Genomic DNA, 85711 nt, shown 5'->3' with positions numbered 1-85711 from the left:
AGCCTTTTTATTTTAATACACTATATAGAATCGCGGAGACGCTTACTAAAAAACAACTTTGCAATAGGACCAAAAGAAGTTTATATAGGGAGAAGAAGAACTTATCTATTAATAGATAATGGAAAGAAACAAGTGAAAGGAAGGAAGTCACTTAGTGAATCGAGAACCTTCACCCTCTATCCCCGATGAACAGGGAGAAGTGAAGGGTGAAGGGAATATGGGTACAAAATAGATTTCAGAGATAATAAGTCGAAAAGTTACTCTTCTTTGGCTGTTCCGCCTATACTACGGATGTATTCATTCGGAGTAACTCCCGTACTCTTTTTAAATGAACGGAAGAAAGAAGCACGCGAACTAAAACCACAAAGTTCTGCCAGTGCAGTCAAAGTATAGCGGGAATATTGGCTATCCGCTACCATCTTTTTGAATTGAGTGACACGGTATTCATTGATGAAGTCATAGTAAGACTGATTAAGATACTGGTTCAAAAGATACGATAATGAATGTGAAGAAGTATCCAATGCAGAAGCCAAGTCACCCATTTTTAAGTCGGGATTGATATATGGCTTTTCTTTCTCTACATAAGCCACCAGTTTCTTATGAAGTTCTTTACACTCCTCTTCGGTCAGTCTATTGGTCTTATATTTCTCTTCAACAGTGGAAGATTGTTGCTCTGAAATTACTTCCGGATGTTCTACAGTTTGTTCTCTCTGTTGTATTTCCTCCTCCGTTGATGTCGAAATCGACGAAGCAGAAGAAGCAAGCAAACGACGCATACGTTTCCAAACATAATACCGTATAAAGGCTATAATTCCTACGATTAATAAAATGGAAAGTGCCCATCCCCACCAAGGTATCATAGGGCGTACTGTCACTTGACAGATAGCTTCCGATTGCTCATTTCCCGGAAGACGTACCCGGAAAGTATAAGTTCCGGAAGAAAGTCCGTAATAAGAAACTTCATTCTGTGCAGCCAATAATTTCCAGTCTTTGTCCACTCCCTCCAATCGATATTCATATAGTAAAGCAGATGGCAGACCATAGGCGAAATCTGTGAAACAGAAAGTTAAATTATTCTGGTTGTATTTCAAAGAGGAACTGGTAAAAGGTACGCCATTAGCCAGTATATCGGTAAATACAATCGGACGAACCTTGCCACGCACTTCGTCCACACGTTTCGGATCAACATAAATTAGTCCTTTGGTGTTACCAAACCACAATAGTCCTTTTTCATCTTTATAAGCGGCTCCATTCGTAAAAGTTGGTCCCGGCACTCCATCATTGAAAGTGAAAGCATCATACTCCTCCCCTTCTTCTTTGATACGCAACAACCCGTCATTGCACGCCACCCACAGCCAACCTTGGTTATCTTCTATAACAGACATCAGCGAATTGTCCGGAAGAGTAGAAAAGATTGAGCGATTCCGGAAACGATCCATCGTTAAAGTAGATGTAAACAGACTCCCTTTCTCACGGATAAAATAGAGATTGTGTTCAGCATCTTCGTAGATAGTACGCACTTTATCCCGATGAACGAATCCCTCCGGAAACACATTAGAGCGTAAACTTTGAGAAGCCGGATCATAAATACACATACCGGTTTCAGTAGCAATCCATCCTTTGCCCGTAGAATCAAAACTTACTTCATACACATTGCCCTCCGGCAGTTGGGAGTTAGCACTGGTAAAGTGTTTGATCTGTTTGGTCTGTCCGTTATAACAGAAGAGTCCTTGTGAGGTCCCTATCCAAAGATTTCCTTTTGCATCCGGTTTCACACAGAATATATGTCCTTTTTGAAAAAGCTCCGTATCGCCCTGTGCAAAATATTTCAGAGATAATGTTCCCGGATTCAGTACCATCATACCGCCACCATACGTACCGATATAATATTCTCCTTGATAGAAGCTGATTGTCAGTATCAGATCTGAAGTTAAAACGGGCTTTACAAAACTTTTCACTACTCCGGTAGCTTCGTTTATATAAAACAAACCGTCACGTGAACCGATGACTTTCTCTTGCCCTCTGTTTACGAAAGAACGAATGGAAAGATTTGCCGAATTGAACAAAGGTGGATAGTCATACGTGCGGAAAAGGCCGTTCTGATAGAGTGAATAATCCAGCCCTGCCTGAAAATGCCCCACCCAGACAGCACCTCTATCATCTACAAGTAAGGAGTAAATAGAATTACTGCGAATTCCTTCCTTATCATTGACATCATGGTAGAAACGATGTGTCACTTGTTGGTCTTTGTGTGAAAGGAAGTGGACGCCATTACCGTCAGTAGCTATATACACAGTCTCTTTCCCATCGCTGGATATGTCAGAAATGACATCGCAACCTAAAGATACCGTATGAGAGAATGTTTCCTTTTTTATATCGAAACGTACTACACCTTGACTCATTGTGCCCAGATAAAGAGTTTCTCCGATACGGGTCAGGCAACGGAAATAATCGGCTTCGGGCACATTCTCCTGAAAATGCCAGGAATCAATCTTTCCATCTTTCAGTGAATAAGAGTACAGCCCCTGTACCGTAGCCAGCCATAATACGGTTTTATCTTCATTCAGACAAATATCCATGATTCTGTTACAGGCGGCAAGCATATTCCGGTCTGTCAAGACCTGTAGTAATTGACCGTCTTTATGAATGAATAAGCCTTTCTCTGTTCCAATATAAAGAATATCCTCATTAGCCAACAAAGTATTTACGGCAAAATCTATCTTTTCGGGGACAATTCTTTCCAATTGGCTGCTTGTACGGTTCAATCGCCAAAGTCCGATTCCATTTCCTACCCACAGTTGTTTGTTGGCTGTTTCTGTAACGCTGTTTACCCGTTTTTTTCTTCCTGATTCAATGCCCCGGAATTCAAAATGGCGTACTTTTACTCCATCGAAACGGTCGAGACAGTTATCCGTTCCTAGCCAGACAAAGCCCTCCGAATCTTTATAAATAGCGTTCACCAACAACCCGGAAAGGCCGTCGGACATCACGACATTACGGAACGTGTAATCTTGGGCTTGTAGTTTTACACCGCAAGCCAAACACATTATTAAAAGAATCAGATATTTAATCGTGTTTTTCACCTACAATGGGCTTTTTTCATATTAAACATGTGACAAACTTACATAAAATTCTCCAAAAGAGAATATATCTTTTATTAAAATGAGAAAAATCCCATTTTAAATCGGCTATTGTTCGATACGAACCTTCAATGACGGATCTGCATAAATGTCTGACACTTTATAGATAGTAGGTGATGAGAACCGTACAAGTGACAAATATAACTAATAAAAATTGTCTCTTCCATATTTGCTATATATTTTATAGACAAATACGAAGAGACAATCGCATTTACTCAATACTATTTAAATTATTTATTGGTCTATCAACTCGATCATATAGCTATAACTATACTTCTTATCGAGTAAACGATATTCGTTGTGCGGATACATCCCCCAGCTATTATCCCCTCCAAGTCCTCTTTGTTTCAGATCTATATGCAAAAAAATATTCTTTTGAGGAATAATATCAATAGTATGCTGCATCTTTCGTGTCAACCCCGGATCAAGGTCTTCCGGTGAAAAGTGCAAAGCAGAGAATGCGATAGGTTGCAAACCTGTAATCTTCACCCCCTGCCCCTTATTGTCCAATAGAGATAGCCAGCGGACATCTGTTTTATTGCCGGTTTCCTGCGGACGGATATACCAGTAAAACTGATTTTCTACTTTATCATTATAACGTCCGATGAATGAACTTGAATAACGGTCGATGTAGTTTTCAAAAGGCCCTCTTCCATAATAAGTCAGGTTTTCATAAGGTTGTTGTAATTCCATCCGCATACCGAAACGGGGAAGTTCGGGAAGTCTCGTTCCAGTCAGGTCGATACTTCCTGACACTATAACAGATCCATTATCACGTATCAAATATTCCATTGTATAAGGAACCTGAATATCACTTAATATCCAATCAATCTTTATGGACAATCCCTTTTCATTCTTTTCATCTATGACCACGTTCTTCACATAACGGTTAATATGGGCTGTCCGCCAGACACCTGCCAAGCTTGGCATTTTATTCCCAAAATCGTTGTCAACCGGAGCACGCCAAAAAGCCGGTTCCGGATATTGTTTAATGGGCTGCTCACCATTTATATTATAATTAAACAGAATTCCTTTTTTCAAATCAATCTTACCGGAAACAGTACCTGATTTAAAGGATAAAATATGGTCTTTCGTTTCATAAGACAACTTACCCGAACAAGCCGAAAGAGATGTAAAGAAACTGCTCTTATTCAATTTTATCTGCTCTTTAGCTACTTCATGATGTACGGGAACTAAATCGGTAGCAACCTTTGTATAGGCATAGAGGTTGAGAAAATATTCATTTCCATCTTCCGGAATGACTGGAAGATTCAATCGCACCTCTTTTTCCGCATGAGGTTTTAATTCAACATTGAAATTTCCTGTAGAGAATTTCTCTCCGTTTTTATATACTTCCCAAGTGAAAGCATATTCATTCAGATTGGTAAAGTCATAACGGTTTCTAATTGAAATAATTCCTTTATCCAAATCTTTCGCATTAAACTGAATGTACTGATAGACTTTCTTTACTTCATACGCTTGCGGCTTGGGAATACCATTAGCGGAGATTAAGCCATCGGTTCCTGTATTCAGTTCCCCTTTCTTATCTTCCAACCATTTATAACTTCCCATTTTACCATTGTACATCCAGTAGGTACGTCCGTCTCTCGGTTCTGTCTTCATTTTAAATCCTTGATCCATAAAATCCCAGATAAAGCCACCTTGTAAATTAGGACTGTCATAAATAACATCCCAAAGGTCTTTAAAATTTCCATTGCTATTCCCCTGGGCATGAGCATACTCACACATGATAAACGGACGCTGTTTACCGGACTTGGCATATTCCGTTATTTTCCACATATTAGGATACATCGGACATACAATATCTGTATTCCAATCTTCCCAAGCTTGTTCGAACTGTACAAAACGGCTTGGATCGTATTCTTTCAGGCGTTTATATTCATCATGGAATACGAGTCCATTACCACATTCATTTCCTAATGACCAGCCAATGATACATGGATGGTTTTTATCTCTTTCTACCATTCGAGTGATACGGTCTACATGGGCTGCATACCATTCGGGACGATAAGCAGGATGTGGAATGGTATCTTTGAAATAAGGAACTGATCCCATTCCGTGGGTTTCAATATTAGCTTCATCTACAATGTAAATGCCATATTGGTCGCATAATTTATAAAACAACGGATGATTGGGATAATGACTGGTACGAACGGCGTTCATATTCAGTTGCTTTATCAGCTTCAGGTCATTCATCATAATTTCGCGAGTTTGAGTATGCCCCAAGCTGTCGTTATGTTCATGTCGGTTGACACCCTTTATATAAGTCGGAACGCCATTCACTAATAGTTGGGCATTCTTTATTTCTATCTTTCTGAAACCTGTCTTATAGGCAGTAACTGCAAGCTGCTTGTTTTTATCATCCAAAAGTGTGATGACACAATCATAAAGAGATGGTTTTTCGGCATTCCATTTAGATACATTCTTTATGACACCCGAAAAAGCTAACCGGGTAAACTCTTCTTCTACGTTAAATTTCTTTTGTTGTGACAAAACTGTTTTGCCGGTTTTATCCAATAATTCCAGTTTGAGTGTTCCTTTTTTTATATGGTTGCCTGTAAATTCACGCAAATCTACGGTGGCATTGAATATACCATTTTTATATGCGCCATCCAGACTTGAATTTAAGAAGAAATCCCAAATAGTCAGTTTTGGGTAAGCTTGTAAGAATACATCACGCTCAATCCCGGTCAGTCGCCAAAAATCCTGGTCTTCCATATAGCTACCATCATGCCAACGATAAACCTGCACTGCCAGTAAATTCTCTCCTTCTTTCAGATAGTTAGTCACATTAAATTCGGCCGGAGTTTTGGAGGCTTTGGTCATACCGACTTGCTGTCCGTTCATATAAATACGGGCGTATCCGCTGATGGAACCGAAGTGCAGCAACACTTCACGCCCATGCCAATTTTGAGGAATTGTAAATGTGCGTCGATAGGTGCCTACCGGATTGTTTACATCAATATAAGGTGGATTAGGTGAAAACACATACTGAATGTTACGGATAATCGGTTCACCAAATCCTTGGATTTCCCAGTTGGAGGGTACGGTAATTGTATTCCAATTATTGTCGGGCAAATCCGTGCGATAAAAATCTTTTATGCTCTCTGTTATAGTAGGAGCGTAAATAAATTTCCACGTACCATTCAATGAGTGTTGCCAAGGTGATTTTGGGGGATTATCATTCACAGCATCCTCTGCCTGTTCGTAGAGGCGAAAGTCAGCATGTGGCTTCTCTTTGTTCCACTCATATTTGGTGGGTTTTTCCCACTCGTTGTTTTGCGCTTTTGTTGTTTGAGGCAAACCACCAAAGAGGCAGGAAAGCAATAATAAGGTAGGAAATAATCTATTTATCATAAGGAAAAAGTTGTGAGGGTTTCATTGAATAGTATCAGGGAGTTAAGAAGTCTAGCCTCTTAACTCCTTGTCATCAGTTGGAAAAGCTCAAAAAATTATTCTTCTGTATACAATAATGTTCCAAATCCCAAATCGCCGGCTTCAGCAGTGCCACGCTCACCATATCCTTCAGGACGTTCTTTTTCGGCAAAGGCTTGCGAATAGGGTGCATTCATACCTTTCACCTTGGCATAGTGGTTATAAAGGAGTTCCCATCCCGGACGGGCACGCCCCTTACCATCGGCTGAAACCTTCTCGTGCCAGCCATATTTAGGATGATAATAAGGTTCGAAAGGCATCTCTACATCTTCAGTCGAAGTCAGGTTATACTTAGCCGTGTATTCGCAGAGATCGAGAATGATATTGTCATTGTAGGCGAAGAGATCAATTCCCATGTTATAGGCCGTGCGGCAGAAGTAAGCGTGCAAGCCTACATTGAGAGTAGCGTGCCCTTGGTCGCGACCCATCTCTTGGCTCTGTGCCAAATGCCTACCTTTCACTTTTCCCTCTGGGTCTTCATGCATACCTCTCACCGACCACTCGATACACCCCATACCTTTTCCGTGGTAGAAAAATTCCAAGGCTTGTTTAATCTTGGCATCGTCATCGTTCAGTACGCCGATAGAAAGAATGGTGAGCATGGCGGGCAGATCCCAACTCATCCAACCTGCAATGGCTGAAGAATTAAAGTGGTTATCTAAGAAATCATCGCAGATAGGATAGAAAGTTTTATCTATCCATTTCTTGAAGATTTCGAAATCTTCGGTTTTCCAACCTTCATAGTCGCGCATCAGTTCAGCAGGAGCAGCAAACTGGTAACCGATAAATCCGGCAGCAAGCAGGCGATGGCTGTCATCAGGCCATGTTTTATAATTCACCCCCTTACAAGTTTTAGCCCATCCGTTCAGAATTTTAATAGCCGCTTTGGCATAATCTTCATCTCCCGAAATTTTCCAGCGTAAAGCCAACTGATAAGCAGCACCAGCGTCAAAAGCAGCCGTATTGAAGTTTCCACCTTTTGAGTGACGCACAATTTCCTCTTGTGGGCTGGGGTTGTAGCTTAATTGGGCAAATCGGCTGTCACATAATTTTTGCCAACCACTAATCCAAGGTTCGGCACGTTCATTCACTTTACGGCGTGCGCGCTCAAAGTCGGCTTCGGTATTCACCAAACAAGGGTGCTTAATGGTATACTCATAATTTTCATTAGGATTGATTTCGCGTTGCCACGGTTCGGGAGTTCCATTCTCGAACTCGGCACTGCAGCTGGTCAACAACACAAGCGCTATGTTGCCCACGAAGGTATAAATCAGATTTTTCATACATTCAAATTTCATTTTGTTATTCAATCAGTTTTCAGAGAAGTCGGTTAATGGCGGAGGAAAACAAACCTGCCTTCCTCCGGTTACTGTTCCACAATTATTCGGTACTTTCGACCTTAATCAGATTTTTTAGTTCTTGTTCCGATTCGAAAGTCTTCACCCAATCCACATAGATACTGCCAGTTTCATTGGCTTCATACCAAATTTTCCAGAATTGAAGTTCGACCGTGTCATACTTCGTCAATGCAGTAGGCATATACTGTTGGTTTTTACCTAAGAATTTCTTTGTGAAATCGGCATAGAACACTTTGTATTCGCCACAATCTACCACAGTCATGGCATTTTTACCTTTATCGGCATCTTCACCATATTTACCGGCTACTGTAATGCCACTTCCACCCCAAATGTCGAGATACCATTCCATACTTGTTGATGTTTCGAATACATTTTCAGGGAATTTCACTTTAAAGGCCAGGATAGGATAATTAGTTACGTTGAATCCAAATCCACCGATACGACAAATTCGCACAGCCTTGTAAGTCTTATCATCACCGGGGAAGATGCGAAGTATTCCGTCATTCTTCATCCATTCAAATTCCCGGTGGTTAAAATTACCGAATGGCTGCCACATATTCTCAATAGTAAATTGGTCGTTCATTAAACCTTCACTCACGTTAATACTCATCGTAGCTTTAATAGGTTTACCGTCACCATAATCAGCCAAAGCAGTAATCACAGCGTTGCCATAAGCTTTCGCCACGAACCGGCCTTTTTCGTCAACTTCCACAACATCGGGCTTACTGCTTTCCCATGCGATATAAGACAATGTGGCGTCTGCGGGTGTTACATTCATCTGCGGAGTATAGGTTTCGCCTAAAGCCAGTTTATCGGCTTCCTTCACGAATTCCATACTTTCAATATAGATAATAGGTTTCACATTAATTTCAAACTCTTTTGTAAAATGCTTGTCATCGGTAGCGGTAACTTGGATACGTGCCGTTCCTTCAGCCACGCCCTTCACCTCACCTTTTTCATTGATGGTAGCCTTATCAGGAGTGAGACTTTTCCAAATCAACCCAGGATAAGTGGGGTCAGCCGGAGTAGTTTGCCAAGTGAGTGGCAAAGTCGAGGTAACAAATACTTCGAGCTCTTCGTTAGTGAGATTGATATCAGTGATGTGAATAATTTCGTTTACCACCTTCACATTGATAGTCGAAGTGGTAGAATAACCAACAGCCGGTCTAGCCGAAATGACTGTGTTACCTGCACTTATTGCCGTGATGCGTCCTTCGGCATCTACTGTAGCTACATCGGGCACTGTTGATTTCCATACCAATTCTTTGTTAAAAGCCTCATCGGGACCCACAGTATATTTTATCAAAGTATCAGTGCCTATCAACAGAGGCAGTTCGGGAGTCACTTCAAGGTTGATCTCCTTGACAAGCACTCTCTCTTCTAAAACGGGGGATACATCGTCATCATTACACGAAACGGTCATTACCAAGGTACCCGTCATTAGTGCAACAAATGCACCCTTTTGAAGTATGTTTTTGTATGTCATAATTCGATTACTTTATTAATGAATGATGAATAGATTATTGATTCCAACCCGGATTTTGTTTCAAGTTGGGATTCAGCTTAAGTTGGTCAGTGGGCAGTGGCAACAAGTAATGCTTTTCGTGCCAGTTGCGTCCTTTTTCGTGAATAATGCAACCTTCACCATCTTTGTCTTTAAAAGAAGCATCGGGCCATCTGCTTTCAAAATCGGTACCTTCCCACTTCACACCGGTGAGATTCATCGGCATTTCGTCTTCAGCAGTTTTCCAACGTTTCAGGTCATCAATGCGGAAATTCTCATCGAAAAATTCAATGGTGCGTTCACGGCGAATTTCGGTGCGCATATCCAAATTGTTCGTCGTAACAAAGTCGTTGGTCAGGTCGGGCATTTCGGGATTGATACGTTTGCGTGTCAGGTTCAGGCTGATAGCTAAGTCTTCATCTGATATCTGCTCATCACGTTCAAACACGGCTTCGGCATAGTTCAACAACACCTCGGCATAGCGAATGATAGGGAAGTCATAGGCTTCCATACCGGTGGGTACTCCGTCGCGCTCGCTACACCACTTATGAGGGAAGTAGCCCGTTCCTGTTTGAGGTATGAAATTTCGATGCGAGGCATTGGCTATTTCGGCAGCATCACCGGTCCAGTTGATACGTCCGCCGTTTGTCCCCCAGTAGGTTTGTCCGGGCACCATAAGCTGATTGTTCATACGGTTGTCGCGATTTTTATATTCATCATCTATCTTCGTATAATTCCACGTTTGGGGGTTGATAGGCAACCCATTACTTTGTAGATACATATTAGCCATTTTGCGAGTAACGTACAGAGCATTACCTAAACGGCCCTGTGTGATATTGAAGCCAATAGAGTTAAGTACGGGGTCATGACGCCGGGTAAAGATATACTCTTTATTGCCTGTTTTATTGATACTGGCAGGGTTCGACTTTTCATTCTCCAGGATGAAAAGATACTTATAGGCTTCCGTACCCAATTCTTGAGGAGCGAAAAGCTCAAATGTTCCACCTTCCATCACGTCATAGGCTGCCTGCGCTGCAATATTGAGCAAAGATTTCGTACGTTCGGTATTTTGACTGCCATTATGGAATTTCTCCCATGTGCCTTCGTAAAGAGCCACACGTGAAAGAAACGCTAAAGCAGCTTCACTGGAGAGACGACCTTCGTCGCTGCTACTAATGGCTTTATTGGCAGGCAACAGTTTGGCGGCCTCTTTTAAATCGTCAATGATGAAATCGGCTACCTCGGTACGTGGATTACGTGCTTTCTGCATCTCGGGTGAGTCAACATCAAGCGGTGTACGGGTAATGATGAGGTCACCGTAAGCCTGCAACAGTTCGAAATAGCAATAAGCACGAAAGAAATGAGCTTCACCCACCGAAGTGGTGATATCGGCTTGCCGGTCATACTCATCGGCTTGCTGTAACAGCGTGTTGGTTTGACGAATGCGATTATAATTGTCGGTATAATGCTTATCGGACGACGGAATACTATTCGTTCCATTGCTATAGACATTCACCGTGCTATAGGCAAACAAGTCCGAGCGAATATCGGCATGCTGACTGTCATCAAGCCATCGGAAGTCGGCAGACCAGCCGTAGAACTGCGTGGCAAAGAGTTTGAAGTGTTCGGGCGACTTCCAGTAGTTAGTGTCGGCCAATTGCGTCTTGGGTTCAAGATCTAAGCACGACTGCATGGTCATGGCGCAAATGATACTTAGAATATATGCTATTTTTTTCATTGTTATCTTCAATATTAAGAATAAAAATTAGAACGTGGCATTCACACCGAAAGTTACAGTGCGATTAAACGGATAGCGTTGTTTGTTTTCCACCTTGCGAGTAGCTTCGGGATCCCAACCATCGCTGATATACGATTTCTCCCACAAGTCAGCACCCGAGACATAGACACGTAGGTTGCTGATAAAACCGCTCTTGTTCATCCATGCCTTTGGCAATGTGTATCCAAGTACAATCTCTTTAAGACGCAGGTAGGCACCATTGTCGGCCGACCAGGTAGAAGGAATGTAGTTGTAGTTATTGATGTCATTGCTGTTTGAATAGGTAGGAAAATGGTTGTTAGGGGTTTCAGGGCTCCATACATTACCTACTGACTGATTAGTAGTATTCAGCCAAATGGCTTTGAAAGGCACTTTCCAAGAGTCGATTTCACGATAGATGGTACGTTTGCCCACACCTTGGAACACGGTATTGAAATCGAATCCCTTCCACTCACATCCGAAATTAAACGAGAACGAATATTTGGGGTCGTCGGAACCGAGAAATACAAGGTCATCCTGTGTCAATTTGCCATCTTTGTTCACATCCTCATACATGTGGTCGCCTAAACGCAAGTTGGCAGGCAGAGCGATAGAGTTACTACCCACATATTTGTCCACATAATAGTCCAGTTGGTCTTGGTTTTGTACCTTGCCCACATAGCGATAGCCAAACACAGAGTTGAGCGGGTATCCATTCACAGCTTCATTATAGCCTGCATTCACCACAATATTGCCTCCGTCAATCAGTTCATTGTTCATATAGGTCAACGTACCGCCAACATGGTAGTTGAAACTGCCTATCTTATCACGCCAAGTCAAACTGGCATCGTAACCATTGGCTTCGAACTTACCGCTATTGGTACTGGGAGCCGTTCCCCCCAAAACACCGGAATGCAGACGAGAAACCAACATGTTGTTGTTTTTCTTTTTAAACACCTCGAACGTACCTGTAAGACGATTGTTGAGGAAACCGAAATCGATACCTAAGTTATAGTTGTAGATGCGTTCCCAAGTGCGCACGGTACTCACCAGTCCGGCAGATTCTACATATGTTCCTTTCGAATTACCTAACAAGGCACCGCTGCCTGATTTGTAGTTGTAAAGTTGGATACCGTCGTAACGTCCGATACCATTTTGGTTACCTACCTCACCATATGAGGCACGCAATTTCAGTTCACTCACATAGTCGTGCAAGTTTTCCATGAATTTCTCTTCAGTGATACGCCATCCGGCCGATGCACTCCAAAAGAAATTCCAGCGGTTTTCGGGTAAGAACTTCGAAGAGCCGTCGTAGCGAGCATTCACTTCTACCATATATCTCGATTTATAGTTATAATTCAAACGACCGAAATAAGAAAGAATGGCTTCCTCCCAACGGTCTACTTTATCGATGTAAACCTGTCCCTTACCGTTGAGTGATTCGATAGCCGCTTCCACATCCATGGCTTTAGTACCACTGTAATCGTAAGCAGCATAGTCGTACTGAACGCCTCCCATAAGCGATACGTCGTGAACTTCATCAAATAATTTCTTATAAGTGAGGAAGGCCGATGCCGTGTAATTGTCAGTACGTGCAGAACTTTTTGTATATGACGATTTTTCTTTAGCGGGATAAGGAGAGTTCTCGTTCAGAATCGGCGTACCGTCATATTGATACCAATCAATCGAAAGATATTGTTCGTCACGGGCCGCATTATTCGTTGAGTAACCCAAAGTACCTTGAAAATCCAGACCATCCACAATGTTTACTTTCAAAATCTCATTCACACTCATAGTGGTCACCACAAGTTTGTTGTCACCGCCCAATTCGGCTGACCAATTGGGAGTATGAATACCTCCCCACGCATAAGGTTTACCATCAATGGTCGAAACTGGCAAACCCGGTTGCGGTATGCTACTGCCCAATATGCTACCAATTTGTGTAGGAGCGACCTGATGCTGACGACTGGCTGACATGTTTGTTTCCAAACTGATACGGTCGTTTATCTTGACGCTACTAAACAAACGTGCGTTATAACGTTCATTCGAGTTGTTCCCCCATTTCAACGTACCTTGATCGTTCAAATAACCCAGTGAAAGTCGGTAGCTCGATTTTTCCGTACCTCCGCTTACACTAAGATTATGCTGGGTAGAAGTGGCATTTCCCCACAGCACATCTGTCCAGTTCATATCGTGAAACACAAAATCGGCTACACCACGGAATCCCCCCGGAATGGGATCTTCATCGGGGTTGTTGCCACCGTGCAGGTTAATCCAACTGCCTTTCATCGCCTTAGCCAAACGGGCATAGCGCACCCAGTTATCATCTTCACCATAACCATCATTCAAGCGAGCTTGGAGCACACCGTCCGTCCACTCGTCCATACTCATCATACGAGGCTGCAACCCCACAATTTTGCGCGTAACCGAGCCGCTATATTCTACTTTAGTTCTGCCGACATCGGGACGTTTTGTAGTCACCAAAATTACACCACCTGCCGCTTTTGCACCATAAATAGCAGCCGAAGCATCTTTCAGAAAGTTAATGGTTTCGATATCGTCTGCATTGAGTTGGGCCATCTCACTGACACCGCTGGCAGGCACACCGTCAATAATCAGCAGAGGCTCTACGTTATTCTTCGAAACCGAACCACGAATAGAGATGCCCCATCCCTCTTCGCCCGGAGCAGCCGACGAACGAGTGATGCGTAAGCCCGGCACCTGACCTTGCATGGCTGATAGCGGATTGGCTACCGTACCTTTGTCTTTAAAAAGTTTTTGGTCAACTACTGTCACCGAACCTGTCAACGACTCTTTCTTCATACTACCGTATCCCACCACTACAACTTCTTGCAGTAGTTCAGAATCCTCTTTCAATACAATCTTTAAATTGGTTTCATGGCCTTTCACCTGTACCTCTTCCGTTTTGTAACCGATATAAGAGATAACCAAAGTTCCTTTGGCGTCTTTCAATGAGAAGTTTCCGTCAATGTCGGTTATACAGCCATTGGTGGTACCTTTAACCATAACATTGGCACCAATGACAGGATCGCCATTGGAATCCACAATTTTTCCTTTGATTGCACCAGCCTGTAATACGGCTTGTACTTCCCCAGCATCTGCAAAGACAGTCTGTGAACCACCTGCTAGAAGAGCAGAGGCTATCACCGTGGAGAATAGAATCCTTCTCGATGAAAATCTGAAGAGATTTTTTTTCATATACATAAAATTTAAAACTAACATTTATACTATTTATTCTAATATTAGATACACTGTTGGATATATTCGCGGATTTCTTTCCGGCTGACAAACAAATGGTTTTCTACTGTACGGACAGATAACCCGAGACAAGCGGAAATATATGCTGATGATTTATGTCTAAAGCGACTCATTACATAAATTTTCCTTCGTTGCATAGGAAGCCGGAGAACTCTCTCCTGCTCACATGTAGATATATCATTGGCTATTATCTGGCTCTCTACATCATTGATAGAGGTAGGAATCTGATCTAAAAAATAGGACGTGATTTCCTGCATTTTATAATGACGACGCAAATAATCAATAACCAAATTCCGGCAAATAGAGAAAATAAAATGCTTTATTGTTTCCGGTCGCAACATTTGCTTATAATCCATCAAACGTAAAAATACATCTTGAGACAGATCTTTCGCGTCTTCATCTTTTCTTATTTTATATAATATATACAAGTAAACAGAACGATGATAATTCTTATAAGAATCACTAATCAACTGTACGGATGACATATCTATATTTTCCATTGCTTAGATTTTTGTTTATCATTACGTTGGCAAATATAGAAGGTAAATATGAAAACGGATATTCAAAAAGGAAGAGATAAATTCCGTCCTATTGGCGGAGAGCAAGCGATCAACACATACTCTAATTATCAAGAAGTTACCTCTCAATTTCATAGAGTCTCAATTTATTATTTGAGACTCTAAAGAGATATTTATCAATCTAAAGTTTAAAATAAAAGGTACATAGGTATATTATTCTTCATTGGTCTTTCCGATACTTCGAATATATTCATTCGGAGTAATTCCAATAACCTTTTTAAAATAGCGAAAGAAGGAGGTGCGCGAACTAAAACCACATAATTCGGCCAAAGCTGTCAACGTATATTTAGAATATTCATCTTTATCAACCAAACGCTTAAACTCCTCTATGCGATAGTCATTCAAATAGTCATAATAGTTTTTATCCAAATATTGATTGAATAAATAGGATAATGTATAAGTGGAAACATTCAATATTGCAGCCAAATCTGCTATTTTCAGATTTGGATTAACATATAGTCGATCCCTTTGCATCAGAAGTTCCAGTTCGCCAGCCAGGCGTCTACATTCTTCTTCAGTCACATTACTCTTTCTATATTTTTCTTCAATTATCGGTTGTTGCTTTTCCTTCGGTTCAATAAGATTGTTTCGTTTCATTCTCCGGCGATAATATATATAAGCCAAGGTTATTATCAATATCACTAAAACAGTCACACTCCACATAGCAGCATTGAAACGAGGAGCAACAGTCACCATCAGACAAATTTCTGACTCCGGATCATCCACCCGATGAATTCTAAACTGATAATTGCCGGATGATAAGTCATAATACGTTATTTCAGATTGTCCACTCAATAATTGCCAGTCGCTATCTATCTCTTCCATCTTACATTTATAAGACATATATGCAGGCTCCGAATAAGTGAACCCAGAGAAACGGATTGTCAGATTACGCTGATCTGCTTCCAATTTTATTTTATACACGTTATTTTCTCTACTCATCTTAGCATAAACCGATTGCTTTCCATTCACTAATACATCGGTAATAGCAACCGGATAATGCCATTTTGCTTTTCTACCATTTTGTTCCGAGGTCAGATAAATCATACCTTTCGAATTGCCGAACCACATCGTACCCTCTTCATCTATCACAGGGAAACAAGTAATAAATATAGAACTGGGCAAGCCATCTACGAAATTATAGGGAATAAAATTATCTTTCTTATCATAACGATATAAGCCCAAATTAGTACCAATCCACAACCAACCTTCATGATCTTCTATAATAAACATTGCATCCTTTCCATCCAAAGGAGTACCCGACTGCATTCTCCGAAAATGATTCATCGACAAATCAGATATAAAAATAGCACCTTTATCCGGAAGGAAATAAAGCTCATGATTAGAATCTTCGTATACTGTCCGGATTTTATCTTTATGAATAAACCCTTCAGGAAACACATCCGACTTCAGACTATTGGTTGACGGATCCCAAATGCATAAACCGTTCTCTGTACAAATCCATCCTTTACGAGTGGAATCAAAACATATATCATATACATTTTCTCCCGGTAATTTCGAATTTTCGGTAGTATAATGCCGGATTTGCTTTCCATCTCTATAACAGTAAAGTCCATTAGACGTCGCCATCCACAAATTTCCTTCATCATCCGATTTTATGCAAAACACATGTCCTTTCAGGAATGGAGTTGATTTTAAGCCTGCTGTTTCAAAATCGGAAAAAGTCAACGTGGAAGGATTGAGGATATATATACCGCCACCATAAGTACCTATGTAATACTTTCCTTCAAAAACATAAATACACAAGATCATATTGGAACGTAATTCGGGAACCTTAAAACTCTTAAACCGCTGTTTCCTTTCGTCTATATAGAAAAGTCCATTGCGCGAACCTATCAGTTTCTCGTCTTTCGAAACAGCTATTGCACGAACAGGCATCTCTTTGGAGTCGAAATAAGGAAGATAGGCATAGGTAGAAAATAATCCGCTCTGATATAGTGTATAATCCAAACCTAGCTGATAAAAACCAATCCAAATCACTCCTTCCCTATCAACCAATAATGCATAGACAGAATTGGAACGGATCGCCTGTTTATTTCCCGATTCGTAACAAAAGGTACGAACAATCTTCATGTTATTCGCAGAAACAAAATGTACCCCGTTTCCATCAGTGCCTATATACAACAAATTCTTTTCATCACTGGAGAGAGACATGATAACATTACAACCCAAGTCAATAATATTTTCTTTAAACTCACCCGTCGAGCTATCAAAACATAGCAACCCATGATCCATTGTTCCTAAATAGAGCTTTTTGCCGATACGTGTCATATTTCTATAGGAGAATCCCTGCTTGTATGGATAAGAGGTTATTTTCCGGTTTGAAATATTCATGGAATGTAATCCACCTTTGGTAAGAATCCATAAAGCTCCATTTTCATCCAAATTCAATGCAACGATGAAATTTTCTGCCGATAAGATGTCGGAACTTACTGCCAGTCGCTCCAATTGATTATTTCGATAGATAAATAATCCTTTTTCACTACCTATATACAATCCTCCATCCCGAGTTGGTAAAAGGGCACGAACACCACAATTAATAGTCTCCGGACTAAAGGGTTCCAGTTTTTCTGTTTCCTTATGAACCGTCCACAATCCCATATCATTTCCTATCCATATCCTATTACCAGCCGTCTCTGTTATTACATTCACCCATTTTTGTTTTTCATTATTCCCTAATATAGGATAATGTTTCAAATGGACTCCGTCAAAACGTTCAACAGAACTTGCCGTGCCAATCCAGATATAGCCTAATGAATCTTTATAAAAAGAGCTGACCATCAGGTCGGAAAGTCCGTCTGTTTCGGAAATGCTGCGGAAAGAGTAAGAAATCGGATAAATAGGCATACTTATGAGTAGCAGACAAAGAGTAACTAAAGCCTTTACTATATGTCGTATTAGATTATGCATAGAGGATTCATATTTAACGAAACAATGCAAACCTACATAAAATATCTCGGATTTTATATAGGTTTGCACAAAAAACAAGGAACTTACTCTCTTTAAAAAGATAGAATCTATCCCGGATATACATAATTTATAGTTTCACCTTTACCTGCGATTTCTGATAGACTACCGGGATTTTCTTATCATTCACTTCTACAGACACAGGCTTCTTTGTGCTTCTAAAGATGGCATTTATCTTCGGCTGTCCGTCTATCCAAAGATTAAGTTTCTTATCTTCTGCTTTCTGAATAACGAATAGCTTAGCCAATGACGAGAAGTAGGTTTCATTATCTCGTCTTAATGCACTTCCGTAGGCAATGAAGAAGTCCTTAGCGTCCTTTGCTTCAGTACCTTCCGGGTAAGAGACTGCAAACATATAAGCATCTGTCATCCAGCCGTCGGGCATAATCCATGAATTACTGTGCATTAATCTTCCGTCTGCCAGTTGGTTGATATACAAATCAGTAATTTTGCCTTTATGACGAATACGAAGCCCTATCCAGTCCTGCCCTTCACGTCTTTCCATTTGAGGCAGGTCTTTTTCATCGGGAGTGTCTTTCAGAATAATAGCTGTCAGTCCTTTCACACGGTTCACCTCGGCCGGTAAATGGAATGAATAATATTTTTCGGTTCCTTTCAGATCTTCCGTAGGAGCTTCTATTTCTTCCCAATATAAATCTTCGGGATAGTCGTGCACAAAATCGGACTTAGCCAGCAGACGGGGATATAAAGGACGAATGACTACTGAAGAATTTCCATTTGTCACATTTACGTCAATGCCCGATTTCTTATAGGTTCCATTGGTATGCCATAACCATTCAAACTGTCCTACCTTATGTGTCTTCAAATCATCGATCATATAAATCACATTATCCATCCACAGGAAATGACGGAAGTTACGGCTAAAATTATTAGAGACAGGTCCTGTTCCATTGGCCAAAACATATTTCACATTGCCTGCATCCAAGAGATGATAAAGATTTCCTCGCAAAGTAGAGCCGCTATACTGTTGTTCACGAGGTTGTCCCTCCCCGTTGAACAGGACTACATTATGTGCCTGGCTTTGGAAGAAATAGTTGCGATAATTCGGATTGGGATACCAGCAGTTTCCTCCATCCTTGATAATATCAACGCCTTTATGAAAAATAATAAAGGAGTTGGCATCCGCATGGGAATGATTCCACGTATGACTGCTTTTCACAGCAAGCATCGTAGCATCCTTTTCCCAAGAAGTACGCATGGTGGCCCAACCGAAATCCGAGAATAATTGTGAGGTTTTCAAATCGGGAGTTACGGGGGCTTTATTCAAATCAGGGGTATAGAGAAAACCCATCGGACGATTCAGAAAAAATCCATCGCGATGCTGTCCTTGCTCTACTTGGGCTATATACCACAGAATAGTCGGGTCTTTCAGTCCCAATGCATACAATAACATCATACTGGATTCTGCTGATACATTCTTATGACTATCACCAAAATTCAAACTATGCAGCATACCTGTACGGGGATAGCATACTTGAGAAAAGTAGTTCGGAAGTTTTGCCAATTGGGGTATATCGCCGGGATTTTGTCCCGGATGAGTGTTTATCCAGGCGATCCGAAACAATAGAGCTTCCTGAATACCAAAGTTTGCATAATTCAGACTTTCATACATTCCTCCGGCCTCATCAAAGCTCTTTGCTTTCTGTTGCAAGGCATCGCCTGCAAAGTCAAACCATTCGGGAAGTGATTCATGAAGTTGCTCCACCCAATCTTTTACTTCGGGAAGTTCATTCTGTAGGCTTAATGCTAATATTCCACCCTGGCATACACAAGAAGTCCACCAGTTATGTCCCATAGAATTCAAAGAATGAATACGGGTAGGTTCTAGCAGCCAGTCGCCCAATGCAGGTTCTACAGCCAATCGTTTCAAGCCTTCGGCAATCTTTTTTCTTTCGGAAGAAGACATGATATTGTAGGCTGCATCATATCCTATGGCAGAAAGGAAACTCTTATGTGCCATGCCTAGTTGCGAACGCCAAGCAGGAATACGTGCCATCATTTCCATATCTCCCCAGGATTCAGCTTCCACAGCTTTCGAAAGGATCTCTTTGATTACATCTGCATACTCTTTATTATCCGTCATCAGATAGGCCAACGATAAATAATCCAAGCGGTTGAAATCTTTCTTCTGTAAGGCTTCATCCGCAGTTTTCTGAATATCTTCCCAGGCTTCCTGCAATTTCGGTTCATTCTGCATACGTTGTTTTACCTGCTGAATACGTTGAGGGGTGTACAAAAGCGAAGGATGATTTATCTTTTGTGCAGATACAAACGATGCAAATAATATTCCGATCAGACATAGAACTATTTGTTTCATGATATTTATTGCTTTTATTTTACTGTTTAATATTGATTAAAAATTCTGCTAAAGCTGCATTGAATTCCTCCGGTCGCTCCATATTCACCATGTGCCCGCAATCCTCTATGACCTTCAGCTTTCCATTAGGTAGATATTCCAATATGGGAGGATTTTTTAAGAATTTGTTATCAGAAGAATGACCTTCTACAATTAAGGCAGGTACGGCAGGGTGACTCTTCTTTAATTTTTCAATAGCATCCAGTCCTGCTACTACCCGTACTTCTTTGTGTAGCGGTTGCCATGCATCCCATTCGTCAATCATCTGCCACAAAGGCGCATGCATCCGCTCACGTTGACTTCCACCGGATTTCATTAATCCTTCAAACCACTCTTTCTTCATCACCTCCACTCCTTTCTTTTTCAGGGCAGCTATTTCTTCATCACGTACCTTTGCTTCTTCTTTAGTCATCGGCTCACTGGGCCCTTTCGATTTCCGGATGTTTCCACTGGCTAAAAAAGCCGATAACATCCGGTCTGGGAAATACGCCAACATATCGGCAGTGATAAATCCACCCAAAGAAAGCCCGACAATATGCGCTTTTTGGAGATGTAAAGAGTCCATTAAAGTAACTAAATCTTCAACATGCATAAATTGATAATCTTCTGTTTGGGCAGAAGAAATGCCGTATCCTCTTAAATCATAGCGAATGACATGATACTTTTTCGCAAACACAGAAAATTGTTCATCCCACATACGATGGTCGAGCGAATGACCGTGAACAAAAATTATCGGTTCACCCTGACCGGCTTCTTCATAATATAGAGAGCCGTTTCCTACATTGATACGCCCTTGTTTGACAACCAATGGCTTGCCTTTCAGTATTTCTGAAACAGTCCGTGAAATGACAGGGCTGCCGAAGAAAGAAGAGAAACCGTCTTCTTTAGCAGAAGAACCTGTTACATGAGAAATGAAGAATCCATAAACCTCATCGTGTTTATTTATCCACGGATAAGCACCAGCCCATCCCGGTGAACTAATCTGATAGGCTTCACCTGTCTTTTTATCTATCAGTTCACGCCATTCTCCCAATCCATAGATTCCATTGTGGGATTGTCCTAGTCCTTTCGCTACATAATTATCCGAGTCATGCGAAGGGATGATGGCATCTTTCACTTGGTCGGCCTGCATCTCCTTTATTGTTTCTGCTGATATAATCTGCTTGCCATTATACATTCCATCGTGATAAATCATAGACAGGAAATGAAGATAATCATTCAAGGTAGTACACAGTCCGCCCCCTAACATGGGTGCATGTCCGCCGTCCGTATTAATTGGGGTAAAATGAGAGTTCTTCATTTCCAAAGGTTGTGCCAGCAGTTCCTGAAAAAGAGCTTCAAACTCCTTTCCCATCACCACTTCTGCCATTCTTCCGGCAATTTGCATGGCAAGTCCACCATATTCAAAACGAGTGCCGGGAGTAAAGACTGTATCCAAAGGAAGAATTTCAATGACTGCCGAATCCAAATGATTATAGTTATCTACACGGGGCTCGGGAAGATATGGACGTACTCCTGATGTATGGGATAATAATTGCCGGAGAGGAATCTTACCTTTAGCATCGTCTTTAAATTCCGGCAACCATTTTTCTACCGGATCATCCCATCCCAAATCAGTACGGTCTACCACTGCGCCAATGACAGCAGCCGCTACCCATTTCCCGGCAGAAGCGACATATACTTTTGTATCGGGCGTATAGTCCCGATAGTTCTTCTGGAAAATGACGGTATCATTCTTCACTACACAAATGGATGCTCCGGGGTAATATCCCTTGTCTACCCATCCTTGGATAACAGAATCCAAAGAAGAGAAGTCATACTGACTTCCCTGACCGGATGATATTTTGCAAGAACCGGACAAAAAGCAGATACTTACAAAAACGGCAATTAATAAACGATTCTTCATATCGTTGTTTACTATCTATTTTTCTGATTGTAAATCCCAATATACGACATAGCGCTGGTGATGCAAATCGTATAGCGGGCGAATCACATCTCCTTGTTCTGTCGTAAACTTCAAATCACTTCCTACACGTTGCAAAGCACGTTCAGGGTGTTTCTTATCTAGTTTCAAAGAGGTACGCAAATGTGCTGGGACATGAAAATTATAGATATAATAATCATTATAAAGAGCCGGATTTGAGAAAGGAGCAGGTGCTTGCATACCTTCAGTTCCCCGTTCTCCCGCCAATACCAATGGACCATATAACAGAGCTGCCTTGTTCGGATTATCCGGGGTAGCCTCCAATTTGATCTGCATCGGATAAGTAGCCAAGATTTGGTCGTCCTCTTTCCATTCACGGGTAATGGCAATATAAGAACCAGGCTTCTGTTTTACAGATATTTTCTTACCATTCACCAACACTTTTACATCCTTGCTCCACGAAGGATAGCGCAGATAAATGGTGGTACGAACAGGATTTTCTGTCCGGAGAGTGAAACGCGTTGTTTCTTCCTGTGGGAATTCCGTTTCCTGACGGATTGTCAGTCCTTTTTCTTTCCAGGTTACCTGTGAAGGGATAAATAGATTTACATATATTCCCTGATTGTTATGGTAGTAGATGGCTTCTCCAAACTTTGCATGATTCTCAAATCCGCTACCTACGCAACACCAGAAAGAGTTCTCTTTTGTGCTATACAGTTTGTGAGACCCGGAAAGCAAAGGCAGGAAATAAGCTACCATACCTGTTTCAGGGTCTTGTTGTCCCAAGATGTGATTATACAATGCCCTTTCGTAATAATCTGCAATAGATGAATCGCCCGTCCAGCAGAAAAGATGGCGGCTAAGTTTGAGCATATTATAGGTACAACAAGTTTCTCCGGTATAGCCGGTCAGATGTTGGGATAACTTCTTCGGATCAAAGTAGTGTTCTTTGTCACTGCTGCATCCCGGAGCAAAAGTATGATGGTCAATCATGGTGTGCCAGAAGAATTCCGAAAGTTTCCTGCTTGTCGCGTTGTGGGTTAATTCGTAGTTGCGGGCTTCAGCTATCACTTTCGGGATGAAAGTATTGGTATGCTTCGTTCCCAAGTCATCGCGAAGTTCTTTCAAAGGGTCGATTACGTCATTGTGGTAGAAATATTCCGCCAACCAGCGATAACGTTCATCTCCCGTTATTGAGTATAAATTATAGAATGACTCATTGATACCGCCAAATTCATTGCGGATCATAAGTTTACGTGTTTCTTCACTAAGGGGTCTCAATTTATTGTATGCCCAATCGCCCATTCGGGTGACGATAGTCAATGCTTTCTTATTATCCGCATACAGATATTGATCTATCAGTCCGGAGAAAAGTTTGTGCAGAGTATACCAGGGAGCCCATACACCTTTTCCCTGAATATTCCGGTTTATCAGTTCCTCGGGCCAGGCACTCAAATATCCGTTTTTCAGTGCATTCTGCACTTCTTCCAATCCGTTAACCAAGCTATCGCCTTTCAGTTTGAATATCTCACTGCCGGTAGCTGCGTACATCAAACCAAGTGCCGAGAGCATGTGTCCGGTAGTATGTCCGCGAAGTTCGCAATCCAAAGATTCCCAACCACCCAGTTTCTTCACTGTCATATATCCGCCCTCACGTCCGGCAAATACACCGGCATTGGTACGGAAGCTATGTAGCAGACGATTCACATCTATTGACGTCATCCAAGCAGAATCCCGAAGCATATTATCACGGAAACGACTTGGCAACAGGCGAACATCTTTCAAATCAAAACTTTCCGCCTGAAGGGGAGCGACTGTTTCCTTTTTCAACTTTCCCTGATGTTGTCCGGGATATACAGATTGAGCTGACACTATACCCGATATTGTCAATGAACCAAACAAGATTACCGTAACTAAAACTTTCTTATTCATATTATTTCTATCTTTTATCTATAAGATACGAACAAGGTGCCTTAAACACTCAAAGCCACAAAATTATTTAATTAAGCTACAATTCTTTAATTTAAAGCCCACTTTCTTATAAAATTCATCTGAAACGTCCTATCTTTATTCCCCAAATCAAAGAAAGGAGCTACATGGATTTACGTACGGCAAATGTTACAAGATATATTCTTCCTCTGCGTGAGGGGGGCTCATTGCCTGCTTTAGCCGAAGCTGACGATGAATTTAAGTATGTAGTCAAATTCAGGGGGGCAGGACACGGAACAAAAGCACTGATTGCCGAACTGATTGGTGGAGAGATAGCCCGTGCACTGGGTTTCAGAGTCCCCGAAATAGTTTTTCTGAATCTGGACGAGGCCTTCGGACGAACGGAAGCAGACGAAGAGATACAGGATTTACTTCAATGGAGTCGCGGACTGAATATGGGATTGCATTTCCTTTCCGGTTCACTGACTTTTGATCCGATAGTACATCAAGTAGATGGAAAAACCGCTTCGCAAGTAGTATGGCTGGATGCCTTGCTGACTAACGTAGACCGTACCATTAAAAACACCAATATGTTGATATGGCACAAAGAACTATGGTTGATAGATCATGGGGCATCCCTTTATTTCCACCATTCCTGGACTAACTGGCAAAAACAGGCACTGGTTCCTTTTGTACAGATAAAAGACCATGTATTATTGCCGTTTGCCGATAAACTGGAAGAGGTAGATATTGAATTCAGGCAGATATTGACTTCTGATAAAATCCGTGAGATAGTCAATGCTATTCCCGATGACTGGTTAAACTGGACAGAAGGCACAGAAACTCCACAGGATTTGAGAGACATTTATATTCGATTCTTAGAAGAAAGGATTAAGCATTCCGAAACATTTGTAAATGAAGCGCAAAATGCAAGAAAGGCACTTATATGAATACGCAGTCATCCGTTTCGTTCCTAAAGTAGAACGGGAGGAGTTTATCAATATGGGGATTGTGTTGTTTTCCAAACAAGCCAAATACCTGAAATCCCTCTATACGATAGATGAGAACAAACTAAAACTGTTTTCTTCCGAACTGGATATTAACTGCCTGAAAGAAGGGTTACAGGTCTTTGACAAGATATGCATGGGAAATAAAGAAGGAGGAGCCATAGCCAATATGGATATTCCTGACAGATTTCGTTGGCTGACTGCAGTAAAAAGTTCTTGCATACAAGTATCTCGCCCACATCCGGGATTTTCTACTGATTTAGATAAGACTTTGGAAAGATTGTTCAAGGAATTAGTACTCTGATTCCTTGAACAATCTCTTTGTCAAACTAACGGGCGGTAATATAAAAGCTCTGCTCTACTGCTTCAGCAGTCTGCACTTTTGGTTCTCCGCTACGCCCATATTGCCAAGCTACCACTGTCACCTTTACCGGAAATTTTGCACGCGGGGGAATTTTAGTCAATACCAGTTTATCCCTCTTTATCTCTGCCGGCCCTTCTTTTACATAATAGTAAACCGGAAGGCCGGAGTCAGCAGTTCCTTTTAAACTTTTTTCTTTCACTGAAGCCTTTACATCGGATAGTTTCGGGAAAATTATACGTTGGGGTATCCCTTCCTTATTCCGGTAAGGAATACGAATCTCTACCTGCTGAACGGCACTCCGGTATTTATGATCCTGTTTTACGGAAGCCATCAGACAGATGCCTCCTGTACGTTTTGGATTATCCAATCCCATCCGATAGAAACGAACAGTAAAAGTTGTATCATTCACCACTTCCACCGGACCGCAAATTCTCGACATTCGAATGGGACGTGTACTGTGTTTTTTTGAATATTCGTTCCTTAACGTATCTGTGTACACTGCTTTCAAGTGGAAAGTGACTCCGTCCGCTTCGGGTTGAAAAGAAGGAGACATACGTACATGGGATTTCGGATTGAAAGTTATCAGTTTTCCTTTTTGCTCAAAGCCTATATACTGTTCTGTCTTTCCACGCTCATTAGCGTAATATTTTTCTGTGGCATCTGCCATTTCCTTATCAAAATACCAAAATGCATGGTGCTTGTCTCCTTCATACTTATCATAGGAAGCGGCTTCGGCTGTAGGCTTTTCATTCTTTCGCCAACGGTCTGCCAGCCAGCCATTCTTTGCTTCTACCGGAATTAACTGAACCGGAATATCCGATGACGAATGTTTCGGCAACCGGTATTCCACTGCCTTTTTTAGAAAAAGAGAAAGATAATCAATCAATTCATCGGATATGTCGAAATGTCCATGTCCTGCATCAGCAAGAAATGAAAGGGGAGCATTCGGATATTCACAACGATAATCGAAAGAGGTTATCAACCGGTCTTCCCACCATTCGTCCTCTCCCATTACCATTAATGAAGGGATACCTTCAATCGTACGGGTTCCCCAATCCAAATTCGCACGCCCGTAACCTGTCAAATGAGTTCTGGGAGAATCACCGTGAATAGAGAGTACAGCCAATGTACGTTCGGGATTCCAGGCGGCAAAGTTCCACGGATAAGTAGCCATTGCCGAGTGTCCGATAGGGATGACCGGAGCAAACTCCAATTCTGTATATCCGCTTATTTCAGACAAGTTCTTCATCATTGTTTCAAAGATTTGCCGGGTACCTTTTGTCACATCCCAGCGTTGGTCTATTCTGGGAGTGATCCATATCTCTGCAATTCCCAATTTACCCATATCCTTCCGAAATTCAGGATGCTCGAAAATTGTCTCTTCGGTCATATTATGTTGCCCAATGATGACGGCACGGACTTGTTTGCAGTTTTCCGGTATCCATAGATAGGCAGAAGGATGGGCGTTTGTCTCTTCTGAAATCAGCTCTTTTATTTCTACGGACCACTGCCAGGGAGCTGCTGCAACTCGGGTAGTCTGCATGAACAGAGATAACAAAACAACAAGAAAATATTTCTTCATAATGCTTCTTTTAATTGCATTTATTATAGTTGCATTTATCTATAAACAGCTAATTTATTTTCCCAGTGGAGTGAAATGCAATGCAGCTCCGCCACTTGCTTTTAGCTTCAAAACAAGCCTATCTCCGGCTTTTATCTTCTTATGAGTACTGCGTACTTTCGTCCGTGTCTTCAGCTTGTCATCATCTTCGTACAGGTGAAGCATATACTTCTTACCCGATTCCAGAAAATCCGTAGTCAATGTAATTGTGCGGGCTTCCGTATTCGTCATTGCTCCTACAAACCAGTCATTCCCCGAACGACGTGCTTGAACGATATATTCACCAATTTCTCCATCTAACGCGCGGCTGTCATCCCATACACTCGGAATTGCTTTCCAAAATTCCAGTTCTTCTTCTCCCTGGTAGAATTCCGGTCTGTCATACCAAAACATAAATTGCAAAGGACTGTAATACACAGCTGCCATCGCCAACTGATGTGCTTTCGTATTCTTCACCCGATTATTGAAATAGCAAAGCGTATAGTCTCCTGCACCTGCCAGATAGCGGGTGAAAGGAAGAGTCGTATTATGTGTGGCATCCGGCATTTCTTCATTTCCACGAATACCCTCCTGTGTCATCAGGTTAGGATAAGTACGACTGAAACCTGTCGGACGATATTCGTCATGAATATCTACCATCAGACCGTATTCTCCACATTTACGGACAGCTTCATGCAGCCAGGTACTCCAACGCTGATTACCTATCTGTACAAAACCGAACTTGATACCTTTCAATCCCCATTTTTTATACAAAGGCAACAGAGTATCCAACTGCTGCACTAATGCACGCTGATTGACATACACCATGAGTCCGATTCCTTTCGATTCGGCATATTTACACAAAGCGGGTATATCAAGGTCTTTATCAGGAGAAACAGTAGTAGCGTCCGAACTCATTTTCATTTCCGGTCCGTACCAGCCTGCATCCATGTGCACATACTGAATACCGCGTTCTGCCGCAAAGTCAATGGCTGCTTTTACTCTATCTTGTTTCAAGTCGCCCGAACGGAATACTTTCCCGGGTTTGATCCAAGAAGTATCAGCCAGTTTGCAAGCCGGATTCAGATTCAAGACAATATCATTATTATTAATTAAATCGACCGGACGTTCGCCAACCATGATTACACGCCACGGAGTACTGTAAGGAGAAATAATATCAACGCTACTATACAGGCTTGTCTCCAAAGTGGAAGGTTTCTCTGCCGATAAACGGAATTTACCACGAACATAATCCACCATTTCCGCTTCCAACAAAGCTACAGATAATCCATCAGGCAGTTTCAAGGTCAAAGGACGCTCACTCTCCTCTTTGCCCCATCCTTCCAACGGACGAAGTACGCAAGGTCCTTGTGCCCAACGTTCGTAATATGCCATCGTTCCTTCAGGCATTGTAAAGCTGGTCTGCTCACCGACGATATGTAAGAAAAGTCCGTTTGTCATTTCCGGAAAATGATAGCGGAAAGCAACCCCTTCATTATAGGCGCGAACTATAATATCCATAAAGTAATTCTTACGCTTATCATAGCCACCGTCTTTATTACCTTTCCCTTCTCCCTTCTTAAACTTCAAAATCATTTCATTGTAGCAGTCACGAATCTCCGCACGTTCACCATATACAGGCTTCCATGTTTCATCCGCCTTTCGTTGTTCAGTCGCTGTCAACTTCAGATTTTCACACCAAAAATGACAGGTATCATTTGGTATACCCAATGCCGACTCAAACAACTGATTCTCAATCAGAACTCCCAATTTACTTTCTTCAATCACCGGACGGTTCTTATAAGTCAAGGTATAATACATTTGTGCATTATCCTCTCCCACCGTGCGCTGATAAAAGGTAAAACGATAAGCTCCATCAGGAGACGTCAGTTCCTGACGGGTTTCTGTCATCACATCTTGCGCTTTCACCAATGCCGGTATCACCAGCAACAAAAGCAAAATTCTTTTCTTCATTCTATTTACGTTCATGTTTATTCATCTTTCCTATTATATACGAACGAGGAAGAAATTATACTCAAATGTTTATTGCCTGAAAAGCTTATTCCATCTGCTCTCTATATAAAGTCGGCGTCATTCCTGTCACCCTTTTAAAAATGCGGTTAAAATGTACAGGTGATTCAAATCCGCAAGTAGCACTGATTTGAGATATATTCATCATACTACTATTTAATAGTTTACAAGCATATCCGATACGCATATCAAGCACATACTCTTTGAATGTCTTTCCTGTGTTTTCTTTAAAGTATCGGCAGAAAGCAGTAGGGTTCATCGCTGTATAAGAAGCAATTTCATCCAGACCGATAGACTCGGTATAATGTTTATTCAAATAGGCAATCACCTTTTCCATTCTTTCATTACGCATAATCGAAGGGGACGGAGTATAATGAGAAGTAGTCAGATATTTCTTATGATTGCTGATAGCCATCATCTGTAAAAGTGAAAGCAACAGGATAATTTGATCTGCTCCTTTAGCAGAAGGAATCTGTTTCAATAACTTAATGATTTTCCCCGAACGGGTAATTGTGAATTTTATTCCTCTGCAAGCATCCTCCAATAAATTCCTGATAGGAATAAACTGGGAGTATTGAGAAATAGAATAATGCATAAAGTCTTTCTCAAACTGAATATTGACTCCTCTTACTTTCAGTTCGGATTTTTCTTCGTTATCAGATTCTTCCCCGTCGTCCGGTGGACTTTGCATACTATGAGGCAGTTCGGAACCGAAAAGAATCAAATCACCTTTTGAATAGGAGATAATGCTGTCACCCACCAGACAATCCCCCTCTCCCTTCTCTACATAGATAATTTCATACTCACTATGAAAATGCCACGGATATGTGAAACGCGGATATTCATAAAAGCGGGCACGGACGGGATTGGAAGTCGTTATAGTCAACTTCTCATTCATTATCTTCTTCATAAATCTCCTTTTTAAACTGCTTTTGCAAAGATAGGTAAATATCTTGCAAAAATACGCATCATAGCATGTATAAAAACCCGCTATTTTTGCATCATTCATAAAAACATTTGATAGAAACCATGAACGAATTATTTAGTATTGCCGGTAAAGTTGCTGTTATTACCGGAGCAGGTGGTGTACTGGGCGGAAATATTGCCCAACACTTTGTACAGCAGGGAGCAAAAGTAGTAGCTATTGACATTCGTCAGGAGCAACTGGACAACCGTGTGGCTGAACTTAAACAATACGGTGACGATGTAATCGGTATCATCGGTAATGTACTTGACATCGCCAGCCTGGAGAAAGTAGCCGAAGAAATCGTAGCTAAATGGGGACAGATCGATATTCTATTGAACATTGCCGGTGGCAATATGCCGGGAGCTACCCTTGAGCCGGATCAACACTTCTATGATATGGATATTTCCTGCTGGGAAAAAGTGACTAATCTGAATATGAATGGGACAGTCTATCCGTCTATGATATTCGGTAAAGTAATGGCAAAACAAGGCAAAGGATGTATCATTAATGTATCCTCAATGGCAGCATACAGCGCTATCACCCGTGTACCGGGATATTCGGCTGCAAAAACTGCCGTAGCCAATTTCACTCAATGGCTGGCAAGTGAAATGGCGCTTAAATACGGTGATGGTATCCGTGTAAACGCTATTGCACCGGGCTTCTTCATCGGCGACCAAAACCGTCGTGTACTCATCAATCCAGATGGTTCACTGACAGATAGAAGCAAGAAAGTATTGGCTAAAACTCCAATGAAACGTTTTGGTGATATTAAAGAGTTGAATGGTGCAGTGCATTTCCTGTGTAGTGAAGCCGCTAGCTTCGTAACCGGAGCAATGTTACCTATTGATGGTGGTTTCAGTGCATTCAGCGGAGTTTAAGCAATAAATAATAGCCTGTTATAAAGAGAAAGACTATGATGGAAAAGACTTGGAGATGGTTCGGAAAAAAGGATAAGATAACTTTGCCGATGCTCCGACAAATAGGGGTAGAAGGGATTGTCACTGCCCTGCATGATGTACCGAATGGTGAAATATGGACAGTAGAAGCTATTAACAATTTGAAATCATATATCGAATCTTATGGTTTACGTTGGTCGGTAGTGGAAAGTCTTCCTGTATGCGAAGCAATCAAATATGCAGGAGCAGAACGTGAACAGTTGATTGAGAACTATAAAGTAAGCCTTGCCAATTTGGGTAAATGCGGTATAAAGACAGTATGTTACAACTTCATGCCCGTTATCGACTGGATACGTACAGACTTGCAACACCCTTGGCCGGATGGTACCAGTTCCCTGTATTACGACCGTGTCCGTTTTGCTTATTTCGATATTCGAATTCTGGAACGTGAAGGAGCAGAAAAAGATTATACCGAAGAAGAACTTCGGAAAGTTGCCGAATTGGATAAGGTTATCACAGAAGAAGAGAAAGATGCCCTGATTGATACAATCATTGTCAAGACACAAGGTTTTGTCAACGGTAATATCAAGGAAGGAGATAAAAATCCGGTTGCCATCTTCAAGCGGTTACTCGCCCTGTACAAAGATATAGACCGGGATACTTTGCGTGAGAATATGCGCTACTTCTTATCTGCCATCATGCCCGTATGCGAAGAATATGGAGTTAATATGTGCGTACATCCCGATGACCCTCCATTTCAGGTATTAGGTTTACCACGTATTGTTACCAATGAAAGTGATATTGAATGGTTCTTGAATGCCGTAAATAATCCTCATAACGGGTTGACTTTCTGTGCAGGCTCTTTGAGTGCAGGCGAACATAATGATACACGTGAGTTGGCCAAGAAATTTGTCAAAAGGACTCATTTCGTACATCTGCGCAGCACGGCTGCCATGCAAGGTGGAAACTTTATTGAAAGCTCCCATCTCACGGGAAGAGGACATCTGATTGACCTTATCCGTATCTTCGAAAATGAGAATCCGGGATTACCGATGCGTGTAGACCACGGACGAATGATGCTGGGAGATGAAGATAAAGGCTACAACCCGGGATATTCTTTTCACGGACGTATGCTGGCTCTTGCACAAGTAGAGGGAATGATGGCTGTAGTAGATGATGAGAAAAAACGACAGATAATATTATAATCATCACAGTGCTGATATAGTCAGAGCTTCGTCAGAGCAATAACCTCATTATTTGTTTCAAGGCGGGAAACATTTTGTTTCGAGGCACGAAACTGATGGTTTCCCGCCTTGAAACTTTAGTTCCAAAGGCTCGAAACTCCAGTTCCAATAGCGGGAAACTATAGTTTCTAAAGCAGGTAAATTCTATCTCAAAGGCAAGAAACGACTATTCCTCCGGACTTTTAGTTATGATCCTATAATTCCGATACAATAAAATACAGCGGACTGTCCTCTCAATAGCTAAACCTTTCAATGCCAATGCATACTCATATCATTTGGTAAGCGTCGGCAGTGTGAGGGTAAATTTTACCCTCACACTACCCTCACCTTTACCCTCACCCACGAAAGTACGATGGATAAAGAGATTGAGAGTCGGGTGAGAGTGTGAGGGTAAAATCAGCACAATCTTTTATTTGTTAGCTACTTTATCTGTATCTTCCCTACAAAATCTTTTTTATCTATATTCAGTTCTTCCAAAGAAGTGATCCGTTTGCCGTTCAACATTATGTTCTCAAACAAAATATTCTCAACCTTCCTATTCTTATCATAACCTTCCATCAAAGAAGGATTGATATATTTCCCGGTACATGAAATATTACGGAACGTTATGTTTCTGACACCTCTGCCGGGACCTGTGTTATACTTTTGGTTATACATCACCCGAAGATGAAACAACTGTCCTTCCTGGATATGTTCCACACGAATATCCTCAAAAGTGATGTTTTGTGCCAGATTGTGATCTCCTACATTAATAGTCATGCAGCCTTGATAATCACGATCGTCCTCATCATGTTCCAAGATATCGATATTCTTGAACAATATATCTTCTAAAACCTCATCTCCTGTTTTCGTATTTCCATGCGTACCAATATTGATAGGGTGAGCAATATCCGCCCATAGTGTAGAATTAAGTACACGGATATTACGAGAATCTCCATAATAATTCCAACGATGTGTATAGATGGCTATACAGTCGTCTGAATTACGAAGAAAAACATCATCAATCACTACATCCGAACAAGACATAAAATCCAACCCGTCACTCCAACCCTGATAACTGAATGATTTCAGATTCTTGATAGTAATTCCCTGTGATTGTCCACCGGAAACTGTATAGTGACGGGAGTTAACGACTGTAATTCCATCAATCAGTATATTCTTGGAGTATGCCACCGATATTCCCTGCTGCGGTTCAAGCAACATTCCGTGTCCGAGAATCTTTACATTCTCTACACTGTCGCAAGTCAGGCAACCTTTCAGCACTGCTCCGCCTTCCAGATAGACAGTCGTGTTGGAAGGAATACGGAAGCATTTGCCTGCCACATCAGTGGGTTCGTGTATGCCGGACTCAAAATACATCACATTCGGATCACTTTTATCAGGCACATTCTCAATGATCGGATTGGCAAACACATGCAGATTATTCAAACGGTCACCGTTGAACTCTACAGAGAGCTTTTGTGGTTTATCCAATGTGAACAGCAGAAAATTTCCGTCTATCTCCGGCTGAATGCCTTTAGATAGTGGACGCACTACTGCTGAACGGAGTTCCCCGTTATTCTTTTGCACCAGCACTTCCACTTTACCGGAAAAATCAAACTGTACCATGGTTGCATCCGACTTGGTATCCATATCCACCTTTACATTATATTCATAAAGGTCTACCCAATCTTTTTCACCCACTTGCCGTACTTTTACTGTATAATCGTCATTGTGGCGGGCATAGTAGATGCCTTGTGGCACCGGATAGATGACAATTTCTGCCTGTATAACTCCTGAAGTCATTACAAGTAAAAATGTAAGCGCTATTCGTATCAATCTATTCATCTTGAATTATTCATTTATTGTGCATACATCAATGTACCAAGTCCAAGTACATCATACCCGCCGGAGTTAGCATCATAATAACCGCCTCCTCCTTCTATTCCTACATATTCGGTAGCAATCTTAGTATATTTGAGATTATCATCCGAGATGTTTTTTATCCCTTTGTAATGATAATAAGGCAACGCCCATATCGCACGTTTGATCCATTTACCACCACCAAGTGTTGTTTGTTCTTCCGGAATCGGATATCCCCATTGACTCTGTTTTTGCCATATATAAGTAGTATATGGTACAGTCTCATTAGTGTAATTACAACAAGCAGCATATTCGCAAGCCCGCATGAACAGATTGTCATCATAGGCAAAGAAATCGTCTCCCTGACTCCATGCCAACTGACAAATAACTCCCATCAATCCGACACACATCAACGTGTGCCCTTGGTCACGTCCACTTTCCTGCCATTGGGCAAAGTTATAGTCCGGTGCATAATCGTGATAGATAGCACGACGTAAACGTCCGTTTGTATCACCTGTCTGCAAATGGTCGATACCTTCATTATAAATATCACGACGATCGGTTACAATGCCGATAGCCATTTTAGCCGCTATATTACAAAGACACCAGTTAGCCCAATAATGTAACGCATTCGTATCGTGATGACGTTTCAGAAAATCATCATTAGCGGGATAGAACACTTTAAGCAACCAATTCTGGAACGCTGCGAAATCCGCACGATCCCATCCTCCATAATCCCTCAATAATTCACCGGCAATAGCAAATTCATAACCATAAAGTCCTGCGGCAAGCGATAAATTCGTATTACCTGTTACACCTACACAAGTCTGTACCCACTTATTCAGATTCTCCACTGCTTTTGCCGCATATTCATCATCTTGCTCAATCTTCCAACGAAGCGCCTGCTGATATGCAATAGTGGCCCCCTTGGCTGCATTCATATAATTTTCATCACCGGAAACTCCACGTTTAATCCATTCCGTAGGATAAGTATCTGCCGTCTTCTGCGAAAACTGACTTTCTACTAATAATTGATAAGCACTTACCCAAGGTTCTTCTCCGGCAGCTTTTTTATCCCGAATACGCTGGAAGTCTTCCTCTGTATGCAACCCTTCATGCAGCATGGGTTCCGTTGACGGTTTAAGTTCAACCTGTTCCAAATTCACGTTATTATCAGGAAGAGGAATTTTATTCAAATCAGTTTCCACATTGACACCCGGAAGGTCAATGCCGTCCCCACATCCTACCAGAAACAGGGTAGCAAATACTGCGGTTATATAATATATCTTTTTCATCATATTTTTGGTTTAATGGTACACCGCATCTACCATTGATTACGGTGCACCCAATTATAGTTTATTGCTCTACTAACTCTAATTTGAAATTATCTATCTTAGCCCGTCCTTGTTTTACTGTAATCGTACATACAAAACCAATGACAACATCGGTAGGCTCTTCAACAAGAATATCAACTACTACATCACCCGTACCCGAAATAGAAGCGTTTGCCAGACTCTTACTTGGTATATCACTCGTATTTGCCATCTCACGACCTTTACAAACCGCAACATAACCGGTAAAACCTCTGCCATCATATTCATAAACGTGTGCCGTCAACTTATATTTTCCTTTTTGAAGATGAGAAGTCTGATATACCTTACCATCATTTTTAGGATTGTCAAATCCCCAATCTGTTTGTAAAGCCAAACCTGCATCACTTCCATCACCATATTTCGTTTTAAATGCCAAATCAACAGCAGCACCTCCTTCACCAGCAGTCAAGTTAGAGTTCTGAACTATCCAATAAGCAGCTTTTGCCCACTCTCCTTTTTTATGGAATCCTTTATCCCCACCTTCTTTTACATATTCAAAAGGCTGTTTATAGTTCATGAGTACATATTGAGAAATATCTCCATCCACCGGCAGAGGTTGTAACATATCACTCTCTACGGGTTGTGCAATGCCTTCAAACACCATTGTTACTTTTCCACCATTGAAACCTTGTGGAACCGTTACAGTAATAGAAGTCGTAGTAATCTTTTTAACCGTAACAGGTACGGATATTCCCTCAAAAGTAACTGTAACAGAATTCTTATCCGTTCCAAAACCTTTTCCTGTAAATGTTATTTCCTGTCCGGCTTTTACTAATGTACCATAAGGATAAATATACGGTGTTTCAACAGAAGTGATTTCCGGAGTTGCCCAAACCTCAAATGTACCTGATTCGCCCATCTCTATTTCCTTACCCTGAATTATCAGTTTAATCTTCACCGGAGCTTCAGATGAAACTCCTTTTGGAACATTCACTACGATATTACCCTTATCATTCAGTGTCACTTTATCACAAACTGTTTCTCCGAAAAAGACCTGAATATTTTCAGCTTTCGTACCAAAGTTCTGACCAATGATCGTTACTTCCGCATTAATATATCCGGCTTTCGTTGAAATGCCTGTTACTGTCGGCATCGGTAATACCGTATATTTCAACTGTGTCCCGATAGTTTCAAACGGAGTAATGACCGTAATTGTATAATCTCCGGCTTCCAACGAAGCAGGTACGGTGAGTGGAATACTCTTATCTGTCAAATTATCTGTATCTATTGCAGCTTCTACAGGTTCTCCGCCGGCTTTAGAGAAAGTTACTTTCAAAGGCTCCAACCCTTCAACAGACTTATCCAGCAATTCTTGCACAAGATTGGTTCCTGTTATTGCAAATGCACTTCCTGCAAAACCTGATGGAATCGATTCACCCTCTTTAGGGGCATCAAGCGTTGCATGCTTCAACACTGTGAAAGGATAAGAAGCCAAATCAATCGTTTGTTCTGCCATAATAAGTGTCATAACTCCACTGACAGCTGTCTCGGGAACTTTGGCCGTAAATTCGGTATCAGTAGGTGTACCCACAATCTCTGCCTTGTCTGTGGAAGTCCCGAAAGTCAAAGTATACAGTGTTTTAGAAGAAACAAATTCTTGTCCTTCGAAAACGATACTGGCACCCGGAAACCCATAAGAAGGTTTCACTACGCTGACACCCGGCTTACCAAGTACACGATAAACTAGATCAGTCTCCACACGTTGCCCGAAAACCTCAACGGTTATCTTTCCGTTTGTTGCCGATTCCGGCACTTTCGCAAGGATAGCATCATCGGCGCAAGAGACTACTACTGCCTCCTGGGAACCGATAAATACTTTCACATCTTCTGTTATGATACCAAAATCACTGCCACTAACGGTAAACTCATTCCCAACATATCCTTCTACGGGATCTATCTTTGTTACAGTCGCCACAGGATCAGTGTAACTCATTGGAACAATTTCTTCATTTTCCTCGTCACAAGCAGCTAATGCGAAAAGCGAGAGAAAAACGGGAAACAGATAGTTATATATTTTCTTCATAATCTTAATTATATTATCACGATGAATTACTCTTTTTTCTTTTTCCACATCATTCAAGAATCAATTTTAATTCTGTCACCTTAAAGTATGAATTACCTTTAGCCAGAGAAGTCAGGAATCCAATGACAACATCCGTTGTCTCCGTCACTTCAAATGAAGGTGTTACCAAAATACCCGAGTCATCATTTGTTCCAGCTTTGTCATAGATCGCACAAACTCCATTTAATTGCTCAATATCAGCTACATTCGGTATATCACTCTCACTATTTCCTTTGGCCATCAATGCAGAAATAAAATTCCCCGCATCACTTACTACCATCGTATAGGCATAAGTAACTTCCAGTCTGTATTTACCAGGACGAAGTGTAGCAACTTGCCATATTTTTCCGTTCGTATAAGCTTCCTTCTCCCATCCATTCTGGAACGCTAATGTGAAGCCCTCTGCTGCTTTATACTGCATTCCGGTAACAGTAGTATTATTTTTTGCATTGAAAGATGCCTTATTCTGATTCCATACTGCCGGAGTCCACCATTCACCGTTCTTCCAATTTTCATCATTTGCCTTGGCAAACGGCTGCTTGTAGTTTTGAAGGTAAAGCACTGTCACATCACCTTTTGAGTTAGGATTAAACATTGCACTACCTGTCATTGTATATCCATGAATAGTTACAGTCACATTACCTGTTTTATAATCTGCAGGAGTTGTCGCAACAATAGTAGACTCATCCACCAGTTCAAATTCAGCCGGTGTTCCATTGAAGCTGACAGAAATATCAGATGGATTCGTACCAAAGTTCTCACCTGTTATAGTAACCTTGTCTCCTGTATCGGCTACCCCTTCACCGTCTTCACTATCAGAAGTCACTGTAATGACACGTGGTGTAGGCAGTACTGTATAATAACCGATATTCTCTACCTTTTTATTATAAATCTGTAAAGACAGATTGCCTGTTACTGCAGTTTCCGGCACTTCCACTACCAAACGGTTATTTTTGCAATCGAGTACTTTATTGGATTGAGCTTCACCGAAGAAAACTTTCACTGCTTCAGCACGGTCACCAAAATTGGTTCCTGTAATAACTACCTGTGTAGTGACATATCCATCCGTAGGATAAATGCTCTCCACTACTGGTACAGGATAATCATAAACTCTATACTTGGGGTCTTGCTCACAACCGGAGAAAAGTGCGGAAACACAAGCAAGTATTGCCAAGTGAAATGTATATTTGAATAAAAACTTCATATAATCTATGGTATTATACGTTAAACGATTGAATGATTAATATCCCGGATTTTGTACCAGATTTGAATTCAGGTTGATTTGATTTCTTGGAATTGCCCACAAATAATCTCCCTTAGTAAATGCGCAGTCGGATGATTTGAGAAGCACTACACAAGGTAGTTTACCTTTACCTGTCTCTACTTCTTCCGTCCCTTTCGTAAAAATAGCCGGATTGAAAGCACTGGTAGCATTCCCATTTTCGTCTATAAATGCCGTCGGATAGCTGGCATTACCTACTACCGCACCGCAACGAGACTCATTCAGATTCTTCTCCGCAATACCCCAACGTTTCAGGTCGTCACAACGGAAACCTTCCATATAGAGTTCCAAAGCACGTTCACGGCGGATCTCATCCAGCATTACCTGATTGACTGTCTTACTCGCATTTGCCGGCACTCCTTCCTGAATTCGCTTTGCCAATGCATTTGTTAGGTTGGCAATTCCCGCACGGGCACGAATTTTATTTATCGACTTATTCAACTGGTCATCTGATATTTCACCATAACGTTCCATCACAGCTTCAGCATAATTCAAGTATACTTCTGCCAACCGAAGTACCGGATAATTGGCCGATTCATCTTTACTTTGGCGTTGAATATCAGTAATAGCAAATTTGGAAACACCATACCCACAGTTCTCAACTGTCAGGCTCGTAGAATATGAACCCACATAAGAGGTCAAACGGAAATCCCGGTTCTGAAATTCGTCCCCCGGATTCTTATATCCCTGAAACTTATCAGACATACTGACCGGAAGCCCGTCAGTGCATAAAAACATATCAATTAATTTCCGACTGGGACGCATATCCGTATAAATCACCTGATTCAAAGCAACCTGTCCTTTACGCGTTTCCTGACTATATACAGAAGCTATGATAAATTCCTTGTTCGTGACTCTTCCTGCACCGGCAGGATTGCTAGCTTCTTCTTCAATATTAAACAGGTAACGGCTACTCAAATTTTTCATTGCTGTCACATTATTATAATTCCAAAGAGAATAAGCAGCATCCCCCATCACTGTTTCGGATAGTTGAACAGATTCTTCCAGGAAAGCATTTACCTGATCGGAAGCCGGACCGGCAGAACCTTCAAAATCTGTAGAAGTACCATTGTACTTACGCCAGGTAGCTTCATAAAGTAACACGCGAGCCTTAAATGCCTGTGCAGCCTGTTTGCTGATTTTACCTTTGTCGGCAGAGGTTATATTCTGTTCCAACGGCAACCCTGCGATAGCCTCATCCAAATCGGAAAGAATCAAGTTGACAACCTCATAACGGCTGTTACGTTTTCCATATAACTCCGGTGAAGTCACGTCGAGAACTTTCGTAACGACAGGCACTCCACCAAAAAACTTCAATAAGTAAAAATAGTTATAGGCACGGAAAAAATGACCTTCGGCTAATTCTTTTTTAATATCCGCTAAATTACCTGTATAGGAAGAAACTGCTCTTTCAAACATGTGATTAGTGGCACGAATATTACCATAGCAATTACCCCAACGGCTATCGTCATTAGGAACTCCCATCACACCGGTCCCCACACCATACGAATATCTGAAACAAGTAGAAAGATCGGATGCCGCATCCATGTGATCGAATATACTTCCATAGGAAGACTGCCATCCCAATAATTGCCCGTAAAGCCCGTTAGCATATTCACGGAAATGCTCCGGAGTTTTGAAATAAATCACATCTGTCTTGGCATCCAGTGGTTCCAAGTCAAGGAACGTATTCACGCATGAAGAAAATCCCAATGCGCAGGTGCAAATTAATATATAGTTCGTTATCTTTTTCATATCTTCTATTCTGTATTTAATTTTCCATAGCTACTATAAAGTGATGTTCAGACCGAACGACCAAGTACGTGCAAACGGGTATCCACTGTTGTTGGAGGCTGCTCCCATTTCCGGGTCGAAACCGTCTCGAATACTGGTAGCTTCCCATAAATCATTACCAGAGAAGTAAACACGTACTTTTTCCAGTTTCACCTTGCGAGTCCATATCTGCGGCAATGTGTAGCCGACTATTAATGTTTTCAAACGGATATAGCGGTTATTCTGCATCATAAAGTCGTTATTCTGATAATTCCAGCGTGCGAGATTCGCATTGGTAGTCAAGCGAGGGAATTCAGCATTCGGATTGCTCTCTGTCCATGTCTTTCCCAAATATGTCGGGTTCTGATTGGCAGTACGTGTTTGAAAAGGATAAGCCATCCAGTCATTACGGATAACATACTGCTTGCCGACACCTTGGAACATTGCGTTCACATCAATACCTTTCCATGATCCTCCCAGTGTGAAACCGAAAACAAAATGTGGATTGGAGTCACCGAGATATTGCAAATCGCTATTCTCATTCCCTGCACCGGAAATCTTATAATCACCATTCAAATCCAAACGTTTGGTATCACCTGGACGCAACCGGCTTGCACTTCCTGCTCCTACACCAGTCAAATCTTCTTTACCCTCTCCATAGAGTGCATAATAGCGGTCTACTTCTGCCTGATCTTTAAAGTAACCATCTGTGCGATAAAGAAAGTACGAATTCAACGGATACCCATTCACGGCTGCATTCCAACCAGCCCCATAAGAATCTGCTCCTTCCATCTCTTTCAACAGACTCTTTGTATCACCAATATTAAAGTTGGCATAGTAAGAAAAGTCTTTAATCTGATCGCGCCATCCAATAGTGAATTCCCAACCTTTTACATTCAAATGACCACTATTCGTTTTAGGAGCTTTACCTCCTAATACACCCGGATATGTGACATTTACCAACATACCGGTATTATCTTTTATAAAATAATCGAATGTAGCTTTCAAACGATTATCGAAAAAGTTAAGATCGATACCAAAGTTTTTCTGTGAAACTTTCTCCCAAGTACGGTCATAAGAAATTAAACCGCCAAAACCTGAAGATACCTGATTGGCAGGTATAGTTCCAAAACCGGCTGTTCCAAGAGAGACAGTAGACACATAATCGTAATCACCCAGCCCGACATCATTACCCGAACTACCGTAACTTAAACGCAACTTACCAAAAGAAAGAACAGGTTTTAAAAATTCTACAAATTGTTCTTCCGAGAATGCCCATCCCAAAGAGACAGAACCAAAGCTTTTGAAACGATAACCGGGAGCAAACTTGGAATTTCCGTCACGACGCCCCATCAATTCAACCATATATTTTTCCGCATAGTTATAATTCAAACGGGCAATATATGAATAGGTACCATTATGAGTCTTTCCTCCACCGTTACCCTGTGTACCCGTAGCCAAATTCAAATCGTAAATTCCGGCATCCTCAAACTTCTCACGGGCGGTAACAACTTTCTTAGTCACCCATTTCTCGGCATTGATGCCGAACATAGCATCTATATTATGTACTTCGGCAAATGTACGCTTATATTTCAATAACCCTGAATAGTACTGATACCGGGCATTATTTGCCTGTACCAAATATCCCGGCTGATGGGAATCTTTAAAATTCAGCACATCTTGCGGAGTACTAAGGGTTTGTGTTGTTTCATATACTAACTTCGCCGTCTGCTCGCCGAACCAATTGTAACACTGTACCGGAAGCGAATAGCGTTCTCTGCGATATTCCTCATTTTGAAATGAAGCAGTACCCTCGAAAGTGATTCCTTTCCAAATATCCACCAATGCTTTAAAATCGACACGAGTAGTCAACTTCTCTCTCTCGTCACGTCCACCATCCGTTGTAGCTGCTGCCGCATTGCGATCACCTACATTACCGAAGTTAGCGTACCATTGTCCATAGGGATTTTTTGCCGGGAAAAACGGAGCATCGTTTCCGTAAAGTGTACGGTCGATACCATGTGTGGGTGTTTCGGTATTTGTTTTAATCATACTGGCTAAAGTCTCCAGTTTGAACCAATCAGTCAATTTGATGCCGTAGTTTAAGCGCAAGTTCAACTGTTTCTGTCCGTCATAGGCTGTAGCCAGATTAGCCTGGTTATCAGCATAAGCTAATGAAATGCGGTAATCGGATTTATCCGTAGAACCTGCTACACTCAAGTTATGCTGGTAAGAATAACGGCGGGCAAACAATTCATCCAGGCGATTGGCATTACCAACGAACATCGTACCCCAATCGGCTACAGTCGACTCATAAATACCTTCAATGCCTTGAGCCATCTTCTTCAGGTTTTCTTCTCCCCAGCCCCACCAGTCATGTTCCGGCATTTCTTTATTGGCTTCCAGCCACATGGAAGCATATTCCTGCATACTGGGAGAGAAAGCCATAATACCATTGGTAGTGAAACGCATATTGAAGCCATAATCAACCGTTGTCTTGCCTTTACCTTTTTTGGTAGTAACCAAGATAACGCCATTAGCTGCTTTCGCCCCATAAATGGAAGCTGAACCGTCTTTCAATACACTAATATTCTCAATATCATCCGAGTTTAGATTTTGGAATGACTCTGAATTCAATACGGGTACTCCATCCACAATAATCAACGGACTACCGCCATTGACAGATGTCAGACCACGAATCTGGAAATTTAAACCTTCATTACCCGGACGTGAGGAAGAACGAGTGACTACCAAACCCGGAGTGGCTCCTTGCAGAGCAGCACCGACATTGGTAATGGCACGACTTTCCAATACCTGGCTACCAATTTGTTCTACCGCCCCTGTCAACGTCGCTTTTTTCTGCGTGCCATAACCCACTACAACAACCTCGTCCAGTGCATTATTATCTTCCTTTAATACCACTTTAAAATCAGAGCGGTCATGAAGGTTAATAATCTGATCTACATATCCGATATAGCTAACTTTTATCTGTTTGGCATCAGCAGGAATATTCAGCGTAAACCGACCGTCAATATCGGTAATTACTCCTGCATTGCTTCCTATGACCACTACATTACAACCAATCAGTGGTTCACCATTCGCATCTGTCACAAGTCCTTTGATGGTGCGGCCCGTCTGGACTACCATCAAACTCTCTTCTACAGAATCATTTGCATAGAGCAATACACCGGGCGAACCACCCAGCAGCATGGCGAAAGCCAATGCGACTCCTTTTGAACATAAGAATTTGGATTTAATTTCCATAATACTATTAAATTGTTAAAGTTAATATGTGTTTTTCCGAATCTGGTATTTAACCGACTTTGGAGAATTCATTTTTCAAATAAGTACGAACCGTTTTACGAGCCAGTAATAATTGACATTCTACTGTACGGGGAGATAAGGACAGCTTTCCTGCAATGGCAGGACAAGAGAGTTCATGATTGAAACTAAGTTCATAAATCTGACGGCGTTTAACAGGAAGAGCTTCCATAACCTGGTCATGCATCTTCTTTAGTTCACGAAAATGAATGGTATCTTCTGTGGTATTCCGACTGGTGTCTTCCATCCTATTATATATGTAGGCGACGAAATCTTCCTGTTTATAATAACGACGGATTTTATCGGTTACTATATTGCGAGCGATGGTAAAAAGCAAAGACCAGACTGTATCTTTGTTCACGAATGCCCTGTGTTCCCATAAGCGGACAAAGACATCCTGTGCCAAATCTTCCGCTTCATGCGGATGGCAAATGCGGATAGCGATATAGTTCTTGATATACTCCTTATATTTAAGATAGCATTCAGAGAAGAAGTCGTCAAATGTAGCTTGCTGTTTATTCATGGCATTAAATTTATCCGTTTAACGATGATACAAAAGTAGGAACAAGTTTCAAATTCAAATACCACAAAAGTAACAGATAACAAAACTATCGTAACAAGCGTGTATTTTTGCAAAAACTTCCCATTTCATCGGGATAAATCTAACCGTCACACCAATAAAAAAGGGGATGTCGTTACATTTGACGACTCCCCTGTTCTTATATTTGCATGGATGAAAGCTTTCATCCGGAAGGATTCATTATTTATTTTCCTGTGATGCCTGGAAATCCGGTATACGTTTTACGTTCGCACCTTTCATCACACCTCTTTTGATCGCTTCATTCGTATCGGTGATTTCTTTCTTCACACGTTTATAGTATTCTTTTGTCAGTCCTTTCTCTACTGCTTCCGATTCTGTTACTGCCCAAAGATACTGATAATCCATCAACATCAAATCCGGTGCCACTATTTTAAAGAAAACACTATCATTTGCAAATTTTTCACGTAAGTCTCCCAAATAGATGGTATCTGCAGGATTTACCTCCTTAACATTTGCATTATTTTTTGAACTGCTACCTCCGCAAGAGGATAACATCAAACCTCCTACCAATGAAATTAAAACTAATACTTTCATATCAACATATATTATAAAATAAAACTTCTTCTGCCCCAATGTGAACAAGAACTTAAAATTATCTCACTTATTCAGCGCAAATGTAATAATTAAACTACAAACACAAGCACAATGTCATTCTTTTCTTCCCGATTCCTCGGCATATTGTTTGGGAAGCATACCGAACATTTCTCTAAAACACTTCGAGAAATAACTGGGTGAACTGAATCCTACCCGGTTCGCTATTTCAACAATCGGCAACTGACTTCCTTGTAATAATTGTGCTGCCCGTTTCAAACGGATGCTGCGAATAAAGTCTGTCGGTGTGTGTCCGGTGATGGATTGCAGCTTGCGGTAAAGGCTCATACGCACCATCCCCAGATCACCGCTCAATTCTTCTACGCCATATTCCGGATTGTCCATGTTCTTTTCTATGTATTCCAGACACTTCTGTATGAGCTGTTCGTCTACTGAAGTAATGGTGATAGCACTCGGATTTATTTCTATGTTCTTACGGAATTCTTGTTTTCTCTTTTCCTGTTGCTCTATCAGCTTTTCAATGCGTACCATCAGCATATCAAAGTTGAAAGGTTTCGACATATAAGAGTCTGCTCCTACTTCATAGCTGTTAATCTTGATATCATCGGCAGTGCGGGCCGTCAACAATATCACAGGTATATGGGAAGTCTGCACGTTCGTCTTGATCCGACGGCAAAGTTCGATACCGTTAACTTTCGGCATCATAATGTCGCTGATAATCAGGTTTGGATTTTCCTCTATTGCTTTTCGCTCTCCTTCCTCACCGTCTGCCGCTTCAATGATCTGATAGAAATCTTCCAACTGTTCTTTCAGGAAAGTACGGAACTCCTGATTGTCCTCCACTAACAACAGTTTCTTCAGGTTATCATCAACTGTAGATGTAGTGGTTTCTTTCTCTTTAACATCTGATGCTTCCGTTCCGATGATTTCTTCCGGCAGTTCGTCCGGTTCCGGTTTCAGGTCCATCGGCAACCAAACAGTGAATACTGATCCACGATCTATCTGACTGTCCACTTTAATACGGCCACCATGTATATTTACATATTCCCTTACCAAATGAAGTCCGATGCCACTGCCTATTTTTTCGTCCCCTTCATTTCCTACCTGATAGAAACGGTCAAAGATATAAGGAAGGTCTGATTCGGATATTCCGATTCCAGTATCAGATACGGATATTCTCACGTAGTTTCTTTCTTCTATCTCTTCTGTCGCGAGCTGTAAGTTCACTGTGCCTCCCTGCGGTGTATATTTGAAGGCGTTGGACAAGAGATTATTCACAATCTTATGTACCTTATCCCGGTCGAAGAACATATAAAGCGCTCTATGTTCCGATTGGTTCACAAAGTTAAGGTGCTTCTCTACTGCCATTGGCATGAAGTTGTTATAGGCCGAAACAATAAACTCCTCCATATCGCCGTTCATCAGATGCAACCTCTCTCCTTTCATTTCCAGTTTGCGGAAATCGAGTAGCTGATTCACCAATGACAATAGGTTTTGAGCATTCTTATAGATGGTATTCAGTTGTTTTTTCATCGCATCGTCTGTCAATCGACGTATCATCATGTCCAATGGTGTGATAATCAGCGTCAGCGGAGTACGGAGTTCATGGCTTATATTTGTGAAGAAACGGAATTTCATCTGATCCAGTTCTTCTTTCTGCTTCAACGCTTCCTCTTCTTGCATACGAATCATCTTCTGCCGGTTGCGGCGGTTTATTACGTAAATCAGCCCGAAGATTAAGAGAATACCTAAAATTGCATAGAAAACACGAGCGGCCAGTGTATCCCAAAACGGGGGATGAATTACAATTTTGAATGCAGACTCCGGTCCCCATATCCGGTCGTTTCCGGCAGCGGACACACGGAAGATGTATTCGCCCGAAGGGAGATTATTATAGACAACACGTCCTTGTCCATTCTCAAAAAGGGTTTCCGTCCATTCCTTGTCAAATCCTTCCAGTTGGTAACGAAAAGAGGTTTGAGAAGGATTAGGGAAGTTCAGACCGGAGAACTCAAGTGTGATATAGTTCTCATCATATTTTAATTGTACTTCGTCCGAATAACTTAATGCTTTATCAAATAAGACACGTCCGTTATATGTTTCGCCCGACACAACCGGAACATTAAACAAGCGGAATGAGGTAAACAGAGGACGATTGAGGCACTGATTATCTATCATGTTTTCTGGTGAGAAAGCGATAAAGCCGTTCATCAGCCCCAGAAAAAGCTGATTATCCCTGGTCATTAACGAAGGGAAACTATATAAATCATCCTGACGGATTTCATCTTCCGACAGACAGCTGATTACATGAAAACTGTATTTATCTGCTCTTCTGTCTACCTTTATCTTATAAATAGAAGTGACTGTCGAAATCCATATATCATGGTTCTTATCTTCCACTACGTTCAGGATAGCTTTAGACAGACCTTCTTCTTTCCCTAATGTGTAGCTTTGCCCATTGTGGGTCAAGACGCTCAAGCCATATTGAGTAGCAAACCATAAAGTTCCCTCATGGTCTTTGAGTATCTGATTATACTTGATACTTCCCTGATTGAAGATTGAATTAGCCTGTCCGTCTTGCTCCGGTATCCATATTTTATTCGTTGCAGGATCGTAAATGTAGAGTCCGTTATCACTGCCTACTACCAACCGGGATTGATTATCTATGGCCAATGCATTCGCTACTTTGTATTTTTTGAGTTCGGGAAACTGTTCGGACAATAAGTTTATCTGCCCGTTTTCCGGATTGAATAATCCTACACCGCCATATATACTTACCCACAACCGACCGGAAGGGTCTTCGACCATGACACGGATATTACTGAAATCCAGTTCATTCTGATAATCCGTATCGGGATAATCGTAAGACCGTACCTTTCCATGATCTATACAGTAGAGTCCGTCGTGGTATGTTCCGACCCAAACACGCTTCTTACTGTCTTCATAGAGTACACGGCAATTCTTCTGACTGAATTCATGATAGAATCTGTTCATTCTCTTAGTCTCCGGTTCATAACGATAGACACCTTGTGTAGTACCCATCAGAATTTCTCCTTTAGACGTTTCGAGCATACAGCGTATTTCCTCTCCTTTCCAGTCGCCATTTATCATCTTCTTATTGTACAGTACTATTTTATTCATGCTGGGATGATAATAACACATTCCCTGATTATAAAGTCCTATCCAAACGGAATTATTTTCCCGGTCACAATAGATGCTCTGAATACCGTTTCGTACTGTATTACCTGATAATAAAGGAATATCCAGTGTCCGGGTTACAGAGAAATTGTGCATATCAATGACATAGAATCCATCAATAACGGTTCCTACCCATGCATTTCCACCTTTATCTACGTCCATAGAAGTAAACCATGAATAGTGCCCGAGTTGGATACCCGAAATTTGATTCCATTTTTTATTATAGACATCATAATAGCCTACTCCACGATCCCACATCAGCCAAAAGTCACCATTATCGAGTATCTTCAAAACCACACGGTCATCCGGTTTCAGTTGGTCTTTCAGAAAATCAAGTTGCTGCACAAAACGTTTCTTTTCCAAATCGTAGCAACGGATAGCCCCTTTCTGATGAACCATCCAACTGTATTTTCCATGACTTTCTACTCCGAGCAATCCTCCATAGTATTCCATAAACTCGTCATTCCTGCAAACCTGTTCGATTGACTTTGTCTCTGCATCATACATATAGACAGAGGAACCCGGCGTCAGAAACCAACAATGTTTCTCTGAATCAATAATCAGGTCCGCCACTTTATCCTTCAAGCCGAATTGCTGAAATAAGGAATCTACGTTATAGATATACTGTTCGGTAGTCAAATCGAAGACACGCAGGCTCTTGCGTTCTTTCATCCACAAACGTTTGTCGGCATCAATATATTGTTCGGGAATAATATGGTTATATGCTATCGAATATTCGCCATGAATATTGAAAGGGAAATTTGAATAGTTCGCACCATCATACAGGCTTAATAACACAGTACTTCGCACACCGATACGTCCGTCGGGAATGGGGAAAACGCTTTTTACATAGTTATCCGGTAATCCTTCAACAACTCCAATCTGGCGGAATACATAAGGGGATTCTTGCGAGCTAATATAACCCGGATACAATACTCCCATTAGTATGATTAACAAACATATTCGAATTTTCATGGCCATCTTTTTTTGTAGTACTATTATTAAGTACGAACGAAAAATCAAATCCCCTTATCCTGCTTTACTATTATTTTCTGAATTTCGAGTTTATCTCCGGCTTGCCCTATCTGTAAACGAAGTACACAAGCTCCTGCGGGAAGAGTAAATTTTCCTATTTCTCTTTCCGTCCATTGTACGGAGCCGGGTAATTGCATGGATTCTGTCTTTACTTCCGAATCAGAAGCTACGGACAATAAAGAATTTCCTTTTGATTGATAAACAAGATAAACGGTATAATCTCCATCGGTAGGAATACTTACAGTATAGTTCATCCATTCTCCATCTTCTATTTGGGTAATGACGTAGTTATCTTCTTCTTTTCGTAGCTCTACTGCTCCGTCAGGTCTGTATTCGTTGCCGCGTTTCTTTCCTACATTGTGATAGGTATGTCCTTCGGGATCTTCTGCAAGACAATAATAATCGTAATCGGCAGCCAATATCTCACAAGGTAACGAATGAATTCCTGATACACGCTTTCCTGTAGAAAAAGAAACGGGATCGCCTGCCATCCAAGGAGTCAATCGTTTGGTTAATGTTCCCCAGCCGGTCCATTCATAAAACCAGTTGGGCGCTATTCCCCAATTCTCGCAACCATAATGCTCTATCATATAATCACGGTAACGTTTCAGCCAGGTATAGTCGTTTGCAGGCAATCCGGTACGTACTGCATAATGCGCCAATGCCATTTCACGAGTTCCGCCGCTACCTGCTACGTCTCCACGTCCGTGAGGAGATACAGCTATGGATTCCCAACGTCCACTACGGCTTTTTATCTGGAGAAATTTACCGTTCTCAAAGGTAACTTCAGTTGGATTCTTACTAGAACCTGTCGGTTCCCAAGGCTCTTTTTGCTCTTCATAGGCCCGGACTTTAGAGAGGTTATAACGATAGTTCCATTCCAAACCAAGAAGCAAACGGTTATTGAGACAATTATATAAAGAATCTCCCTGATTCCATGCCATTTCTGCGATAGCTACATAATTGTGGATACCTGCCAATACATGTCCCTGGTCGCGACTGGACTCCTGACATTGACCGTTCGGATAGATATAATACTGTAGCTGTTCATCGTATCCATAATCTGAAATCTTGTTTTCTCTTCCTTCCAATTTATAATCAAGCATGGTTGGTGATTTCTTAATCGGTTCTTTGCTAATAACCGGTGGTCCTGAAGGATAAGATAAATCATCCGGTCGATGCTTCATTCCCAATAAGTAACGGTAAGCACGGTCATACATTACTTCGTTATCCAAGTAAATACCCATTGCCATCATTCCACGAGCAGCGAAAAGTCCTTGATTACCAAACCTTGCGGCATCGAAATTAAAGATATTCCAATAGAATGTAACTCCGTTCTTTGAATCATCCCAATAATTTGCATATTTAGAAGAGAAATCTTCCGTATTGCTATATCCGGGATAGACCAACATATTTTTAAAACGTTGCTGGTCTTCTGCCTTCCAACCGGGATAATCACGCATTAATTCGGCGGCATCAATCAAAAGATAAATTTTTCCGTTATCTAATGGTCCTGTTCCCCGACTACTTGTGTTGGTATAATAAGAATTAGCATTCAAATATTCGACCGCTTTACAGGCATAAGCCTCATCGCCCGTCAGATGCCAAAGCAAAGCTAAATCATGTGCCCGCCTGCCATCTACTCCGATAGTAGCATTAAAACGTCCTTCTCTGATTTGTTTTCCCCGATTGATGACTTGCGTATTGAGTGAAGAATAGGGAGATTCCTTTAATTTCAGGAAAGTAGAATAATAAGGCTCGTGTTTCGCCTTGACCATAGCTTTCATCCGGTCTAAATCACCTTGGGTATAGGTGATTCCGGGATGGATAAAGTTACGTCGTTGCGCTTGCACTTCATTTTGAATATTCCCGATCCATACAATCCCAATAATCCATATAATTTTGTTAATCATAGTGCGATTCATTTTTTATACAAGTGATAAGCAAAGATAGTATTTAGTAATAGAAAGGAGTTCAAAGTGAATGAAAACATTTACTTTGATTAGCATAAACCCGGGAATAAAACTCTTGCTTTGATACTCATGGCTCTCTTCCAGACTCCTTAATTCTGATAGCTTTGCTCTCATCTATTAATAGATAAGTTATTATCTTCCTATTGCAAAGTTCTTTCCTTCTAATACTAAAGTTATTCTTATCTAATAGAAATCTATAATTGCAAGCTTTAATTATAAAAACGCAAGTTTCATTTATATAATTGCAAGTTCTAATTATACAAATGAAACTTGCATTTATAGTTTATGTTTAACCTAAAGAAAGTTTGGTCTTAGAAGAAAAGAAGTTTGTACCTAATACAAAGAGATTTTCCCATTCATACTTCATGTACCGGATTATACTATTTGACTGTGATATTCTTTATGTATTCATTCGTGATAAAATCATCTATGTTTTTCATCTTCATACCATTGATAATCACATTATCAAAGATGATATTCCTAACGGAGCGTTCTCTATCAAACCCTTTCAATAGAGACGGATTCTCCCCTACTCCATTATAAATGATATTGCGGAAAGTAATATCTTCAATTCCCCGACCGGGTTGCTTATCATACTTTGAATTGAAACGGACATTAATATGAAACAATCTTCCCTCCTGGATATTCTCTACACGGATGTTTTCAAATAATATCTTGCGTACCAAGTTTTTATCACCGCAATCCACTGCCATACAGCCCTGATAAAGAAGATCATCTTCATCATGTTCCAGAACATCGACATTACGGACAGTTATATTCTCAATAATCTCTCCAACCTTGTCGTCCGGATTACCGTGTCCTCCAATGTTGATCGGATGAGCAATATCCGCCCAAAGGATTGAATTTTGTAAAGTCACGTTACGACTTCCTCCGTAATAGTTCCAGCGATGGGCATAGATGGCAATACAATCATCACTGTTCCGCATAAAAACATTGTCTATTAGTACGTCACTGCAACACATCAGATCTATGCCATCACTCCATCCTTTACAACTAAAAGATTTTAAGTTGTTGATAGTCAAACCAGTAGATTCACCTCCGAATACTGTATAGTGATCAGGATTTATGACTGTAATACCGTCAATCCATACATTTTTAGAATGAGTAACTTCTATTCCACGGATCGGATGGTCGAGAATACCACGCCCGACAATACGTACATTTTCAGCTTTGTCAATCAATAATTTAGCTTTTACAACAGCTCCGGGAGCTAAATAAACAGTAGTATTGGAAGGAATCTGTATCTGTGTATTCGGCAAATCTTTCGGACGATGGACACCCGGTCCGAAATACATTACTTTGTCACTACTTTCAGTATAAGTTTCTGTTTCCAAAGGATTAGCAAACAAATGAAGATTATGCAAACGATCACCGTTAAACTCAATCGACAGGTATTGAGGTCTAGTGAGTGTAAAAAAGATAGCATTGTGGTTTACTGTATGTTGTATGCCCATCGCTAACGGACGGATTTTCACATCCTGAATTGTGCCATTGTTCTTTTTCACCATCACTTCTACGGGACTGCCCATATCAAACTGTACCATTGAAGCAGATTGTACCCGATCCATATCGACCTGGACTTCATATTCGAATACATCCTTCCATTCACCGCCTGCTTCACGTACTTTGACTGTATAATCATCATTATGTGGCATACCAGTATTCAATCCTTCCGGATAGGTTACTAATTGGGCATTCCCGAATGTCGAAAATGCAATAGCTATTGCTAACAAACATTTTCTTTTACCTGATAAAACTCCTACTATATTCATATCACTAAACTATGTTATATTTTTAATTATTCTGTTTATTGAAGTTCTTTCTAAAACTAGACTTTCTATTCCACCCTAGTTGGCAAACTGATAACAAAAACTATAAAAATAACCAATGCAAAAAATCTCCTTTATTGTCTATTACGAACAATAAAGGAGATTTACCTAGAACATTCCAGTTTTTTCTGTCTTCTTATTTTTTACTTGTTATATACGGTTCTGCATATTGAGTCGGTAGTGCTCCCGACATATCCTTGAAACATTTAGTAAAACTAGTATAAAATACACCTTCCTATTCTTTATTATAGCTTTATTCAAACGGAACTGCCAAGTATTAGAATATGAATTGAAAGCGTCCCTGTACTACGCTAAAGTTTGCACTTTCAATCTCTTTGATATGCGAACCGGGGATGAAGTAGCTATAATTCAATTTAACAGCGATGTGTTTATTGATATAGTAATTCAATCCGAGGGAGAGGTCTTTCTGTGTTCCACCTTTTATTCCGGTATCATTCAGAGAGAGATAATTGAAACGGGCACATAGTTCGAGTGCCTTTCCTTCCGGTCTTCCGGGACAGGCTACTTCTTCGTCATACAGATAATTCTGTCCCAACAATAGCCAGGAACATTGCAGATAAGCTCCTTGTGCCGTATAGTTCTCAAACCCCTTTTCCCGTTTTACATGGGCGCGGATGTATTCACTCTGAAGAAAGAATTTATGATAGTAAATCAGCAGTTCGGTTCCTATTTTAAATTGGGATACTGCATGATCTACATCTGCTTGCATTAATGTACGATTATCAATCGTGCTCACGCCCGGAGATTTATAAGTAAACGTATCCCTGTTCTTATCTTCAGGAAGCGTGCCGTCCGGTGTACGATGGATAGCTGCCAATCCTATATGTATCAGTTTCGCTTTCTCATAAAGTGGACGGTATACCAAACGTCCGTCAATGGCATATCCTTGCGATGCGTTTTTCAGGTTGCTCAAATCATTATCGGTAAAGAATCCGCCACACAGATAGTAATGTTTGGTACGATAGGAATAGGCTACTCCCATACGTCGACTATTTGTCAATGCCAGCACTGCTCCCGGAGATTGGTTGAAGCGAAGATCAAATGTACTGCAAAGCATATCGAGACTGAATGGCTCGTAGAATTGTCCTATCTGAATGGAACTATTCTTATAAGAATAGGTGGCAAAAGCATCTTTGATGGCTGTTTTGTTTCCGGCATATCCCATTTCCAGTTTCATTCCCCAGTTCTGATAGGTAGCTTTTACACCGATGCGAAGGTCATTAAATTCCGTGCCGTTGCCAAAGTTATTCGGATTCTTCAGATACACTCCTCCATCCATTAATAGACGCCCGGTGATTTTATATTGTATGCCATCGGGAAGATTCTGTGCCGTTATCCGGGAAGTCGTTAGTATTAGAGATAGAAGGAAGGAGAATTTCAAATATAGTCCTATTATTTTCATCGTCCACCTTTTATCAAATTTGTGAAAAAGTAGTTGGCTCCATACCTTCTCCCGTAAATTTTATCCCGTTGCTCATTTCTGCTTCTTTCGCTTTCTTCAGTTGTTTCTCTTTTTTATAGCGCTGTATCAGGTAAATCATGGAACAGGTAAAAGCAACCGTACAGATCAGTCCTACGTAGCCGGATAATATATTATAAAATTCCAACCAATTTATGTCTGCATGGGCAAATTCCTTGAACATCAAGACAAGTACAGTTCCTGTATATCCGATAAAATCAATGGTCACAATAAAGAAACCGACATTTCCCTTTATCTTGAAACAGGCGATGAAGCGGTCGAAAAAAATACTTTGAAAACAGAGGTAGGCAATATACAGACAGAGACTTTGGACAAACAGCCAGGTGATTGCATCCAATTGCAGAGAATCATAATTGAAAGATATAAAACTCATGGTGGTTGTCCCAAGTACGACCAATCCCAGCAGGGTAACCAAAACTTTTATGTTACTTTTCACAAAGACCATCGCTCCGAATAACGCCAGGATTATTAATGTAACGACTGTGTCTACCTGCGCAAACATCCATGAGGATTGTCCGTTCATATCAATAATCTTCACCAGGAAATCTTCCTTAATATCTCTAAGCACTACCAACATTAGGTTAGCTACAAACAATAATACAAGAAATGGCATGAAGTCGATGAACAGTTCTTTCCGTTGCTTGCCATTCAGAGTCACACGACTACTTTTCTGTTCTATATCCTGTGCCGTAGGTTGTGGCAAACGGGTTAAGCTATATCCCAAAAGAGCCAATAAAGGAAGTGCAAAAGCACCGATAAGTGCCGGCATCCAAAATTCGCTGACGTTCAATGTATTCATAACGAACAATCCGATGGATTTTGCCGTTCCCGAACTGATAACAATACTGATTCCTAAAAGACTGGCCAAAATATCCGTAGTGCGGCGACCTTCGATAAAACTGAAAATAACTCCCCACATACAGCCCAATGACAATCCATTGAAGAACATGGCAAACATATTATAAGGAGTGGGAAGTGCTCCGAACGCAACCAATGACAATTCCGCTACGGCAATGGAAACGAGTATAAACTTCAGGCGATTCTCTCTCTTCAATTCGGAAATCAACTTGATACCTATAAACTTGGCTATCAGATAACCTGCTATCTGAATGATAGTAACCAATACTTTATAATCAAAACCGAATGCTTCTATTCCGTCAAAAGCAGCAGCTGTGAAAGGTTTGCGCAATGCATAAACCAGTGAGTAAGAAAGAAGGGCTGCTCCACCTGCCCATAGAATAAAGAGGAAATCGGCTAGTCTTCTGTTTGAACTTAGTTTCGATATTGCTTCAGTAATCGTTTTCATACGTTTTCGTTTTATTTCTGGAGCAAAAGTAGAGGAGAATGGCAAGGGAGAAAATGAATTCTAAAGATTCATTTTATTCATTATCAGGTAGAAATGGAAGTAATATTAATGTAACGTTTATGTAACCGTAATTTCTTGGAAATGGAATACAAAAAGGGTTGCACAATCACTGATCCGGTATTGCGCAACCCTTTTTATTCGATTTCTTATTTTTCTTCTTACTGGAAAGTAGGCATCTTGAATCTGTACAATAATCCACCTACCATGGAAGCTACGCGGTCAGGTCTTCCCTGTTCGGAGCCATCGTATGTATCAGTACGGATACCGACTTTAGGTTCGGCATACAGATACAAAGAAGAAGCCACTTTCAGCTTTACCTGCACACCGGCATCCAGTCCCGGCACTGCCTGGAACTTACCGTAACGGCGTACCAGTCCGGCCGTAACTCCCACAAAAGGAACAACATCTATCACATGATCGGGGCTGTATCCTTTTGCCAATGTGGCCAGACTCATCATATAATCCATACCCAAACCGGCATAATGGAGATTCATCTTCGACGATGTTTTGGCCTTGTACATAATTGTTCCATTTACCCGCCATGCAGATAACGGAGTGTACCATTTACCAATACTTCCTTTTGCTTCTACACCTGCATTCTTCACCAAATCTTTGTTGGCTACGAGCAAGCTACCCAATCCAAGTGCACCGGAGATGAAGTAACGCTTGTCATCCTGACCAAACACGCTGCGATTGACTGCTTTTGAATAAGGAACAAAGCGATAGTGGAAACCTGCATTGACTCCTACCATTACGTCTTTCTGCATAAAGCCCAGATTACCTTCAATGAATTTATCTCCATACAAGCGAATCTGCGGTTCAATGTATAAACCGAGAAAATCATTCACATGCCATAATCCCTGTATGCCTGCATTAACACCCGGTTGGAATTTATGGTCTGATTTGGAAGTATAAGCAAGGTTGACACCTACCGAACCTATTAAATCAAAGATACGATCGGGATTGTATCCACTCATGGTAGACGTTATGTTCCACAAGTAATCAAGACCGCCACTAACGCTGGCATGTCTAAGTTTGCCCGCTTTAACACTTCCTGGAACTACATAATTCGTAAAAAATCCACCTGTACCCACCAGGCGCAAACCGGAATAAGGGCTCAACCACTTACCGATAGAAACAGAAGCCTGCGGACCTAAAGAACCAAGGTTTTCAAGATTCGTCTTATTCAGGAACATTTGCACACCGATTCCCGAAGTCATAAACAGATTGTCTGCGATGTGATTGCTTGAGAATCTGTTCTTCAGACGTGCCGCACGGTCAATCGTATGATAAGTCAAACCAAAATTCAACTCTCCGAGCTGATCTGTATTGCCACCTACTCCGCGACCTCCTGCATATCTCTTATTATACACATTGAGGCGAGGTTCTATAAATAAATCCACAGAACGGTTGATACGGAAGCTTCCTTGCACACCAACTCCTATTCCCGGAGCATACTTGGCGGTTTTATCCACTCCTTTCGTACCTGCCAGGTTAACTCCGGCAATACCGATCAGACTAAATATTCTGTCTTCATCATATCCCCAAAGAACATTATTGATATTCAACAGATAGTCCGCATGCAGATCGACATGTTTAAAGTAACCGCTTGCACTGCCCGAAGGGGTGTCCGAAAGTCCAACTGTCCCGGACAAACGCAGACCGGAAGAAGGACTGAACCATTTACCGATTCCGGCAGAGAACTGGGGGCCTAATCCTTTAATCGTATTCTTGATTCCCGGAACTTTCAGTGTACTGATACCACCGGATAAAGAGATAAACATATGATTCAGGAAGGAACTTTTATCGAAATCATCGAAATGAATCTTAGTTCCCATCGGAGCAGCAGGCATATAGGTCAGACCTACCAGAACCGAGCCAGCCATTTTATAGTTTCTCCAACTTTCCGTATACGCAAAACCGTCATTATACCATCCGATCCGTGGCTCTACAAACAAATCCAATGTAGAAGAAAGACGTACATTTCCCTGTAAACCGAGATGAGCGCCGTAATAAAGCTGACCGCCGCCTTTCAAATCCGGATACTTTTCGGAACGATCGCTATTGTCGCCCACCTTAGAATAACCGGCTTCTATACCTGCAATCCCTACTAACTCAAAACAACGGTTTGCATTGTGTCCGTATGCCAGGGAGGACATATTCAACAGATAGTCCAGGCTGCCACCACCCATTTTTATTTTAGAATCGTAGATACTCGACGGCAGATAACCTAAATTCACCCCTATCCGAAGTCCATGAACCGGAGTAATCCACTTTCCCATAAAGAGATGGGCGGTCATTCCCATTCCATCCTGACTATCTCCACTTGTTAACAAGCTGTATGGCCCTATTCCGGCAGAGAAAAAGAGATGTTCATTGAATTTATTGCTCTCGAACTTTTCATTTGCAGGCCGTTTCTGTAACATATATTGCAATGCACCATAATCCTGTGCCTGTAAGGTAACAGCAAGCATCAGGAAGATTGCCACTGCTACATATTTATTGTTGATTCTGAAGATATTCATCGTTTACTCTTGTTGTATATATCATTATTTAATTTTCTGCTCTTCCGGCAGCAAGTCAATAATATCACCGTCCACCTTCGCTACTTCCAATAAGGAAGGATCAAGTTCAAGGGCCTTCTCAATGCTCATAATCGCATCACCTATTTTCTCCAGGCGGTTGGCGGCAATCGCTTTTATATAATATTCGCGGGCGGTCTCTACATCTATGGTAGAAATCTTATCCCATGCTTCCTGATTCTTCTTCATTGCGAGCAGCATCACCACCTCATTGAAAGGGCTGGTAGCCGCCACCTTTTCGAAAGCATCATTATAATAACCGGCCAATGCCTGAACGATGGCCTGCAAATCTTCAGAAACCGCTTCTTCGGGAACCAAGGTCAAGACTGAATCTGCTTTTGTATATTTCCCTTCGTGCAGCAAGGCAATAGCCTGATTGGACAATAACTCCGCCGGTGCCGATTTACTGACAAACGGTTCGAGAATACGTGAATCCGGAGTATCTTTCTGTATCGTTGCCACTGCCAGTTCATTGGCTGCATACGTAAAGTTATCATAAAGTTCAAGAGCTTCCCTGCAATACTTTTCCCTTTCGTCGGGAGTTTTTGCTGTCGTAATCATACGGTAATATTCGAAACGGGTCAGTTCCTTCGGATTCTTTCTGTAAAGTTCTCTAATCTCGTCGTCTGTCAAGGAACGGAAAATTGAATAACCATAGGTATATTGCACCTTTCTCAATTTAGGCAGATAAGTAGCCGCAAGTTCCTTGTAGAAAGGTTTCGATTTCAAGACCCCATTCAACCGGTAAGGAGTAGCTGCATATTGTTTGATTAAGTCCTCTACTTCTTTAGCCAGTTCCGGCTTGGAGTTTTTTTTCAGCAATTCAGCTACCTCCTTCCAGGAGGCAACCGATGCATCCGATTTCACTTCCAACAGTTTACGTGTTTCCGGGTCCAGTTGCGCCAGAATACGTTCCAGGGCTTTATCCGTACGCAATTTTGCCAGACGAAGATTCGTCTCGTAAGAACCGTCCGGCGAAGCCACCCCCGTAATATGGAAACTCTTCAAAGAGGCATCCGGGTTCGTCTCAATATCACGTAATTCCTGATTCAACCGGTTCAGTTCCACCTGATTCTGTGGATTCTTATCATCCAGGTCGGCTTTACCTACCAGGAAGGTTAAGTTTACCTCACCTTTCGTATCCCGCAACTGCATCACGGGTTTCGGAAGATATTTCTCATCTGTCAGGCTGAAAGCGGAGAATTTATACTCCAAGAAACGAAGCGGGTTGACTGTTCCGCGTGCAATGGAGAAAGAGTCGCGATAAATAATATTCCGGTAATTCTCCATCGCCAGATGCACATCTGCACGATAGTCATGTTGTAGATATTCTATATAGATAGAATCATGATAAGCAATAATATCCCCTTTGCGTGAAGAAGTCGTTTTCACACGGATGTAATCGTGCAAAGGGTCTTTATCCATATCATAATCGTACATTCGATTTTGCGTTGTATTATAAGTATCTCCGTCGAATACAACAGGACGCATCAACAGACGCTTTTTCAGTGTCACATCATAAATGGAAGGCTGCAATACCAAGCGGCGATGTGAGTTAAACATCTCCTTAGGCACCGGGACACGGGTTTTCAGATGGAAATAATTGCCTTTGATTTCGATGTCCGTAGGTTCCGGAATCACTTTATCCTTCACTTTGGAGGTAATCGTTACCTCGTCCAGTTCGATGACGGCATCTTTCAATACCACATTCAGAATCTGCTTTCCTGCCACCTTCACTGTTTTGTCTTCATAACCGACACATGTAAACTTCAACGAGCCGTTTTTCTCAACCAAGACACTGTAACGACCATCCTCGTCGGACATTTCTATACGTTCGTCATTGACCGGATTCAACACATTTACATTCGGAACACTTTTTCCCTGCGGGTTTGTGATATGCCCCTGCACGCGGATCCGTTGGGCGGATACATTCATACCGACGAACATCATCGCCACGAGAAGTATACCTGTTAATCTATCACGTTTCAAATTGATTTTCATTCTCTTTTCTGACTAGCTAATGTTCGTTATCGAATAATATAAACAAAGGATACCCCCAGTTTGACAGGTGCAATGGTAGTCTTACTATCGTTGACCGCACCCGGTTTCGGAGTACCCTTATCATACTTAAACTGACGGTAGCGCAACACCCCCACTCCGGCAGTTGCTTCGATGTTCCAATGATCGCCCAGCACCCATGCGTATCCATAGGTCAAACCGGCGGCGTATGCATCGCCTTTGTGATGCACATCTTTTACCATCATATCAAAATTATTCACGAAAGCGGTGATTCCAAGAAAATGACTCACCATCGGACGATTTAGCCAGTAACGAACTTCAGGCTGAAAATGCGTGAAAGTCGTTTTAAAGTTGTCTGTACTGATTGGGTTCGCAGCAATCCCCATGTTTAAGGAGACATGACTACCCAATACAAATTCTGCTTCTACATTCGGACTGGCGGTCAGCCAACCCAATGCATTTGTCTTTACAGCCACCCGTTGTGCGTGCACATGTACACCACAACATAATAACAGAAATGATAACGCAGCTATTACCCTGCGACCATTTCTCATCACATATACCATAATTTATTTCCCACTAAATATTTCCCACTAAATATTTACCCACAAAAAAAGGGCTTACTGTCCATTTTATATACTACTTGGACAGAAAGCCACAAAATTAGAAAAAATATAGTATTAAAAACGTTTAAACACGCTTTTTTTGTTTTTTATTGCAACAATTTCCATCTTAGGCCATCATATACCATACTACGGATAAGATATACTATTTTTCTTTATTACAAATGAAACATCAGATACGCAACAACATAGGTTCCGACGCAGCATCGGGTTTTATCTTCTTATCGCCGATAACAACCGTACAGGGAGCAGAAGAAATAATATACCATTTCCCTTCTTTCTTTTCAAGCAATACATTAGCGGCATTGTCGGTCTGAATCATTATCCTGGGTGCAACCAATTGGGTTCCATTCCCTAAAAACAACGTCCGGTTTCCTGCATATTCATTGCTGATAACAGCATAATCCGCTTTCACTTTCATTCCTTGATAAGTAGCGGTTTGTGCGGCATCGGATAGAGAGAAGATATGATCTATACGTCCGTTTTTACTTTTCACACAGATTCCGGCAAAGTCTTCTAAACCTGCTCCTTCTGCATCAAAGTAAGAGACGGACTGAATAGCAGACGGTTCCTTTTTTGTACTCGGTTCATATATCGAAACAAAAGGACGATTCCATGCTTCTCCATGCTGACGGGCAACAAATGTCAGCGTCGGCTGCTCCTTTATATTATAGGGCATATTCGGTGTACGGCTTAGCCCTTCGGTCATTGGCGCCAAGGCCGTAAAGACTTCACGATCCGGTTCGCCTTTCATCCAAAGATTCATGTATATATCATCGCCATCCTTATCTTTCATATCTATGGTGAAAGTTGCCTTGACATCCTTATTGGTCGCAGCCACTTTCTTATCATATAAATAGGAATAAGCGTAAAGATGTGCGCCTGCAAAGGCGAGTTCTTCCGTAGGCTGGAGATTCAGGTCGCTACCATCTGTTGCCGTCAATGTCAAAGTCTGCCCAAGGTTGTGGTAGAAGTAATCGTGCATCTTATCGCCTCCTTTCTCTTTTCGGCTGCGAAATACATCGACATAATACCCCGTCTCCGCCCCGGTAGTGACAATACTCATCATACGGGTCTGATCCGCCCTGCTTTCCGGTTCACGGAAATAAAGGTTACTGTAAGTAATGGATGTAAATGCTTTGCCCGGTTCTACTGATGCCGGGAAACAGGAAAGCAAATCAAAAGAATGATTACTCTTCATCACCGGATAGCTCGATATTCCATCCACACAAACTGTATTATGACTGGGGAATTGAGAATAATATTCCGCATAATCCAGTCCGCTGTACAGGAAAAGACCGATACCTGCATCCGGGCCCAGTACATATCCTTTCCCATAAAGTTCCATCGAAATGCCGTTAGCATGCATGTGGTTCCCTTCACTGCCATTCAACGAAATCATCAAACTGTTGCGCGGATGCATACCGTTGCGCTGTACCAGCCATGACACATTGGGAGCATAAAACAAAGGAGAAACATAATCTTCTATCTTTCCCGGCTGCACTTTGGGATTTAGCGTCAGCGGTTTATCTTCAAAGAAAGAATTGACAGATACACGCACATTCTTCTTTTCTGTTTTATCATTTCCCAAATCCGGGTTCAGGCATTTCAGTAAAGCCGTGAAATAGTTTTCCTGTTCTTTCTTCCCGTTCGCCTGTGCATTCTGTATCATACGGATAAAGAAATTCGTACTCAAATATCCCGGATGCGTATCTCCAAAGCCACAAATCATACGGTTGGGAAACAGATATTGGGGAGTGGTTGCTACCGCTTTCGACAATACAGGCATTGCTTTCACCAAATCATATTGTAGATTCGTATCAAACTGATTCACGAAATTAGCATAATCATTGATTACCACACTGCTATATCCGGGACACTCTGCCCAAATTCCCGTATTTATATCGAAACCATAATCTGCCAATCGCGTCAAACTCCACTGGCGGATGCTGGAACGGTTCATCACATAGTCGATATAATATTCACGTCCTTTTCCGTCGGCATATTCCTTATTGTCTTCCAATACCAATCCGACATTCATAATAAACCGTGCCTGTAGCAAATTCCAATTATTATGAGGTACACCGTTCGCAATGATATTATCCGCCCATTTCTTAAAAGCTCCGGCGTAGATTTCCATTTTATCCGGGTAATTGGCCTTTAGGTAATTATATAGAAAATCATATAAAGGGACAGCGATATGGAGTGCATCTTCATGGATTACTTCGAAAGAAGTCAATCCTACCAATGTTTGCTGATGGCCGTGATTCAGGTCGATGGGCACGTTTCTATAATAAATGCCTGTCATATATGTATCAAAGACCCCTGCGGCAAGTTTGGCGAATTTCTCTTCATCCGTCATCCAATAAAGGAAAGCGGCATCACGCGCAATTCGCAGGATTTCGCAGTTCAGGCTTTCAATATTCCGGCCGGTTTTGGATGGGTGTACACTCTCCATAGGACGGTCGGGAAGTGCATTATTGCAGAAAGTGACATTCCCGTTCTCATCATCATAAGGAACGACATCCGCCAATTTGGGACGGCCGTGGGTAGCAGCCGTTCCACGGGTTCCTGTGTAGCGCACAGTAGGATAAGGAGCTTTTTCGCCACCTGCATGGTCGAACGTTTCACCTTTCACATATACTTCCGTGGCATGAGACTTCCAGTACATTGCCAAACGAGACAGCAACCACGACGGTTGAGCATCCGTCAGGTTCGTATATACTTCCGTCCGTTCCTTCAATTTATTGAAAACATCTTTCGCCCATTCTTCTTTTTTAATCAGCTTCCATGTTTCCTGCTTTCCCGCCGGAGTAGTCAGTACCCGCGGATGCGCCTGCGGCATCTTTTCCGGCAAAGGAATCTCTTGTCCGGATGCGCTGTTCAGAAAGGATAGAAAACACAGTCCCAGTAAAATTCGTCTCATACTTCAATTTTCTTTTTTAGGTTTGATACCTATTAAATACGAAGATAGAGATTTATTTACCTAAATCCTCCGTCGAAGATCAATTTTATTTGTATGAGACTGTGCTGTTATTCCAAACAAAGAATTATATTTGCAAAAAACCTACTAACAATTCTGATACTTATGAAAATCTTATCTATCCATGATTTGGCTACAATCAGGAAGAGAGCAGAACACAAACTTTCATTACGTGAAGAGAGTAATGAAAAAGTAACCGAAAAGTGCTGCGGACTAGCGTCCGGCGCACAGCATCTTCAGATTCTTATCTGCGGCGGTACAGGGTGCAAAGCCTCTTCCAGTCAAGGCATTACGGAACATCTCCGGACAGTCATCGAAAAGAACGGCATTGCCGACAAGGTAGAAGTCATCACAGTGGGCTGCTTCGGCTTCTGCGAAAAAGGTCCTATTGTGAAAATCATTCCCGACAATACATTTTATACACAGGTCACTCCCGAAGATGCGGAAGACATCATCAACGAACATATCATCGGCGGCCGGAAAATAGAAAGGCTGCTATACATAGATCCCAAAACGGAACAGACTGTCAGTGACTCCAAACACATGGATTTCTATCGGAAACAACTCCGTATCGCCCTGCGTAACTGTGGCTTTATTGATCCCGAAAACATCGAAGAATACATCGCCCGAGAAGGGTACTTTGCATTAGCCGATTGCCTGCTCAACAAACAACCGATGGATGTGATTGATATTATCAAACAATCCGGTTTGCGCGGACGCGGTGGTGGCGGTTTTCCTACCGGATTGAAATGGGAGTTTGCCCATAAACAGAAATCAGACGTCAAATATGTGGTTTGTAATGCCGATGAGGGAGACCCGGGTGCGTTTATGGACCGTTCCATCATGGAAGGAGACCCTCATTCGATTGTAGAAGCGATGTGCGTCTGCGGTTATTCTATCGGTTCTTCCAAAGGATTGGTGTATATCCGTGCCGAATATCCGTTGGCTATCAACCGTCTGAAAATCGCTATCGATCAGGCACGCCAATATGGGTTGCTGGGAGATCATATCTTGGGGACTGATTTTTGTTTCGATATAGAAATACGATATGGGGCAGGTGCATTCGTCTGCGGAGAAGAAACCGCCCTGATTCACTCTATGGAAGGAAAACGAGGCGAACCAACCCTCAAACCGCCTTTCCCCGCCGAATCCGGTTATTTGGGCAAGCCTACCAATGTTAACAATGTAGAGACACTTGCCAATATCCCCATCATTCTGACGCAAGGTGCCGACTGGTTTGCAGCCATCGGAACGGAGCGCTCCAAAGGAACGAAAGTATTCGCCCTTGCAGGAAAAATAAATAATGTCGGTCTGATTGAAGTGCCGATGGGAACCACTCTCCGTGAAGTAATTTATGAAATCGGCGGTGGTATCAAAGGCGGAAAGAGGTTCAAGGCTGTGCAGACAGGCGGACCTTCGGGCGGCTGTCTGACAGAGAAGCACCTGGATACTCCTATTGACTTCGACAATCTCTTGGCTGCCGGCTCCATGATGGGATCGGGAGGTATGATTGTCATGGATGAGGATGATTGCATGGTATCTGTTGCCCGTTTCTACCTCGATTTCACTGTTGAAGAATCTTGTGGAAAATGTACGCCTTGCCGTATCGGCAACAAACGTCTATTGGAGCTACTGAACAAGATAACAGAAGGAAGAGGCACGGAAAAAGACTTGGATACCCTTGCCACTTTGGGGCAAGTAATTAAGGATACCGCCCTCTGCGGATTAGGGCAGACTTCTCCGAATCCTGTTCTATCAACACTGGACAATTTCTATGATGAATACGTGGAGCATGTGCGGGATAAAACCTGTCGCGCCAAGCAATGTAAATCACTGCTGACTTATACGATTAATCCGGAGCATTGCATCGGTTGTCATTTATGCGCCAAAAACTGTCCGGCTGATGCAATCGGCGGCTTAGTGCGAAAACCGCATGTAATCAATCCTGATAAATGTATCAAGTGCGGCATGTGCATGGCACGCTGCAAATTCAATGCTATTCTTGTCTGCTAAAATCTATTTACTATGGAAGAAAAACAAATTACTCTCCAGATAGACGGTCATTTCATCACTGTGCCCGAGGGAAGCACTATTCTTGAGGCCGCTATCAAAATCGGTATCAATATACCTACGCTGTGTCATATCGACCTGAAAGGAACCTGTATAAAAAATAATCCGGCTTCCTGCCGTATTTGTGTGGTTGAAGTGATGGGACGACGCAACCTGGCTCCTGCCTGCGCTACCCGTTGCACGGAGGGCATGGTAGTAAAAACCAGTACCCTGCGCGTAATGAACGCTCGTAAAGTGGTGGCTGAACTAATCCTTTCGGATCATCCCAATGACTGCCTCACTTGCCCTAAATGCGGCAACTGCGAACTCCAAACGTTAGCACTGCGTTTCAACATTCGCGAAATGCCTTTCAATGGTGGTGAGCTGTCTCCCCGCAAACGGGAAATTACCGCTTCTATCGTCCGTAATATGGATAAATGTATTTTCTGTCGCCGTTGTGAAAGTGTTTGCAATGATGTACAGACGGTCGGAGCATTGGGCGCCATCCGTCGCGGCTTCAATACAACCATCGCTCCTGCCTTTGACCGAATGATGACGGAAAGTGAATGTACTTACTGCGGTCAGTGTGTGGCTGTCTGTCCCGTAGGCGCATTAACAGAACGTGACTACACCAACCGTCTGCTCGACGATCTGGCTAATCCGGACAAAGTAGTGATTGTGCAGACCGCACCTGCCGTACGGGCTGCCCTAGGTGAAGAATTCGGATTTCCTCCCGGCACTCTGGTAACCGGAAAAATGGTGTACGCGCTTCGCGAACTGGGATTCGACTATGTATTCGATACTGATTTTGCAGCAGACCTTACCATTATGGAAGAGGGTTCTGAAATTCTGAACCGCCTGACGCGTTATCTCAACGGAGATAAATCCGTGCGGTTACCCATCCTGACCTCCTGCTGTCCGGCATGGGTCAACTTCTTCGAACATCATTTCCCGGACATGCTGGACATTCCGTCTACCGCCCGCTCCCCACAACAAATGTTCGGTTCCATTGCCAAATCCTATTGGGCGGAGAAAATGGGCATACCCAGAGAAAAGCTGGTTGTCGTATCTATCATGCCTTGTCTGGCTAAAAAGTACGAATGTGCCCGTGATGAATTCAAAGTGAACGGTATCCCCGATGTGGATTATTCTATTTCTACCCGTGAGCTGGCACGACTAATCAAACGTGCCAATATCGGGTTCCCTCTCGTATTGGACAGCCCATTCGACAACCCGATGGGTGAATCGACAGGTGCCGGTGTCATTTTCGGAACAACAGGTGGTGTAATGGAAGCCGCTCTCCGTTCTGTCTATGAAATCTATACCGGAGAACCTCTGAAAAATGTGAATTTCGAACAAGTACGCGGACTAAGCGGTGTTCGTCGTGCTACTATTAACCTAAACGGATTTGAATTAAAAGTAGGCATCGCACACGGACTAGGCAACGCTCGTCATCTACTGGAAGATATACGGAACGGGCACAACGAATATCATGTAATCGAAATTATGGCTTGCCCCGGAGGCTGTATCGGTGGCGGCGGGCAACCTTTGCATCACGGCAACTCGGAAATACTCTATGCACGCGCTAACGCACTTTACCGCGAAGACGCCAACAAACCTTTGCGCAAATCGCACGAGAATCCGTATATCAAGACATTATACGAGGATTATCTCGGCAAACCGCTGGGTGAGAAATCGGAAACTCTCCTGCATACGCATTATTTCAACAAAGCGATTGATTAACTTTTAAATGAAGAGTATTATGTCAGATATCAAACTAGCCTGTGACATGGCAGAGCAAATCAAAACGATCTGCGACAAGCATGGAAACAACCCGGGCGAACTTATCAATATTTTGCACGAGGCACAGCATCTGCAAGGGTATCTACCCGAGGAAACACAACGGATTATCGCTTCCAAACTCGGAATTCCCGTGTCGAAAGTGTATGGTGTCGTCACTTTCTATACTTTCTTTACTATGACTCCCAAAGGAAAACATCCCATCTCCGTCTGCATGGGTACAGCTTGTTATGTACGTGGTTCTGAAAAGCTACTGGAAGAGTTCAAACGTGTATTGGGTATCGAAGTCGGTGATACCACCCCGGACGGAAAGTTCTCATTAGACTGTCTGCGTTGTGTAGGTGCCTGCGGACTGGCTCCGGTAGTGATGATCGGCGAAAAGGTGTACGGACGCCTGCAACCGGTAGATGTAAAGAAGATTATTGAAGAATTGGAATAGAAACAAAAAAAGCCTGCAAGTTCCCCACATCTTGCAGGCTGTCTTTTTTTCTACCTACCCCATATATTGACTAGAAAGTCCTTTCTTCTACAAAATCAGAAAGTAATTTCATCAATTCTTTCTTTTTCAGAGGTTTCGTCATAAAATGATTGCATCCTACTGCGAATGCCGCTTCTTTGTCCGAATCGAAAGCATTAGCTGTAAGAGCTATAATCGGAATATTCTCATCAAATTGCCGTATCAGGAAAGTGGCTTCCAAACCATCCATAACAGGCATTCTCATATCCATAAAAATAAGATCGTAAGAATTGTTACGCGCCTTTTCCAATGCTTCGGCTCCGGTAATAGCACGATCCAGATCATTATCTTTTAATATTTTCTTTACCAACTGAAAGTTACTGTCAATATCTTCCGCTACAAGAATATTCAACTGTCCCAGTCTTTCGGAGAAGACACTAAAGTCTTGTTCCGATATATCTTCCTCTACTTCCACCTCTTCCAGTCCGGTTTTCTCTGTATACTCCACTTTTGTATAAGCAATATACCAAAATTCCGAACCGACATTCTCTTCAGATGTGAAACCCACTTCACCACCCGTAGCATCTGCAATCGCTTTACAAATAGAAAGCCCCAAGCCAGTGCCCTGCGCGAAATTATCCAATTTCTCAAATCTGCTAAAGATACGATTCTTTTTCTTGTCAGGGATGCCGATACCTGTATCTCTTACATATAATCTGACCTTTCCCGGTTCGCATTCATACCCCATCACGATTTCACCACTAGGCGTATATTTAATGGCATTCGTCACAAAGTTGGTAAATATCTGGATAAAACGATATTTGTCGAATTCCGCTATACACTTCGAATAAGGATTTATCAATTTCAAAGTAACAGCTGGATTCTTTATACGCTGCTGGAAAGAAGGGTATAACTCATTGCACAATTGCAGCAAATTCAGCTCCTGACGTTTGATATCAATAGAACCTGCCTCTATCTTTGACAAATCCAGGATATCGCCAATCAATCGCAAAAGAATATCACTATTCGTTTCTATCAACTGTTTATACTCGTATTTTTCCGACGGATCGTCCGTATCAGACAAAAGCTCCGAGAACCCGACTATCGCATTAAGAGGAGTACGGATTTCATGACTCATATTAGCAAGAAAAGTAGATTTGAGCTTATCCGCTTCTTCCGCCTTGTTCTTTGCCAGAATCAGATTCTGCTGATAGATAATATCTTCAGTGATATCCTGTTGAATAAAGGTAATCACAACAACACGTCCTACTTCATCCTCTTTCGGACAGTAAGTGAAATTACAGTAGCGATAATCCTCTTCTCCATCCTCCTTAATTCGCAGAACAATACTGTTAGTAAGAAGCTCTTCTTTACGAATAATAGCATTCAAGAGAGTTTCAAAACGTTCCCTTTCTTCCGGATGAATCCTCTCACGGATAAATTCAAGCGAACGTTTCTCTATATTTTCAATATAATAATCAAACTTATAAAACATACTATCTTCCAGACGGTAGTTCCATGACGCTAACTTTCCGGCATTCAAAGCTAATGCCAGTTCCTTTTGTACGGACTTTATTTTCTTTTCCTGCTCTTTCTTTTCCGTGACGTCTTCGCAAGTCAATAAATAACCCTGCACCTCTCCCGCTTCACTTCGCATAATTACTACTTTGGTTACAAAGTACTTTCTGGCTCCTCTTATTCCCGTATTAAAAAAGGTCTCTCCACAGAGATCAAAATCATAATCGGTCTCGAAAGACACATTAAACCCCTTTTTTAGTTCAGCCTTATCTTCTGCGGTGATGTTCGGATCGTCGAAGATATTGATATCAAGCACCTGTTCCATGGTTGTGCCGAACATGTTTAATGCTACATTATTGGCATATTTCAGATATCCATCTTTATCGTAATAAACAACTCCTAATGATAAGTATTCAGGAATGAGCGAGAGAATCTTGTTTTGCATATTTATATTGTTAAGCCTAAAAAAGGAAATGTATACCCTACCCTACATTCCCTTTTTTATTTTAGTTCAAACAGAAATTGCTACTTAGCACCTTTATCTTTAAGATACCAATCTGCAGCTTGTGATCCATTGGAGTTAACCCAAGTCTTGAATGACGGATATTGTCCAGCCGAATCTATTTGCTTTGTTTCATCAGCCGGTATAAATCCTACTATTGGAATATCTATTGCAAATGGATATTTACCATCCTTGTCAATAAAGTAAGCATCACTCTCGGAATACAATTTACTTCTATCGATCAAATCAGTCGGTGACTTTTTCGGCAAATGCACTTCTGCACGTCCGGTTCCACGGATTCCTTTTATAATCGCATAAGGATTGAAGTCTGTTTTCACTTTATCTTTATCAATGGATGAACCAAATTCGCGAGTAATAGTAAATGTCTGGTTTTGCAAATATTTCACCCCTTTAGTAATAACGATCGAACGTGATCCGTTTTCAATTTCACATCCTGCGGGTAAAGTTACAGTTCCCATATTGTCTACCTGATAAGCGAACACATTGTCATAAATAGCAGCATTATCTTTCTGCTTCGGAGTGAAACTTTCTTCCACTTTAATAGCCTTATTATCTTTATCGTAGGTTATGGCACGCTTATATTCTATAATCACGTCATTCATATCATAGTCGCCAGCTTTAGGCCAATTATCTTCGAAAGCCAAAGTACCTACGATTGTTTCTGTTTCAGGTTTTACTTCAGGAGTTTCATCAGGAATAATAGGACGGTCGTCACCAGTAATTTCAGGCGTAGTTTTCACACAGAACATTACGTCGTCAAAATCATTATCACCTTTAGTAGCGCCAAACTCATCTTCTACACCTACTACTAATAATTTAGATTTGGTGTCATACAGAGTTATGAACTGACGATCATCGCCACTCTCATTCGACAAACAGATATTTCTTGTAGATTGAGTATGATATTGTGTATAAAGGTCATTTACTTTCTTGATATTATCCCCATTATCGCTCACCCAAGGAGCAGCATTACTCAACAGGAACCAACCAATAGTATATCCGCCCGGAAAATCTTCTGTCGGAACAGCCTTACCATCTTCACCAAAGAAAAGAAGTTTGGCAGTATCACCACATTTTAAGCCATAGCTTCTATAACCTGCATTAGGGAAAATCACATATTTCTTCATTCCCCAAAAATCATTGCGAGTAGTAGGAGCAGAATTTGTCTTATAATAATAATATCCAAAAACATTCTGGAAGGCTCCATTTTCATCTACAAAAGAAACTTCAACCTTTGCACTACCACCAGTAACACCAACAGGAATAGTAATATTCAACTTATCGGCATCAATACGAAGATTTTCATTCTTCCCGCCATTTGCAGCTCTATTGTTTGCTAAATAAGCTTGCACACGAGAAGTCAATCCATCCATATCATAAGACGTTTTAGACAAATAATTGGCGGTCGTCGGATATCCATTACCATTCCAAGTACACAAAGAATACATATTATCTCCACGACCTGCAGGTCCTAATTGATAAGGTATTTGATCATTTAGCACTCCAGCTGCGGCAGCTGCACGAGTTTTAGAACCTGTTGCCTTATTAGCATCATACGAAAAGCCACTTGCGCTACCTGTCAATTTCACAGAGTGAGGCAATCCCATACGATTTGTATACAGATACGCTTCTTTCACAGCAGTAGGCACATACATAGTAGACGAGATTTTACCATCTTTTATAAAAGTCTTATAAATAGGCGATATCCCCTCTTTCAATTTGCCTGAAGCATCTACCGGATCTTCGGCATACACTTCTACATTAGCTACAAAACCTGAAGCAGCATAATCTACATTGAGTGGAATATTTCCTCTCAATTGAAAACCAAAATAAGAATCTTCGGATGGTAATTTAGACTTCCGTGAATCTTCGTCACTGTTATACAAATCTTTCTCTGCGCAACTTGCAATAACGCCCAGTAATAACAATAGGGTAGTCCCCCGGGTAATCCCTCTCAATAAGTTCATAATGTTTGTTTGTTAATGTGTAAGTAATTGAGTTTAGAAAATCTCGATGCAAACATAATCTAAATTTGCAACTATTACAAAAATAAAACAAGTATTTTTAGTGGCAATAGAAATATTTAACTAAAAAAGAGAGCTTCAGAAAGGAATGTATATTAAAAACTGCGGAGAGAGCGGGATTCGAACCCGCGATACACTTTTGGCGTATACACGCTTTCCAGGCGTGCCTCTTCAACCACTCGAGCATCTCTCCTCGTTTTCGGAGCGCGAAAGTAAGACATCTTTCTGATATATCCAAATACTTTTTCGCCTTTTCCTTAAAAAAGCTAATTTTTCACTGGAAATACAAGTACAAAGCGAGTACCTCCCGTGTATTCACGGTCAATATTTATTGTCCCTCCCAAGCGCCTGACAATTAGTCGGCAAATATAAAGCCCAAGTCCTGCTCCCGGTTTAAATTCATCGAGTTTGGTGAAACGATCAAAAACCCATTCCTGTTTTTCTTCCGGAATGCCAATACCAGTATCGGTCACTTTGATTACAAGCTGCTCTCCCTCCCTGTGACAGCTCAACTTAATTTCCCCGCTTTCGGTAAACTTATTGGCATTATTCAACAGATGAGCAAGGGTTTGCGACAAATAAGGAATATTCGTGCGGATATTACAATCACCATTATCCACATCCAAACAGTAGTGAATGCTTGCTTTCCCCTCTCCTGTCTGCAGCCTATCCATTTCCTGCACACAGATAGAACAAATATCCGCCTTCTCCATCGGAAGCTCTTCCACCGAACTACTCAAATTGGAAACTTCCAGCAAATCGTTCAACAGACGAGTCAGCAAATCCGTATTCTGTTGAATCAACTCCGGAAATTCCACTTTACATTCGGCATCTATCGTTTCATCCAGCAACAAATTACTAAAACCATTGATCGCATTCAGCGGTGTGCGGATTTCATGACACATGGAATTGATGAAAGCTGTTTTCATCTTCTCGCTTTCCTGCGCCTTTTCGCTCTGCCGGAGTACTTCCTCATTAGATTCCAGCAATTCCTTTTGCATCCGTTTCAACTTATTCAAATGGATTCGTTGGCTGATTCCCCAAACGATAGATAAAAGAAGTACAAAACTTATAGAAAGGAAACCGATCTGCCGATTTCGCGAAGTCAAGCGTTCCTTTTCCAACTCCAGATGATTCAGATCATAACGGGTATCCATTTCCGCCCGCAATTCACTGGATTCCGCATCCACCACTTTCTCCCGCAATGAATCATAGATTTCCATCCGCTCGTATGCATCCTTATAGTCATGCAGGCGCGCATAGCATTTGGCTTGTTCCTTATACATGCTGGATGTAACCGCCAATACGATTGCAGTATTTTCATTTCCCATGGTATTGATAACCGAATCCTTATAAGCAATTGCCATTCTGTAATTGCGCGCATCTTCATAGAAACCCTCATAAGCAAAATACAATGTCAGCATTTCACCTCTTTTTCGAAGCATTTCATCCGTCTTTTCCAGACAGTGATACGCTTTCTCATATCCCACTAATGACGGAAAATGAGCAATCCCCATATAATATAATGAATAAACGTATTCGAAATTCTGATAGATATCCTTTTTCACTTCCGGCATTTCTTTATAGTGCTCCAGAATATCCATCATTTTCTCCAAGAAAGCTACCGTTTTGGGTCCTTCGCGCGAATTAAGATAACTAAGATAGATATTATCATTGGCCCAGAACAGTAATTCCGCCGCATGCTCCACAGGCAGTTTCAATAATAATTCAAACACACGGTCGAAATAACGGGAGGCATTCTTATAATTTTCAATTCTGGTTTCAGAAATAGTCAGCGTAGTCGCCATGCCTAAAGCATAATTGCGTTCTATCTGAAAATAGATGTCCTCCTGATTTTCTTCGGGATCAGTATACATCTTTGTCAAATATTCAATCGTTTGGCCTTCATTGTCCGTCCAATCGGCTATCGAACGAATATTCTTCAAATGCACCTCCGTTATAAAGCTCTTCTTTCGTTCACCGGTCAGGTATTTGTCAGCAAGCTTGAGGTAGTAAATCACAGAGTCGTTCGTCAATACACGCTCTTTCCTGTTGATATTCATGATAAGTTTACGCAGAGCATCAGCTATGATATATTCATTCTTTGCCTTCACTCCCTCGTCAAACAAGATGCGAGTCAGCGGAATAGAATCTTTGAAGAGATAATTTCTGTAATAATTATCAAGGTTGAGACACCTTTCCATCCGTTCTTGCTGTGTTTGTGCATGAATAAACAAGGTTTTCAAACTATCTGCCGTATTCTCTTTAGACTGAAGAGAGAGCGGCAAAAGAAATATGACGAAGAAAAGCAAAATATACCTCATTACTTTCCAATTAAATATAAAGCAGCAAAAATATACATTTTATTTAGATTACCATCCATCCAAGATACTTTTATCATACGAAATATTTCCGACTATTATTGAGAGATAAACTTACAGACAATAAAAATCCTGCAAATCAACAACTTGCATAATTCCTACAATAATCTTAATGGAGAAATACATTTTTGAATTATGCAAATACCTAAATATAGATATTTCAACGTAGACACAAGTATACATACACTCGTACCCTGTGTCCAATCGAAAAAAAATCTATTTTATTTTGCTATCTATAAAAATGTTCGTAGTTTTGCGAACAACTAACAAGAAAGGAGAATTGAAGTGAAAGAAAAGCAATACACAACAGAGCAGGAACAGGTTGCCCGTTTTGCCAAAGCAATGGGACACCCAGCACGAATGGCAATTCTTGCTTTTTTAGCAAAACAAGAGAGTTGTTTCTTCGGTGATATTCACGAAGAACTACCTATTGCAAAAGCAACAGTTTCGCAGCATTTGAAAGAATTGAAAGAAGCAGGCCTAATTCAAGGAGAAATAGAAACCCCAAAAGTCCGGTACTGCATCAATCGGGAAAATTGGGAACTTGCCCGAAAACTTTTTGCCGCTTTCTTAGGAAACTGCAAATGTAAAGATACATCGTGCTGTGAATAACAGCACCTTTTTTTAGGAATATTGTTCGTAGTTCTACGAATTACGATTATTATATTAACTTTAAAGTAGAATGAAAAATGGAAATAAAAGTATTAGGAACCGGATGTTCAAGCTGTAAAGCATTGTATGAAAACACCAAGCAGGCAATTTCAGAATTAGATTGCGATGCAACGCTAATCAAAGAAGAAGATTTATTAAAAATCATGGAGTATAATATTTTAAATCTTCCGGCTTTGGCTATTGACGGCAAAGTGGTATCAGCAGGAAAAAGATTATCCCTGGCAGAAATAAAAGAACTGATAACCAAATAAAAAACAGGCTATGAGAAAGTTATTCTATCTACTGACCGCAACACTGGTTTTAATTTCCTGTGGAAATGGCTCAAAGAAAAAGACCGGAGAAATTAAAGCGGAAGAATTGCAATCTAACCGCATTGAGATTCTTTATTTTCATGGCGCACAGCGATGTATTACTTGCCGAGCGATAGAAGCCAATACGGTAGCCCTTTTGGATAGCCTTTATTCCAAAGAAAAAGCAAACCGTAAAATCATCTATCAAATGATCGACATTTCCAAGAAAGAGAATGAAGCGATTACAGACAAATACGAAGTTGCCTGGTCGTCTTTATTTGTAAATAGCTGGAAAGACGGAAAAGAGCATGTAAATAATATGACGGAATTCAGTTTCGCCAATGCAAGAAATGAGCCGGAAAAGTTTAAAGAGGGAATTAGAAGCAAGATTGACAACCTGCTAAAACAGTTATAAAATGAACTTTCTTCAATCATTATTAGATAACAGCTCCGTCCCTGTCATTACAGCCTTTATATTAGGAATTTTAACGGCTGTCAGTCCTTGTCCGCTAGCTACCAATATAACAGCGATAGGATTTATAAGTAAGGACATAGACAATCACCACCGGATATTTATAAACGGTTTGCTTTACACATTTGGCAGAATAGTGACCTATACCATTCTTGGCTTTATCCTTATTCCTATACTTCGTGAGGGCGCAAGCATGTTTTTAGTTCAAAAAGCCATAAGTAAATACGGGGAAATGCTGATAGCCCCGGTACTAATCATTATTGGAATATTCATGCTCGACCTGATAAAACTCAATCTGCCCAAAATCAATATAGGCGGAGAACGTTTAAAAGGCAAAATGAAAGGCGGTTGGGGAGCTATGTTATTAGGGATTTTATTCGCCCTTGCTTTTTGTCCTACCAGTGGAGTGTTTTATTTCGGTATGCTCATGCCTTTATCAGCAGCAGAAACAGGCGGTTACCTTTTACCCGTAATTTATGCCATTGCTACAGGATTGCCCGTAATCCTTGTCGCATGGATTTTGGCTTACAGCGTTGCCGGATTAGGCAAGTTTTATAACCAAATACAAGTATTTGAGAAATGGTTTCGTAAAATAGTTGCTATTCTCTTTATCGCAGTAGGAATTTATTATGCAGTCATTTTTTATCTATAAAAAAACAATTAATATCACTTAAAATAAAAACAGTATGAAAAAGATAGAAATATTCGACCCGGCAATGTGTTGCCCTACAGGTTTGTGTGGAACAAACATCAATCCTGAATTGATGCGAATTGCAGTTGTTATTGAAACGTTGAAGAAACAGGGCATCATCGTTACCCGGCACAACTTGCGTGACGAACCTCAAGTTTATGTGAGCAACAAAACGATAAATGAGTTCCTTCACAAGCATGGGGCGGATGCACTGCCTATTACTTTAGTAGATGGTGAAGTTGCCGTTTCGCAAACCTATCCAACCACTCAACAAATGAGTGAATGGACGGGAATTAATTTGGATTTTATGCCAGTAAAATAGTCATTTACCCACTAATATATTCAAAAAATGAAAGCATTCAAACTATCAGATATAGATTTGACTAAATACCTTTTCTTTACAGGGAAAGGCGGTGTAGGAAAAACGTCTATTGCCTGTGCTACTGCAGTAGGCTTGGCAGATAATGGGAAGAAAATTCTTCTTATCAGCACCGATCCGGCTTCAAACTTACAAGACGTATTTAATCAGACATTAAATGGACATGGCACTGACATAAAAGAAGTACCCGGTTTAACCGTTGTCAATCTCGACCCCGAACAAGCAGCAGCAGAATATAGGGAAAGCATTATTGCACCTTTCCGTGGACAACTACCGAACAGTGTTATCCAGAACATGGAAGAGCAACTTTCAGGATCTTGCACGGTAGAAATCGCAGCTTTCAACCAATTCTCCGATTTTATTACGGATGCTGATAAAGCAAAAGAATACAATCACATCATTTTCGATACAGCCCCTACCGGACATACATTACGAATGTTACAACTGCCGTCCGCATGGAGTACGTTTATTAGCGAAAGCACACATGGCGCATCTTGTTTAGGGCAATTATCCGGTTTGGAAAAACGAAAGGGCATTTATAAGCAAGCCGTTGAAACACTCTCGGATGCCAATGCCACCCGGTTAGTATTAGTCAGCCGTCCTGAAATCGCGCCATTAAAAGAAGCCGCCCGTTCTTCACATGAATTACAATTACTGGGAATTAAAAACCAATTATTGGTAATCAACGGACTTTTACAGCAGGTAGATGAATCCGATAGCGTATCGAAACAGATTTATGACAGGCAACAATCTGCCTTAAAACAAACCCCTGTGGAACTGTTGGAATACCCCTCTTATTATGTTCCTTTACGATCTTACAATTTGTCTAATATAGCAAATATCCGCCGGATGCTATACAATGACAATCTAACAAAAAACACAAATTACCAACGCATTACAGACGCAAAAAATATAAATGAATTGGTGAATGACCTTTATAAATCAGGAAAAAGGGTTGTCTTTACTATGGGAAAAGGCGGTGTAGGGAAAACCACGTTAGCTACTGAAATCGCCCTGAAATTAACCAAACTGGGCGCAAAGGTACATCTTACTACTACCGACCCGGCAAACCACCTGAACTATAATCTAGCTATCGAGGCAGGCATTACAGTAAGCCGCATTGATGAAGCGGAAGTATTGGAAGCCTATAAAAACGAAGTCCGCAGTAAGGTGGCAGAAACAATGACTGCCGAAGATATGGAATACATAGAGGAAGATTTGCGTTCACCATGTACACAAGAAATCGCAGTATTCCGGGCATTTGCAGAAATCGTAGATAAAGCAGAAAATGAAATTATCGTAATCGACACCGCTCCTACCGGACATACATTACTACTACTGGATGCAACAGAAAGTTATCATAAAGAAGTACAACGTACCCACGGTGATAGTCCCGCTTCGGTAAGAAAGTTATTGCCACGTTTAAGAAACCGGCAGGAAACAGAAGTCGTTATAGTAACCTTACCCGAGGCAACGCCCGTATTTGAAGCGGAACGCTTACAAATGGATTTGCAACGTGCCGGAATAAATAATAAATGGTGGGTAGTAAACTCCTGCTTGTCATTAACCGATACCCAAAATTCGTTTTTGCAGGCAAAGGCAAAGAATGAATTGATTTGGATTAAGAAAGTAGAAGAATTATCGAATGGAAATACCGCTCTGATAACCTGGAAAAATAACTAAAGAATATTCTTTACCTGAACGAATTAAAACCTCAATTAAAATAAACAGTTATTGCTATGGAAAAGAAACAAGGAATTAGTTTTTTCGAGAAATATTTAACGATATGGGTCGCTCTGTGTATTATCATTGGAATTACCATAGGGCAATGGCTTCCGGCAGTTCCGCAGACACTAAGCAAACTTGAATACGCTAATGTGTCTATCCCCGTAGCTATCCTGATTTGGTTAATGATTTACCCAATGATGCTAAAGGTCGATTTCCAAAGCGTTAAAAATGTCGGAAAACGTCCGAAAGGAATCATAGTTACCTGTGTAACAAATTGGCTGATAAAGCCGTTTACGATGTTTGGAATAGCCTATTTATTCTTTTATGTCATTTTCAAGACATTTATACCTGCCGGATTAGCCGAAGAATATTTAGCCGGGGCGGTACTATTGGGGGCCGCCCCCTGCACAGCTATGGTATTCGTGTGGAGTTACCTGACCAAAGGAGATGCCGCTTATACATTAGTACAAGTAGCAGTGAACGATTTAATTATATTGGTAGCGTTTGCACCCATCGTAGCTTTCCTTTTGGGAGTTGGCGGTGTATCTGTTCCGTGGGACACTTTACTACTTTCCGTTATCCTATTTGTCGTAATTCCACTTTCCGCCGGAGTCATTACCCGCACAACAGTTATCCGTCATTATGGAGTAGAATATTTCAATAATGTATTTTGTAAGAAATTTGATAATTACACCATTGGCGGACTACTGTTAACGCTCATTATCCTGTTTTCATTTCAGGGAGAAACGATATTAAATAATCCTCTACATATTATTTTGATAGCTGTTCCGCTTATCCTGCAAACAGTTTTGATCTTTTTTATTGCTTATGGTTGGGCGAAGTGGTGGAAATTACCCCATGATGTTGCCGCACCTGCCGGAATGATCGGAGCAAGCAATTTTTTTGAATTGTCGGTTGCCGTAGCTATTTCACTTTTCGGTCTACAATCAGGTGCAGCATTGGCAACAGTTGTCGGCGTATTGGTTGAGGTTCCGGTTATGTTGATGCTGGTAAAGATTGCAAATAACACACGAGACTGATAGACAACAAAAAATCCTACAAATCAATGATTTGTAGGATTTTATTCTCTTACTGTCCGGTTTTATCCGATACATTTCAGCGGAGAGACAGGGTTATGAACCAATCTCTCCGAAAATCCTTATTATCAAGGTGATAACGATTTCAAAAAACACGCCTGTAACGATTTAGTAACGGTATTTTGTCTGTCATAGTCGCCTAATGACTTCTTCTTGTCTGCCCGTTATTTATCATTTGTCCTGCAAATATAATATTTTTTTCTTATATTAACTGCAACCTCTTTTTCTTTTTCGTATTTTTGAAAAATAAATTTGTTCGAGATAGAATAGTAATATACAACTGACTGATTATGATATGATAATGGGAAAAATAGATCTACATCCAAATGAAAATATAATAAAAGCAGCATTAATCAATAACTATGCTCACATTAACAGCAAACCATTTGTTGTTTGCAGTGAATTAACGATTTCTGAAGAATCTAAGATTGTCGATTTGGTTTTTTGTAAAGAGAATTTAAGCTACGCATATGAAATCAAAGCATGGAATGATGATATGCGCAGATTACCAGCCCAATTAGATGCTTACTGTAAGTTATTTGATTATATATATGTAGCTACTACAGCTAATCATCTCGACCAACTACAACTTATACCAGACTTTGTTGGCATTGTCCTTTATTCAACAAAGACAAAGAAAATTGTATATAAACGACGGGCAAAAAAAAATCATTTAATAGACAAAAAAGAGCTTTTAATGTCCATTCCAATTTCATATATTCGGAATAATAGTCCATATTCTAAATATACCAGATCTGATAATGATTTGTTTTCCTTTTTTCAAGCACACAATCTATTCATAAAGCATACATCAAGTAAATGTCGCTGGACAAATAACGACCTTGAAACAATATTGCATTATGAAGATATTTTAATGAATACTAATTATATATCATTAGATTATAGATAATCTTTTTAATTGTTCAATAATAAAAATATTCATTCGGACAGACAACCAAAACGATGGAGTAGCTCCGGGTTTAAGCCCTGCTGCTGCACTTTTTATAGTTTGAACTCCCCAACAATCAATACCCTTGGGGAAGAGAGAATCTGATATGCACTTACTTGCAACATCAACGTAAACATCAGCATAATCTCTTTTTTCTCTTTTTTGGCGGTAATAATAAATTTGCTGTTGAGAAATTACAGGTACATCTATTCTTGGTGTCCATCCTCTACTATAATATGCTGCCTCATCATTACGTTTCGGAGTAATACTACCATAATCTGAATAGGATACATTTATATTCGTAATGGCACTAACAATTTGTTCATAGAGGGATATTTCTGAACATTTAATCTTCCCATTCATATTTCCGCTCAAACTGGTTACACTATCAGGAAAAGATGTACTGGTAAATATATACTCAACATTATGGATTGATTCTAATATTGCAGATATTCTACCCAAACAATCTATTGCTCTTGTTGTTGCTATTCTTATAAGCCCATCAACAATATAGCCCTGATCATAAAAGATAAATAGTTGGGTATTATCGTTTATATTATCTTTTATAATTTTTATTTCTTCCTCTATGATGTTTGCATCTATTGCTGGATATATTTTATATCCAATTTTATTATATTTTTCGGCGAAAGTTTTAATTTGCCTTATAAAATTCACATAACCTTCATCTTGATCATTAACAAGAAGCATAGGGGTAGCATTAGAATATTGGTTATGTAATTTTGTAAATAACACATCCCAATTTGCATATCCATGTTGAAAATCATACAACTCATCTATTTGTTCGTTGCTTAAACTTTCTTCAGAAGTAATATCAAAAAATACAAATGAAGAAGGATCTAAAAAATCACCTAACGCATCAATTCTTTTTTGCAAATCACCTATTTTATCGTTTTTGCTCTTACGTCCACGAGTAATTTCAGCAAGTACTCGAAAATCGGGATTAGAGAAAATAACCTTAGGAATATTTTTTAAGGCTCGATATTCTGCATCTCCTGTTTTAATTTGTAATGTATATTTCATAATTCAAACTAATTAGGGAATGACTTTATTATACCGAGCTTATATGCACGATATAAAATAGCTTTTTCCGTTACTTGAAAAAGGTTACTTAACTGCTTTGGAGTATTTGTTCCAGCTTTGATTGCATTTTCAAAGGCTTCTTTAGGAATCAATAATTCAGCAGCAAAATCATTTGCGGCATATTCAATACCTAAACTATCTTCATTAGCATCCCGAAACAATGCTGTATCTTGGTGTTGGCCTTCCAAATTATTTTTGTGCAATGTATAATGTCCCAACTCATGTGCCAGCGTAAATCGCTGCCGAAGGGGAGATTGAAGACTATTTATAACAATAATAAATTTATCATCCTTCTTCTCAATGTAACCAGAAACATTATCACATAAAGGTTCTATTCTCAATTCAATATCCGACAAAGATTGCGTATAGGCAAAAACATCAAATACAGAATTTCTAACAAATTCAGTTTTATCTCTCAAAATATCTGTAGCAGCTTCTTGTGAGCTATTCTTCTCAATAAAAGAAGAATTTTGTTTAGTCATTCTCCGTCCCATCGTTATCTGTTGTTTCAAAACGTATTGAAGTATCTTCTAATTTTCTCACTCTTTTCTGTAATTCTTCAAAATCGTGAGATATATCGGATAATCCATTGCCAATCTTATCGTCAATAATTCCCCCAATTGTAGCATCAACCTCTTTATCTATTCGCATCAATTCCAACCATTTGGTCTTAAGATGGGAATTTATATTCGTTTCTATTTTTTTATCGACATTCAACCCAAAAACCAATACAACAATACCAATTACTGCTACTAAGATAGTAAGTAACCATGAAAAAAAGTTATATGTATGATTTGTATATTCTTGTGGAGATAAAACTAATCCATCTCGTTTTAATGACAGAAGTAGTTCCATAGAATTATTACTCAAAGAATCTACTTTCAACAATTCTTCAGAATTAATAATCCATGGGTATTTTTCTCCATTGACTATATAAACTTCATATCCACAAGCATGGAAAATGAAGAATGCCACCGGAATCAATAATAAAATTATTGTAGGTAGCCACATACAAAATCTTTTCATAAACAATAAAAATATCATTATTCGCAAAGATAAGTAAATTATAATTTCGTTAGAATCTGAATCGTTAGATTTAACGATATAAAACATTTTCCACTTGTTGTTGAATCCCCCCCCCTATAATTCAGAACTTTATTATAAAATGAAATATTTGCGAAATCTCAAAAAAGAAGAGTATTTCCTAATGTGTACGAATAGGTAGGCACTATTCGTACTTTCTCGAATCTGCCTAATAATTCGTTTACCTCCATTTTCGCTGTCTTCCCATCGCGTCGTGGCGTCGTTACGTTGCAGGTGCAAAGGTGTTTACGAGGTCTTGACGGACGTACAAGGTCGAGCCTTGCGGTTTTGCGAAAAATCTTCCCTGCGCCCTGCGGTTGCGAGGTATTTGTTCTCAAAAACCTTGTACGTCCTAACCTCTACACCGAAAAGCCCCTGAAACGAAACGACCGACGCGACCGAAAGACGCATCAAAAAAAATGTCGGATAAACGAGCGGCAGATTAGGATAAGAAACTCACTCCCTCCACTCTCAAATCCGCATCAATCAAGAAAAGGAGGTCAAAGATGAAAGCAACATTAAAAATCGCATTTTGGTTGGTTCTGGCAATGTTTGTCAGCAGTATGTTCGGCGGTAGCATTTGGGCATGGTCGATAGGTCTATGGCTCTGCAAGGAGATTATAGAGGGTATTATCCGCTTTCTGTTCGGCTGCATCGTCTTCCTGCTTTCTGCGGTCGCCCTTTTCGGTTTTCTCTTTTGGTTATTAACACTCTAATTACAAAGCATTATGAACGTAACAATCGAATCTTTCTTTTGTCCCTATTGCGACGAAGTGACGGAGACCTATTTCCGCCTTGTGAACACCATTCTTTTTGCCGATGGCGAAGAGAGCCTGCGGCAAGGTCTCGAACGCTTGAAAACCCAAGTGCCGCTCGACGACTATTTCGTGTACGGTTTCGGCGCACATCATCTATGGGTACACCAGCGCAAGCCCAGCGAGCAAACCCAATATTTCAGGTGCAGGCTGATGAAAGCAGAGTTTTAACCCCTAAAAGATTACGACAATGAAAACGAAAATAACAGTAAACGGCGTATCGGTTTGCCCGACGGGAGAAGAACGCCACGAGTATTTTACCCTCACTCTTTCCCCACGCAGAAAGAAACGTCTTTGTCAATACGACTACCGACACACGGACGGCGAATTGTTCTCCTGCGTCGCCCCGACATTGGAGGAGTGCCGAGCAAAACGGGATACATGGTTGAATAATAGAAACAATAAATAGATGAACGATGAAAAAAGAACAGAGTAAATTACCGGACATTGATAGTAACCTTTACGGAGCCGATCCGCATATTGGACAACTATTTCGACGATGTGGAAGCATGGGGCGTCGCCTCGCTCAAAGAGTGGATCGACAGCTACGAAAGCACACGCTTCATGCAAACGGACGAACACACGGCGGTCATTACCTCGGAATACAACGCAGAGTACGTGCAGGAGTGGCTGCAACGCCATACCTCCGTCGCCAACCTCATTTCGGCATAAGTTCAACCCACCTAAATAGAATCATTATGAAACCTATACAAGAATATACCAAGCAAGAGAAGTTAGAGGCGATTTTGGAATACAACCCGTGCCGAGTAGAGCGTAACGCAGTCCTGCGTTACCTCTTGGCCGTCCGTCGGGACAACGTCGAACAGATCGCCTATTTCGAGAGTTTCGGAAACAGCGTCCACAAGATTATCCTTAACGTGCGGACATACGAACGCGGACTGCTTTTCGGCTATGCAGCCAAGCAATTCGACGAGTACGGATGGATACGCGGGATGCTCCCTATCGTGGAGCGTATCGAGTTGGATATATTCAATACAATCCTTATCGGGCAGTCGATAGACGGCACATATGCCGTTACGGTAGATTGGAGCACGGGCGGCGCAGGCGGAGGCAGCCACCCGTCGGTCTGGGACGAGCCGATCAGCGACTATAAAACCGCCGTAAAACAAGGCATCGCCGAGTTGGAACAGCGTTACACCTATGCGATGGTGCATAGCTCCGACGGCTGTAACTACAATGCCTCGAAGATTCGCAAACTTATGTCGAAACTCAAAGAGATCAAACGGCAGTATTTAGAGCCGAAGCAACTCTCCTTGTTCGACGTCGCTTGAAACCGCCTCGAAAATCGAGTAGGAGGAAAACGAAGTAGTTTTCTTCCTACTTTCGC

The 85711-nt window shown here is 41.2% G+C and carries 57 protein-coding genes and 1 tRNA gene; 20 read left to right on the top strand and 38 right to left on the bottom strand.

Features of this window, described 5'->3' with window-relative positions:
- Nucleotides 1-257: 257 nt before the first annotated feature.
- From DXB58_RS20495 to DXB58_RS20445, 11 genes are all read right to left on the bottom strand, one after another.
- Nucleotides 258-3083 carry a two-component regulator propeller domain-containing protein gene (locus DXB58_RS20495; protein ID WP_122138102.1) on the bottom strand — a complete coding sequence of 942 codons (2826 nt, stop codon included), beginning with the start codon at nucleotides 3081-3083 and terminating at the stop codon, nucleotides 258-260.
- A gap of 291 nt (nucleotides 3084-3374) precedes the next feature.
- Nucleotides 3375-6518, bottom strand: a complete 3144-nt coding sequence (locus DXB58_RS20490; protein ID WP_122138101.1) for a glycoside hydrolase family 2 TIM barrel-domain containing protein — start codon at nucleotides 6516-6518, stop codon at nucleotides 3375-3377.
- A 95-nt stretch (nucleotides 6519-6613) separates the two neighbouring features.
- Nucleotides 6614-7879, bottom strand: coding sequence for an alginate lyase family protein (locus tag DXB58_RS20485; protein ID WP_229096181.1), 1266 nt, complete (start codon nucleotides 7877-7879; stop codon nucleotides 6614-6616).
- Between the two features lie 97 nt (nucleotides 7880-7976).
- Entirely contained in the window at nucleotides 7977-9440 is a 1464-nt protein-coding gene (locus DXB58_RS20480) for an Ig-like domain-containing protein (protein ID WP_122138099.1), read from the bottom strand.
- A gap of 34 nt (nucleotides 9441-9474) precedes the next feature.
- Nucleotides 9475-11196, bottom strand: a complete 1722-nt coding sequence (locus DXB58_RS20475; RefSeq protein WP_122138098.1) for a RagB/SusD family nutrient uptake outer membrane protein — start codon at nucleotides 11194-11196, stop codon at nucleotides 9475-9477.
- Nucleotides 11197-11223: 27 nt separating this feature from the next.
- A complete protein-coding gene (locus tag DXB58_RS20470; protein ID WP_199487995.1) occupies nucleotides 11224-14433 on the bottom strand; it encodes a TonB-dependent receptor in 3210 nt (1069 codons plus the stop codon).
- 44 nt (nucleotides 14434-14477) lie between these two features.
- Nucleotides 14478-14993 (bottom strand): sigma-70 family RNA polymerase sigma factor, encoded by a 516-nt coding sequence (locus tag DXB58_RS20465; protein ID WP_117935101.1) that lies wholly within the window; start codon nucleotides 14991-14993, stop codon nucleotides 14478-14480.
- Nucleotides 14994-15224: 231 nt separating this feature from the next.
- A complete protein-coding gene (locus DXB58_RS20460; protein ID WP_122138105.1) occupies nucleotides 15225-18002 on the bottom strand; it encodes a two-component regulator propeller domain-containing protein in 2778 nt (925 codons plus the stop codon).
- Nucleotides 18003-18129: 127 nt separating this feature from the next.
- Nucleotides 18130-20397, bottom strand: a complete 2268-nt coding sequence (locus DXB58_RS20455; RefSeq protein ID WP_122138096.1) for a heparinase II/III family protein — start codon at nucleotides 20395-20397, stop codon at nucleotides 18130-18132.
- Nucleotides 20398-20416: 19 nt separating this feature from the next.
- The gene (locus DXB58_RS20450; protein ID WP_122138095.1) at nucleotides 20417-22342 is read right to left on the bottom strand and encodes an alpha/beta fold hydrolase; all 1926 of its coding nucleotides are present in this window, start codon (nucleotides 22340-22342) and stop codon (nucleotides 20417-20419) included.
- A 15-nt stretch (nucleotides 22343-22357) separates the two neighbouring features.
- A complete protein-coding gene (locus DXB58_RS20445) occupies nucleotides 22358-24292 on the bottom strand; it encodes a glycoside hydrolase family 127 protein (RefSeq protein WP_117935107.1) in 1935 nt (644 codons plus the stop codon).
- Nucleotides 24293-24456: 164 nt separating this feature from the next.
- Between DXB58_RS20445 and DXB58_RS20440 the strand changes: the two genes are divergently transcribed.
- On the top strand, nucleotides 24457-25239 hold the full coding sequence (locus DXB58_RS20440) for a HipA family kinase (protein WP_117935110.1): 783 nt from the start codon (nucleotides 24457-24459) through the stop codon (nucleotides 25237-25239).
- Nucleotides 25217-25600, top strand: coding sequence for a DUF3037 domain-containing protein (locus DXB58_RS20435; RefSeq protein WP_004297000.1), 384 nt, complete (start codon nucleotides 25217-25219; stop codon nucleotides 25598-25600). Before DXB58_RS20440 ends, DXB58_RS20435 begins: the two co-directional genes overlap by 23 nt.
- Before the next feature lie 25 nt (nucleotides 25601-25625).
- On the opposite strand, the gene DXB58_RS20430 is transcribed toward DXB58_RS20435, so the two are convergent.
- The 3 genes from DXB58_RS20430 to DXB58_RS20420 all read right to left on the bottom strand — a co-directional run bounded on the left by DXB58_RS20430 (nucleotide 25626) and on the right by DXB58_RS20420 (nucleotide 30201).
- Complete coding sequence (locus DXB58_RS20430) at nucleotides 25626-27242, bottom strand: alpha/beta fold hydrolase (RefSeq protein ID WP_122138094.1); 1617 nt, start codon at nucleotides 27240-27242, stop codon at nucleotides 25626-25628.
- Nucleotides 27243-27296: 54 nt separating this feature from the next.
- The gene (locus tag DXB58_RS20425) at nucleotides 27297-29249 is read right to left on the bottom strand and encodes a glycoside hydrolase family 97 protein (RefSeq protein ID WP_117935114.1); all 1953 of its coding nucleotides are present in this window, start codon (nucleotides 29247-29249) and stop codon (nucleotides 27297-27299) included.
- Nucleotides 29250-29319: 70 nt separating this feature from the next.
- Complete coding sequence (locus DXB58_RS20420) at nucleotides 29320-30201, bottom strand: AraC family transcriptional regulator (protein WP_117935116.1); 882 nt, start codon at nucleotides 30199-30201, stop codon at nucleotides 29320-29322.
- Between the two features lie 119 nt (nucleotides 30202-30320).
- Between DXB58_RS20420 and DXB58_RS20415 the strand changes: the two genes are divergently transcribed.
- Complete coding sequence (locus tag DXB58_RS20415; RefSeq protein WP_117935118.1) at nucleotides 30321-31136, top strand: SDR family oxidoreductase; 816 nt, start codon at nucleotides 30321-30323, stop codon at nucleotides 31134-31136.
- A gap of 35 nt (nucleotides 31137-31171) precedes the next feature.
- Nucleotides 31172-32359 carry a mannonate dehydratase gene (gene uxuA / locus DXB58_RS20410; RefSeq protein ID WP_117935120.1) on the top strand — a complete coding sequence of 396 codons (1188 nt, stop codon included), beginning with the start codon at nucleotides 31172-31174 and terminating at the stop codon, nucleotides 32357-32359.
- 459 nt (nucleotides 32360-32818) lie between these two features.
- Here the strand turns inward: uxuA and DXB58_RS20405 are convergent, their stop codons facing one another.
- From DXB58_RS20405 to DXB58_RS20325, 17 genes are all read right to left on the bottom strand, one after another.
- A complete protein-coding gene (locus DXB58_RS20405; protein ID WP_117935122.1) occupies nucleotides 32819-34225 on the bottom strand; it encodes a glycosyl hydrolase family 28 protein in 1407 nt (468 codons plus the stop codon).
- 14 nt (nucleotides 34226-34239) lie between these two features.
- Nucleotides 34240-35538: an alginate lyase family protein gene (locus DXB58_RS20400; RefSeq protein WP_117935124.1), complete on the bottom strand. Its 1299-nt coding sequence runs from the start codon at nucleotides 35536-35538 to the stop codon at nucleotides 34240-34242.
- A gap of 58 nt (nucleotides 35539-35596) precedes the next feature.
- Nucleotides 35597-37636 (bottom strand): IPT/TIG domain-containing protein, encoded by a 2040-nt coding sequence (locus DXB58_RS20395; protein WP_117935226.1) that lies wholly within the window; start codon nucleotides 37634-37636, stop codon nucleotides 35597-35599.
- 49 nt (nucleotides 37637-37685) lie between these two features.
- Nucleotides 37686-38879: a DUF5013 domain-containing protein gene (locus DXB58_RS20390; protein WP_122138093.1), complete on the bottom strand. Its 1194-nt coding sequence runs from the start codon at nucleotides 38877-38879 to the stop codon at nucleotides 37686-37688.
- Between the two features lie 36 nt (nucleotides 38880-38915).
- The gene (locus tag DXB58_RS20385) at nucleotides 38916-40712 is read right to left on the bottom strand and encodes a RagB/SusD family nutrient uptake outer membrane protein (RefSeq protein ID WP_122138092.1); all 1797 of its coding nucleotides are present in this window, start codon (nucleotides 40710-40712) and stop codon (nucleotides 38916-38918) included.
- A 33-nt stretch (nucleotides 40713-40745) separates the two neighbouring features.
- Nucleotides 40746-43994: a TonB-dependent receptor gene (locus DXB58_RS20380; RefSeq protein ID WP_122138091.1), complete on the bottom strand. Its 3249-nt coding sequence runs from the start codon at nucleotides 43992-43994 to the stop codon at nucleotides 40746-40748.
- Nucleotides 43995-44043: 49 nt separating this feature from the next.
- Nucleotides 44044-44574 (bottom strand): sigma-70 family RNA polymerase sigma factor, encoded by a 531-nt coding sequence (locus DXB58_RS20375; protein ID WP_004302348.1) that lies wholly within the window; start codon nucleotides 44572-44574, stop codon nucleotides 44044-44046.
- 237 nt (nucleotides 44575-44811) lie between these two features.
- The gene (locus DXB58_RS20370; protein WP_004305864.1) at nucleotides 44812-45186 is read right to left on the bottom strand and encodes a hypothetical protein; all 375 of its coding nucleotides are present in this window, start codon (nucleotides 45184-45186) and stop codon (nucleotides 44812-44814) included.
- Between the two features lie 114 nt (nucleotides 45187-45300).
- Entirely contained in the window at nucleotides 45301-49377 is a 4077-nt protein-coding gene (locus tag DXB58_RS20365) for a hybrid sensor histidine kinase/response regulator transcription factor (RefSeq protein WP_122138104.1), read from the bottom strand.
- 44 nt (nucleotides 49378-49421) lie between these two features.
- The gene (locus tag DXB58_RS20360; RefSeq protein ID WP_122138103.1) at nucleotides 49422-51350 is read right to left on the bottom strand and encodes an alginate lyase family protein; all 1929 of its coding nucleotides are present in this window, start codon (nucleotides 51348-51350) and stop codon (nucleotides 49422-49424) included.
- Nucleotides 51351-51790: 440 nt separating this feature from the next.
- Complete coding sequence (locus tag DXB58_RS20355) at nucleotides 51791-53203, bottom strand: glycosyl hydrolase family 28 protein (RefSeq protein ID WP_122138090.1); 1413 nt, start codon at nucleotides 53201-53203, stop codon at nucleotides 51791-51793.
- Nucleotides 53204-53537: 334 nt separating this feature from the next.
- The gene (locus tag DXB58_RS20350; RefSeq protein ID WP_122138089.1) at nucleotides 53538-54683 is read right to left on the bottom strand and encodes an OprO/OprP family phosphate-selective porin; all 1146 of its coding nucleotides are present in this window, start codon (nucleotides 54681-54683) and stop codon (nucleotides 53538-53540) included.
- 13 nt (nucleotides 54684-54696) lie between these two features.
- A complete protein-coding gene (locus tag DXB58_RS20345) occupies nucleotides 54697-56067 on the bottom strand; it encodes a DUF5690 family protein (protein ID WP_122138088.1) in 1371 nt (456 codons plus the stop codon).
- A 218-nt stretch (nucleotides 56068-56285) separates the two neighbouring features.
- Entirely contained in the window at nucleotides 56286-58652 is a 2367-nt protein-coding gene (locus DXB58_RS20340) for a hypothetical protein (protein WP_122138087.1), read from the bottom strand.
- A 24-nt stretch (nucleotides 58653-58676) separates the two neighbouring features.
- The gene (locus DXB58_RS20335; RefSeq protein WP_122138086.1) at nucleotides 58677-60710 is read right to left on the bottom strand and encodes a tetratricopeptide repeat protein; all 2034 of its coding nucleotides are present in this window, start codon (nucleotides 60708-60710) and stop codon (nucleotides 58677-58679) included.
- A gap of 26 nt (nucleotides 60711-60736) precedes the next feature.
- Nucleotides 60737-61282 carry a DUF3575 domain-containing protein gene (locus DXB58_RS20330; RefSeq protein WP_004305849.1) on the bottom strand — a complete coding sequence of 182 codons (546 nt, stop codon included), beginning with the start codon at nucleotides 61280-61282 and terminating at the stop codon, nucleotides 60737-60739.
- A 241-nt stretch (nucleotides 61283-61523) separates the two neighbouring features.
- Nucleotides 61524-64277: a heparinase II/III family protein gene (locus tag DXB58_RS20325; RefSeq protein WP_122138085.1), complete on the bottom strand. Its 2754-nt coding sequence runs from the start codon at nucleotides 64275-64277 to the stop codon at nucleotides 61524-61526.
- A gap of 162 nt (nucleotides 64278-64439) precedes the next feature.
- Between DXB58_RS20325 and DXB58_RS20320 the strand changes: the two genes are divergently transcribed.
- Genes DXB58_RS20320 through nuoE form a run of 3 tightly spaced genes read left to right on the top strand, consistent with a single transcriptional unit; the run spans nucleotide 64440 to nucleotide 68622 of the window.
- A complete protein-coding gene (locus tag DXB58_RS20320; RefSeq protein WP_122138084.1) occupies nucleotides 64440-66347 on the top strand; it encodes an NADH-quinone oxidoreductase subunit NuoF in 1908 nt (635 codons plus the stop codon).
- Nucleotides 66348-66359: 12 nt separating this feature from the next.
- Complete coding sequence (locus DXB58_RS20315; protein ID WP_117935148.1) at nucleotides 66360-68126, top strand: NADH-dependent [FeFe] hydrogenase, group A6; 1767 nt, start codon at nucleotides 66360-66362, stop codon at nucleotides 68124-68126.
- Between the two features lie 19 nt (nucleotides 68127-68145).
- Complete coding sequence (nuoE, locus tag DXB58_RS20310) at nucleotides 68146-68622, top strand: NADH-quinone oxidoreductase subunit NuoE (protein ID WP_117935149.1); 477 nt, start codon at nucleotides 68146-68148, stop codon at nucleotides 68620-68622.
- A 70-nt stretch (nucleotides 68623-68692) separates the two neighbouring features.
- Here nuoE and DXB58_RS20305 read toward each other — a convergent pair whose 3' ends face one another.
- The 4 genes from DXB58_RS20305 to DXB58_RS20290 all read right to left on the bottom strand — a co-directional run bounded on the left by DXB58_RS20305 (nucleotide 68693) and on the right by DXB58_RS20290 (nucleotide 75029).
- Nucleotides 68693-70603 (bottom strand): response regulator, encoded by a 1911-nt coding sequence (locus DXB58_RS20305; protein WP_122138083.1) that lies wholly within the window; start codon nucleotides 70601-70603, stop codon nucleotides 68693-68695.
- A gap of 80 nt (nucleotides 70604-70683) precedes the next feature.
- Nucleotides 70684-72648: an LruC domain-containing protein gene (locus tag DXB58_RS20300; RefSeq protein ID WP_122138082.1), complete on the bottom strand. Its 1965-nt coding sequence runs from the start codon at nucleotides 72646-72648 to the stop codon at nucleotides 70684-70686.
- 162 nt (nucleotides 72649-72810) lie between these two features.
- Nucleotides 72811-72898 (bottom strand) — tRNA-Ser (locus DXB58_RS20295).
- A 73-nt stretch (nucleotides 72899-72971) separates the two neighbouring features.
- A complete protein-coding gene (locus DXB58_RS20290; RefSeq protein ID WP_122138081.1) occupies nucleotides 72972-75029 on the bottom strand; it encodes a HAMP domain-containing sensor histidine kinase in 2058 nt (685 codons plus the stop codon).
- A 342-nt stretch (nucleotides 75030-75371) separates the two neighbouring features.
- Here DXB58_RS20290 and DXB58_RS20285 point away from each other — a divergent pair, with 342 nt between their 5' ends.
- The 8 genes from DXB58_RS20285 (at nucleotide 75372) to DXB58_RS20250 (ending at nucleotide 81325) form a co-directional block, all read left to right on the top strand.
- Complete coding sequence (locus DXB58_RS20285; protein ID WP_117935155.1) at nucleotides 75372-75698, top strand: helix-turn-helix transcriptional regulator; 327 nt, start codon at nucleotides 75372-75374, stop codon at nucleotides 75696-75698.
- 77 nt (nucleotides 75699-75775) lie between these two features.
- Nucleotides 75776-76009, top strand: a complete 234-nt coding sequence (locus DXB58_RS20280) for a thioredoxin family protein (RefSeq protein ID WP_122138080.1) — start codon at nucleotides 75776-75778, stop codon at nucleotides 76007-76009.
- 10 nt (nucleotides 76010-76019) lie between these two features.
- Nucleotides 76020-76463 carry a nitrophenyl compound nitroreductase subunit ArsF family protein gene (locus DXB58_RS20275; RefSeq protein ID WP_117935159.1) on the top strand — a complete coding sequence of 148 codons (444 nt, stop codon included), beginning with the start codon at nucleotides 76020-76022 and terminating at the stop codon, nucleotides 76461-76463.
- Nucleotide 76464: 1 nt separating this feature from the next.
- Nucleotides 76465-77172 carry an aromatic aminobenezylarsenical efflux permease ArsG family transporter gene (locus tag DXB58_RS20270; RefSeq protein ID WP_122138079.1) on the top strand — a complete coding sequence of 236 codons (708 nt, stop codon included), beginning with the start codon at nucleotides 76465-76467 and terminating at the stop codon, nucleotides 77170-77172.
- A gap of 34 nt (nucleotides 77173-77206) precedes the next feature.
- On the top strand, nucleotides 77207-77533 hold the full coding sequence (gene arsD, locus DXB58_RS20265; protein ID WP_122138078.1) for an arsenite efflux transporter metallochaperone ArsD: 327 nt from the start codon (nucleotides 77207-77209) through the stop codon (nucleotides 77531-77533).
- 27 nt (nucleotides 77534-77560) lie between these two features.
- A complete protein-coding gene (gene arsA, locus DXB58_RS20260) occupies nucleotides 77561-79273 on the top strand; it encodes an arsenical pump-driving ATPase (RefSeq protein WP_122138077.1) in 1713 nt (570 codons plus the stop codon).
- A 56-nt stretch (nucleotides 79274-79329) separates the two neighbouring features.
- A complete protein-coding gene (gene arsB / locus DXB58_RS20255; RefSeq protein ID WP_122138076.1) occupies nucleotides 79330-80358 on the top strand; it encodes an ACR3 family arsenite efflux transporter in 1029 nt (342 codons plus the stop codon).
- 358 nt (nucleotides 80359-80716) lie between these two features.
- Nucleotides 80717-81325 (top strand): sce7726 family protein, encoded by a 609-nt coding sequence (locus tag DXB58_RS20250; protein ID WP_158571576.1) that lies wholly within the window; start codon nucleotides 80717-80719, stop codon nucleotides 81323-81325.
- Here DXB58_RS20250 and DXB58_RS20245 read toward each other — a convergent pair.
- Genes DXB58_RS20245 through DXB58_RS20235 form a run of 3 tightly spaced genes read right to left on the bottom strand, consistent with a single transcriptional unit; the run spans nucleotide 81311 to nucleotide 83491 of the window.
- A complete protein-coding gene (locus tag DXB58_RS20245; protein WP_122138074.1) occupies nucleotides 81311-82405 on the bottom strand; it encodes a hypothetical protein in 1095 nt (364 codons plus the stop codon). The two genes, DXB58_RS20250 and DXB58_RS20245, sit on opposite strands and share 15 nt — an antisense overlap.
- Before the next feature lie 8 nt (nucleotides 82406-82413).
- On the bottom strand, nucleotides 82414-82947 hold the full coding sequence (locus DXB58_RS20240) for an ImmA/IrrE family metallo-endopeptidase (protein ID WP_158571575.1): 534 nt from the start codon (nucleotides 82945-82947) through the stop codon (nucleotides 82414-82416).
- Nucleotides 82940-83491 (bottom strand): hypothetical protein, encoded by a 552-nt coding sequence (locus tag DXB58_RS20235; protein ID WP_147338742.1) that lies wholly within the window; start codon nucleotides 83489-83491, stop codon nucleotides 82940-82942. The genes DXB58_RS20240 and DXB58_RS20235 overlap by 8 nt, the downstream gene beginning before the upstream one ends.
- Before the next feature lie 563 nt (nucleotides 83492-84054).
- Between DXB58_RS20235 and DXB58_RS20225 the strand changes: the two genes are divergently transcribed.
- From DXB58_RS20225 to DXB58_RS20205, 5 genes are read left to right on the top strand one after another with little or no spacing between them, the layout of a single operon-like run.
- Entirely contained in the window at nucleotides 84055-84264 is a 210-nt protein-coding gene (locus DXB58_RS20225; protein ID WP_122138071.1) for a hypothetical protein, read from the top strand.
- Between the two features lie 12 nt (nucleotides 84265-84276).
- Entirely contained in the window at nucleotides 84277-84534 is a 258-nt protein-coding gene (locus tag DXB58_RS20220; RefSeq protein WP_122138070.1) for a hypothetical protein, read from the top strand.
- A gap of 19 nt (nucleotides 84535-84553) precedes the next feature.
- Nucleotides 84554-84772 carry a DUF3873 family protein gene (locus tag DXB58_RS20215; RefSeq protein ID WP_122138069.1) on the top strand — a complete coding sequence of 73 codons (219 nt, stop codon included), beginning with the start codon at nucleotides 84554-84556 and terminating at the stop codon, nucleotides 84770-84772.
- Nucleotides 84773-84810: 38 nt separating this feature from the next.
- Nucleotides 84811-85035 carry a hypothetical protein gene (locus DXB58_RS20210; protein ID WP_122138068.1) on the top strand — a complete coding sequence of 75 codons (225 nt, stop codon included), beginning with the start codon at nucleotides 84811-84813 and terminating at the stop codon, nucleotides 85033-85035.
- A 26-nt stretch (nucleotides 85036-85061) separates the two neighbouring features.
- Nucleotides 85062-85655, top strand: a complete 594-nt coding sequence (locus DXB58_RS20205; protein WP_122138067.1) for a hypothetical protein — start codon at nucleotides 85062-85064, stop codon at nucleotides 85653-85655.
- Nucleotides 85656-85711: the final 56 nt, after the last annotated feature.

The organism is Bacteroides sp. OM05-10AA, assembly GCF_003439055.1.
Classification (GTDB): Bacteria; Bacteroidota; Bacteroidia; order Bacteroidales; family Bacteroidaceae; genus Bacteroides; species Bacteroides intestinigallinarum.
Note: the sequence above shows the minus strand (reverse complement) of the source record. Positions and strands in the feature narration are given on the sequence as shown.

Bases quoted from the DNA above. Each gene is read 5' to 3' on its own strand.
- DXB58_RS20490 (WP_122138101.1), bottom strand. From the start codon at position 6,518: ATGATAAATAGATTATTTCCTACCTTATTATTGCTTTCCTGCCTCTTT.
- DXB58_RS20485 (WP_229096181.1), bottom strand. From the start codon at position 7,879: ATGAAAAATCTGATTTATACCTTCGTGGGCAACATAGCGCTTGTGTTG.
- DXB58_RS20480 (WP_122138099.1), bottom strand. From the start codon at position 9,440: ATGACATACAAAAACATACTTCAAAAGGGTGCATTTGTTGCACTAATG.
- DXB58_RS20475 (WP_122138098.1), bottom strand. From the start codon at position 11,196: ATGAAAAAAATAGCATATATTCTAAGTATCATTTGCGCCATGACCATG.
- DXB58_RS20470 (WP_199487995.1), bottom strand. From the start codon at position 14,433: ATGAAAAAAAATCTCTTCAGATTTTCATCGAGAAGGATTCTATTCTCC.
- DXB58_RS20465 (WP_117935101.1), bottom strand. From the start codon at position 14,993: ATGGAAAATATAGATATGTCATCCGTACAGTTGATTAGTGATTCTTAT.
- DXB58_RS20460 (WP_122138105.1), bottom strand. From the start codon at position 18,002: ATGCATAATCTAATACGACATATAGTAAAGGCTTTAGTTACTCTTTGT.
- DXB58_RS20455 (WP_122138096.1), bottom strand. From the start codon at position 20,397: ATGAAACAAATAGTTCTATGTCTGATCGGAATATTATTTGCATCGTTT.
- DXB58_RS20450 (WP_122138095.1), bottom strand. From the start codon at position 22,342: ATGAAGAATCGTTTATTAATTGCCGTTTTTGTAAGTATCTGCTTTTTG.
- DXB58_RS20445 (WP_117935107.1), bottom strand. From the start codon at position 24,292: ATGAATAAGAAAGTTTTAGTTACGGTAATCTTGTTTGGTTCATTGACA.
- DXB58_RS20440 (WP_117935110.1), top strand. From the start codon at position 24,457: ATGGATTTACGTACGGCAAATGTTACAAGATATATTCTTCCTCTGCGT.
- DXB58_RS20435 (WP_004297000.1), top strand. From the start codon at position 25,217: ATGCAAGAAAGGCACTTATATGAATACGCAGTCATCCGTTTCGTTCCT.
- DXB58_RS20430 (WP_122138094.1), bottom strand. From the start codon at position 27,242: ATGAAGAAATATTTTCTTGTTGTTTTGTTATCTCTGTTCATGCAGACT.
- DXB58_RS20425 (WP_117935114.1), bottom strand. From the start codon at position 29,249: ATGAACGTAAATAGAATGAAGAAAAGAATTTTGCTTTTGTTGCTGGTG.
- DXB58_RS20420 (WP_117935116.1), bottom strand. From the start codon at position 30,201: ATGAAGAAGATAATGAATGAGAAGTTGACTATAACGACTTCCAATCCC.
- DXB58_RS20415 (WP_117935118.1), top strand. From the start codon at position 30,321: ATGAACGAATTATTTAGTATTGCCGGTAAAGTTGCTGTTATTACCGGA.
- uxuA (WP_117935120.1), top strand. From the start codon at position 31,172: ATGATGGAAAAGACTTGGAGATGGTTCGGAAAAAAGGATAAGATAACT.
- DXB58_RS20405 (WP_117935122.1), bottom strand. From the start codon at position 34,225: ATGAATAGATTGATACGAATAGCGCTTACATTTTTACTTGTAATGACT.
- DXB58_RS20400 (WP_117935124.1), bottom strand. From the start codon at position 35,538: ATGATGAAAAAGATATATTATATAACCGCAGTATTTGCTACCCTGTTT.
- DXB58_RS20395 (WP_117935226.1), bottom strand. From the start codon at position 37,636: ATGAAGAAAATATATAACTATCTGTTTCCCGTTTTTCTCTCGCTTTTC.
- DXB58_RS20390 (WP_122138093.1), bottom strand. From the start codon at position 38,879: ATGAAGTTTTTATTCAAATATACATTTCACTTGGCAATACTTGCTTGT.
- DXB58_RS20385 (WP_122138092.1), bottom strand. From the start codon at position 40,712: ATGAAAAAGATAACGAACTATATATTAATTTGCACCTGCGCATTGGGA.
- DXB58_RS20380 (WP_122138091.1), bottom strand. From the start codon at position 43,994: ATGGAAATTAAATCCAAATTCTTATGTTCAAAAGGAGTCGCATTGGCT.
- DXB58_RS20375 (WP_004302348.1), bottom strand. From the start codon at position 44,574: ATGAATAAACAGCAAGCTACATTTGACGACTTCTTCTCTGAATGCTAT.
- DXB58_RS20370 (WP_004305864.1), bottom strand. From the start codon at position 45,186: ATGAAAGTATTAGTTTTAATTTCATTGGTAGGAGGTTTGATGTTATCC.
- DXB58_RS20365 (WP_122138104.1), bottom strand. From the start codon at position 49,377: ATGAAAATTCGAATATGTTTGTTAATCATACTAATGGGAGTATTGTAT.
- DXB58_RS20360 (WP_122138103.1), bottom strand. From the start codon at position 51,350: ATGATTAACAAAATTATATGGATTATTGGGATTGTATGGATCGGGAAT.
- DXB58_RS20355 (WP_122138090.1), bottom strand. From the start codon at position 53,203: ATGAATATAGTAGGAGTTTTATCAGGTAAAAGAAAATGTTTGTTAGCA.
- DXB58_RS20350 (WP_122138089.1), bottom strand. From the start codon at position 54,683: ATGAAAATAATAGGACTATATTTGAAATTCTCCTTCCTTCTATCTCTA.
- DXB58_RS20345 (WP_122138088.1), bottom strand. From the start codon at position 56,067: ATGAAAACGATTACTGAAGCAATATCGAAACTAAGTTCAAACAGAAGA.
- DXB58_RS20340 (WP_122138087.1), bottom strand. From the start codon at position 58,652: ATGAATATCTTCAGAATCAACAATAAATATGTAGCAGTGGCAATCTTC.
- DXB58_RS20335 (WP_122138086.1), bottom strand. From the start codon at position 60,710: ATGAAAATCAATTTGAAACGTGATAGATTAACAGGTATACTTCTCGTG.
- DXB58_RS20330 (WP_004305849.1), bottom strand. From the start codon at position 61,282: ATGAGAAATGGTCGCAGGGTAATAGCTGCGTTATCATTTCTGTTATTA.
- DXB58_RS20325 (WP_122138085.1), bottom strand. From the start codon at position 64,277: ATGAGACGAATTTTACTGGGACTGTGTTTTCTATCCTTTCTGAACAGC.
- DXB58_RS20320 (WP_122138084.1), top strand. From the start codon at position 64,440: ATGAAAATCTTATCTATCCATGATTTGGCTACAATCAGGAAGAGAGCA.
- DXB58_RS20315 (WP_117935148.1), top strand. From the start codon at position 66,360: ATGGAAGAAAAACAAATTACTCTCCAGATAGACGGTCATTTCATCACT.
- nuoE (WP_117935149.1), top strand. From the start codon at position 68,146: ATGTCAGATATCAAACTAGCCTGTGACATGGCAGAGCAAATCAAAACG.
- DXB58_RS20305 (WP_122138083.1), bottom strand. From the start codon at position 70,603: ATGCAAAACAAGATTCTCTCGCTCATTCCTGAATACTTATCATTAGGA.
- DXB58_RS20300 (WP_122138082.1), bottom strand. From the start codon at position 72,648: ATGAACTTATTGAGAGGGATTACCCGGGGGACTACCCTATTGTTATTA.
- DXB58_RS20290 (WP_122138081.1), bottom strand. From the start codon at position 75,029: ATGAGGTATATTTTGCTTTTCTTCGTCATATTTCTTTTGCCGCTCTCT.
- DXB58_RS20280 (WP_122138080.1), top strand. From the start codon at position 75,776: ATGGAAATAAAAGTATTAGGAACCGGATGTTCAAGCTGTAAAGCATTG.
- DXB58_RS20275 (WP_117935159.1), top strand. From the start codon at position 76,020: ATGAGAAAGTTATTCTATCTACTGACCGCAACACTGGTTTTAATTTCC.
- DXB58_RS20270 (WP_122138079.1), top strand. From the start codon at position 76,465: ATGAACTTTCTTCAATCATTATTAGATAACAGCTCCGTCCCTGTCATT.
- arsD (WP_122138078.1), top strand. From the start codon at position 77,207: ATGAAAAAGATAGAAATATTCGACCCGGCAATGTGTTGCCCTACAGGT.
- arsA (WP_122138077.1), top strand. From the start codon at position 77,561: ATGAAAGCATTCAAACTATCAGATATAGATTTGACTAAATACCTTTTC.
- arsB (WP_122138076.1), top strand. From the start codon at position 79,330: ATGGAAAAGAAACAAGGAATTAGTTTTTTCGAGAAATATTTAACGATA.
- DXB58_RS20250 (WP_158571576.1), top strand. From the start codon at position 80,717: ATGGGAAAAATAGATCTACATCCAAATGAAAATATAATAAAAGCAGCA.
- DXB58_RS20245 (WP_122138074.1), bottom strand. From the start codon at position 82,405: ATGAAATATACATTACAAATTAAAACAGGAGATGCAGAATATCGAGCC.
- DXB58_RS20240 (WP_158571575.1), bottom strand. From the start codon at position 82,947: ATGACTAAACAAAATTCTTCTTTTATTGAGAAGAATAGCTCACAAGAA.
- DXB58_RS20235 (WP_147338742.1), bottom strand. From the start codon at position 83,491: ATGAAAAGATTTTGTATGTGGCTACCTACAATAATTTTATTATTGATT.
- DXB58_RS20225 (WP_122138071.1), top strand. From the start codon at position 84,055: ATGAAAGCAACATTAAAAATCGCATTTTGGTTGGTTCTGGCAATGTTT.
- DXB58_RS20220 (WP_122138070.1), top strand. From the start codon at position 84,277: ATGAACGTAACAATCGAATCTTTCTTTTGTCCCTATTGCGACGAAGTG.
- DXB58_RS20215 (WP_122138069.1), top strand. From the start codon at position 84,554: ATGAAAACGAAAATAACAGTAAACGGCGTATCGGTTTGCCCGACGGGA.
- DXB58_RS20205 (WP_122138067.1), top strand. From the start codon at position 85,062: ATGAAACCTATACAAGAATATACCAAGCAAGAGAAGTTAGAGGCGATT.